Annotated in this window: 112 protein-coding genes and 2 pseudogenes (2 of these 114 cut by a window edge); 66 read left to right on the top strand and 48 right to left on the bottom strand. The window is 73.3% G+C overall.

Annotated features, from left to right (window positions below; genetic code table 11):
• The 12 genes and pseudogenes from ACIRRH_RS07930 to ACIRRH_RS07875 all read right to left on the bottom strand — a co-directional run.
• Positions 1-19, bottom strand: the start of a protein-coding gene (locus ACIRRH_RS07930; protein ID WP_403063244.1) for an amino-acid N-acetyltransferase. 518 nt of this gene lie to the left of the window's left edge; the window shows 19 of its 537 coding nt (coding positions 1-19); its start codon is at positions 17-19; its stop codon lies off the left edge, out of view.
• Positions 20-29: 10 nt separating this feature from the next.
• Positions 30-467, bottom strand: a complete 438-nt coding sequence (locus ACIRRH_RS07925; protein WP_363380547.1) for a BlaI/MecI/CopY family transcriptional regulator — start codon at positions 465-467, stop codon at positions 30-32.
• A 314-nt stretch (positions 468-781) separates the two neighbouring features.
• A pseudogene (gene lysX, locus ACIRRH_RS07920) lies at positions 782-2,338 on the bottom strand (bifunctional lysylphosphatidylglycerol synthetase/lysine--tRNA ligase LysX); the annotation flags it as partial.
• A 99-nt stretch (positions 2,339-2,437) separates the two neighbouring features.
• A complete protein-coding gene (locus tag ACIRRH_RS07915) occupies positions 2,438-3,187 on the bottom strand; it encodes a hypothetical protein (RefSeq protein ID WP_403063241.1) in 750 nt (249 codons plus the stop codon).
• 302 nt (positions 3,188-3,489) lie between these two features.
• Positions 3,490-4,278: a type III pantothenate kinase gene (locus tag ACIRRH_RS07910; protein ID WP_403063238.1), complete on the bottom strand. Its 789-nt coding sequence runs from the start codon at positions 4,276-4,278 to the stop codon at positions 3,490-3,492.
• Between the two features lie 46 nt (positions 4,279-4,324).
• Positions 4,325-5,287: a carboxylating nicotinate-nucleotide diphosphorylase gene (nadC, locus tag ACIRRH_RS07905; RefSeq protein WP_403063235.1), complete on the bottom strand. Its 963-nt coding sequence runs from the start codon at positions 5,285-5,287 to the stop codon at positions 4,325-4,327.
• Between the two features lie 4 nt (positions 5,288-5,291).
• Complete coding sequence (locus ACIRRH_RS07900) at positions 5,292-6,962, bottom strand: L-aspartate oxidase (RefSeq protein WP_403063232.1); 1,671 nt, start codon at positions 6,960-6,962, stop codon at positions 5,292-5,294.
• A gap of 15 nt (positions 6,963-6,977) precedes the next feature.
• A complete protein-coding gene (gene panD, locus ACIRRH_RS07895) occupies positions 6,978-7,427 on the bottom strand; it encodes an aspartate 1-decarboxylase (RefSeq protein WP_403063229.1) in 450 nt (149 codons plus the stop codon).
• 77 nt (positions 7,428-7,504) lie between these two features.
• The gene (gene panC, locus ACIRRH_RS07890) at positions 7,505-8,410 is read right to left on the bottom strand and encodes a pantoate--beta-alanine ligase (RefSeq protein WP_403063226.1); all 906 of its coding nucleotides are present in this window, start codon (positions 8,408-8,410) and stop codon (positions 7,505-7,507) included.
• The gene (locus ACIRRH_RS07885; protein WP_403063223.1) at positions 8,411-9,388 is read right to left on the bottom strand and encodes a Rossmann-like and DUF2520 domain-containing protein; all 978 of its coding nucleotides are present in this window, start codon (positions 9,386-9,388) and stop codon (positions 8,411-8,413) included.
• Positions 9,389-9,485: 97 nt separating this feature from the next.
• Positions 9,486-10,175 (bottom strand): response regulator, encoded by a 690-nt coding sequence (locus ACIRRH_RS07880; RefSeq protein ID WP_403063220.1) that lies wholly within the window; start codon positions 10,173-10,175, stop codon positions 9,486-9,488.
• Positions 10,176-10,211: 36 nt separating this feature from the next.
• Entirely contained in the window at positions 10,212-11,408 is a 1,197-nt protein-coding gene (locus ACIRRH_RS07875) for a sensor histidine kinase (protein WP_403063703.1), read from the bottom strand.
• A 164-nt stretch (positions 11,409-11,572) separates the two neighbouring features.
• On the opposite strand from ACIRRH_RS07875, the gene ACIRRH_RS07870 reads away from it, so the two are divergent.
• Positions 11,573-12,589 (top strand): SAM-dependent methyltransferase, encoded by a 1,017-nt coding sequence (locus ACIRRH_RS07870; protein WP_403063217.1) that lies wholly within the window; start codon positions 11,573-11,575, stop codon positions 12,587-12,589.
• A complete protein-coding gene (locus ACIRRH_RS07865; protein WP_403063214.1) occupies positions 12,586-13,755 on the top strand; it encodes an NADH-quinone oxidoreductase subunit D in 1,170 nt (389 codons plus the stop codon). Before ACIRRH_RS07870 ends, ACIRRH_RS07865 begins: the two co-directional genes overlap by 4 nt.
• Positions 13,756-13,787: 32 nt before the next feature.
• On the opposite strand, the gene ACIRRH_RS07860 is transcribed toward ACIRRH_RS07865, so the two are convergent.
• The gene (locus ACIRRH_RS07860) at positions 13,788-14,678 is read right to left on the bottom strand and encodes a hypothetical protein (RefSeq protein WP_403063211.1); all 891 of its coding nucleotides are present in this window, start codon (positions 14,676-14,678) and stop codon (positions 13,788-13,790) included.
• Between the two features lie 184 nt (positions 14,679-14,862).
• Here ACIRRH_RS07860 and ACIRRH_RS07855 point away from each other — a divergent pair, with 184 nt between their 5' ends.
• The 9 genes from ACIRRH_RS07855 to ACIRRH_RS07815 all read left to right on the top strand — a co-directional run bounded on the left by ACIRRH_RS07855 (position 14,863) and on the right by ACIRRH_RS07815 (position 26,324).
• A complete protein-coding gene (locus ACIRRH_RS07855) occupies positions 14,863-15,369 on the top strand; it encodes a hypothetical protein (protein ID WP_403063208.1) in 507 nt (168 codons plus the stop codon).
• 26 nt (positions 15,370-15,395) lie between these two features.
• A complete protein-coding gene (locus ACIRRH_RS07850) occupies positions 15,396-18,173 on the top strand; it encodes a toxin glutamine deamidase domain-containing protein (protein WP_403063205.1) in 2,778 nt (925 codons plus the stop codon).
• A gap of 676 nt (positions 18,174-18,849) precedes the next feature.
• Positions 18,850-20,142: an SUKH-4 family immunity protein gene (locus ACIRRH_RS07845; RefSeq protein ID WP_403063202.1), complete on the top strand. Its 1,293-nt coding sequence runs from the start codon at positions 18,850-18,852 to the stop codon at positions 20,140-20,142.
• Positions 20,139-20,306: a hypothetical protein gene (locus ACIRRH_RS07840; RefSeq protein WP_403063200.1), complete on the top strand. Its 168-nt coding sequence runs from the start codon at positions 20,139-20,141 to the stop codon at positions 20,304-20,306. Before ACIRRH_RS07845 ends, ACIRRH_RS07840 begins: the two co-directional genes overlap by 4 nt.
• A gap of 132 nt (positions 20,307-20,438) precedes the next feature.
• A complete protein-coding gene (locus ACIRRH_RS07835; RefSeq protein ID WP_403063197.1) occupies positions 20,439-21,401 on the top strand; it encodes a Ppx/GppA family phosphatase in 963 nt (320 codons plus the stop codon).
• A gap of 709 nt (positions 21,402-22,110) precedes the next feature.
• A complete protein-coding gene (locus tag ACIRRH_RS07830; RefSeq protein WP_403063700.1) occupies positions 22,111-22,914 on the top strand; it encodes a sugar phosphate isomerase/epimerase family protein in 804 nt (267 codons plus the stop codon).
• Positions 22,915-22,959: 45 nt separating this feature from the next.
• Positions 22,960-23,748 (top strand): class I SAM-dependent methyltransferase, encoded by a 789-nt coding sequence (locus tag ACIRRH_RS07825; RefSeq protein WP_403063194.1) that lies wholly within the window; start codon positions 22,960-22,962, stop codon positions 23,746-23,748.
• 135 nt (positions 23,749-23,883) lie between these two features.
• Positions 23,884-25,728 (top strand): dihydroxy-acid dehydratase, encoded by a 1,845-nt coding sequence (gene ilvD, locus ACIRRH_RS07820; RefSeq protein ID WP_403063191.1) that lies wholly within the window; start codon positions 23,884-23,886, stop codon positions 25,726-25,728.
• Positions 25,729-25,811: 83 nt separating this feature from the next.
• Positions 25,812-26,324: an EamA/RhaT family transporter gene (locus ACIRRH_RS07815; protein ID WP_403063188.1), complete on the top strand. Its 513-nt coding sequence runs from the start codon at positions 25,812-25,814 to the stop codon at positions 26,322-26,324.
• 83 nt (positions 26,325-26,407) lie between these two features.
• Here ACIRRH_RS07815 and ACIRRH_RS07810 read toward each other — a convergent pair whose 3' ends face one another.
• Entirely contained in the window at positions 26,408-26,857 is a 450-nt protein-coding gene (locus tag ACIRRH_RS07810) for a hypothetical protein (RefSeq protein WP_403063186.1), read from the bottom strand.
• Between the two features lie 167 nt (positions 26,858-27,024).
• Between ACIRRH_RS07810 and proC the strand changes: the two genes are divergently transcribed.
• Together proC and ACIRRH_RS07800 are read left to right on the top strand one after the other, a co-directional pair.
• Complete coding sequence (gene proC / locus ACIRRH_RS07805) at positions 27,025-27,852, top strand: pyrroline-5-carboxylate reductase (protein WP_403063183.1); 828 nt, start codon at positions 27,025-27,027, stop codon at positions 27,850-27,852.
• Between the two features lie 138 nt (positions 27,853-27,990).
• Positions 27,991-29,214: an MFS transporter gene (locus ACIRRH_RS07800; RefSeq protein WP_403063180.1), complete on the top strand. Its 1,224-nt coding sequence runs from the start codon at positions 27,991-27,993 to the stop codon at positions 29,212-29,214.
• A 28-nt stretch (positions 29,215-29,242) separates the two neighbouring features.
• Here ACIRRH_RS07800 and ACIRRH_RS07795 read toward each other — a convergent pair whose 3' ends face one another.
• On the bottom strand, positions 29,243-29,707 hold the full coding sequence (locus ACIRRH_RS07795) for a hypothetical protein (protein ID WP_403063177.1): 465 nt from the start codon (positions 29,705-29,707) through the stop codon (positions 29,243-29,245).
• A 238-nt stretch (positions 29,708-29,945) separates the two neighbouring features.
• Between ACIRRH_RS07795 and ACIRRH_RS07790 the strand changes: the two genes are divergently transcribed.
• From ACIRRH_RS07790 to ACIRRH_RS07770, 5 genes are all read left to right on the top strand, one after another.
• Positions 29,946-31,142, top strand: coding sequence for an acetoin utilization protein AcuC (locus tag ACIRRH_RS07790; protein ID WP_403063174.1), 1,197 nt, complete (start codon positions 29,946-29,948; stop codon positions 31,140-31,142).
• Positions 31,143-31,367: 225 nt separating this feature from the next.
• Complete coding sequence (locus ACIRRH_RS07785) at positions 31,368-31,577, top strand: helix-turn-helix domain-containing protein (RefSeq protein ID WP_045699258.1); 210 nt, start codon at positions 31,368-31,370, stop codon at positions 31,575-31,577.
• Positions 31,578-31,768: 191 nt separating this feature from the next.
• Entirely contained in the window at positions 31,769-31,867 is a 99-nt protein-coding gene (locus ACIRRH_RS07780) for a 30S ribosomal protein bS22 (RefSeq protein WP_003948845.1), read from the top strand.
• Positions 31,868-32,018: 151 nt separating this feature from the next.
• Positions 32,019-33,164, top strand: coding sequence for an NAD-dependent epimerase/dehydratase family protein (locus ACIRRH_RS07775; RefSeq protein WP_403063171.1), 1,146 nt, complete (start codon positions 32,019-32,021; stop codon positions 33,162-33,164).
• Between the two features lie 7 nt (positions 33,165-33,171).
• On the top strand, positions 33,172-34,179 hold the full coding sequence (locus tag ACIRRH_RS07770) for a lysophospholipid acyltransferase family protein (protein ID WP_403063168.1): 1,008 nt from the start codon (positions 33,172-33,174) through the stop codon (positions 34,177-34,179).
• A gap of 95 nt (positions 34,180-34,274) precedes the next feature.
• Here the strand turns inward: ACIRRH_RS07770 and ACIRRH_RS07765 are convergent, their stop codons facing one another.
• The 3 genes from ACIRRH_RS07765 to ACIRRH_RS07755 all read right to left on the bottom strand — a co-directional run bounded on the left by ACIRRH_RS07765 (position 34,275) and on the right by ACIRRH_RS07755 (position 38,234).
• On the bottom strand, positions 34,275-35,558 hold the full coding sequence (locus tag ACIRRH_RS07765) for a DUF5667 domain-containing protein (protein WP_403063165.1): 1,284 nt from the start codon (positions 35,556-35,558) through the stop codon (positions 34,275-34,277).
• Between the two features lie 265 nt (positions 35,559-35,823).
• A complete protein-coding gene (locus ACIRRH_RS07760) occupies positions 35,824-36,645 on the bottom strand; it encodes an ECF subfamily RNA polymerase sigma factor, BldN family (protein ID WP_403063697.1) in 822 nt (273 codons plus the stop codon).
• A 587-nt stretch (positions 36,646-37,232) separates the two neighbouring features.
• Entirely contained in the window at positions 37,233-38,234 is a 1,002-nt protein-coding gene (locus ACIRRH_RS07755) for an HAD family hydrolase (RefSeq protein ID WP_403063162.1), read from the bottom strand.
• A 105-nt stretch (positions 38,235-38,339) separates the two neighbouring features.
• Here ACIRRH_RS07755 and ACIRRH_RS07750 point away from each other — a divergent pair, with 105 nt between their 5' ends.
• The 7 genes from ACIRRH_RS07750 (at position 38,340) to hemB (ending at position 45,665) form a co-directional block, all read left to right on the top strand.
• Positions 38,340-38,633, top strand: coding sequence for a glutaredoxin family protein (locus ACIRRH_RS07750; RefSeq protein ID WP_224285312.1), 294 nt, complete (start codon positions 38,340-38,342; stop codon positions 38,631-38,633).
• A 171-nt stretch (positions 38,634-38,804) separates the two neighbouring features.
• Positions 38,805-39,551 (top strand): exonuclease domain-containing protein, encoded by a 747-nt coding sequence (locus ACIRRH_RS07745; RefSeq protein ID WP_403063159.1) that lies wholly within the window; start codon positions 38,805-38,807, stop codon positions 39,549-39,551.
• 107 nt (positions 39,552-39,658) lie between these two features.
• A complete protein-coding gene (locus ACIRRH_RS07740; protein ID WP_403063694.1) occupies positions 39,659-40,555 on the top strand; it encodes a redox-sensing transcriptional repressor Rex in 897 nt (298 codons plus the stop codon).
• 25 nt (positions 40,556-40,580) lie between these two features.
• Complete coding sequence (locus tag ACIRRH_RS07735) at positions 40,581-41,921, top strand: glutamyl-tRNA reductase (protein WP_403063156.1); 1,341 nt, start codon at positions 40,581-40,583, stop codon at positions 41,919-41,921.
• 41 nt (positions 41,922-41,962) lie between these two features.
• A complete protein-coding gene (hemC, locus tag ACIRRH_RS07730) occupies positions 41,963-42,970 on the top strand; it encodes a hydroxymethylbilane synthase (RefSeq protein ID WP_403063153.1) in 1,008 nt (335 codons plus the stop codon).
• Positions 42,967-44,616, top strand: coding sequence for a uroporphyrinogen-III synthase (locus ACIRRH_RS07725; protein ID WP_403063150.1), 1,650 nt, complete (start codon positions 42,967-42,969; stop codon positions 44,614-44,616). The genes hemC and ACIRRH_RS07725 overlap by 4 nt, the downstream gene beginning before the upstream one ends.
• Before the next feature lie 68 nt (positions 44,617-44,684).
• A complete protein-coding gene (hemB, locus tag ACIRRH_RS07720; RefSeq protein ID WP_403063147.1) occupies positions 44,685-45,665 on the top strand; it encodes a porphobilinogen synthase in 981 nt (326 codons plus the stop codon).
• 67 nt (positions 45,666-45,732) lie between these two features.
• Here hemB and ACIRRH_RS07715 read toward each other — a convergent pair whose 3' ends face one another.
• The 3 genes from ACIRRH_RS07715 to ACIRRH_RS07705 form a co-directional block, all read right to left on the bottom strand.
• Positions 45,733-45,996, bottom strand: a complete 264-nt coding sequence (locus ACIRRH_RS07715; protein WP_403063144.1) for a hypothetical protein — start codon at positions 45,994-45,996, stop codon at positions 45,733-45,735.
• Positions 45,997-46,208: 212 nt separating this feature from the next.
• Complete coding sequence (locus tag ACIRRH_RS07710; protein ID WP_403063141.1) at positions 46,209-46,553, bottom strand: rodlet layer protein; 345 nt, start codon at positions 46,551-46,553, stop codon at positions 46,209-46,211.
• 79 nt (positions 46,554-46,632) lie between these two features.
• Positions 46,633-46,977 (bottom strand): rodlet layer protein, encoded by a 345-nt coding sequence (locus tag ACIRRH_RS07705; protein ID WP_403063138.1) that lies wholly within the window; start codon positions 46,975-46,977, stop codon positions 46,633-46,635.
• 300 nt (positions 46,978-47,277) lie between these two features.
• Here ACIRRH_RS07705 and ACIRRH_RS07700 point away from each other — a divergent pair, with 300 nt between their 5' ends.
• Positions 47,278-47,943: a hypothetical protein gene (locus tag ACIRRH_RS07700; protein ID WP_403063135.1), complete on the top strand. Its 666-nt coding sequence runs from the start codon at positions 47,278-47,280 to the stop codon at positions 47,941-47,943.
• Positions 47,944-48,025: 82 nt separating this feature from the next.
• On the opposite strand, the gene ACIRRH_RS07695 is transcribed toward ACIRRH_RS07700, so the two are convergent.
• The 3 genes from ACIRRH_RS07695 to ACIRRH_RS07685 form a co-directional block, all read right to left on the bottom strand.
• The gene (locus tag ACIRRH_RS07695) at positions 48,026-48,403 is read right to left on the bottom strand and encodes a hypothetical protein (protein ID WP_403063132.1); all 378 of its coding nucleotides are present in this window, start codon (positions 48,401-48,403) and stop codon (positions 48,026-48,028) included.
• 112 nt (positions 48,404-48,515) lie between these two features.
• A complete protein-coding gene (locus ACIRRH_RS07690) occupies positions 48,516-48,791 on the bottom strand; it encodes a chaplin (RefSeq protein ID WP_403063129.1) in 276 nt (91 codons plus the stop codon).
• Between the two features lie 80 nt (positions 48,792-48,871).
• Positions 48,872-49,156: a chaplin gene (locus ACIRRH_RS07685; protein WP_403063126.1), complete on the bottom strand. Its 285-nt coding sequence runs from the start codon at positions 49,154-49,156 to the stop codon at positions 48,872-48,874.
• Positions 49,157-49,730: 574 nt separating this feature from the next.
• Here ACIRRH_RS07685 and ACIRRH_RS07680 point away from each other — a divergent pair.
• From ACIRRH_RS07680 to ACIRRH_RS07660, 5 genes are all read left to right on the top strand, one after another.
• Positions 49,731-49,970 (top strand): chaplin, encoded by a 240-nt coding sequence (locus ACIRRH_RS07680; RefSeq protein ID WP_403063123.1) that lies wholly within the window; start codon positions 49,731-49,733, stop codon positions 49,968-49,970.
• Between the two features lie 242 nt (positions 49,971-50,212).
• On the top strand, positions 50,213-51,886 hold the full coding sequence (locus ACIRRH_RS07675) for an RICIN domain-containing protein (protein ID WP_403063120.1): 1,674 nt from the start codon (positions 50,213-50,215) through the stop codon (positions 51,884-51,886).
• Positions 51,887-52,128: 242 nt separating this feature from the next.
• Positions 52,129-53,409, top strand: coding sequence for a glycosyltransferase family 39 protein (locus ACIRRH_RS07670; RefSeq protein ID WP_403063117.1), 1,281 nt, complete (start codon positions 52,129-52,131; stop codon positions 53,407-53,409).
• A 63-nt stretch (positions 53,410-53,472) separates the two neighbouring features.
• Entirely contained in the window at positions 53,473-53,964 is a 492-nt protein-coding gene (locus ACIRRH_RS07665) for a MarR family winged helix-turn-helix transcriptional regulator (RefSeq protein ID WP_363380669.1), read from the top strand.
• Positions 53,965-54,117: 153 nt separating this feature from the next.
• The gene (locus ACIRRH_RS07660; RefSeq protein WP_403063114.1) at positions 54,118-55,560 is read left to right on the top strand and encodes a DHA2 family efflux MFS transporter permease subunit; all 1,443 of its coding nucleotides are present in this window, start codon (positions 54,118-54,120) and stop codon (positions 55,558-55,560) included.
• A 72-nt stretch (positions 55,561-55,632) separates the two neighbouring features.
• On the opposite strand, the gene ACIRRH_RS07655 is transcribed toward ACIRRH_RS07660, so the two are convergent.
• Complete coding sequence (locus ACIRRH_RS07655; protein ID WP_078589103.1) at positions 55,633-56,115, bottom strand: hypothetical protein; 483 nt, start codon at positions 56,113-56,115, stop codon at positions 55,633-55,635.
• A gap of 439 nt (positions 56,116-56,554) precedes the next feature.
• Between ACIRRH_RS07655 and hemL the strand changes: the two genes are divergently transcribed.
• The 7 genes from hemL to ACIRRH_RS07620 all read left to right on the top strand — a co-directional run bounded on the left by hemL (position 56,555) and on the right by ACIRRH_RS07620 (position 63,567).
• A complete protein-coding gene (hemL, locus tag ACIRRH_RS07650) occupies positions 56,555-57,883 on the top strand; it encodes a glutamate-1-semialdehyde 2,1-aminomutase (RefSeq protein WP_403063111.1) in 1,329 nt (442 codons plus the stop codon).
• Between the two features lie 74 nt (positions 57,884-57,957).
• Positions 57,958-58,608: a histidine phosphatase family protein gene (locus ACIRRH_RS07645; RefSeq protein ID WP_224280854.1), complete on the top strand. Its 651-nt coding sequence runs from the start codon at positions 57,958-57,960 to the stop codon at positions 58,606-58,608.
• A gap of 143 nt (positions 58,609-58,751) precedes the next feature.
• Positions 58,752-59,369 carry a TlpA family protein disulfide reductase gene (locus ACIRRH_RS07640; protein ID WP_403063108.1) on the top strand — a complete coding sequence of 206 codons (618 nt, stop codon included), beginning with the start codon at positions 58,752-58,754 and terminating at the stop codon, positions 59,367-59,369.
• The gene (locus tag ACIRRH_RS07635; protein WP_363380684.1) at positions 59,366-60,139 is read left to right on the top strand and encodes a cytochrome c biogenesis protein CcdA; all 774 of its coding nucleotides are present in this window, start codon (positions 59,366-59,368) and stop codon (positions 60,137-60,139) included. Before ACIRRH_RS07640 ends, ACIRRH_RS07635 begins: the two co-directional genes overlap by 4 nt.
• A gap of 2 nt (positions 60,140-60,141) precedes the next feature.
• Positions 60,142-61,893 (top strand): cytochrome c biogenesis protein ResB, encoded by a 1,752-nt coding sequence (locus ACIRRH_RS07630; RefSeq protein ID WP_403063105.1) that lies wholly within the window; start codon positions 60,142-60,144, stop codon positions 61,891-61,893.
• Between the two features lie 3 nt (positions 61,894-61,896).
• Positions 61,897-63,039: a c-type cytochrome biogenesis protein CcsB gene (gene ccsB / locus ACIRRH_RS07625; RefSeq protein WP_403063102.1), complete on the top strand. Its 1,143-nt coding sequence runs from the start codon at positions 61,897-61,899 to the stop codon at positions 63,037-63,039.
• 141 nt (positions 63,040-63,180) lie between these two features.
• A complete protein-coding gene (locus ACIRRH_RS07620; protein WP_224280840.1) occupies positions 63,181-63,567 on the top strand; it encodes a hypothetical protein in 387 nt (128 codons plus the stop codon).
• 16 nt (positions 63,568-63,583) lie between these two features.
• Here the strand turns inward: ACIRRH_RS07620 and ACIRRH_RS07615 are convergent, their stop codons facing one another.
• Complete coding sequence (locus tag ACIRRH_RS07615; protein WP_403063099.1) at positions 63,584-64,723, bottom strand: ScbA/BarX family gamma-butyrolactone biosynthesis protein; 1,140 nt, start codon at positions 64,721-64,723, stop codon at positions 63,584-63,586.
• Between the two features lie 348 nt (positions 64,724-65,071).
• On the opposite strand from ACIRRH_RS07615, the gene ACIRRH_RS07610 reads away from it, so the two are divergent.
• Entirely contained in the window at positions 65,072-65,716 is a 645-nt protein-coding gene (locus ACIRRH_RS07610) for a ScbR family autoregulator-binding transcription factor (protein WP_403063096.1), read from the top strand.
• A gap of 26 nt (positions 65,717-65,742) precedes the next feature.
• Here the strand turns inward: ACIRRH_RS07610 and ACIRRH_RS07605 are convergent, their stop codons facing one another.
• The 4 genes from ACIRRH_RS07605 to ACIRRH_RS07590 all read right to left on the bottom strand — a co-directional run bounded on the left by ACIRRH_RS07605 (position 65,743) and on the right by ACIRRH_RS07590 (position 69,380).
• On the bottom strand, positions 65,743-66,354 hold the full coding sequence (locus ACIRRH_RS07605; protein ID WP_403063093.1) for a ScbR family autoregulator-binding transcription factor: 612 nt from the start codon (positions 66,352-66,354) through the stop codon (positions 65,743-65,745).
• 240 nt (positions 66,355-66,594) lie between these two features.
• A complete protein-coding gene (locus ACIRRH_RS07600; protein WP_403063090.1) occupies positions 66,595-66,804 on the bottom strand; it encodes an acyl-CoA carboxylase epsilon subunit in 210 nt (69 codons plus the stop codon).
• A gap of 102 nt (positions 66,805-66,906) precedes the next feature.
• Positions 66,907-68,508: an acyl-CoA carboxylase subunit beta gene (locus ACIRRH_RS07595; RefSeq protein ID WP_403063087.1), complete on the bottom strand. Its 1,602-nt coding sequence runs from the start codon at positions 68,506-68,508 to the stop codon at positions 66,907-66,909.
• Between the two features lie 449 nt (positions 68,509-68,957).
• Positions 68,958-69,380: a PLD nuclease N-terminal domain-containing protein gene (locus tag ACIRRH_RS07590; protein ID WP_403063084.1), complete on the bottom strand. Its 423-nt coding sequence runs from the start codon at positions 69,378-69,380 to the stop codon at positions 68,958-68,960.
• 92 nt (positions 69,381-69,472) lie between these two features.
• Between ACIRRH_RS07590 and ACIRRH_RS07585 the strand changes: the two genes are divergently transcribed.
• Together ACIRRH_RS07585 and mqnP are read left to right on the top strand one after the other, a co-directional pair.
• Entirely contained in the window at positions 69,473-70,930 is a 1,458-nt protein-coding gene (locus ACIRRH_RS07585; protein ID WP_403063081.1) for a menaquinone biosynthesis decarboxylase, read from the top strand.
• Positions 70,918-71,823: a menaquinone biosynthesis prenyltransferase MqnP gene (mqnP, locus tag ACIRRH_RS07580; protein ID WP_403063691.1), complete on the top strand. Its 906-nt coding sequence runs from the start codon at positions 70,918-70,920 to the stop codon at positions 71,821-71,823. Before ACIRRH_RS07585 ends, mqnP begins: the two co-directional genes overlap by 13 nt.
• A gap of 1 nt (position 71,824) precedes the next feature.
• Here the strand turns inward: mqnP and ACIRRH_RS07575 are convergent, their stop codons facing one another.
• The 8 genes from ACIRRH_RS07575 to ACIRRH_RS07540 form a co-directional block, all read right to left on the bottom strand.
• Positions 71,825-72,595: a MerR family transcriptional regulator gene (locus ACIRRH_RS07575; RefSeq protein WP_403063078.1), complete on the bottom strand. Its 771-nt coding sequence runs from the start codon at positions 72,593-72,595 to the stop codon at positions 71,825-71,827.
• A 5-nt stretch (positions 72,596-72,600) separates the two neighbouring features.
• On the bottom strand, positions 72,601-73,437 hold the full coding sequence (locus ACIRRH_RS07570; RefSeq protein WP_403063075.1) for an alpha/beta fold hydrolase: 837 nt from the start codon (positions 73,435-73,437) through the stop codon (positions 72,601-72,603).
• A 96-nt stretch (positions 73,438-73,533) separates the two neighbouring features.
• Entirely contained in the window at positions 73,534-73,791 is a 258-nt protein-coding gene (locus tag ACIRRH_RS07565; protein ID WP_403063072.1) for a hypothetical protein, read from the bottom strand.
• Positions 73,788-74,138 (bottom strand): hypothetical protein, encoded by a 351-nt coding sequence (locus tag ACIRRH_RS07560; RefSeq protein ID WP_403063069.1) that lies wholly within the window; start codon positions 74,136-74,138, stop codon positions 73,788-73,790. The genes ACIRRH_RS07565 and ACIRRH_RS07560 overlap by 4 nt, the downstream gene beginning before the upstream one ends.
• A gap of 51 nt (positions 74,139-74,189) precedes the next feature.
• Positions 74,190-74,984, bottom strand: a complete 795-nt coding sequence (locus ACIRRH_RS07555) for a hypothetical protein (protein WP_403063066.1) — start codon at positions 74,982-74,984, stop codon at positions 74,190-74,192.
• 98 nt (positions 74,985-75,082) lie between these two features.
• Positions 75,083-75,721, bottom strand: a complete 639-nt coding sequence (locus ACIRRH_RS07550; RefSeq protein WP_403063063.1) for a hypothetical protein — start codon at positions 75,719-75,721, stop codon at positions 75,083-75,085.
• A gap of 37 nt (positions 75,722-75,758) precedes the next feature.
• Entirely contained in the window at positions 75,759-76,514 is a 756-nt protein-coding gene (locus tag ACIRRH_RS07545) for an alpha/beta fold hydrolase (RefSeq protein WP_403063061.1), read from the bottom strand.
• Between the two features lie 45 nt (positions 76,515-76,559).
• Positions 76,560-76,751 carry a hypothetical protein gene (locus ACIRRH_RS07540; protein WP_403063058.1) on the bottom strand — a complete coding sequence of 64 codons (192 nt, stop codon included), beginning with the start codon at positions 76,749-76,751 and terminating at the stop codon, positions 76,560-76,562.
• Between the two features lie 127 nt (positions 76,752-76,878).
• On the opposite strand from ACIRRH_RS07540, the gene ACIRRH_RS07535 reads away from it, so the two are divergent.
• On the top strand, positions 76,879-77,466 hold the full coding sequence (locus tag ACIRRH_RS07535; protein ID WP_403063688.1) for a TetR/AcrR family transcriptional regulator: 588 nt from the start codon (positions 76,879-76,881) through the stop codon (positions 77,464-77,466).
• A complete protein-coding gene (locus tag ACIRRH_RS07530; protein WP_403063055.1) occupies positions 77,463-77,840 on the top strand; it encodes a VOC family protein in 378 nt (125 codons plus the stop codon). The genes ACIRRH_RS07535 and ACIRRH_RS07530 overlap by 4 nt, the downstream gene beginning before the upstream one ends.
• Position 77,841: 1 nt before the next feature.
• Here ACIRRH_RS07530 and ACIRRH_RS07525 read toward each other — a convergent pair whose 3' ends face one another.
• The 5 genes and pseudogenes from ACIRRH_RS07525 to ACIRRH_RS07505 all read right to left on the bottom strand — a co-directional run bounded on the left by ACIRRH_RS07525 (position 77,842) and on the right by ACIRRH_RS07505 (position 81,169).
• Entirely contained in the window at positions 77,842-78,834 is a 993-nt protein-coding gene (locus ACIRRH_RS07525; protein ID WP_403063052.1) for an ABC transporter permease, read from the bottom strand.
• Positions 78,835-78,883: 49 nt separating this feature from the next.
• A pseudogene (locus tag ACIRRH_RS07520) lies at positions 78,884-79,123 on the bottom strand (ATP-binding cassette domain-containing protein); the annotation flags it as partial.
• Positions 79,124-79,149: 26 nt separating this feature from the next.
• On the bottom strand, positions 79,150-79,542 hold the full coding sequence (locus tag ACIRRH_RS07515; protein WP_224282891.1) for a GntR family transcriptional regulator: 393 nt from the start codon (positions 79,540-79,542) through the stop codon (positions 79,150-79,152).
• A gap of 99 nt (positions 79,543-79,641) precedes the next feature.
• Positions 79,642-80,358 carry an MOSC domain-containing protein gene (locus ACIRRH_RS07510; RefSeq protein ID WP_403063049.1) on the bottom strand — a complete coding sequence of 239 codons (717 nt, stop codon included), beginning with the start codon at positions 80,356-80,358 and terminating at the stop codon, positions 79,642-79,644.
• A 67-nt stretch (positions 80,359-80,425) separates the two neighbouring features.
• A complete protein-coding gene (locus ACIRRH_RS07505) occupies positions 80,426-81,169 on the bottom strand; it encodes a cyclase family protein (protein ID WP_403063046.1) in 744 nt (247 codons plus the stop codon).
• 90 nt (positions 81,170-81,259) lie between these two features.
• On the opposite strand from ACIRRH_RS07505, the gene ACIRRH_RS07500 reads away from it, so the two are divergent.
• The 6 genes from ACIRRH_RS07500 to ACIRRH_RS07475 all read left to right on the top strand — a co-directional run bounded on the left by ACIRRH_RS07500 (position 81,260) and on the right by ACIRRH_RS07475 (position 87,077).
• Positions 81,260-81,943 carry a UbiX family flavin prenyltransferase gene (locus tag ACIRRH_RS07500; RefSeq protein ID WP_403063043.1) on the top strand — a complete coding sequence of 228 codons (684 nt, stop codon included), beginning with the start codon at positions 81,260-81,262 and terminating at the stop codon, positions 81,941-81,943.
• Between the two features lie 119 nt (positions 81,944-82,062).
• Complete coding sequence (locus tag ACIRRH_RS07495; RefSeq protein ID WP_030055719.1) at positions 82,063-82,521, top strand: Lrp/AsnC family transcriptional regulator; 459 nt, start codon at positions 82,063-82,065, stop codon at positions 82,519-82,521.
• 3 nt (positions 82,522-82,524) lie between these two features.
• Complete coding sequence (locus ACIRRH_RS07490; protein ID WP_403063040.1) at positions 82,525-83,487, top strand: threonine/serine dehydratase; 963 nt, start codon at positions 82,525-82,527, stop codon at positions 83,485-83,487.
• A gap of 52 nt (positions 83,488-83,539) precedes the next feature.
• Positions 83,540-84,703 (top strand): aminofutalosine synthase MqnE, encoded by a 1,164-nt coding sequence (gene mqnE / locus ACIRRH_RS07485; protein WP_403063037.1) that lies wholly within the window; start codon positions 83,540-83,542, stop codon positions 84,701-84,703.
• Between the two features lie 116 nt (positions 84,704-84,819).
• Entirely contained in the window at positions 84,820-86,010 is a 1,191-nt protein-coding gene (locus ACIRRH_RS07480) for a L,D-transpeptidase family protein (protein ID WP_403063034.1), read from the top strand.
• Positions 86,011-86,132: 122 nt separating this feature from the next.
• A complete protein-coding gene (locus ACIRRH_RS07475; RefSeq protein WP_403063031.1) occupies positions 86,133-87,077 on the top strand; it encodes a beta-ketoacyl-ACP synthase III in 945 nt (314 codons plus the stop codon).
• Between the two features lie 239 nt (positions 87,078-87,316).
• Here ACIRRH_RS07475 and ACIRRH_RS07470 read toward each other — a convergent pair whose 3' ends face one another.
• Positions 87,317-87,964, bottom strand: a complete 648-nt coding sequence (locus ACIRRH_RS07470) for a TetR family transcriptional regulator (RefSeq protein ID WP_224284690.1) — start codon at positions 87,962-87,964, stop codon at positions 87,317-87,319.
• Between the two features lie 448 nt (positions 87,965-88,412).
• Between ACIRRH_RS07470 and ACIRRH_RS07465 the strand changes: the two genes are divergently transcribed.
• A complete protein-coding gene (locus ACIRRH_RS07465; RefSeq protein WP_403063028.1) occupies positions 88,413-90,791 on the top strand; it encodes a PQQ-binding-like beta-propeller repeat protein in 2,379 nt (792 codons plus the stop codon).
• A 37-nt stretch (positions 90,792-90,828) separates the two neighbouring features.
• Here the strand turns inward: ACIRRH_RS07465 and galE are convergent, their stop codons facing one another.
• On the bottom strand, positions 90,829-91,815 hold the full coding sequence (gene galE / locus ACIRRH_RS07460; RefSeq protein ID WP_403063026.1) for a UDP-glucose 4-epimerase GalE: 987 nt from the start codon (positions 91,813-91,815) through the stop codon (positions 90,829-90,831).
• A 170-nt stretch (positions 91,816-91,985) separates the two neighbouring features.
• On the opposite strand from galE, the gene ACIRRH_RS07455 reads away from it, so the two are divergent.
• Positions 91,986-93,143 carry a S1C family serine protease gene (locus tag ACIRRH_RS07455; protein ID WP_403063685.1) on the top strand — a complete coding sequence of 386 codons (1,158 nt, stop codon included), beginning with the start codon at positions 91,986-91,988 and terminating at the stop codon, positions 93,141-93,143.
• A 173-nt stretch (positions 93,144-93,316) separates the two neighbouring features.
• Here the strand turns inward: ACIRRH_RS07455 and ACIRRH_RS07450 are convergent, their stop codons facing one another.
• Positions 93,317-94,486, bottom strand: a complete 1,170-nt coding sequence (locus ACIRRH_RS07450; RefSeq protein WP_403063682.1) for a sensor histidine kinase — start codon at positions 94,484-94,486, stop codon at positions 93,317-93,319.
• Between the two features lie 415 nt (positions 94,487-94,901).
• On the opposite strand from ACIRRH_RS07450, the gene ACIRRH_RS07445 reads away from it, so the two are divergent.
• The 11 genes from ACIRRH_RS07445 to htpX all read left to right on the top strand — a co-directional run bounded on the left by ACIRRH_RS07445 (position 94,902) and on the right by htpX (position 105,863).
• A complete protein-coding gene (locus ACIRRH_RS07445) occupies positions 94,902-95,243 on the top strand; it encodes an NADH-quinone oxidoreductase subunit A (RefSeq protein ID WP_403063679.1) in 342 nt (113 codons plus the stop codon).
• Positions 95,234-95,932: an NADH-quinone oxidoreductase subunit B gene (locus ACIRRH_RS07440; protein WP_403063023.1), complete on the top strand. Its 699-nt coding sequence runs from the start codon at positions 95,234-95,236 to the stop codon at positions 95,930-95,932. Before ACIRRH_RS07445 ends, ACIRRH_RS07440 begins: the two co-directional genes overlap by 10 nt.
• The gene (locus ACIRRH_RS07435) at positions 95,929-96,954 is read left to right on the top strand and encodes an NADH-quinone oxidoreductase subunit C (protein WP_403063020.1); all 1,026 of its coding nucleotides are present in this window, start codon (positions 95,929-95,931) and stop codon (positions 96,952-96,954) included. The genes ACIRRH_RS07440 and ACIRRH_RS07435 overlap by 4 nt, the downstream gene beginning before the upstream one ends.
• A complete protein-coding gene (nuoH, locus tag ACIRRH_RS07430; protein WP_374120116.1) occupies positions 96,951-97,910 on the top strand; it encodes an NADH-quinone oxidoreductase subunit NuoH in 960 nt (319 codons plus the stop codon). Before ACIRRH_RS07435 ends, nuoH begins: the two co-directional genes overlap by 4 nt.
• Complete coding sequence (locus ACIRRH_RS07425) at positions 97,907-98,464, top strand: NuoI/complex I 23 kDa subunit family protein (protein ID WP_403063017.1); 558 nt, start codon at positions 97,907-97,909, stop codon at positions 98,462-98,464. Before nuoH ends, ACIRRH_RS07425 begins: the two co-directional genes overlap by 4 nt.
• Positions 98,461-99,159, top strand: a complete 699-nt coding sequence (locus ACIRRH_RS07420; protein ID WP_403063014.1) for an NADH-quinone oxidoreductase subunit J — start codon at positions 98,461-98,463, stop codon at positions 99,157-99,159. Before ACIRRH_RS07425 ends, ACIRRH_RS07420 begins: the two co-directional genes overlap by 4 nt.
• A complete protein-coding gene (gene nuoK / locus ACIRRH_RS07415; RefSeq protein WP_403063011.1) occupies positions 99,159-99,551 on the top strand; it encodes an NADH-quinone oxidoreductase subunit NuoK in 393 nt (130 codons plus the stop codon). The genes ACIRRH_RS07420 and nuoK overlap by 1 nt, the downstream gene beginning before the upstream one ends.
• Positions 99,548-101,635 (top strand): NADH-quinone oxidoreductase subunit L, encoded by a 2,088-nt coding sequence (locus tag ACIRRH_RS07410; protein WP_403063008.1) that lies wholly within the window; start codon positions 99,548-99,550, stop codon positions 101,633-101,635. The genes nuoK and ACIRRH_RS07410 overlap by 4 nt, the downstream gene beginning before the upstream one ends.
• A 53-nt stretch (positions 101,636-101,688) precedes the next feature.
• Positions 101,689-103,245, top strand: coding sequence for a NuoM family protein (locus tag ACIRRH_RS07405; protein ID WP_403063005.1), 1,557 nt, complete (start codon positions 101,689-101,691; stop codon positions 103,243-103,245).
• A gap of 56 nt (positions 103,246-103,301) precedes the next feature.
• Positions 103,302-104,846, top strand: a complete 1,545-nt coding sequence (locus ACIRRH_RS07400; RefSeq protein WP_403063676.1) for an NADH-quinone oxidoreductase subunit N — start codon at positions 103,302-103,304, stop codon at positions 104,844-104,846.
• Positions 104,847-104,999: 153 nt separating this feature from the next.
• Entirely contained in the window at positions 105,000-105,863 is an 864-nt protein-coding gene (gene htpX / locus ACIRRH_RS07395; RefSeq protein ID WP_403063002.1) for a zinc metalloprotease HtpX, read from the top strand.
• A 31-nt stretch (positions 105,864-105,894) separates the two neighbouring features.
• Here the strand turns inward: htpX and ACIRRH_RS07390 are convergent, their stop codons facing one another.
• A complete protein-coding gene (locus ACIRRH_RS07390; RefSeq protein WP_403062999.1) occupies positions 105,895-107,349 on the bottom strand; it encodes a PLP-dependent aminotransferase family protein in 1,455 nt (484 codons plus the stop codon).
• Between ACIRRH_RS07390 and ACIRRH_RS07385 the strand changes: the two genes are divergently transcribed.
• The 3 genes from ACIRRH_RS07385 (at position 107,348) to ACIRRH_RS07375 (ending at position 109,778) form a co-directional block, all read left to right on the top strand.
• A complete protein-coding gene (locus ACIRRH_RS07385) occupies positions 107,348-108,256 on the top strand; it encodes a DMT family transporter (protein ID WP_403062996.1) in 909 nt (302 codons plus the stop codon). The genes ACIRRH_RS07390 and ACIRRH_RS07385 overlap by 2 nt on opposite strands.
• Before the next feature lie 136 nt (positions 108,257-108,392).
• On the top strand, positions 108,393-108,818 hold the full coding sequence (locus tag ACIRRH_RS07380) for a BlaI/MecI/CopY family transcriptional regulator (protein ID WP_403062993.1): 426 nt from the start codon (positions 108,393-108,395) through the stop codon (positions 108,816-108,818).
• A 3-nt stretch (positions 108,819-108,821) separates the two neighbouring features.
• Positions 108,822-109,778: a M48 family metalloprotease gene (locus ACIRRH_RS07375; protein ID WP_403062990.1), complete on the top strand. Its 957-nt coding sequence runs from the start codon at positions 108,822-108,824 to the stop codon at positions 109,776-109,778.
• A 21-nt stretch (positions 109,779-109,799) separates the two neighbouring features.
• Here the strand turns inward: ACIRRH_RS07375 and ACIRRH_RS07370 are convergent, their stop codons facing one another.
• Positions 109,800-110,489 carry an NAD(P)H-dependent oxidoreductase gene (locus ACIRRH_RS07370; RefSeq protein WP_403062987.1) on the bottom strand — a complete coding sequence of 230 codons (690 nt, stop codon included), beginning with the start codon at positions 110,487-110,489 and terminating at the stop codon, positions 109,800-109,802.
• 74 nt (positions 110,490-110,563) lie between these two features.
• Here ACIRRH_RS07370 and ACIRRH_RS07365 point away from each other — a divergent pair, with 74 nt between their 5' ends.
• Positions 110,564-110,736 carry the start of a sigma-70 family RNA polymerase sigma factor gene (locus tag ACIRRH_RS07365; RefSeq protein WP_403062984.1) on the top strand. Its footprint extends 766 nt past the window's final position, so the window shows 173 of its 939 coding nt (coding positions 1-173); it begins with the start codon at positions 110,564-110,566; its stop codon lies beyond the right edge, outside the window.

Genomic DNA, 110,736 nt, shown 5'->3' with positions numbered 1-110,736 from the left:
GGCGGATGGTGACCTCCATGGTCGGGACGTTATCGCGCCGCTCCCGGTTCCGTCCCACCGGTATCCGGTCCGTCGTCCGCGGAATCCGCGCCGGTCGGATCGGACGGGAACAGTGCGGCCACCCGCAAGGCGTCCCGGAGCGCTTCGCGTTGCTCGGGCGACATCAGGCCGAAGAAGTGCACCAGGGCCGCCGCCGGATTGTCACTGGTGGCCCAGGCGTCGTTCATCAGGGCCGCCGTGTACGCCTCACGCGAGGAGACCGGTTCATATCGATAGGCCCGGCCGACCCGCTCGCGGCGCAGCCAGCCCTTTCTGTGGAGCTTGTCCAGGACGGTCATCACCGTGGTGTACGCGATTTCGCGTTCCGACCGCAGATCCAGGAGAACCTCGCGAACCGTGACCGGTCGGTTCCACTGCCACACCCGGGTCATGATGGCGTTCTCAAGTTCGCCGAGTTGCCGGACCATAGTGCGGCCAGGATAGGGAGTGAATGGGGCAAATCTTGTGAAGTGCGCCAAACCGGCGCGCCGCCACCCCCGGGAATCGGGAATGGCGGCGCGCCGGTCGTCCGGGGCGGCTGACGGCGTCAGTCGCGGGTGCCGCCCGTCGCTCCTCGCGGTCCTCGCGGTCCTCGCGGGGCCGCTCGGCCACGCGGGATCAGTCGATGTCTTCCTTGGTCCGCTGGGCCCCGCCCTGGCTGCGGACGATGGCCCGCACCAGGAATCCGAAGCCGATCGCCATGACCAGCGGCGGCACGATCGCGCTGACGTAGTCCATCAGGTCACTCCTCCTCGGTCTTCTCCGCCGTGGCGGCGGAAGCCTTCGGCTCCGGCTTCACCAGCGGGAAGAGCACCGTCTCCCGGATGTTCTTGCCGGTCAGCAGCATGATCAGGCGGTCCACGCCGAGGCCGAGGCCACCGGTCGGGGGCATCGCGTACTCCAGGGCACGCAGGAAGTCCTCGTCCACCTGCATCGCCTCGACGTCGCCACCGGCCGCCAGCAGCGACTGGGCGGTGAGACGGGCGCGCTGCTCGACCGGGTCGACCAGCTCGGAGTAGGCGGTGCCGATCTCGGTACCGAAGATCACCAGGTCCCACTTCTCGGCCACGCCGGGCTGCGAGCGGTGCTGGCGGGTCAGCGGGGAGACCTCGGTCGGGTAGTCCTTGATGAAGGTCGGCCGGACGGCGTTCTCCTCCAGCAGGCGCTCGACCATCTCCAGCACGATCTGACCGTGGCCCCAGTCCTTCTCGAACGGGATGCCGTGCTCGGTGGCCAGCTTGCGCAGCTCCTCGACGCCGGTCTCCGGGGTGACCTCGACGCCCAGGTGGGCGGAGATGCCCGGGTAGACGCCGACCTCCTCCCACGGCTCGGCCAGGTCGATCTCGTGCTCGACGCCGTGCGCGTCCACGCCCCTGATCACCGTGGTGCCCAGCGCGTCCCGGGCCGCGTTGACGATCGTCTCGCGGATCAGCTCGGCCTGGGTGCCGTAGTCGCCGTACGCCTCGTACGACTCCAGCGAGGTGAACTCCGGGTTGTGGGTGGAGTCCGCGCCCTCGTTGCGGAAGTTGCGGTTGATCTCGAAGACCTTCTCGGCGCCGCCGACCACCAGCCGCTTGAGGTACAGCTCGGGGGCGATGCGCATGTAGAGGTCGATGTCGTACGCGTTGATGTGCGTCTTGAACGGACGCGCGTTGGCGCCGCCGTGCACCGGCTGGAGCATCGGGGTCTCGACCTCGATGTAGCCGCGGTCCTCGTACGTGCGGCGGATCGAGCGGACGACCTTGCTGCGCAGGTGCAGGATCTCGCGGGCCTCGGGGTTGACGATCAGGTCCACGTAGCGCTGGCGGACCCGGGCCTCCGGGTCGGTCAGGCCCTTGTGCTTGTCCGGCAGCGGGCGCAGGCACTTGGCGGTGAGCTCCCAGCGGTCGACCATCACGGACAGCTCGCCGCGCTTGGAGGTGATCACCTCGCCCTCGACGCCGACCTGGTCACCGAGGTCGATGTCGGTCTTCCAGGCCGCCAGCCGCTCAGCGCCCAGCTTGTCCAGGGAGAACATCACCTGGAGGTCGCCGGTGCCGTCGCGCAGGGTGGCGAAGCAGAGCTTGCCGCCGGTGCGGGAGAGGATCACGCGGCCGGTCACGCCGGCCCGCTCGCCGGTCGCGGTGTCCGGCTCCAGGTCCGGGTGCTTGGCACGCAGGTCCGCGATGGTGGTGGTGCGGGGGAATCCGACCGGGTACGGGTCGACACCGGCCGCCCGGAGCCGGTCCAGCTTCTCGCGCCGGACGCGCATCTGCTCGGGAAGGTCGTCGGTCGCGGGAACAAGGCTCTGATCGGTCACCCCACAAGGGTAGCCAGCCACACACGGTGCTCCGCCACGGGATTACCGCAGGGGAGACCGCGGCGGCGGTCTCCCCTCGGGGACGGCGGGTGATCCGGCTCAGCCGGTGCCGGTGGCGAGTTCGATGTCCTCGATCTCGTCGGGGCCCTGGTCGGCGGGCGGAGTGGGGTGGGCCGGGGGCTTGGGGCGGCGGCCGAACAGTTCGGCGGGGGTGGGCATCCGGTGCGGACGGGGCGGGGTCTTCGCGGCGGCGGGCTGCTCCGGGCGGGAGTCGGTGCTGCTCATGGTGGTCCGTCCTCCTACAGGGGTGGGGTGACTGTTCGGCGGTGCGGCGGGGCTCGGTACGGCCACCAGGTGGCGGGGCTGCCCGGTGTGGAGGGCGAGCCGCTCGCGGACGGCGGCCTCGGCCAGCGCGTGGCAGCGCCCGGCCAGCCGGGAGCGGCGGGACCGCTCGCCCTGGCCGCAGGGCTGGCGGGTCAGCCCGCGCAGTGCGGTGAGGTCCTCCGGCGCGGGCAGGTACCCGTCGGACACCGCCTCCTCCAGCCGCTCCAGGTAGCCGGGGGCGCTGCCGGGCAGGGCGGAGCGGTAGCGTCCGAGGTCGGCGAGCAGGAAGGCGCGCAGCCGGCCGCCCTCCTGGACGGCCTCGTCGATCGCCTCGGTCAGGCGCAGGGCGTCCTGGACGTCCTCCGCCCAGAGCTCGACGCCCGGCCCGGCGAGCGCCGGCCGTTCGGGCCGCTGGAGGTGGACGGGGACGGCGGGGTGCAGGGCTTGGGCGAGGGCTCGGCGCAGCACGCGGACTTCGTCGGCGCTGAAGGCCATGCCGCCGCGCGATCCGTGTGGCGTAGGCATGGGCTGACACTACGTGAGGAATATCCGATTTGTCGGTAACGTCGCGCCGAACACTCCACGTTCGGCCCGGTGAAGAAGCCTTTCGCCGCCACCTGTAACGCCGTCCGGGGTGCGCCTGGCCATCCAGGTGACAGGGGATCACGAGGCAAGGGGCGGACGGGTCGGAGCCGGACGGCCGGCGGCCGCCACCCCGAGCTCCGCGCCGGTTCCCGGCCCGGAGCTCGCGCGCATGGTCACCGACCTGCTGCCGAAGGGCACGGCGGCGGCGGGCGAGGCCCGGGGGGCGGAGAGCCGGGCGCCGCTCAGTCGGTGGGCCGGTTGCGCTCGTACACCAGGCGCAGGCCGATCAGGGTCAGCCAGGGCTCGTGCACGTCGATGGTGGTGGCCTCGCCGAGGACCAGGGAGGCGAGACCGCCGGTGGCGATCACCTGGACGTCGTCCGGGTCCTTGGAGAGCTCCCGGGCCATCCGCTCGACCAGGCCGTCGACCTGGCCGGCGAAGCCGTAGAGGATGCCGGACTGCATGCCCTCGACGGTGTTCTTGCCGATCACGTTGCGCGGGCGGGCCAGCTCGATCTTGCGCAGCTGGGCGCCGCGGACGCCGAGCGCCTCGACCGAGATCTCGATGCCGGGGGCGATCGCGCCGCCGACGTAGTCGCCGCGCGCGTTGACGGCGTCGAAGGTGGTCGCGGTGCCGAAGTCGACCACGATGCACGGGCCGCCGTACAGGTGGTTGGCGGCCAGCGCGTTGACGATCCGGTCGGCGCCGACCTCCTTGGGGTTGTCCATCAGGACGTGCACCCCGGTCTTCACGCCGGGCTCCACGATCACCGCGGGGACGTCGCCGTAGTAACGGCGGGTCACCTCGCGGAGCTCGTGGAGCACGGCGGGGACGGACGAACAGATCGCCAGGCCCTCCACCGTGGCCTCCCGGACCGCGGTGTGGTTGCCCATCAGCCCTTGCAGCAGCACCGCCAGTTCATCGGCCGTGCGGCGCGGATCGGTGGAGATCCGCCAGTGTTCCACCACGTCCTCGCCGTCGAACAGGCCGAGCGTGGTCTGGGTGTTGCCGACGTCGATGGTGAGGAGCATGGGGCGCTTTCTGCGAGTCGGGACAGGTCTGTTCTCGACCTGACGGTCAGGCGCGCAGGTCCAGGCCGATGTCCAGGATCGGCGAGGAGTGGGTGAGCGCGCCCACCGCCAGGTAGTCGACACCAGTCTGGGCGACCTCGCGCGCGCTGGCCAGGGTCAGTCCGCCGGAGGCCTCCAGCTTCGCCCGGCCCGCCACCAGCACGACGGCCTCCTTCAGCTGCCCGACGGTGAAGTTGTCCAGCAGGATCAGGTCCGCCCCGGCCTCCAGCACCGGCAGGATCTGCTCCAGGGTGTCCACCTCGACCTCGACCGGCAGCTCCGGGTACGCGGCCCGGACGGCCCGGAAGGCCTCGGCCACGCCGCCGGCCGCGACCACGTGGTTGTCCTTCACCAGCGCGGCGTCGGAGAGCGCCATCCGGTGGTTGGCGCCGCCGCCGCAGCGCACCGCGAACTTCTCCAGGGCGCGCAGGCCCGGGGTGGTCTTGCGGGTGTCACGGACCACCGCGCCGGTGCCCTCCAGGGCGTCCGCCCAGGCGCGGGTCGCGGTGGCGATGCCGGACAGGTGGCAGAGCAGGTTGAGCGCGCTGCGCTCCGCGGTCAGCAGGTCGCGGGTGCGGGAGCGGACCGAGAGCAGCACCTGGCCGGCCTCCACCCGGTCGCCGTCCTCGACGTGCCGCTCGACCTCGAACTCCTCCTCGCAGACCAGCGAGACGACCGCCTCGGCGACCCGCAGGCCGGCCACCACGCCGGCCTGGCGGGCGGTGAAGTCGGCGGTCGCGACGGCCTCGGCGGGCACGGTCGCCACCGAGGTGACGTCCTCGCCGCCGGCCAGGTCCTCGGCCAGCGCCAGGGTGGCGATGTCCTCGACCTCGACCGGGTCCAGCCCGGCCTGCTCCAGCAGCTCGGCCAGCTGCGGGTCCAGGCCGGTCTCGTAGCCCTCGCCGTCCCCGCAGGCGCAGCCGTCGCCGCAGCCGCCGGCCATCGGGAGTTCCTCGTGGGAGTGGGTCATGGTTCTACTGCTCCTCAGGGGTGCTGACCGGGCCGCCGGTGGCGGCGAGGGTGGTGATCAGATGGCGTCGCCAGTGGGCGTCGTCGCGCTCGGGGAAGTCCTCGCGCCAGTGGCAGCCGCGGGTCTCCGCGCGCTGCGCGGCGGCCGCGACCAGCGCGGTGGCGACCAGCAGCAGGTTGGCGGCCTCCCAGGTCTCCACCCGGGGGTCGGCCGGCTTCTCCTCGGCGGCGTGCGCGTAGCCCTGCTCGGCGATCAGGCCGAGCCCGGCCGCGGCGTCGGCCATCGAGGCGGCCGAGCGCAGCACGCCCGCGCCGTGCGACATCAGCCGCTGGATCTCGGCGCGCGCCTCGGAGGGCGGCAGCGGGACCGGGTGCGCGGACCGGGCGGCCTCGACGTCCACGGTGCGCTCGGGCAGCTCGCCGGCCCGGTGCCGGCCGGTCAGGTCGGCGGCGATCCGCTCGGCGAAGACCAGGCCCTCCAGCAGCGAGTTGGAGGCCAGCCGGTTGGCGCCGTGCACCCCGGTGCAGGCGACCTCGCCGCAGGCGTACAGGCCGGGGACGCTGGTGCGGCCGTGCGGGTCGGTGCGCACGCCGCCGGAGGCGTAGTGCGCGGCCGGGGCGACCGGGATCGGCTCGGTGACCGGGTCGATGCCGTGCGCGCGGCAGGAGGCGAGGATGGTCGGGAAGCGGTGCTCCCACATCTCGGCGCCGAAGTGCCGCCCGTCCAGGAACATGTGCTCGGCGCCCTGCTCCTGCATGCGCCGGGTGATCGCCTTGGCGACGATGTCGCGCGGGGCCAGTTCGGCCAGCTCGTGCTGCCCGACCATGAACCGGACACCGTCCGCGTCCACCAGGTGGGCGCCCTCGCCGCGCACGGCCTCGGAGACCAGCGGCTGCTGGCCCTCGGCCTCCGGGCCGAGCCAGAGCACGGTCGGGTGGAACTGGACGAACTCCAGGTCGGTGACGGCGGCGCCGGCCCGCAGCGCGAGCGCCACGCCGTCGCCGGTGGAGACCGCCGGGTTGGTGGTGGCGGAGAAGACCTGGCCCATGCCGCCGGTGGCGAGCACCACCGCGCGGGCCCGGACGGCGCCCACGCCGTCGCGCCGGCCCTCGCCCATCACGTGCAGGGTGAGCCCGGCGGCGTGGCCCACGGCGTCGGTGAGCAGGTCGAGGACGAGCGCGTGCTCGATCAGCTCGATGCCGGGGTCGGTGTGGACGGCTGCGACCAGGGCGCGCGATATCTCGGCGCCGGTGGCGTCTCCGCCCGCGTGGACGATCCGGTCGCGGTGGTGGCCGCCCTCGCGGGTCAGCAGGATCTCGCCGTCCTCGCCCCGGTCGAACAGTGCGCCGGTGGCGATCAGTCGGCGGACGGCGTCCGGGCCCTCGGTGACCAGGGTGCGCACGGCCTCCTCGTCGCAGAGCCCGGCGCCGGCCACCAGGGTGTCGTCCAGGTGCTGCTCGGGAGTGTCCCCCTCGCCCAGGGCGGCCGCGACGCCGCCCTGGGCCCAGCGGGTGGAGCCGTCGTCCAGCATCGCCTTGGTGACCACCATGACCCGCAGGCCGGCCTTGCGGACGTTGAGCGCGACGGTGAGGCCGGCGACCCCGGAGCCGACCACGACCACGTCGGTGGTGGCGGTCCAGCCGGGGGCCGGGGCGGTGAGGCGGTGCGTGGACATGGGTGGGTGGCTCCTTCAGCGCGAGGCGGCGGCGGCCGCGCCGTTGCCGTCACCGTACGCCCTGTCCCCCCGGAGCAGCCCGGTGCCCTCCTGGGCCTCCGCAGGGTCCCCGCCCAGGCCGGTGATCCGGTTCCGCTCGTCCACGAAGACGATCTTCGGCTCGTAGCCCTTGGCCTCGGCCGTGTCCATCTGCCCGTAGGCGATGAGTATGACCAGGTCGCCGGGGTGGACCAGACGGGCGGCGGCGCCGTTGATGCCGATCACGCCGGAGCCGCGCGGGCCGGCGATGGTGTAGGTCTCCAGCCGGGCGCCGTTGTCGATGTCGACGATGTGGACCAGCTCGCCGGGGAGCAGGTCGGCGGCGTCGAGCAGGTCCTCGTCCACCGTGACGGATCCCACGTAGTGCAGGTCGGCCTGGGTCACGGTGGCCCGGTGGATCTTGGACTTGAGCATGGTGCGGAGCATGTGGTCACGCCTCCTGTGAGTGCATGCCGGAAAGGGGGTCCTGCTGCCGGTACTCGCTACCGGACGACGGTGCGGAACTACCGGACGATGATGCGGACGTTGTCGATCAGGCGGGTCGGGCCCACCTTCGCGGCGACGGCCAGCACCGCCTCGCCCTGGAAGTCGTCCGCCGCCTCCGAGAAGTCGTGCGGGTCGATCAGGGCGAGGTAGTCCAGGGTGATGCCCTCGGCGCCGTCCAGGGCGGCCGAGGCGGCCTCGCGGACGGCCTTCGGGCCCTGCGCGGCGGCGTCCCGGCCGGCGAACAGGGCCTTGGACAGGGCGAGGGCGTGGGTGCGCTCCTCCGCCGAGAGGTAGCGGTTGCGCGAGGACAGCGCCAAGCCGTCCTCCTCGCGGACGGTCGGCACGCCGACGATCTCGACGTCGAAGTCCAGGTCGGCGACCATCCGCTGGATGATCGCCAGCTGCTGGGCGTCCTTCTCGCCGAAGAAGGCGAAGTCCGGGTCGGTGATGTGCAGCAGCTTGGCGACCACGGTCAGCACGCCGTCGAAGTGGCCGGGCCGGGTGGCGCCCTCGTAGCGCTCGCCCATCGGGCCGGCCACCATCCGCACCTGCGGCTCGCCGTTCGGGTAGACCTCCTCGGCGGACGGCGCGAAGACCACGTCGGCGCCGTTCTCCTCGGCCAGCTGCACATCGGCGTCGAGGGTGCGCGGGTAGCGCTCCAGGTCCTCGTCCGGGCCGAACTGGAGCGGGTTGACGAAGACCGTCACCGCGACCCGGCCGTCCCGGCCGACCTGCTTGCGGGCGGCCCGGATCAGCGCGGCGTGGCCCTCGTGCAGCGCGCCCATGGTCATCACGACGGCGTTGTCCACCGGCCGCTCGTCCGGCCAGAACGCGGCCTCGAAGTCGTCCACGGTGCGGGTGACGACGGCCCGGTGGACCTTCGGCGTCCGCTGGGGCTTGTTCGGCTGCTTACCGCGTGCCATTCAGTGCGTCTCCTCGTTCAGTACGTCCAGCAGCTCCGCCGCCGACGTCTCGTCGATCGTCCCGTTGGCGAGCGCCCGCTGCGCGGTGGCGCGGGCCATCGCGCGGTAGGCCGCCGGGATGTCCGGGGACACCGTACTGAGCTGCGCCAGGTGGCGCCGTACGGTGCCCGCGTCGCCCCGGGCGACCGGGCCGGTGAGGGCCGCGTCGCCGGAGCGCAGGCTGTTGTCCAGGGCGGCCCCCAGCAGCGGGCCGAGCATCCGGCCGGGCTCGGCGACGCCGGCCGTGCGCAGCAGGTCCATCGCCTGCGCGACCAGGGTGACCAGGTGGTTCGCGCCGTGCGCGAGGGCGGTGTGGTAGAGCGGGCGGACCTCCTCGGGCACCCACTCGGGTTCGCCGCCCATCTCCACCACCAGCGCCTCGGCGACCGGCCGCAGCTCCTCGGGGGCGGTCACGCCGAACGGGCAGCCGGCCAGCCGGGCCAGGTCCACCGAGGTGCCGGCGAAGGTCATCGCCGGGTGCAGGGCCAGCGGCAGCGCCCCGGCCCGGGTGGCGGGCTCCAGGATGGCGACGCCGTGCGCGCCGGAGGTGTGCACGACCAGCTGGCCCGGGCGGACGGCGCCGGTGGCGGCCAGTCCGGCCACCAGGTCGGCCAGCGCGTCGTCCGGGACGGTCAGCAGCACCAGGTCGGCGGCGGCCAGCACCTGCGGCGGGGTGACGATCCGCACGCCCGGCAGCAGCGCCTCGGCGCGGCGGCGGGAGGCGGCGGACACCCCGGAGGCGGCGACCACGGTGTGCCCGGCGAGCTGGAGGGCCGCGCCCAGCGCGGGGCCGACCCGGCCGGTGCCGACCACGCCGACGGCCAGCCGGGCCGGGCGGTTGCCGGGGTCGTCGGGATCACCGAAAGCCCGGTCGCCGAGACCGTCGGCGAGCGGGCCGAACTCGCCGGAGTCGGCGAAGCCGGACGGATTCACGTCCACCCTTGTCCTGCCTTGTCCTGAATGACCGTTCCAGTCCACTCGACGGGTACCGGACGTACCGCCCCAGTCTACGGGGGCGCCCGAACGGCGCAGCGGCTCAGTCGGTGGCCCCGGCCCGGATCAGCCCGGCCTCGTACGCCAGCACCACGGCCTGGACCCGGTCGCGCAGGCCCAGCTTGGCCAGGATCCGGCCGACGTGGGTCTTCACGGTGGCCTCGGAGAGCACCAGCCGGGCCGCGATCTCGCCGTTCGACAGCCCCTGGGCGACCAGCAGGAACACCTCCCGCTCGCGCTCGGTCAGCGGGCCGAGGGCGTTCGAGCCGGGCGAGCTGTGCGGGGTGGGCAGCACCTCGGCGAAGCGGTCGATCATCCGGCGGGTGGTGGTCGGGGCGACCACCGCGTCCCCGCCGTGCACCGCGCGGATCGCGGCCACCAGCTCGGTCGGCGGGACGTCCTTGAGCAGGAAGCCGCTGGCGCCGGCCTTGAGCGCGGCGAAGGCGTACTCGTCCAGGTCGAAGGTGGTGAGGATGAGCACGTGCGGGGCGTTCGGCAGCGGGCTGCCGTCCTCGGCCAGGCAGATCCGGCGGGTCGCCTGCACGCCGTCCAGCCGCGGCATCCGGACGTCCATCAGGATCACGTCCACCTCGGTGCGCCGCAGCAGCTCCACAGCCTGCGCGCCGTCGCCCGCCTCGGCGGCGATCTCGATGTCGCCCTGCGACTGGAGGATCATCCGGAAACCGGTGCGCAGCAGTTCCTGGTCATCGACGAGCATCACACGGATGGTCAAGGTGGGACTCCTTGGAGGGGTGGACGGCGGACGGGGCTAGTGGGCCGCCTTGAGCGGCAGGACGGCGCGGATCCGGAAGCCGCCGCCGGGGCGGGGGCCCACGTCGAGGCTGCCGCTGACCATGCCGACGCGCTCGCGCATGCCGATCAGGCCGTGGCCGAGGCCGTCCGCGCCGCCGGCGGCCAGCTGCTCCTCGGTGCTGCCGCGCCCGTCGTCCTCCACCAGGACGGCCAGCTCGCGCTCGCCGAAGTCGACCGCGACCCGGGCGTGCGCGTCGGGGCCGCCGTGCTTGCGGACGTTGGTGAGCGCCTCCTGGACGATCCGGTAGACGGTCAGCTCGACGCCGCGCGGCAGCTCGCGCGGGTGCCCGGAGGTGGCGTAGTCCACGTCGAGCCCGGCCGTGCGGACCTGCTCCAGCAGCTCCGGCAGCTCCTCGACGCCAGGCTGCGGCACGTACTCCTCGGCCTTGGTGTCGGAGGTGCGCAGCACGCCCAGCAGACGGCGCATCTCGACCAGCGCCTGGCGGCCGGTGGAGGCGATCGTGCCGAGCGCCTCCTTCGCCTGCTGCGGGGAGTTGTCCAGGACGTACGCGGCGCCGTCGGCCTGGACGATCATCACCGAGACGTTGTGCGCGACCACGTCGTGCAGCTCGCGGGCGATCCGGGCCCGCTCGGCGGCGACCGCCACCTTGGACTGGGCGTCCCGCTCGCGCTCCAGCCGGGCGGCGCGGTCCTCCAGCTCGGTCAGGTAGGCGCGGCGCACCCTGGTCAGCCGGCCCCAGGCCCAGCAGAGGATGAACGGCGTGCTCATCAGCAGCGTGATCAGCGCCGCCTCGCCGAAGGTGTACGGGCGGGTGTGCGCGTCGCCCGCCTTGTCGAAGATCGTCTTCACCGGCTTCATCTGCCAGAACACCAGCGGCCCGGCGGCCAGCCCGGCCGCCAGCGCCAGCCGGGAGGTCCACTTCCGGCCGAAGGCGGCGCCGGTGTAGGCGAAGACCAGGTAGGCGATCGAGGAGCCCTCCGGCGTGACGTTCACGACCACCTGGCCGACGCCGATGCAGGTGGCGGCGGCCACCGTGAGGTCGGGGTGGCGCCGCCGGAAGACCATCAGCAGCGGCAGCAGCACCGCGATCAGGATCGAGGCGTCGAAGCGCCAGCCCTCGTCGGCGTAGTTGTCGCTCGGCACCAGGCCGAAGAACAGCACGATCGACGCCCAGGCGGCGTCGACCACCATGGGGTGACGGCGGAGCCAGGCGTTGAGTCGATGCACGTGTCCAGCGTAGGCAGTCGTTCCGCATGCCCAGGTCCGCCGGTAGGGCGATCCGTCCTACTCCGTAGGTCGGAGAGGCACCCGGGCCGATGGGGAGGGCCTTCCCTGACCGGGTAGCGTCCCGCCCCATGACTTGGATGCGGTGGGCGCCCGCCATGGAACAGGCCCTGTACGACCCGGCGCGGGGCTTCTACCGCAGGCCGGAGGGGCCCGCCGGGCACTTCCGCACCTCGGTGCACGCCTCGCCGAGGTTCGCCCGTGCGGTGGCCCGGCTGCTGCTGGAGGTTGACGAGGCCCTCGGCCGTCCGGAGGAGCTGACCCTGGTCGACATGGGGGCCGGGCGGGGCGAACTGCTCACCGGTGTCCTGGCCGAGCTGCCCGCCGAGGTGCTGGCGCGGCTGCGCCCGTACGGCGTGGAGATCGCGCAGCGCCCGGCCGGCCTGCCGTCCACAGCCCTGTGGACGGACGAGCCGCCGCGCGGGGTGACCGGGCTGCTGTTCGCCAACGAGTGGCTGGACAACGTCCCGCTGGACGCCGGCGAGGTGGACGAGGACGGGGTGCTGCGCTACGTCGAGGTGGACACCGCGACCGGCGAGGAGCGCCTCGGGGAGCCGGTCTCGGCGGCCGACGCGGCCTGGGCCGAGCGCTGGTGGCCGGCCGTGGAGCCCGGCGAGGTGGTGGAGTTCGGCGGGCCCCGGGACGCCGCGTGGGCGCGGGCCGCGGCCGGGCTGGAGCGCGGCCTGGCCGTCGCCGTCGACTACGGGCACACCGCCGGGCGGCGGCCGCCCTTCGGTACGTACGCCGGCTTCCGGGACGGCCGGGAGGTGGCCCCGGTGCCGGACGGCTCCTGCGACGTCACCGCGCACGTCGCGCTGGACTCGATCGCCGTGCCCGGTCTCCACAGCCTGTGGACAACCCAGCGGGAGGCGCTGCGGGCGCTCGGCGTGAGCGGGGAGCGCCCGGCGCTCGCGCTCGCCACCAGTGACCCGGCCGGCTACCTGCGGGCGCTGAGCGGGGCGGGGGAGGGGGCCGAGCTGACCGACCCGGGCGGGCTGGGCGGGTTCGGGTGGCTGGTACAGGCCGTCCACATGCCGGAACCTGCGGGCTTGGCGTGCCTGCCGGGATGGCAGACTCTGGGGGCATGAGGGAGACCACGGTCGGCATCGGGGCGGGAGCCGAGAACTTCACCGGCGCGGCGGGCACCACCGACATGGTGCTCAACATCGGCCCGCAGCACCCGGCCACGCACGGCGTGCTGCGGCTGCGCATGCTGCTCGACGGCGAGCGCATCGTGAGCGCCGAGCCGGTGATCGGCTACATGCACCGGGGCGCCGAGAAGCTGTTCGAGGCCCGTGACTACCGGCAGATCATCATGCTGGCCAACCGGCACGACTGGCTCTCCGCCTTCTCCAACGAGCTCGGCGTCGTCATGGCCGTCGAGCGGATGCTCGGCATGGAGGTCCCGGAGCGGGCGGTGTGGATCCGTACCCTGCTCGCCGAGCTCAACCGGGTGCTCAACCACCTGATGTTCCTCGGCTCGTACCCGCTGGAGCTGGGCGGGATCACCCCGGTCTTCCACGCCTTCAACGGCCGAGAGGACCTCCAGCACGTGCTGGAGGAGGCCTCCGGCGGCCGGATGCACTACATGTTCAACCGGGTCGGCGGCCTCAAGGAGGACCTGCCGGCCGGCTGGCTCGGCCGGGTCCGCACCGCCGTCGCCACCGTGCGCTCGCAGCTGCCGGTCTTCGAGGACCTCGTCCTCGGCAACGAGATCTTCCGCGCCCGCACCGCCGGCGTCGGCGTCCTCACCAGGGCGCAGGCCGAGGCGTACGGCGTCAGCGGCCCGATCGCCCGGGCCAGCGGCCTCGACCTCGACCTGCGCCGCGACGAGCCCTACCTCGCCTACGGCTCCGAGGAACTGCGGCAGGTGCTCACCGTGGTCACCCGCGAGGAGGGCGACTGCCTGGCCCGCTTCGAGTGCCTGCTGGAGCAGACCCTCAACTCGCTGGACCTCGCCGACGCCTGCCTCGACAAGCTCGCCACGCTGCCGCCAGGCCCGGTCAACCAGCGGCTCCCCAAGGTGCTCAAGGCACCCGAGGGCAGCACCTACGCGTGGACCGAGAACCCGCTCGGGATCAACGGCTACTACCTGGTCTCGCGTGGCGACAAGACGCCGTGGCGGCTCAAGCTGCGCTCGGCGTCCTTCAACAACATCCAGGCGCTGACCGAGCTGCTGCCGGGGACGCTGGTCGCGGACATGGTGGCGATCCTGGGGTCGATGTTCTTCGTGGTCGGGGACATCGACAAGTAGGCCGGTGGGTGGTTGATCCGCGAGCGGGGCCGCTACTTCTTCTTCCCGGCCGGGTCGGCCGGGTGCGGGGCCACCTTGCGGTCGCCCTTGGTGGCGATCCGCTCCTCGCACAGCCGGGCCAGCACCTCGTACGCCTCCTTGCCCATCAGCTCGGTGAGCTCGGGGCGGTAGCTGACGTACACCGGCTCCGCGCCCTGGTGGGCCGCCGGGGCACCGGTGCACCACCAGTGCAGGTCGTGGCCGCCCGGGCCCCAGCCGCGGCGGTCGTACTCGCCGATCGACACCTGGAGGTAGCGGGTGTCGTCGGGGCGGTCGATCCAGTCGTAGGTGCGGCGGATCGGCAGCTGCCAGCAGACGTCCGGCTTGGTCTCCAGCGGCTCGCGGCCCTCCTTGAGCGCGAGCGCGTGCAGGGCGCAGCCGGCGCCGCCCGCGAAGCCCGGGCTGTTCACGAAGATGCAGGCGCCGTTGACCCGGCGGGTCTGGCGGTCGCCGTCCTCGTCCAGCATGGTGATGCCGCCGTCGGCGACGATCCGGCCCTTGGCGTCGGTGCCCTCGGCGAAGTTCTCCCACAGCTCGGGGGTCAGCCGGGCCGCGTGCGACCGGACGCGCTTCTCGTCGTCCTCGTCCGAGTAGTGCGCGCCCAGCGTGCAGCAGCCGTCCGACTCGCCACGGCCCTCGCGGATGCCGTGGCAGCCCTGGCCGAAGACGCAGGACCAGCGGGAGGTCAGCCAGGTGAGGTCGCAGCGGAAGACCTGCTCCTCGTCGGCGGGGTCGGCGAACTCGACCCAGGCGCGGGGGAAGTCGAGCGGGACCTCGTCGCGCGGGATCTCGCGGCGCAGGGTCGGCATTGCGAGGTCGACGGGGGCGGGGGAGGCCTTGGGCTTCGCCTTGGCCTTCTTCTTGGACGTTTCTGCTGGTGCCACCCGGCAAGGGTAGAGCTTTCGGGGGCGATGGCGCGGTGGCGGGACCGGTGGCGGGGCCCGTGGCGGTGGGACCGTCCGGGGTGAAGGCGGGGTGAAGAGGTCCGTCGGGCCCTGCGGGCGGGCCCGGGGGCGTGCCTAGGATGGCGGCCGGTCCGCTACGGGACCGCTACGGGGAGGTGCGGGGATGGCAGGCGGCAGCACCGGGGCGTCCGGCCGCGCGGGCGGGGAGTTCGTCCTCAAGCCGTGGGAACTGCACGGTGAGGGGCGGGAGTTCGAGAAGATCGGCGGCGAGCTGACGAAGGCCGTCGCCGCCCTGGAGCAGGGGCTCGCCGCGCTCGGCGCCCCCTGGGGGGCGGACCGGCCGGGCAGCGGCTTCGCCGCCGTGTACGGGCCGGCGCGCGGTGAACTCGTCGGCGGGCTGCGGGGGTTGGCCGGGCGGGTGGCCGGGATCGGGGCCGGGCTGCACACGATGGCCGCGCGGACGGCCGACGCGGACAGCTCGGCGGCGAGCGGGTTCGGGGCGTCGGCGGTGCCGGGGGCCCCAGGGGTGTCGGGCGCGGCAGGAGTGCCGGGGGTGTCGGGCGCGGCAGGGGTGCCGGGGGCCCCGCCGGTGACGTCCGCGGTGTACTCGACGGTGCCGGGGGCAACCCCGGGGGCGGCTCCCACCGTCCCCAAGGACATGCCGGTCTGACGGACCCGGCTCGAAGGGGGAAGCGCGTGTCCCGGAAACTGCCCGAGGAACTGGTCCCGGTGCTGGCCCGGACCGGCCAGCAGTGGCCGCAGGCCGACGAGGAGGGCCTGCGCAAGGCCGCCGGAGTCTGGCGCGAGTTCGGCAAGGAGGCCGATCGGCTCACCCGCCGCGGCGGTGAGTCCGTCCGGCGGGTCACCGCCGACAACTCCGGTCACGCGGTCGAGGCCTTCGGAGCGTACTGGCAGGCCTTCAGCGGCGGCGGCAGGGGCCACCTGGACGACGCGCACAGCGCGGTCGGGCTGGTAGCCGGGGCCTTCGACACGGCCGCGCGGGCCGTGGACACCTGCAAGGCCGAGATCATCGCGACCCTGCAGCAGCTCGCCGCCGACCTCAAGCAGGCCGAGGAACAGGCGGCCAAGGCCAAGGAGGCGGCCGGCAAGGTCGCCGCGGCGGCCGCCGGTGACCCGGCGAAGAGCGGGGTGGTCGGCGGACTGGAGAACGCCGTCGGCGGCTTCGCGGCCACGGTGAAGAACGCCGCCACCGAGCAGGTCGCGGCGGGGGTGGCGGCCGTCGCCGTCGAGGCCGCCGCGCTGAAGATCAGTGGACTGCTCGCCGAACTCGGCCGCGTCATGAAGGACGCCCTGTCCGGCGTGCTCAAGGAGCCGGCCGCCGTCGCCCTGCTGAAGCTCGGCACCGCGCAGGGGACGGGGATCACCGCCGCCTCGTACCGCAGCGGCGCGTTCGACCCGCTCGCCGCCGGGCTGCCCGCCGCCCTCGGCGAACCGGGCGTGCTCGCCGCGGACGGCTCCGGGCTGGTCCTGCTCGCCGGGAAGGACGGCAAGCCGCTGGTCGGCGTGCCGGGGCTGACGGTCAAGGTGGACGAGTACGGCGAGCCCGTCCTCGGCCCGGACGGGCAGCCGGTCATCCTCCGCGCCGACGGCACACCGGTGGCCGACGCCACCGGGCTGCTGGTCGTCCCGGGGCCGGACGGCAAGCCGGTGGTCGGGGTGGCGGACCTGGCCGTCCGGCTGGACGAGCACGGGCAGCCGGTGCTCACCGGCGAGAACGGCAAGGAGGTCCGCGGGGTGCCGCTCGCCGGGCTGACGCCGGGGGCGGACGGACCGGGTGGCGACAAGCCCGGTGTCGACAAGCCCGGGGAGGACAAGCCGGTCGCGGGTGCGACGCCCGACGGGCCGGCGGATCCGAAGGCGCCTGGCGCCGTGACGGTGGCCTCGGTCGCGGTGGCGGAGCCTGGGGCGGTCGTCGGCGGCCCGGACGCGGCGGTCGCGGCGAGTGCGCCCGCGGGTGCGGTGTCGGCCGGGGCCGGGTACGGCACCGGGGGCTTGCCGGGGCAGCACCGGGCGGCGGGCAGTGGTGGTGGCGGGGGCCGCAGTGACTGGACGCCGCCGGCGCCGGCCGTTGCCGCGCCGGTCCGGCAGGGCGGCGGGTCGGCGGGCTGGTCGGAGGGGGACTACCCGCTCCAGGCGCCCGCGGCTTCCTCGCACGGCGGTGGCGGTGGCGGTGGTGGCGGTGGCGGTGCGAGCAGTGCGGGCGGTGGCGGTGGGCCGGTGACCGTACGGACGGACTCGGTGAGTGCGCCGGCCGCGCCCGTCACCGCGCCGTCCGCCGGTGCCCCCTCGCACGGCCCGGCACCGGACGCCCCGTCGACGGTCCGGCCGGTCGGGGTGCCCGGCCAGTTCGGGACTCCGGCGTACGGCGGCGGGTACGGCGGGTACCAGGCGGCCGGTCCGGTCGGCACCGTCGGGCCCGGGCCGCTGGCGGGCACCGGAGGCGGACCCGTGAACGTGGCGGCACCGTTCGGCAGCGGCGTCGGGGCGGGCGCGGCAGGCGGCCCCGGTGGCGTGGTGGGCGGCGGCCCGGCCGCCGGCGCGCCGCAGCCCGGCGCGCCGGCGACCCGGACCCCGGTCGGCGCGGCGCCGCACCCGGTCGTCGGACCGCCGCCGGTCCATGCCGCGCCGCCGCCTCCGGCCGCACCCCCGATCGTCGGGACCACTCCCGTGACCGGCCGACCCGAAGCGCACCCGGGGGAGGCCCGGCGACGGGAGAACGCGGCGGGCCTCGCCGACCCGACCCTCGCCTGGGGCGCGGTCCCGGTCGCGACCGCCCACGCGATGGCCCTCCAACTCGCCCTTCGGGCACGGTGCGGAGCCCAGCCGGACGATCAGGCGGTACGGCTGCGCAGCATCGCCGACAGCCGTCCGTACGGCCTGCCGGGAGGGCTTGCGCCGGTCGACCCGGAGCACCAGGCCGAGCTCGAACGCCGCGCACCCCGGGACGAGGACGGCCAGCCCGTCCGCCACCCCGACCCGGCGGCCGGCGGCTGGGCGGAGGCCGTCAACGACGGCGGCTACCGCGAACCGGGCCGGGCGAACAACAGTCTGGAGATCGCCCTCTCCGCGGTCGAGTGCTACACCGGCCGCCCGACCTGTGCGGCCCCGCGCATCCCCACCGAGGGCGACGCCGGTGAACGCGGCGGCCGGGACCGCGCCGAACGCGAACTCGGCGCCCCGTTCCGGGACCTGGGCGACGGCGGCCGCGCCTTCGACCGCCTCGCCGACGACCTCCGCCGCGCCGGCCACGGCTCCCAGGCGGTGCTCCTCACCCTCGACGCCTACGGGCGCCCGCACGCCTGGAACGCCGTCAACCACCAGGACACCGTCACCTACCTCGACCACCAACTCGCCCGTCAGGCCCCCACCCCCCTCCACCCCGCCACCCACGGCCTCTGGGCCATCGCCCTCACCCCCGAAGGCCGCCCCCTCGATCTCGCCCCTGCCGCCTGACCTGCACCTGCCTGCGTAGGAAGTCGGCCAGGTCGACTTCCTGTGCAGCTCGACTCAAGGGCGCTCGGGGGTGGGGAATCTGTAGACCGGTCGGCATAGCTCTCGCGTGAGAAGTCGGCCTGTTCGACTTCCTGTGCGCGTTCGGGTCGGTCGGGCTTCGGTGTGTGCAGGAATATGTGGACCGACCGTCATATTTGGCTGTTGGGCCGCGGGGGCGGTGCGCAGGAAGTCGGCGGGGCCGCCCTCGCCCCTGCCGCCTGATTCGCACCTGCCTGCGTAGGAAGTCGGCCAGGTCGACTTCCTGTGCAGCTCGACTCAAGGGCGCTCGGGGGTGGGGAATCTGTAGACCGGTCGGCATATCTCTTGCGTGAGAAGTCGGTCTGTCCGACTTCCTGTGCGCATGCGGGTCGGCTGGGCTTCGGTGTGTGCAGGAATATGTGGACCGACCGTCATATTCGGCTGTTGGGCCGCGGGGGCGGTGCGCAGGAAGTCGGCGGGGCCGACTTCTGGTGCGGGGGAGGGGCGGGAGGGGGCGGGAGGGGGCGGGGCGTGCGGGGGTTGCGCAGGAAGTCGGCGGGGGTGACTTCTGGTGCTTGGTGCGGGCCCGGCGTGGGGGCGTAGGGTCGCGGGTCGGGCCGGGATGGGCGTCGGGGAGTGGACGGGACGGGGTGGCCGGGTGGTTTCGCGGGCGCAGGCGGTGGAGGCGGGGCACCGGTGGATCAACGGGGACCTGCCGCAGGGCGCCGGGGCGGTGCGGCGGGTGTGCACCCACGAGTTCGAGCTCGGCTGGGTGGTGTGGGCCGAGCCCGCCCGGGTGGTGGTGGACCCGCGGACGGGGGAGCGGCGGGCGCCCGAGGAGGTGGGGGCGGCCTGCGCCGTGGTGGACCGGGACAGCGGTCGGTTCTCGGTGTGGCCCTCGGTGCCGGTGGACGAAGTGATCGGGCTGTACCGGGACTTCGTCGGCGCCGGCGGCTACGACCCGACCCTCCCGCCGGCGACCGGCCGGGGCGCCCGGGCCGAGCTGACCTACCGGGACGGCACGGGCGAGGAACGGTCCCTGGCCCTGCGCTCCGCGGCGGGCCTGCCGCACCCGGCGCTGCGCGGCTGGTGGTGGCTGCGCGAGCAGGGCGTCGCCGCCGAGGACGTGCTGGCCGTCCGGACCGACCTGCGGCCGAGCGCCCTGCCCGGCGGCTACTGGTCGTACGCGCTGGCCGCCGAACTGCCCCACGCCCGGATCGACTTCGAGTTCCCGTACGGCCCGCGCTTCGACCACCGGGCCGCCGCCGTACGGGCGCTGCCCGCGCCGCCGGACGGTCCGGCCCGCAACCGGGTGCCCTTCCCCCGCGCGGTGCGCAACACACCCGATGAGACCGACGCGGCGCTCGCCGCCCGGCTCGCGGAGCGGTTCGGCCCGGCGGGCGTCCAGCGCTTCGATCCGGCGGACGTCGCCCGCGCCGAACTCCCCGGGGACGCGGCCGCGTTGCTGCTGACGGTGGGCGTCCCGGTGGCCGTGCCGGGGTTCTTCTCGCTGCACCACCCGGGTGCGGAGGCGATCGCCGACGGCACCCGCCAGGGCTGCGCCTTGCCCCTGCTCGCCGCGCACCTGGCCGATCTCGGCCGCGGCACCCGGCCGGCCGAGCGGGAGCGCCTGGCGCTGGCCGGGCAGCTGGTGCTGGGGACGGACGGCTGGGCGCTGCTGGCCCTCGACCCGGCGGACGGCGCCGTCCGGGCGGTCGACCCGGACTACGCGACCGCCCGCCACTGCAACGCGAGCCTGCGTGCCTTCGTCCGCTGCCTGGAGCTGTTCGCCGGCTGGTGGCCCGCCCTGCGCGGGCTCGACCCGGTGGCCGCGGGCGGCGCGGTGGACGCCCTGCAGCGCGCGCTGGCGGAGGCGGACGACACGGTCTTCGCCGACCCGGAGAACTGGTGGGCCGTCATCGTGGAGCAGCTGTGGGACGGTCTGTTGTGACGGTCGGCCGTCACAACGGACCACCGAAGCAACGCGAGGCGGGTGTCCGGAGGCTCGACAGCGGGGAGTCCTGGCAGCCGGTGACCGCCCGGGACGTCGACGGCCCGATCACCGACACCCCGGCCCCGGCCCGCCGCCCCACCGGGCGCCCGCGCGGCCACTGACCGCCCGGGCGGTCCGGACGCGGATGACCGGATCCGCCGGATCGCCGGCCCGCCCGCCGGCCGGTCCCGGACCAGCGTGAATACCGCCGCACCCGCTCTCACCAGGATCCGGATCGCGTAGCGTGGAGAGTTATGCGACTCGGTGTGCTCGACGTAGGTTCCAACACGGTCCACTTCCTCGTGGTGGACGCCCATCCGGGCGCTGCCCCGCTGCCCGCGTACTCGCACAAGGCCGAGCTGCGCCTCGCCGAGCTGCTGGACGCGGACGGCGCGATAAGCGAGGCCGGCATCGAGCGGCTGGTCGGCCACGTCTCCTCCTCGCTGCGGGTCGCCGAGGACAAGGGCGTCGTCGACATCCTCCCGTTCGCCACCTCCGCCGTGCGCGAGGCCGCCAACGGCGAGGAGGTGCTGAGCCGGGTGACCGCCGAGACCGGCGTCGAGCTGCGCGTGCTCTCCGGGCAGGACGAGGCCCGGCTCACCTTCCTGGCCGTCCGCCGCTGGTTCGGCTGGTCCTCGGGCCGGTTGCTCAACCTGGACATCGGCGGCGGCTCGCTGGAGATCGCCTGCGGCCTGGACGAGCAGCCGGACGTCGCCTGTTCGCTGCCGCTGGGCGCCGGTCGGCTGACCGCCCGCTGGCTGCCGGGGGACGTCGCCGACCCGGAGGGGCTGCGCGGGCTGAGACGCCACATCCGGGCCGAGCTCGCCACCGTGGTCGGCGAGATCACCCGGCTCGGGCCGCCGCGGCACGCGGTCGCCACCTCCAAGACCTTCAAGCAGCTGGCCCGGATGACCGGCGCCGCCCCCGCCGACGCCGGCCCGTACACCGACCGCCGGCTCACCCACAGCGGGCTGGCCGCCTGGCTGCCCCGGCTGTCCGCGATGACCGTCGCCGAGCGCGCGCGGATCCCCGGTGTCTCCGAGGGCCGGGCCAAGCAGCTGCTGGCCGGTGCGCTGGTCGCCGACGCCGCGATGGACCTGTTCGGCCTGGACGAGCTGGACGTCTGCCCGTGGGCGCTGCGCGAGGGCATCATCCTGCGCCGTCTGGACGCCATGGACAGCCCCGCCGACCGCCGCCGCCCGGCGCTCACCCCGTAACCCGGGCGCGCCCGGGACGGCCGTCCCGCCGGGCGGCACCGCGACACCCGGGCGCCGGACGCCCGCCCCGGTTCGCCGCCGATCGACGACCGACTCGACGACCGACTCGATGACCGATCGACCACCGATCGACCGTCCCCGACACAACGTGCCGATGGTCACTGCGCCTGTCGTCCCGCCCCGTTCGCAGCGTGCTCCGCTTACGCTGTCTCCCGTGGTGCAACCAGCGGGCGAGGACGGAACGCAGGAGGGCCGCACTCCCGGGAACGGGCAGTCGCGGTCGGACGGCCCGCGCCGCCGGCTCGGCAAGGCGGTCACGGGCGCCACCGCCGCCCAGGCCGCGAAGCAGGCCGCGAAGGCGGTCAAGGCCGCCCAGCGCACCGCGAAGACGGCGGCAGCGAAGACGGCAGCAGCGAAGACGGCAGCAGCGAGGACGGCCGCCACGAAGCCCGCCGCCACGAGGACGACCGCGGCGAAACCGGCCACCACGGAGCAGGCCACCGCCGGGAAGCCCGCCCCGAAGAAGCCCGCCCCGAAGAAGCCCGCCCCGAAGAAGCCCACCCCGAAGGAGACCCGCACAGCCCGGGCCGCCGGCGCCGCCAAGGCCGCCGTCCAGTCCGTCCGCTCGGTCAAGGCCGCCAAGCGCGACGCCGCCCGCCCGCCGCTGCTGCGCACCACCGACCGGCTGGTGCTGCCCCGGCACCCGGCCCTGCACATCCCCGACACCAAGGTGGTGCTGTCCACCGCCTCGGTGTACCCGGCGAGCACCGCCGTCGCCTTCGAGCTGGCCGCCAAGCTCGGCTACGACGGGATCGAGGTGATGGTCTGGAACGACCCGGTCAGCCAGGACATCGACGCCCTGCGCCGGCTCTCCGACGCCCACCAGCTGCCCATCCTGGCCGTGCACGCGCCCTGCCTGCTGATCACCCAGCGGGTGTGGACCACCGACCCGTGGACCAAGCTGGTCCGGGCCCGGGCGGCGGCCGAGAAGCTCGGCGCGAGCGCCGTGGTCGTCCACCCGCCGTTCCGCTGGCAGCGCCAGTACGCCCGGGAGTTCGTCGAGGGCGTCAACCGGATGGCGGGCGAGACCGATGTCCGCTTCGCCGTCGAGAACATGTACCCGTGGCGCTACCGCGACCGCGAGATGCTCGCGTACGCGCCCGGCTGGGACGTCACCGACGAGGAGTACCGGCACTTCACCATCGACCTCTCGCACGCCGCCACCTCCCGGATCGACACCTTCGCCATGGTCGAGCGGATGGGCGACCGGCTCGCCCACGTCCACCTGGCCGACGGCAGCGGCTCCGGCAAGGACGAACACCTGATCCCCGGCCGCGGCAAGCAGCCCTGCGCCGAACTGCTGGAGCACCTGGCCCGCACCGGCTTCGACGGCCACGTGGTGCTGGAGGTCAACACCCGCCGCGCGGCCTCCCCCGCCGAACGCGAGGCCGATCTGGCCGAGGCGCTCGCCTTCACCCGCTTGCACCTGGCCACCCCCTCGCACGTACGCTGAGCCGTCCGGCGCGAGCGGTGCGAACCGCCTTATCGAGGGGGAAGAGTGGCGAGGGATCAGGAGTTCGGCGGGCTCAGTGACTTCCGCGAGCTGGCCGGGAGTTTCGGTGCGGTGGCCGCCGCGTACGACCGCGGCCGCCCCGGCTACCCGGAGGAGCTGTTCGACGAGCTGGAGCGGCTCTGGGGCCGTGAGCTCAAGGGCGCCAGGGTCCTGGACGTCGGCGCCGGCACCGGCATCGCCACCCGCCTGCTGGCGGCCCGCGGCGCGGACGTCGTCGCCGTCGAGCCCTCCGCCGGGATGGCCGCGCAGTTCCAGGCCGTCTCACCGCACCTCCCGCTGGTCCGCGGCGGCGGCGACGACCTGCCCTTCCACGACGGCTCCGCCGACCTGGTCACCTACGCCCAGGCCTTCCACTGGACGCACCCCGAGAGGTCCGTCCCCGAGATCGTCCGGGTGCTGCGGCCCGGTGGCGCCGTCGCGGCCTGGTGGAACGTCTTCGACGAGACCGTCCCGTGGGTGCGCGCCCGCGGCGAGCGGCTGTCGGCCGAGCTGTCCGGCCGCTACCACGGCTACCAGGGGGTCGCCGGGCTGATCGCCCCCGCCGCCGACGCCGGGCTGGAGGTCTCCCGCACCAAGCTGCGCTGGCAGCGGCAGGTGCCCGTCGACCAGGTCGTCGACAACCTCACCTCGCGCTCCTACTTCGCCTCGCTCACCCCCGAGCAGCGCGAACCGCTGCTCGCCACCGAGCGCGCGGCGCTGCTGGCCGAGTTCCCGGACGGACAGGTGGTCGAGCCGTACGTCGTGGACCTCACCGTGGCCGTCAAGCGGGGCTGAGGGCCGCCCGCCGCCTGCCCGCATCGCGGACGGACCGTCTGCCGGTCGGACGGCGGGCGTAGGCTCGGTACCCACAGCGGCCCCCGAACCCTCCCAGCAGCGGGGAGCCGGCGAGCCCCGAAGGAGTGGAGCACAGTGCCCGAGCTGAGGTCCCGTACGGTCACCCACGGTCGCAACATGGCAGGCGCCCGGGCGCTTCTCCGGGCGGCCGGCGTAGCCCGCGAGGACTTCGGCAAGCCGATCATCGCGGTCGCCAACTCCTTCACCGAGTTCGTCCCCGGCCACACCCACCTCCAGCCGGTCGGCCGGATCGTCTCCGAGGCGATCAAGCAGGCGGGCGGCATCCCGCGCGAGTTCAACACCATCGCCGTGGACGACGGCATCGCGATGGGCCACGGCGGCATGCTGTACTCGCTGCCCTCGCGCGACCTGATCGCCGACTCGGTCGAGTACATGGTCAACGCGCACTGCGCCGACGCCCTGATCTGCATCTCCAACTGCGACAAGATCACCCCGGGCATGCTGATGGCCGCGCTGCGCCTCGACATCCCGACCGTGTTCGTCTCCGGCGGCCCGATGGAGGCCGGCAAGGCCACCCTGGTCGACGGCACCGTGCGCAAGCTCGACCTGGTCGACGCGATCTCCCAGGCGGTCAACGAGAACGTCTCCGACGAGGACATCGCGATCATCGAGGAGAACGCCTGCCCCACCTGCGGCTCGTGCTCCGGCATGTTCACCGCCAACTCGATGAACTGCCTGACCGAGGCGATCGGCCTCTCGCTGCCCGGCAACGGCTCGGTGCTCGCCACCCACACCGCCCGCCGGGCGCTGTACGAGAAGGCCGGGCAGACCGTCGTCGGGATCGCCAACCGCTACTACGGCGGCGACGACGCCTCGGTGCTGCCCCGTGCGATCGCCACCCGCGCCGCCTTCGAGAACGCCATGGCCCTGGACATCGCCATGGGCGGCTCGACCAACACCATCCTGCACCTGCTCGCCGCCGCCCAGGAGGCCGAGCTGGACTTCGACATGCGGGCCATCGACGCGATCTCCCGCAAGGTGCCCTGCCTGTCCAAGGTCGCGCCGAACGGCTCGTACTACATGGAGGACGTGCACCGGGCCGGCGGCATCCCGGCCATCCTCGGCGAGCTGTACCGGGCCGGGCTGCTCAACGAGGACGTCCACACCGTGCACGCCGACTCGCTCGCCGAGTGGCTCAAGACCTGGGACGTGCGCGGCGGCTCCCCGTCCGACGAGGCCGTCGAGCTGTGGCACGCCGCCCCCGGCTGCGTCCGCTCCGCCGAGGCCTTCTCGCAGTCCGAGCGCTGGGAGTCGCTGGACACCGACGCCGCCGGAGGCTGCATCCGCAGCGTCGAGCACGCCTACTCGGTCGAGGGCGGCCTGGCCGTGCTGTACGGCAACCTCGCCGAGGACGGCTGCATCGTGAAGACCGCCGGCGTGGACGAGTCGATCTGGACCTTCAGCGGCCCGGCCGTCGTGGTCGAGTCCCAGGAGGACGCGGTCGAGGCGATCCTCGCCAAGCGGGTCAAGGAGGGCGACGTCGTCGTCATCCGCTACGAGGGCCCCAAGGGCGGCCCGGGCATGCAGGAGATGCTCTACCCGACCTCCTTCCTCAAGGGCCGGGGCCTGGGCAAGGCCTGCGCGCTGGTCACCGACGGCCGCTTCTCCGGCGGCACCTCGGGCCTGTCCATCGGCCACGCCTCCCCGGAGGCGGCCTCCGGCGGCACCATCGCGCTGGTCGAGGACGGCGACACCATCGCCATCGACATCCCCGGCCGCCGGATCTCCCTGGAGGTCCCGGACGAGGTCCTGGCCGAGCGCCGCCGCGCCCTGGAGGCCGCGGGCGGCTACCGGCCGAAGAACCGCGACCGGCAGGTCAGCCAGGCCCTGCGGGCCTACGCGGCGATGGCCACCTCGGCGGACAAGGGCGCCGTCCGGGACGTGAGCAAGCTCGGCTGAGCCCGCACGGAACGAGGAGGAGCCGTCCCGCAGGCCGGGACGGCTCCTCCGCCGCATGTGGCGGTCGGGTGATAATCGACGGCGTGAGCGAGCAGCCCCCCATCCCCGCCCCCGCCCCCGCCGGCACCCCCGAGCCGGAGCCGATCCGCTTCTTCGGCACCACCTGGCTCAACCGGGACAACGGCTACTGGCTGCGCCGGGTCGGCGTCTCGGTCGGCGCCCTGGCCGCGACCGCCGCCGCCGTGCTGGTGCTGCGCTTCGGCGTCGAGGGCGTCGCGCTCTCCGACAGCGGCGGCTTCGTGAACGGGCTGCTGACCGCCGCCATCGTGGTCTGCTCGATGATGGCCGTGCGGCGCACCTGGAAGATGCTCACCGAGGGCAAGGACCAGCTGACCGGCTGGATGGCCGAGGACGCGTCGCTCGGCGCGGTCTGGCTGATCGGCGGGGCCGGCTCCCTGGCCGCCTACTTCGTCCGCAGCCTGGTCGAGGCCCCCGGCGAGGGCGTCAAGCGGGCCGCCTACCAGCGGGCCGTCGAGCAGCACGGGAAGCGCCGGGCGGGGCGCAGTGGCCGGCCCGGCGCCAAGCGCAAGCGCTGACCGTCAGCTGCGGCCGACCGTGCCGCACCCGGTGTTCACCCCGCTTCGTCCGGACCCGCGCCGCTGCTTGGCCCTCAGGCTGCTCAGTCCTTGCCGCGGGCCTGCTTGACCGACCCGACCACCCCGGCGATCGCCAGCAGCAGGCCGGCCGGCAGCAGCGAGATGAAGAAGGCCTCGAACAGGTCCGCGTCGCCGAGGAACAGCTGGGCCAGCGTGTTCAGCGCCAGCAGGCCGCCGGCCGCCGGGAGCGCCGACTGCCACGGGTGCTCGTTCGCCCAGCGGCGCAGCCGCCGGTCGGCGGTGTCGTGCCGCAGTCGGCCGCCGACGGTGGCGACCAGGAAGAAGAAGAACAGGCCCCAGCCGGCCGGTGAGGCCAGCATGCTCAGCGACCAGTTCCCGGAGATCGCCTCGATCCCCAGGGCCGTCGCCCCCACCACCGCACCGACCCCCGCGGCGGTCCGCCACGGACCCACGGTCGCCGAGGCGACGGCGAGTTGCCGGTTCTCACGTCGGGACATTTCGTCGTGTGCCATGGCTCCACGGTGCGCCCGCCGGAGCCGGGAGGCCATAGGGGAAACCCCCGAGATTTCTCCCTAGGGGCAGGGTCGTTCGGGTCCGTTGCGACCACGGAGCGGACGGTCCCCGCGGGTGCCGCCGGGCGGTGCGAGGATGGCCGCAGCACCGAGGCAAGGAGTGGACCATGGGCAGCAGCGCAGCACACGGACAGAAGATCGCCTTCCTGGGCACCGGCAAGATCGGCGAGGCCCTGCTCTCCGGTCTGCTGCGGGCCGGCAAGAACCCGGCCGACGTCCTGGTGACCGCCCGACGCCCCGAGCGCGCGGTCGAACTCGCGGCCCGCTACGGCGTGGTGGCCGTCTCCAACATCGAGGCCGCCAAGCTCGCCGACACCCTGATCCTCGCGGTCAAGCCGCAGGACATGGGCACCCTGCTGGAGGAGCTGGCCCCGCACGTCGGTCCGGACCGGCTGGTGATCTCGGCCGCGGCCGGCATCCCCACCGCCTGGTTCGAGGAGCGGTTGGCGCCGGGTACTCCGGTGGTCCGGGTGATGCCCAACACCCCGGTCCTGGTGGACGAGGGGATGAGCGTCATCTCGGCCGGCTCGCACGCGGGTGAGGAGCACCTGGTGCGCGCCGAGGAGATCTTCAGCTCGGTCGGCAAGGCGCTGCGGCTGCCCGAGTCCCAGCAGGACGCGGCCACCGCGCTGTCCGGCTCCGGCCCGGCCTACTTCTACTTCCTGGTCGAGGCGATGACCGACGCCGGCATCCTGCTCGGGCTGCCCCGGCAGGTGGCGCACGACCTGATCGTGCAGTCCGCGATCGGCGCCTCGGTGATGCTGCGCGACTCCGGCGAGCACCCGGTGAAGCTGCGCGAGGCGGTCACCTCTCCGGCCGGCACCACCATCGCGGCGATCCGCGAGCTGGAGAACCACGGGGTGCGGGCCGCCCTGCTCGGCGCCCTGGAGGCGGCCCGGGACCGCTCCCGGGAGCTGGCCTCGGGCGGGAAGTAGCGGGAGGCAACGGGGAAACGGCCTGCGGAATCCCGCGGCAGAAGTCCCTGCGCGACCCCTCCCGCAATCGCGGCGCACCCCCTACGCTCTCGCCAACATCGTCCTACCGGTCGGTAGCGAGGTCGCCTGGAGGTCCGCTTGAGTGCCGCACCCCCCACGATCCCGCCCGGCCTGCGCGCCGGGCGGGCCGCGCTCGCCGTCAGCTTCCTGCTCCAGGGCACCGTCTTCGCCCTGCTGGTCACCTGCATCCCGGAGATCCAGCACCGGTACGGGCTGAGCGACGGGCTGCTGCCGGTCTTCCTGGCCGCGGTGCCGGTCCTGGCCGGGGTCGGTTCGATCCTCTCCGAGCAGCTGGTGAAGCGCACCGGCGCGCGGGCCGTGCTGCGGGTGGTCCAGCCCGCCGTCTGCCTCAGCCTGGCGGCCGTCGGGCTGGGCGGCGCGCTGTGGCAACTCGCCCTGGCGCTCGGCGCGTTCGGTCTGCTGGTGGGCGCGTTGGACGCCAGTATGAACATGCTCGGGGTGGGGCTCCAGCACCGCTACGGCCGTTCGATCATGATCGGCTTCCACGCCGCGTTCAGCCTCGGCGGCATCCTCGGCGCGGCCCTGGCGGGCCTCGGCTCGCACTACGCCCTCGGACTGCCGGTGCTGTTCGGCACGGCCGCCGCGGTGGTCGCCCCCCTCGCGGTGCTGACCGGCACCCTCCCCCGGCCTTCGGCCGGGGGGACCCCCACCGCCGGGCCGGCCGAGCTCGATGATGCCGTCCGGGAGGCCGCCGAGGCCGCCGCCCGCTCCGTCCCCTGGCGTCCGCTGCTGCCGCTCTGCCTGGCGATGGCCTTCGCGTACATCGCGGACGCCTCGGTCTCCAACTACAGCGTCAAGTACCTCACCGACGGGCTGGGCAGTCCGGAGGACCTCGCCAAGCTCTCCTACCTGGGCTACATGGTCGCGATGCTGCTCGGCCGCGCCCTGGGCGACCGCGCGGTGCAGCGCCTCGGTGCCGTCCCGGTGGTCCGCGCCGGCGCCGCGTTGGCCGCGTTCGGCTTCGCGGTGGCCGCCCTCGCGCCCGCCGCCTGGGCGGGCATCGCCGGATTCACCGTGCTGGGCTTCGGCATCTGCGCGATCATCCCGCAGGTGTTCGCGGCCGGCGGCCGGCTCTTCCCGGCCGACTCGGACGCCGCGGTGGCCCGGCTCAACCTCTTCAACTACGCGGGGTTCCTGCTGGGTTCGCCGCTGGTCGGCGCGATCGCGGACGCGAGCTCGTACCGCTGGGCGCTGCTCGCCCCGATGCTGCTGGTGCTCGCCGTCCTGCCGCTGGCCGACCGCTTCGCCCCGGCACCGGCCCTGGCCCCCGCCGTCGGGTGACGGCGGGGGCGGTCGACGGAGCGTGGGGTCAGCTGATCACGGTCTGGAGCTCGGGCAGGCCGAAGGTCCAGCTCTGGTCCTTGGCCGTGGTGGTGCCGCCCACCTGGCCGAACTCGTAGTAGACGTACGGCGCCCAGTTCAGCGTGTACGGCGCGGTGCCCCACGACGGGGTGTCGGTGATCTTGACGGTGAGCGTGACGCTCTTCGTCGCCCCGGGCGCGATCGGCGCGTTGAAGTGGAAGTTGGCGCTGTTCCCGTTGATCGCACAGTCGGAGGTGTCACCGGTGCAGCTGACGACGGTGAACGCTCCGGCCTGCGTGTTGGCCGGCCAGGTCGGCTGGACGGACTCGTAGGCGAAGTAGATGGCGCTGTTCTCGGTGTTGGTGAGGGACAGCGTCAGGGTCAGCTGGTCTCCCGCCTTCGCCGTCGGCTTGTCGACCGCGAAGGTGGTGCCGCTGACCGCGGCGGAGGCCGGCTGGGCGGCGAAGAACACGCCAAATCCCAGTATTGCAGCGAGAATTACCCCAAGGCGTTGCACGCTGAATGGCTTCATGGCGGAGAGGATATGGAGTCGCAAAGCTTTTGTCTGCACCGCCTCAACACGCGCCTCCACAGCTGCCCCACAACTTCCGTAGTTTCATCGCGCACCTGCCGTCCGGCCGTCCCCACGAGCACTGCCCCGGCGCGCCCTGGCGGCCGCCCGGCCACCGCCACCCGCTACGGTGGAGGCCATGCCCGAAGCCGAGCGTGACACCCCCTGCGGCCTGCACCTCTTCTGGGACGAGGCCGTCACCGCCTACGACTTCGGCCCCGGCCACCCGATGGACCCGACCCGGCTGGCCCTCACCATGCGCCTGGTCGAGGCGCTCGGACTGAGCACCGGGCCCGGGGTGACCGTCCGCTCCGCGCCGCCCGCCGGCGAGTCCACCCTCCGGCTGGTGCACACCCGGGAGTACATCGAGGCGGTCCGGAATGCCGCCGCCCACCCCGAGCGCTCCGACCCCCTGCACGGACTCGGCACCGACGACAACTGGTCCTTCCCGGCGATCCACTCGGCCTCCGCGCTGATCGCCGGCCAGTCGGTGGCCGCCGCCGAGGCGGTCTGGCGCGGCGAGACCCCGCACGCCGTCAACTTCGCCGGCGGGCTGCACCACGCGATGCCCGGCAAGGCCTCCGGCTTCTGCGTCTACAACGACCCGGCGCTGGCCATCGCCCGGCTGCTCGAACTCGGGGCCGAGCGGGTCGCCTACGTCGACGTGGACGTCCACCACGGCGACGGCGTCCAGGCGGCCTTCTGGAACGACCCCCGGGTGCTCACCGTCTCGCTGCACGAGCACCCCGCCACGCTCTTCCCGCAGACCGGGTGGTCGATCGAGACCGGCGGCGAGGGCGCCCCCGGCTCCGCCGCCAACCTGCCGCTGCCCGCGGGCACCGGCGACGCCGGCTGGCTGCGCGCCTTCCACGCGCTGGTGCCCGAACTGCTCGACGCCTTCCGGCCGCAGGTCCTGGTCACCCAGCACGGCGCCGACACGCACCTGGAGGACCCGCTCGCCCACCTCGCCGTCACCGTGGACGCCCAGCGGCTGATCGCCGAGGCGCTGCACGACCTCGCCCACCAGCACGCCGGCGGCCGCTGGGTGGCCACCGGCGGAGGCGGCTACGCCGTGGTGGACGTCGTCCCGCGCACCTGGACCCACCTGGTCGCCACCGCCGCCGCCCGGCCCGTCGACCCGGCCACCGAGACCCCCGAGTCCTGGCGCGCCGAGGTCTACCGCCGCACCCGCCGCCCGGCCCCGCTGCGGATGACCGACGGCGCCCGCCCGGTCTGGCGCGACTTCGACTCGGGTTACGATCCGGCCGACCGACTCGATCAGGCCATCCTCGCCACCCGCCGAGCGGTGTTCCCCCAGCACGGACTACTGGCCTGAACCCGCCCTCCCGGCCGCGCCCGGCCCGGCCCGTGCGTACCCCGAGCGGTGCCATCCGCCGGGCGGCTACGTACTGCAACAGTCCTATCTCTCACCGTACGAGGACTGCACTTCCCCTCTTCCCACTGGTACCACCCATAACTACTCTGGGGATACACGTGTGCCGGTGGAGTCACCGGAGGGGAAGCCGGTGCCTTGCACACGGGTAAGGGTCGGGTGATGGTCATGAGTTCCGTCGAGCGCCCCCTTCAGGAAGTCGTCTTCCTGACCGTGGCGGAGGTCGCCGCGGTCATGCGGGTGTCCAAGATGACGGTGTACCGGCTGGTGCACAGCGGAGAGCTGCCGGCCATCCGGGTCGGACGGTCCTTCCGGGTGCCCCAGCAGGCGGTGCACGAGTACCTCAAGGAGTCCTACGTGCGGCTCGAGAGCGCGTAGCGGAGGCGCGCGGGTGCGGGGGCCGCATCGGTGGGCCCCGCACCCGTTCGCCGGGGATTTCCCCCGAGTTCTCCGGCTGCCGGGGGCGCGATTTACAGCCCCGGGCAACCGGAAGGTAGGCTAGGCCCTCACGTCAGTCGTATGGACTCCGTCTCTCACGGGCGAGAGTCTCAGTGAGCGAGGGTTGTTCCGTGGGCTCTGTCATCAAGAAGCGTCGCAAGCGTATGGCCAAGAAGAAGCACCGCAAGCTTCTGAAGCGGACTCGCGTTCAGCGTCGCAACAAGAAGTAAGCGCCCCCGGCCGCGCCTAGCGCGCCCAGCGCTTCCACCGCCCGCCCGGGCCCGTCGTGGCCCGGGCGGGCGGTGTCGTTTCCCGGCCCGGTGGGGCGGCACGGTACGGTGCACGCAGGCCGCTCGGGTCGAGGGAATGGGGTGCAGCACCGTGGGTGTGGTCGTGCTCGTCACCGGCGTGGCACGCCATCTCGGTGCCCGCTTCGCCGCCGAGGTCCGCCGCCGGCCGGGCGTGGACCTGGTGGTCGGCGTGGACGTGCAGCCGCCCGGGCTGCCGCCCGAGGAGCCGGCCGGCCCGGCCGCCCCGTACCGCTTCCACCAGCTCGACCTGCGCCGCCCGGTGCTCTCCCGGGTGCTCGCCGAGCACCAGGTGGACACCGTGGTGCACCTCAGCGTCAGCGCCACCGGACTGGGCTCCACCAACCGCTCCGCGGTCAAGGAGTCCAACGTGATCGGCACCATGCAGCTGCTCGGCGCCTGCCAGAAGGCCCCCGGGGTGCGCCGACTGGTGGTGAAGTCCACCACCGGCGTCTACGGCTCCGCGCCCCGCGACCCGGCCGTGTTCAGCGAGCGGATGCAGCCCAAGGACCCGCCCGGCGGAGGCTTCGCCAAGGACGCGGCGGAGGTCGAGGGCTACGTGCGCGGCTTCGCCCGGCGCCGCCCGGACGTCGCGGTGACGGTGCTGCGCTTCGCCAACATCGTCGGCCCGAACGCGGACACCCCGCTCAGCGAGTACTTCGCGCTGCCCGTGCTGCCGACCGTCCTCGGCTACGACCCTCGGCTGCAGTTCGTGCACGAGGACGACGCCGTCGCGGTGCTCTGCCGGGCCGCCGGCGAGCCCGCGCCGGGCACCGTCAACACCGGGACCTTCAACGTGGCGGGGGAGGGCGTCCTGCTGCTCTCCCAGTGCGCCCGCCGGCTCGGCCGGCCCATGCTGCCGCTGCTGCTGCCCGCGGTCAGCTGGATGGCCGCGCTGGCCCGGCAGACCCGGTTGGTGGACGTCTCGCCCGAGCAGTTGCGGCTGCTCACCCACGGCCGGGTGGTGGACACCGCGCGACTGCGCGACACCTTGGGCTACCGCCCGGCGTTCAGCACTCCGGAGGCCTTCGCCGACTTCGCCGCCGCCGGGGGCCCGGGCCTGCTGCCGCCCGAGCGGCTGGCCGCCGCCACCGACCGGCTGACCGCCCTGCTCGGCCCGGAAGGGGCCGCGCCCGCCGGACCGTCCGCCGGACCGTCCGCCGGACCGTCCGCAGGACCGCCCGCCGTACCGAACCGCCCCCGCCGACCGAGGAGCTGAACCCGCGATGAGTGCCGCAGCCGAGAATGCGCCGGGCGAGGCCAAGGTCATCCCGATCGAGTCCGCCCCCAGCTGGACCACGCCCGAGGGGCCGAAACTGGCCGACCGGCTGGCCGGGGCCGTCGGCGGGGCGCTGTCCGGACCGCTCGGCCCGGCCGCCACCCGGCTGTTCGGCAAGGGCTGGGAGGGCCGCGCCGCCGAGGGGCTGGCCTTCCTGCGCCGCCGGGTGACCGGTGACTACGAGGTGGACGAGTTCGGCTTCGACCGGGAGCTCACCGAGGAGGTGCTGCTCTCGCTGCTGCGCCCGCTGGCCGAGAAGTACTTCCGGATCGACGTCCAGGGCGTGGAGCACATCCCGGCCGAGGGCGGCGCGCTGATCGTCGCCAACCACTCCGGGACGGTCCCGCTGGACGCCCTGATGACCCAGGTGGTCATCCACGACCACCACCCCGCCCGGCGGCACCTGCGGATGCTCGCCGCCGACCTGGTCTTCGTGCTGCCCGGCATCAACGAGCTGGCCCGCAAGGCCGGCCACACGCTGGCCTGCAACGAGGATGCCCAGGCCCTGCTGGAGCGCGGCGAGGTGGTCGGGGTCTGGCCGGAGGGCTTCAAGGGGATCGGCAAGCCGTTCTCCGAGCGCTACAAGCTCCAGCGGTTCGGCCGCGGCGGCTTCGTCGCCTCGGCGCTGCGGGCCCGGGTGCCGATCGTGCCCTGCTCGATCGTCGGGGCGGAGGAGACCTACCCGATGATCGGCAACGTGAAGACGCTGGCCCGGCTGCTGGGCCTGCCGTACGTGCCGATCACCCCGACCTTCCCGTGGCTGGGCCCGCTCGGGATGCTGCCGCTGCCGACCAAGTGGACGATCCGCTTCGGCGAGCCGATCGCCACCGACACCTACCCGGCGGAGGCGGCGGACGACCCGATGCTGGTCTTCGACCTGGCCGACGAGGTGCGCGAGACCATCCAGCACACCCTCTACCAGCTGCTGGTGCAGCGGCGTTCGGTGTTCTTCTGACGCCCGTTCTTCCGACGGTGCTCTCCCGAGAGCCCGCCGGGTACGGCGAGGGCCCGGCGGATATCGCACTCCGCCGGGCCCTCGCCGTCCTGCCGTCAGCCGCCCAGGATGCGCAGCCCGGGCAGCAGGTCCGGGAGCAGCGGGGGCACCTCGACGCCCTGCGGCTGGGCCGCGTTCGGGGCGCTGGGCGTGGCCGGCCGCGGTGCCTGCGCCGGGGCCGCGTCGGCGCTCGGCGAGGGCTTGGTGCCGGTGAGCCCGCTGGTGAGGCCGCCGACCAGGCCGTTGACGGCATCCGGGGCGCTGCTGGGCAGGGTGTCCGGCAGGACGCCGCCCTTGCCGGAGGCGCCGGAGCCGGGGTCGGCCGGGGCGTGCTCGGTGGCGCCGGGACGGTTGCCGGCGCCGGATCCCGGGGCCTTGTCGGCACCGGCCGTGGTGCCGGAGCCGGCCGCGGGGGAGCCGGCCGGGGAACCACCGGTCGAGCCGGACGAGCCGTCGCCCGCTCCGGAGCCGGCCGTGCCACCGCTCTCGGCGGGGGGCAGGACCAGGCGCAGGGGCGCGACGTCCTCGCTTATGTCGTCGAAGAGCCGGTTCACCAGGTCGGCCTGCCGGGTGAGCTGGACGGGCAGCCTGCCCTGCAGCTCGCTCCACCGGCCGTCCTCGTCGTGGGCGAACCCGGCCAGGGCCCGCATCGGGTCGAGCGAGCCGTTGCTGCGGTAGACCGAACGCAGCAGCTCGCGGCCCTTGAGGGCGTCGGCGTGCATGTCGTTCAGGGCGCGGCGGACCTGTTCGACGGTGGCCGGGCTGAGCGCGCCGGCCGGACCGGTGCGGCCGACCAGGGTCTTGGCCTCGCCGAGCCGGGTGGCCGCGTTGTCGAGCAGCAGTTCGCCGCGTTCGGAGTCGGAGCCCGCGAGGTCGAGCCGGAGTCCTTCCAGCCCGCGCTTGAGGCCGTACAGCGTGTCCCCGGGGAGGGCGTTGGAGCTGGCCGCGGCGGCGCCGGCCAGGCTGCCCACGGCGAGCCCGGCGACCAGTCCGCCGATCGCGAACCGGCGGCTCCAGCGGCCGCGCGGCGCCGTCCGGATCGCCCGGTGGCGGCGTTGGCGGGGCACCGGGGTGCCCGTCCCGTCGGCGAAGGCCTGCTCGAACGCGGCCATCAGCTGGGCGCGTTGGACCGTGCGGACCTCCCGGTCCAGCACCGGCCCGGGCAGCGCCCGCAGCGCGTCGGTCAGGCCGACCAGTTCGGCCCTTGCGACCGAACCGGCGCCGGTGGCAGTGGCGTTGTCCGATTCGGCGTTGGCCGCAGCGCTTTGCTCCGCCTGGTGGGCCTCCAGCGCCTCGGCGAAGGCCTTCGCCCGCCGGTGCTCCAGCACGTTTGCCGTCACGGGCCACACCTCCCTTCGTCGTTGTCGACACCCCGGCCTGCCGGACGGTTGCCCCGGCTGGCCAAAGCCACTCCATCGGGTGATAGGCCGCAATTCGACTTGACCGTACGCCCGGTGGGGGTTTGCACGCTGGCCAACGAGCGGTGCGGGCGGTCGGTTACGCACGGCTGATCATCGGATCGACCGTTCACCCTGACGTGTCGGCCGGGCGTGGACGGTGACGGCCGGCCGGGCCACAGGGCGGCGGCGCCGTCCCGGGGCCGGCTCATCGCGCGTCGGGCGGGAGCAGCCGGGCCAGGGTGCGGACGGCGCGGTACTGGAGGGTCTTGATGGCGCCCTCGTTCTTGCCCATGATCCGGGCCGTCTCGGCCACCGAGAGCCCCTGCAGGAAGCGGAGGGTCACGCACTCCTGCTGCTGCGGGTTGAGCCGGCGTACCGCGTCCAGCAGCGCGGCGTTGGAGAGCGACTCCAGCACCGACTCCTCCGGGCTGCGCTCGCACTCGTTGGAGTCGAGCATCTCTCCGGTGGTGACCTCCAGCCGGAAGCGGCTGGACTTGAAGTGGTCGGCGACCAGGTTGCGGGCGATGGTGACCAGCCAGGCGCCGAAGTCCCGGCCCTGCCAGGTGAAGGTGCCGATCCGGCGCAGGGCGCGCAGGAAGGTCTCGCTGGTCAGGTCCTCGGCGGTGGCCCGGCTGCCGACCCGGTAGTAGATGTAGCGGTAGACGGTGTCCGCGTAGTGGTCGTAGAGCCGGCCGAAGGCCTCGCTCTCGCCGGCCTGGGCCCGCTCGACCAGCTCCATGATCGGGTTGTGCTCGGTCTCGTAGCCGGGGCTGGGCGCGGTCCGGGCGCGCCCCCGGCCGACGCCGGCGGTGCCGGTGCGGCCGCGCGAGCCGGTGCCGGCCGATCCGGCGGCGGTGGTGCGCAGCGCCGGGCCGGGTGCTTGCGGCTGGACGAACGATCCTCCGGCGAGCGCGGGTTGGGGCGAGACGGCGAGCTGGCTGCGGAGCAGGGTGCGCAACAGGTCCAGGCCCGTGAAGATCTGCCGCTCGGCGGTCGGCCGGCCGCCGAGGCCGGTGCGGGGGCGCAGGGGCGCGGACGACGGGCGGGAGGGTGCAGGCGCGTCGTTCCGGACGGGTGGGTACACGGGACTCCCAGAGGCAGAACTGTGGACGGATCACCTCCGCCTGCGCGGAGAGCAGTCCCCGAAGCGACCGTTCGAGCGGGACGCGTGGCGACGTGCATCCAGGAGAGAATAACGCTTTGTGCAATGACAGCTACACCGTGTGGTCGAAGTGGTCGTTTGGGATCCATTTGTTGTGCATATTCGGCCGACAGTGACCGGAGTTGTCATCGTTCACCCGGCTCAACGTGATCGAACAGGCGCTCAGGGTGACCAATTCGGGGGACTGGGGGGCGGTTTCCCAGCCTTGGGGCTCGGCAACCCCCGACTTCCCTGACCTGGCGAACGATCAGAACCGGTCGCTGGGCGACAGATTCGTACAGGGGGATCGGACCGCCTGCGGTGAAGGGGAGTTCGCCCGTAAGAGGGGCCAGGTCAGAGGCCCTGTTGACGACCGCTCACCCGTCAGGGCGAGCCCGCCCGGACAGCCCGGGCGGCCCCGGACGGTCTCCGGGTGTCCCTCAGTGGCCCGCGCGGCCTCGGTCGCGGGAGGTTCAGGCGCGGCGGCGGCGCCGGTTCAGCGCCACCCCGGCCGCCGTCGCGCCGGCCAGCACCCCGAGCGCGGCCGCCGCCGGCAGCCCCACCCGGGCCGCCTTGCGCCCGGTCCGGAAGTCCCGCACCCGCCAGCCCTGGGTCCGGGCGTGGCGCCGCAGCGCGCCGTCCGGGTTCACCACGTACGGGTGGCCGACCAGCGAGAGCATCGGGATGTCGTTGGCCGAGTCGCTGTAGGCGGCGCAGCGGTCGAGGTCGAGGCGCTCGCGCCGGGCGAGCGCGCGGACGGCGGCGGCCTTGGCCGGTCCGTGCAGCAGGTCGCCGACCAGCCGGCCGGTGTACCGGCCGTCCCGGGCCTCGGCGACGGTGCCCAGCGCGCCGGTCATGCCGAGCCGCCGGGCGATGATCCGGGCCACCTCCAGTGGGGCGGCGGTGACCAGCCAGACCCGCTGTCCGGCGTCCAGGTGCATCTGGACCAGGGCGCGGGTGCCCGGCCAGATCTTGTCGGCCACGACGACCTCGAAGATCTCCTCGCAGATCGCCTCCAGGTCGGCGGTGCGCTTGCCGGCCACGATGCCGAGGGCGGACTGCTTGGCGTCCGAGATGTGGTCCGGGTCCTCGGCACCGTGCAGCCGGAACCAGGCCTGCTGCCAGGCGAACCGGGCGATGTCGCGGCGGGTGAGGAAGCCGCGGCGGTAGAGGCCGACGCCGAGGTAGAAGATCGCGGCGCCGCGCAGGATGGTGTTGTCGCAGTCGAAGAAGGCGGCGGCGCGGGGGTCGTCCCGGTCCGGGGTGTGGTTCTCGGCCGGGGCCTTGGGCGCCTTGCCGGGCTTGGCGGCGGCCGGTGCGTCCGGCTCGGCGGCGCCTTCCGGCCCGCCGGCGGGTTCCGGCTCGGGCTCGGCCCGCAGCGCCCCCTCGGCCGCCGCGGCTGCGGCTTCGCCGGCCAGGGCGTTCCGCTCGCTGCTGGTACGCCTTGCCTGGGTGAGCCTTCTGAGCACGGCCATGTCATCGAGGATAGCCAGCCGAGGGCGCGGCGGCCGTGACGGAGCCGTGCCCGCGAGGTGAACAGCTCCACCGGGTGCAGGGCGCCCCGGAGACGGGTGGGCACCATGGCGGAGAATGGGGCGGTGAGCCCACTGCTGCGACGTAAGAGCCCCGAGCCCGCGGACCGGACCGTGACCCTGGTCGGCAAGCCCGGCTGTCACCTGTGCGACGAGGCCCGCGAGGTGATCCTCCGGGTGACGGGCGAGCTGGGGGCGTCCTTCGAGGAACGGGACATCACCCAGGACGAGGAGCTGTACCGCCGCTACTGGGAGCAGATTCCGGTCACCCTGATCGACGGCCGCCAGCACGACTTCTGGCGGGTCGACGAGCGCCGTCTGCGCACCGCCCTCGGCGGTTGAGCGGGGCCTGACCGGGCGTTCGTCCGTGCACCGACCCCCGCCACTCGGCGGGGGCGGTTCGCCGAATCGTTGCCGAAGACACCCCGTTCCGGCTTGGGACGGGGCGGGTCGGTCGGCTTACGATCGAACGCGTTTGCGCCCGTGGGGGGCTGAGCACACGAGGAGTGCGCCATGCTTCCCGGTCCTGTCCCTGGGCCGCCCCGAGCCCTGGACGGCGGCGGGGGCTTCGCCGTGGTGGACGTGGAGGCGACCGGCCGCAGCCCGTGGCGGCACCGGGTGGTCGAGGTCGCGGTGGTGCTGCTCGACGCTCGGTTGTGTCCCGAGGGGGAGTTCGCCACCCTGCTGGATCCGCTGGGCCCGGTCGGCCCGACCCACGTGCACCGGATACGCCAGTGCGACGTCGAGGGCGCCCCGCGCTTCCGCGAGATCGCCCCGAGGCTGCTGGAGCTGCTGGCCGGGCGGGTGCTGGTCGGCCACCACGTCAGCTGCGACCACGCCTTCCTGGATCGCGAGTTCGCCCGGATAGGGGTGCCGCTGCCGCCCGTCCCGCTGCTGTGCACGATGCGGCTGGCCCGCGCCCACCTGCCGGAGGCCCGCAGTCACGGCCTGGCGGCCTGTGCGGAGGCGGCGGGCCTCGGCTGGTACCCGGCGCACACCGCACTGGGCGACGCCCGGGTGACCGCCGAGCTGCTGCGGCACTGCCTGGGCGCCCCGTCCTGCCCGCCGGACGACTGGGCCGGCCCGCTGCGCGAGGCCGCCGGGGTGCCCTGGCCCCGGCTGGGCCGGGCCCGCTCCCGCCCGTCCGGCACCGCCGTCCCGCTGGTGCGCCGGGAGGCGCCGTACGGCCCCTGGCTGCCCGGTTCCCGGGCCCCGGAGGTCGTACTGACCCAGGCCGGTGCTATGGGTTCGACGGCGTGATGCGCATCACTGTGGAGGGACAAAACGGACACCATCTTTGTGCACACGTTCACAAACGCATAGCCTGGCTGCCAAAGCCCAGCTTCACCCACAGGAGCACCGTGGCAATCGGCCGATCACCACAGAGCAGTTCGCAGACGCCCGACCAGGGCGCCGCGCGCCGACCCTCGCGTGCCCGGGGCATCCCGGAGGCGACCGTCGCCCGCCTGCCCCTCTACCTGCGGGCCCTCACCGCGCTCTCCGAGCGCTCGGTGCCGACCGTCTCCTCCGAGGAGCTGGCCGCCGCGGCCGGCGTGAACTCGGCCAAGCTGCGCAAGGACTTCTCCTACCTCGGCTCGTACGGCACCCGCGGCGTCGGCTACGACGTCGAGTACCTCGTCTACCAGATCTCCCGCGAGCTCGGCCTGACCCAGGACTGGCCGGTCGTCATCGTCGGCATCGGGAACCTCGGCCACGCGCTCGCCAACTACGGCGGGTTCGCCTCCCGTGGCTTCCGGGTGGCCGCCCTGTTGGACGCCGACCCCAACGTGGTCGGTTCCACCGCGGCCGGACTGCCGGTGCGGCACATGGACGAGCTGGAGTCGATCGTCGAGAGCCAGCACGTCTCCATCGGCGTGATCACCACCCCGCCCGGTGCCGCCCAGCAGGTTTGCGACCGGCTGGTCGAGGCAGGCGTTACGAGCATCCTGAACTTCGCCCCGACCGTGCTGGCCGTCCCGGACGGCGTGGACGTGCGCAAGGTGGACCTGTCCATCGAGCTCCAGATCCTCGCCTTCCACGAGCAGCGCAAGGCCGGGGAGGAACCGGACGACCGCGCCGAGTCGGTGCTGGACCGTGCCCCCGGTCCGGTCCGGGCGGCCGCGGCCAAGTTGCGCCGGGCGGCCGGCGGCAGCGGCAAGGGCCGCGGCACCGCCGAGTCGGCGGCCAAGGACCAGGCCGAGCAGGCCAGGGAAAAGTCCGCCAAGGGCGGCGACGGGGATCTCTCCGCGGTGATGCCCGCATGAACACCGAGAGCTGTGAGGGGCGGGCATGAGCCTTCTCGTCGTAGGGCTGAGCCATCGCACGGCCCCGGTCGGGGTGCTGGAGCGCGCCGCGCTGACCGGTGAGGTACCGACCCGGCTGCTGCACGACGCGGCCGCCACCGCGACGGTCGCCGAGGCCGCGCTGCTGAACACCTGCAACCGGATCGAGCTGTACGCGGACGTGGACAAGTTCCACGCCGGCGTCGCCGAGCTGTCGCTGCTGCTGGCCCACCACAGCGGGGTGGACCTGGAGGAACTGACCTCCCACCTGTACGTCCACTACGAGGACCGCGCCGTCCACCACCTCTTCTCGGTGGCCTGCGGCCTGGACTCGATGGTCGTCGGCGAGGGCCAGATCCTCGGCCAGCTGCGCGACGCGCTGGCCAAGGCCCAGGAGGAGCACACCGCCGGGCGCGGCCTGAACGAGCTGTTCCAGCAGGCGCTGCGGGTCGGCAAGCGGGCGCACAGCGAGACCGGCATCGACAAGGCCGGCCAGTCGCTGGTCACCTTCGGCCTGGAGCAGGTCGCGGCGGGCGCGGGCGAGATCGCCGGCAAGCGCGCGCTGGTGGTCGGCGCCGGCTCGATGAGCTCGCTGGCCGCCGCCACCCTGGTCCGCTCCGGCGTGACCGACCTGCTGATCGCCAACCGGACCCCGGCCCGCGCGGAGCGGCTGGTCGAGATCCTCGGCCCGGACGTGGCCCGGGTCCTGGACCTCGCCAAGGTGCCGGAGGCGCTCGCCGACGTGGACCTGGTGATCTCCTGCACCGGTGCGGCAGGCGTGGTGATCAAGGCCTCGGACGTGGCCGCCGCGGTCGCCTCCCGCACGGCGCCCGAGCCGCTGGCCCTGCTCGACCTGGCCATGCCGCGCGACGTCGACCACGCCGTGCACGAGCTGGCCGGCGCCCTGCTGGTCGACCTGGAGAGCCTCTCCCACGCGCACGCCGCCAGCCCCGGCGCCGGCGACGTCGACCAGGTCACCCGGATCGTCTCCGACGAGGTGAGCGCCTTCGGCGCCGCCCAGCGGGCCGCCCGGATCGCGCCGACCGTGGTCGCGCTGCGCTCGATGGCCTCCGACGTGGTCGCCGCCGAGCTCGGCCGGCTGGACTCCCGGCTGCCCGACCTGGACGAGCGCTCGCGCGCCGAGATCACCCAGACCGTCCGCCGCGTCGTCGACAAGCTGCTGCACGCCCCGACCGTCCGGGTGAAGCAGCTGGCCGCCGAGCCCGGCGGCGCCTCCTACGCGGAGGCGCTGCGCGAACTGTTCGACCTCGACCCGGCGGCCGTGCACGCCGTGTCGGGCACGCCCCTCGGCGGCGCGCCCCAGCCCTCGACCGGGGGCACCAGATGAACCGTCAGCCATCCCACGAGTACCACCGGGACGATCACCTCATGAATGGTCAACCGATCACGGAGCAGCCCTCGGCCACCGCGGCCCTGCGGCTCGGCACCCGGCGCAGCGCCCTCGCCATGGCGCAGTCGGGCATGGTGGCCCGCGAGGTGACCAGGGTCACCGGGCGCCCCGTCGAGCTGGTCGAGATCACCACCTACGGCGACACCTCCCGGGAGTCGCTGGCGCAGATCGGCGGCACCGGCGTGTTCGTCTCCGCGCTGCGCGACGCGCTGCTGGAGGGCCGGATCGACTTCGCCGTGCACTCGCTCAAGGACCTGCCCACCGCCGCCCCCGCGGGCCTGGTGCTGGCGGCCGTCCCCGAGCGCGAGGACGTCCGGGACGCCCTGGTCGGGGCCGAGGGCCTGGCCCTGGACGAGCTGGTGGAGAAGCTCGCCGGCGCCGGCCGCCCGGCCCGGATCGGCACCGGCTCGCCCCGCCGGATGGCGCAGCTGAACGCCTGGGCCGCCGCCCGCGGCGCCCAGCTGGAGACCGTCGCGATCCGCGGCAACGTGGACACCCGGATCGGCTTCGTGACCAGCGGCGAGCTGGACGCGGTGGTGCTGGCGACGGCCGGCCTCAACCGGCTCGGCCGCAGCGCCGAGATATCCCAGCACCTCGACACCGAGCTGATGATCCCGGCCCCCGGCCAGGGCGCGCTCGCGATCGAGTGCACCACCGCCGACACCGCGCTGATCGCCGCGCTCGCCGCCCTGGACCACGCCCCCACCCGGGTCGCCGTGGCCGCCGAGCGCGCCCTGCTGGCCACCCTGGAGGCCGGCTGCTCGGCGCCGGTGGCCGCGCTGGCCACCTGGGGCCGGGAGAACGAACTGCGGCTGGACGGTGTGGTCGGCGACCCCGACGGAACCGCCCTGCTGAAGATGTCCGCCAACGGTCCGATCGTCCTCGACGAGACCGCCGAGCAGCAGGCGGCGGCCCTCGGCCGCGCGCTGGCTGACCGGCTGCTCGCCGCGGGCGCGGCCACCCTGATGGGGGAGCGAGCCCGATGAGCCCCACCACCGCCACCGACGCCCTGTTCCCGGCGGGACAGCCCGCCACCGGACGGTGCACCTTCCTGGGCGCGGGCCCCGGGGACCCGGGCCTGCTGACCTTGCGCGCGGTCGAGGTGCTGTCCACCGCCGACGTGCTGGTCGCCGACCCGCTGACCGCCGCCGCCGTGCGCAGCCACTGTCCGGCCGGCGTGCAGGTGCACGCCCCCGCCGTCGAGGGCACCGACCTCGACCTGGCCAAGCTGGTCGCCGAGGCCGTCCGCTCCGGCAAGCACGTGGTCCGCACGGTCGACGGCGACCCCGGCCTGGACGGCTGCGCCGCCGAGGAGATGCTCAGCTGCGCGGGCGACGGGATCCCGTTCGAGGTGATCCCCGGCGTCGCCCAGTCGGTCGGCGTCCCGGCGTACGCGGGCGTCCCGCTGCGCGCCGGGTCCGGCACCGACGTGCGCTTCGTGGACGGCGCCGCGCTGCTGGCCGGCAAGCCGGTGGACCTGGGCGCGCCGGAGACCACCCTGGTGGTCCGCACCACCCTGGGCCAGCTGCCCGCCACCGCCACCGCCCTGGTCGCGGGCGGCCGCAAGCCGGAGTCGGCGCTGAGCGCCACGCTCTCCGGCACCACCACCCGCCAGCGGACCTTCACCTCCACCCTGTCCGGCATCGCCGCCGACCTGAAGGCCGCCCGGGTGCTGCCCTCGCCGGTCTCCGCCCCGGTCGACCCGGCCACGTCGGTGATAGCCGTGGTGGGCGAGCAGGTCGCCCACCGGGCCTCGCACTCGTGGTTCGAGACCAAGCCGCTGTTCGGCTGGAACGTCCTCGTGCCGCGCACCAAGGAGCAGGCCACCGGCCTGTCCGAGCAGCTGCGCTCGTACGGCGCGGTGCCGCAGGAGGTGCCGACCATTGCGGTCGAGCCGCCGCGCACCCCGCAGCAGATGGAGCGGGCCATCAAGGGCCTGGTCACCGGCCGCTACGAGTGGATCGCCTTCACCTCGGTGAACGCGGTGCGCGCCGTCCGGGAGAAGTTCGAGGAGTACGGCCTGGACGCCCGCGCGTTCGCCGGGATCAAGGTCGCGGCGGTCGGCGAGACCACCGCGCAGGCCCTGGTGGACTTCGGCGTGAAGCCGGACCTGGTGCCCTCCGGCGAGCAGTCCGCGGCCGGCCTGCTGGAGGACTGGCCGCCGTACGACCCGGTCTTCGACCCGATCGACCGGGTGCTGCTGCCGCGCGCCGACATCGCCACCGAGACCCTGGTGGCCGGCCTGGTCGAGCTCGGCTGGGAGGTCGACGACGTGACGGCGTACCGGACGGTGCGCGCCTCGCCGCCGCCGGCCGAGACCCGCGAGGCGATCAAGGGCGGCGGATTCGACGCGGTGCTGTTCACCTCGTCCTCGACCGTCCGGAACCTGGTCGGCATCGCGGGCAAGCCGCACAACGTGACCGTCATCGCCTGCATCGGCCCGGCCACCGCCAAGACCGCCGAGGAGCACGGCCTGCGGGTCGACGTGATGGCCCCGGCGCCGTCGGCGGCCGCGCTGGCCCAGGCGCTGGCAGACTTCGGAGCCAAGCGCCGCGACACCGCGACGGCCGCCGGTGAGCCGGTCTACCGGCCCAGCGAGCGCCGTCCCGGCTCGCGCCGCAAGGCCCGCTGACACCCCTCATGGCCGGGGGCGGCCGACCGTCGCCCCCGGCACTGCACAACCGTTCGGAGAGAGAAGCCGTGTCCGCTGAATTCCCGTACGTACGCCCCCGCCGGCTGCGCCGGAGCCCGGCGATGCGCCGCCTGGTGGCCGAGACCCGGCTGCACCCGGCGGAGCTGATCCTGCCGCTGTTCGTCCGCGAGGGCGTCAGCGAGCCCGTCCCGGTGAGGTCGATGCCGGGCGTGGTCCAGCACACCCGGGACACCCTGCGCAAGGCCGCGGTGGAGGCGGCCGAGGCGGGCCTGGGCGGTCTCATGCTGTTCGGCGTCCCGGAGGTGCAGGACGCGACCGGCACCGAGGGCACCAACCCGGACGGCATCCTCCAGCAGGCGATCCGGGACGTGGTCTCCGAGGTCGGCGACTCCCTGGTGGTCATGTCGGACCTCTGCCTGGACGAGTACACCGACCACGGCCACTGCGGCGTGCTGGCCGCCGACGGCAGCGTCGACAACGACGCCACCCTGGAGCGCTACGCCGAGATGGCCCGGGTGCAGGCCGACGCCGGCGTCCACCTGGTCGGCCCGTCCGGCATGATGGACGGCCAGATCGCCGTGGTCCGGCGGGCGCTGGACGAGGCCGGGCACCAGGACGTGGGCATCCTCGCCTACACCGCCAAGTACGCCTCGGCCTTCTACGGCCCGTTCCGCGAGGCCGTCGGCTCCTCGCTCAAGGGCGACCGCAAGACCTACCAGCAGGACCCGGCCAACGCCCGCGAGTCGCTGCGCGAGCTGGCGCAGGACCTCGCCGAGGGCGCGGACATGGTGATGGTGAAGCCCGCCATGGCCTACCTGGACGTCCTGCGCCAGGTCGCCGACGCCTCCCCGGTGCCGGTCTCCGCGTACCAGGTGTCCGGCGAGTACGCGATGGTCGAGGCGGCCGCCGCGAACGGCTGGATCGACCGGGAGCGGATGATCATGGAGACGCTCACCTCGATCCGCCGCGCGGGTGCCGAGCAGATCCTCACCTACTGGGCCCTCGAAGCCGCCGCGATGCTCAAGTAGGCCGAGACGCCGCACGACGGAAGGCCGGGCCGTCCCCACGGGGGCGGCCCGGCCTTCCGGGTTTCTGCTACTTCCAGCCGTCGATGTGGACGAAGCCCGCGCCGCCGCCGATCACGTCCTTGGAGGTGGCCGCGCCGCCGCCGAAGCCGCCGGCGACGATGTCGCTGGTGTGGGCGACGCCGAAGCCCTCGGCGGCCGCGAACGGCTGGTCGGCGGAGGCGATGAACTCGCCGCCGCCGGCCACGCCGACGTGGGCGAAGGCCGGGGTGGCGGCACCCGCGAGTGCCAGTGCGGCGGCGGTCAGGGCGGCCTTGGCCAGCTTGCTCTTCATGGGACTGCCCTCTCTCTGGGAGCGCCCCCGCGGGCGCTCTGACACGTGATCACATCCGGCCGCTCGGTCCCGCGCCCCACGCCGGACCGGACCGCCGGTCACCCCTCCGGACCGCGCTGCGGCGCGGCCCGGAGGGACACTTCGTCCGCACAGCCCGGAGGGCCCGGGGAGGCTTTCCTCCCCGGGCCCTCCGTCCGTCCCAGGCCCCTTGATCAGCCGATCAGGTGCGAGATGCCCGAGTCGCCCGAGGACTGGGTGTTCTGGCCGACGTCGCAGATCTGCTTCGGCTGGTTGTTCAGGATCGGGACCTCGACCGGCACCGCGACGCCGATGACGCCGACGGCGACGTTGTGGATCTCCGGCAGGCAGATGTTCGGGTTGTCCAGAACGTGGCTGTTCGGGCTGCCGTTGCCGGTGGTGCCGGTGTGGTTGGTGCCGCCGTTGCCCTGGACGGAGGTGGCGGCGCCATCCGAGTCGGCGATGGCGGAGGCCGAGCCGGCGGACATCGCGAGGGCGGCGGCGGCCAGGCCGGCCGCGGCGAGGGTCTTCTTGATCATTTCCGGGTTTTCCTCTCAAGGGTGAATCGGGGAGCGATTCGGAGGTGGAACAGAGGGGTGGTGCAGGGAGAGCGGAGCGTCAGCCGACCAGGTGGGAGATGCCACCGTCGCCCTGGCTCTGGGTGCCCTGGCCGATGGTGCAGAACTGCTTCCCACCGCTGTTGGCGATCGGGACCTCGACCGGGACGGCCACACCGGCCACACCGACCGCGACGTTGTGGATCTCCGGCAGGCAGATGTTCGGGTTGTCCAGGAAGTGGAAGTTCGGGCTGTCGTTCCCGACCGTGCCGGTGAAGTTGGTGCCGCCGTTGCCCTCGATCGAGGCCGCGGCGCCGTCCGAGTCGCCGATGGCCGAGGCGGGCGCGGCGGCGGCGGCCAGCGCGGCGACGGCCAGGCCGGCTGCGGCGAAGGACTTCTGGATCATGGCGAGATCCCTCTCTGAAATGCTCTTTGGATTCCGTGCGTACAACGCTGAGAACGCTCAGGCCCGGTCTGCAGTCACTGACGTCCAGATCAAAGAACGACGGCACGGAAGGTTACGGGGATTCCTGAAAAGAGTCCCGGAGGCGCGACGGCGAAGGGATTCCGGTCGGATTATTAGCCCGAATCGGTTAACCGTCGCAATCCGCGTTCCCGGTCACTCGTTGAGCAGATCGCTTTCCGGCTGCGGCCCCCGCAGCCCTTCCCAGTGATCTCCAGTACGGACAGCAGAACGGTGAAAAGCATGAAGTTCTCCAAGCGGGCCGGCGCGATGCTGCTGGCGGTCGGTGCCGGCGTGCTCGCCTCCCCGGGAGCGGCCTGCGCCGCCGCCCCGGTCGGCCCCGACCAGGTCGGCGCCCTGGAGGATGCGCTGGCCACCCAGCAGGTCCCGGCGGACATCCCGCTCGCCCCGCTGGGCAGCCGCCTCACGGCCGGGATCCCGACCTCGCTGGTGATGCCGCCCGTCCCCGGCCCGACCACCAGCACCGGCGGCGAGCTGATCCCGGAGCGGATCCTCCCCGAGCTGGGCACCGGCAAGGCCGGCCCGAGCGCCCAGGCCGAGCTGCCGCTCCCGCTGGTCGACCGGAGCGCCGACCTCGGCAAGGTGCTGCTGGACGCCCCGGCCGCGCCGCTGCACGCCAAGACCCCGGGTCTCACCCTCGGCAAGCCGCTCTCGCTCGCCCAGGACGGCGCCGGTCAGCTCGCCGACGGCCGGCTCAAGGTGGACGAGATCGACCCGCGGCTGGTCACCGGCGCGGTGCAGATGGTCCCCGGGGCCAAGGCCAGCCTCGGCGGCGAGGACAGCCGGCTCTCCGTCACCGACACGGCGGGCGCCCTGGCCGGGACCACCACCGCGATGACCACCGGCGTGGTGGGGCAGACCGGCCTGACCGACGTCACCCGGCTCTAGCCGTCGCTCCGGCGCACAGAGCACGAGAGCCCGGCACCCCGGCCGCGCGGCGGGGATGCCGGGCTCTCGTACGTCCGGAGGCTCAGCCCGGCAGGAGGCCGGTCAGCCCGCCGGCCAGCGGGAGACCCTTGATGCCGCCGCCATCGCTCAGCGGGCCGGCCAGCGTCCCGGTACCGACGGCGGGCAGGCCCTGGTCCGGCTGCAAGGCCGCGCCGTTGTTGAGGAAGTCGGCCGAGGACTTCGCCCACGGGTCCAGCCGCAGGCTCTTGATCGGCGCGATGCCATAGCCGAGGCCGGTGGTCGTCCCGTTCAGCGCCTGGCCGACGTCGGTCTTGGTCAGCGTGGCCGGGCCGGCCGGCGCCTCGCCCGGCGCGGTGGCGGCCTGCGCCGAACCGGCGCCGAGCAGTACCGCGGCACCCACGGCGGCGGCCAGGCCGGCCGCGCTCTTCTTCGAAACCATGGTGATCACCTTCGGTGGATCGGGGGTCCCGGACGGCTGTCCGGGGATGCCGAACTGCCCCCCGGCCGGCTGGTCGGGGGGCAGGACGGCCGGAACGCGTGCCGATCGGGGATCAGCAGTCGTCGTCGTGCTCGTGGTGCGGGTGCACCTCCACGTTGGCGCACTTGTTGCCGAAGGCCGGGTTCAGCAGGCCGACGACGGTGATGGTGTTGCCGCAGACGTTCAAGGGGATGTGGATCGGCGCCTGGATCTGGTTGCCGGAGAGCACGCCGGGGGAGCCGGCGGCCACGCCCTGGGCGCCCGCGCCGGCGGCGGCGGAGCCCGCTGCACCCAGCACCAGGCCGGCGGCGGCGGCGGAGAGGACGGCGGCCTTCTTCATGTTCTGCATGGGGGTTGATCTCCTCGATCACATACGGGTGGAGCGTGCTGCGCCCCGGCGCTGCGGGGCGCAGCACGGGCTCGGGTGAATCAGTAGTCGTCGTCGTGCTCGTGCTCGTGGTGCGAGTGCACCTCCACGTTGGCGCACTTGTTGCCGAACGCCGGGTTCAGCACACCGATGAGAATGTTGACGGTGTTGCCGCACACGTTGGCCGGGATGTGGATCGGCGCCTGGATCTGGTTGCCGGAGAGCACGCCGGGGGAGCCGGCGGCGACACCCTCGGCGCCCGCGCTGGCGAACGCGCCGCCGGCGGCACCGAGCACCAGGCCGCCGGCGCCCAGCGACAGGACGGCGGCCTTCTTGAAGTTGCGCATGTCGTTCCTTCGATTTCGGCCCGACGGAAGGGAAATTTCGGGCGCCGGGCGAGCAGGAATACTCACCCGCTGTTTTCAGGGATTGCCGTGATTGTCACTGCGGTCGGCGGATGTCGGCGTGTCCCGCCCATGGCTCGGGCGTGGCCGCGGCGGCCGGGTCGCGGTGCCTGTCGAAACAATTCCCGCACGGCCGGGAAAGGCTTCGGACAAAGGCGCGACCAGATGGAATTCCGGTCAGGCGTTCCGGCACGGGTTGCCGGGCGCCGGCTTTGGGAGGCCCGCCACGCCGAGCGGACCGCCCGTGGCCGCGATGCCGACGACGCCGTGGGCGTGCTTGCGCATGGGCGGTACTCGATTCGTGCGTGAGGGCCGGTGGAGACCGGGTTCCGTCAGGGAGAACGAGGCACCGTGCACGGGGAAACGGTCCGGTCCTCCGATCACCCGAATGCCCGGTCCGCGGCGCCGTTGCCCCGGATGGGTGACAGTGCGTGGGCCGTCGCAACCGGCCTCGCGGGGTCTCGTTCTAGATGTCGCACTCCCCGTGCATCTCTGTCGAACAGTCAGGAGGCTCGCTATGAGCATCAAGAAGACCGCCGCCGTCGGCGCGGCCGTGGCGGGCATCGTGGCCGCCGGTGCCGGCACCGCCATGGCCGGCGCGGGCGCCGAGGGCGTCGTCGCCAACTCCCCCGGTGTCGTCTCGGGCAACCAGATCGAGGTGCCGATCCACGTGCCGATCAACCTGTGCGGCAACACCATCAACATCGTCGGCCTGCTGAACCCGACGTTCGGCCACCACTGCCTCAACAAGGGCTGAGCCCGCACCCGGTTCGGCCGGTGAGAGCCGCCGTTCCGCGCTTCCCTCCTGGGGCGCGGGGTGGCGGCTTCTGTTTTCCGGGATCGTGCCCGTTCGTCAGTTCCCGGCGATGTCGCGAGTCTTGTTGTGTTACTTGTCAGTTCCTAGAATGCGAGACCTGCTCACCTTTCCTGCTCCTCTCTTGCTCCGCGCCGCTCGGCGCCCCCGCCCGGGCGGTCCCCCACCCCCGCAAGGAGTCGCGTGTGATCAGGTCCCCCCTGTCGGCGGCGCGGCGGACGCGTACCGGGTCCTCCCGGTGCGCCGCGCTGCTCGCCACCGGAGTCCTCCTCGCCACCCTCGGCCTGGCCGGCGCCCCCACCGCCCTGGCCGACCCCGCCCCGGCCGCACCCGCGGCCACCCGTCCGGCCGCGATCGTCGCCCTCGGCGACAGCGCCATCTCCGGGGAGGGCGCTGGCACCGACACCAACGACGGCTACTTCCCGGAGACGGACAGCCCCACCAACTACTGCCACCGCCATCCCAAGTCGGAGATCTTCGTCACCGACATCCCCGGGGTCACCCCGATCGACCTCGCCTGCTCCGGCGCCCAGACCGGCGACCTGGTCAGCGACCCGGAGCTGGCCAAGATCACCGGCTCCGGCAGCGGCGACTTCGGCGAGCCCAAGCAGGACGTCAAGCTGGCCGACACGGCGGCCAGGTACGACGTCAAGATGGTCGTCGTCACCATCGGCGCCAACGACGACTTCGACTTCAGCGGCATCATGATGCACTGCCTCGCGCAGTACTTCCCGGTCCCCAAGGACCAGGGCTGCCGGGACACCATCGGCAGCGACGAGATCCGCCGGCGCGCCAAGGGCGTCCAGCCCAAGGTGGTCGCGGCGCTCCAGAACATCCGCCAGACCATGCGCAAGGCCGGCTACGCCGACTCCTCGTACCAGCTGGTCTACCAGTCGTACTTCAACCCGATCACCCCGGACATCCGGCGCAACGACTACCTCGGCAAGGTCGCCGACGGCTGCCCGGCCTTCCCCGAGGACCTCGCCTGGGGCCACAACTGGGTGGTGCCGACGCTCAGTGACGCGCTGCGCGGTGCCGTCGAGCAGGTGCCCGGCGTCCGCTACCTGGACCAGCGGCGGGTCGCCTTCGGGCACGAGGTCTGCGCGGAGTGGACGACCTCCCCGTACGAGTACACCAACGGGGACGTCATCAACCTCTCCGAGTGGGTGCGCAACGGCTGCGACTCGCAGATCGGCATCCCCGGGCTGTGCATGAACATGGTCCGCCAGTCGTACCACCTGCGGGTGGCCGGCTACCGCGGTGAGGGCGTCTGCCTCGGCCAGTTCTACGCCCGGCCCGAGCTGGCGCAGGCGTACTGCACGCTCAACCAGCAGAACACCACCTCGATCCAGCCGCTCACGCCCGGACAGCCGTTCGGCGACGTCCCCGAGGACGGCTCCTGGTACCAGCTGACCAACGCGGCCACCGGCAACGCGCTCGACCTCACCGGTGGCGGCACCTACGGCGACTCCACCAACGGCCGGCCCGCGATCAGCTACCCGGCCACCGGCGGGCTCAACCAGTCCTTCGTCCTGGAGGCCAAGGCCGGCGGCAGCTACGAGCTCGACTTCAGCGGCAACCGGGACATGTGCCTGGACGCCAACGCCGCCTCCACCGCCCCCGGCACCCGGATCCAGCAGTGGGGCTGCAACGGCGGCGGCAACCAGCACTGGGTGTTCAAGCCGGCCGGCAACGGCCGCTACAAGATCGCCGACTCCCAGGACCAGACCAAGGTCCTGGCCGCCGGCACCACCCTCGACGCCAAGGGCAACCCGTACGTCGAACTCGCCACCGACACCGGCGCCGCCAACCAGCTCTGGCAGCTCACCAAGCTCGGCATCGTCTACGTCCACGGCTGATCCGCCCGCACGTCCTCACGCCGTCGCCGCCCCCGACCGGGCGGCGACGGCCGCGTTCGTCGGCCGTACGGGCGGCTCGGACGCGGCGTGGCGGCGTGGTGTTCGGCACGGGCGGCATGGTGCCGGGCGCCGGTCCGGGGGCGCCAGGGGTTTTCGGTTCGGGGGCGTGCCGTAGGCTCACGGGAAAATCGTTGCGCCGGAGCCGCGCGGACCACGGGCGGGGCGGGGAGTACCCAGAGCAGATGAGCACGGCATCGAGCACCGAGTCGTCCAGCACCCAGCCCGAAGCGCCCGGCGCGGCACCGGCGGAGGCCTCCGAGGAACGGACGGGCCGGCGGCCCGGACGGTTCGGGGCGCTGGTGGACCGCTTCGCGCCCGCGCTGGGCGCGTACGCGGTGGTCAAGGCCATCGGTCTGACCGTCTTCATGCTGCTGCTCTCGCACACCGGCGACTACCTGAAGAAGCAGCCGGGCCGCGGCGGCGGTGCCAACGCCTGGGACGTGCTGGGCACCTGGGACGGCGTCTGGTACCAGCGGATCGCCGAGAACGGGTACAACCCGCAGCTGATCCCGCTGCACGGCTTCCCGCTGGCCACGTACTACGAGAACTCGGCCGCCTTCTTCCCGCTCTACCCCTGGCTGATGCGGCTGGTCGGCACGGTCACCGGGCTCGGCCCGTACGGCTCCGGGATCGTCGTCTCGGTGCTCGCCTCGCTGGTCGCCGCGGCCGGGATCTTCGCGGTCGCCGAGCGGCTCGGCGGCTTCCGGGCGGGTGTGATCGCGGCGGTGCTCTGGGGGCTGTTCCCGGGCTCCGGCGTGGAGTGGGCGGTCTACTCGGACTCACTGTTCGTCGCGCTGTCCGCCTGGGCCTGCTACTGCGTGATGACCCGCCGCTGGCTCGCGGCCGGCCTGCTGGCGCTGGTCGCGGGGCTCAACCGGCCGACCGCCGCCGCGCTGATCGCCGCCGTCTCGATAGCCGCGCTGGTCGCGCTGGTCCGCCGCACCGACGGGGTGGCCCGCCCGCTGACCGCGATGCTGATCACCCCCTGGGGTCTGATCGGCTACATCGCCTGGGTCGGCTGGAAGATGGGCGACTGGGGCGGCTACTTCAAGCTCCAGCAGGGCGCCTGGAACCGCTACTTCGACGGCGGCGCCTCCACCCTGCGCACGATCATGGACGTGATCACCGGCCACTGGGACTTCTGGCAGTCCAACCCCGTCCCGGACCTGATCGCGATCGCGCTCCTGATCGCCCTGCCCGGGCTGCTGGTGCTGCTCTGGCGCACCCGGCCGCCGCTGGTGCTGTGGGTCTACACCGCGCTCACCATCCTCACGGCGCTGAGCAGCAACCAGATCTTCGGCAACATCTCGCGCTACCTGCTGCCCGCCTTTCCGCTCTGCATCGGCCTGGCGGTGGCGCTGCGCCGGCTGCGGACCTCCTCGCTGGCCGGGCTGCTGGCGATGCCGGTCCTCGCGGCGGGCTGGTACGCGGGGTATGCGCTGTTCGAGTTGGGCATCCCGTAGACCCGGCGTTGGTTGGCAACGGGATCATCCGGCAGCAGACGGGCCGTTGCTAACCTCGGACGCATGACGACGACCCCGCCGCCCGTGCGCCAGATCCGCGACATCTCCGGGCTGATGGACCACGCGAGCCACGTGCTGGCCACCCGGATGGCGGCCGCCTTCACCGAGCTCGGGATCACCCCGCGCGCCTACTGCGTGCTGTTCCACGCGCAGGAGGCCGAGCGCACCCAGATCCAGCTGGCCGAGCTGACGGACCTGGACAAGACGACCATGGTGGTCACCGTCGACGAGCTGGAGAAAGCGGGCCTGGCCGAGCGCCGCCCGTCCGCGACCGACCGGCGGGCCCGGATCGTCTCGGTCACCGAGGCGGGCGAGCGGGCCGTGGTGCAGGGCACCGCGATCGCCGACCGGGTGCACCGCGAGCTGCTGGAGTCGCTGCCGCGGCCCGAGCGCGAGGTGTTCGTCTCGGCCCTGACGCACCTGGTGGAGGGCCATCTCGCGGAGCCGGTCGAGGTCGAGCGCACCGTTCGCCGCGCCCGCCGCTCCCGGGGCTGACCCTCCCCGGCTGCTGCTCGAAGGCCCTGCGCCGGCCTGCCGCGTCGGCCTCGAAACGGGGATGTGCCCGCAGTGTAGTTCCGAGATAGATAGTCCCGAACAAAACGATCTGATAGCGTCCTTCCCGGTACTCGACGAACCGGGAGAACCGCCATGACCACGCACGCCCCGGCCGCGCCCGGGCCGGCTTCCGCAGCGCCCGCCCGCTCCCGCGCCCTCGCCCTCGCGGTGCTCTGCGCGGGAATGCTGATGATCATCCTGGACGGCTCGATCGTCACCGTGGCGCTGCCCGCGATCCAGGACGACCTGCACTTCTCGCCCGCCGACCTCACCTGGACGGTCAACGCCTACCTGATCGCCTTCGGCGGCCTGCTCCTGCTGGCCGGCCGGCTCGGCGACCTGATCGGCCGCAAGCGGGTGTTCGTCGCCGGGCTCACCCTCTTCACCGCCGCCTCGCTGCTCTGCTCCGTCGCCGCCGGGCAGGAGATGCTGATCGCCGCCCGCTTCCTCCAGGGCGTCGGCGGCGCGATGGCCTCCGCGGTCAGCCTCGGCATGATCGTCACGCTCTTCCCCGAGCCGGCCGAGCGCGGCCGGGCGATCGGCGCGTTCGGCTTCGTCGGCGCGGCCGGCGCCTCGATCGGCCAGGTCCTCGGCGGGGTGCTCACCCAGGCGCTCGACTGGCACTGGATCTTCCTGATCAACCTGCCGCTGGGCCTGGCCGCCGTCCTGCTGTCCCTGCGGCTGCTGGAGTCCGACCGCGGCCCCGGCCTGCGGGCCGGCGCCGACGCCCTCGGTGCCGTGTTGATCACCGCGGCCCTGATGCTCGGCATCCACACGATCGTCGGCACCGGCGAGCACGGCTGGGCCTCGGCCCGCACCCTCGGCCTCGGCGCGCTCTCGCTCGTCCTGCTGGCCGGCTTCCTGCTCCGCCAGGCCAGGGCCGCCCAACCCCTGCTCCCGCTGCGGATGTTCCGTTCGCGCAACGTCTCCGGCGCCAACGCCGTGCAGGTGCTGATGGTCTCCGCGCTGTTCGCCTTCCAGATCCTGGTCGCGCTCTACCTGCAGAACGTCCGCGGTTACGGCGCCGCCGCCACCGGCCTCGCGATGCTCCCGGCCGCGCTCGCCATCGGCACCGTCTCGCTCACGCTCTCCGCCCGGCTGAACGCCCGCTTCGGCGAACGCCCGGTGCTGCTGGCCGGGCTGCTCCTGCTGGTCGCCGCCCTGGCGCTGCTGACCCGGCTGCCCGCGGACTCGCACTACGCGCTCGACCTGCTGCCCACCATGCTGCTCGCGGCCGGCTTCGGCCTGGCGATCTCGGCGCTCACCGTGCTCGGCATGTCGGGCGCCGGACCGGCCGACGCGGGCACCGCCTCCGGGCTCTTCAACACCACTCAGCAGGTCGGCGGCGCGCTCGGGGTCGCCGTCCTCACCACCCTCGCCAACGGCCGCACCGGAGCCCTCGCGGCCGCCGGGCAGCCTGCCGCCGAGGCGCTCACGGCCGGCTTCCGGCTCGCCTTCGCGGTGGGCGCGGGCCTGCTGACGGTGGCTCTGCTGCTCGCCGCCACCGTCCTGCGGCCGACCGGGCGCCAAGACTGACGGAGCGTCAACACGCCTCGCCCCGGCCAGCGTTGCGCGGCGACCGGGGCGGAGGCGTTCGGGCCGTCGGTGTTACGGCCAGACCAGGCAGTACAGCTGGTGCCCGGCCTCGTGCAGCCGGTTGGCGAAGTCCTGCCACTCGTGCAGCATGCTGTAGATCACGAACGCGTCCCGCGGCCCGCGCCGGTCCGGCACGGTGGACCAGATGAAGGCGGCGGCGCCGAGCTCGGTCTCGTCGGCCTTGCGCAGCGGCTCGACGACGTTGTGGGGGAGCTGGACGACGGCGTAGTCGGGGTGCAGCACGACCAGCTCCAGCGGCGGAACCTGGTGCAGCGGGACGCCCTGGATGCCGGTGAGCACCATGGCGCTCATCGTCTCCGGTTTGATCTTGGTGGAGAGGTGGCCGGTGGGGGAGCCGCTGGTCTCCATCAGGTCGCCGAGCCGCCCCAGCGAGCCGAGCTCGCCGGCGTCCAGGCCGAGCCCGCCCGGGCCGAGGGCGGTGGGGACTCTGGCGGCCGTCGCGCGGTCCGGGGCTCCGAAGTACTTGTAGGTCACCCCCACGCGTCCCTCACCCCGCCTCTCACCGCCGCGACGACCACGACCCGTACCCGCTCCCGTACCCCCGCGTGCGGCCTCGGCGGGCCGGCGGGAGCCCCCCGTAGCCTCGTCGTAGCCGTCCTGCGCCTCGGACACTCGGACCATCCTCACCGGAATTCGCCGGAATCGACAGACCCCCGCACACCCGGCGTCCCACCGGACGTGCTCCTTACCCGTCATGCGCCGCCGTACCCACTCGCGGTACGCGGCAGTCCTCTCCACACCCCTGCACACAAACCGGAGCGCCTGCGCACTCTGTGTACACAGTCTGACCGGTCACCGGTCCGGTGCAGTCAGCGCCCCTGCTGTACGGACAACCGTACAGACAACGGTGCCCGGATCATCGTTCCAGATGATCGGGTCGGACATGCAGAGCGTGAGGACACGATTTGAGACCATGTCTTTTGTGAGCTACCCCTACGAAGCCCCCCAGTCCCAGTCGCTGTTCGACCGCGCCTCCGTGGTGACGCCCGGCGGCGTCAACTCCCCGGTGCGCGCCTTCCGCGCGGTCGGCGGCACGCCGCGCTTCATGGTGTCCGGCACCGGCCCCTACCTCACCGACGCCGACGGCCGCGAGTACGTCGACCTGGTGTGCTCGTGGGGCCCGATGATCCTCGGCCACGCGCACCCCGCGGTGATCGACGCCGTCCAGCAGGCCGTCTCCCGCGGCACCTCCTTCGGCACCCCCGGCCAGGGCGAGGTCGAGCTGGCCGAGGAGATCGTCGCCCGGGTCGCCCCGGTCGAGCAGGTCCGCCTGGTCTCCTCCGGCACCGAGGCCACCATGTCCGCGATCCGGCTGGCCCGCGGCTTCACCGGCCGGGCGAAGGTGGTCAAGTTCGCCGGCTGCTACCACGGTCACGTGGACGCGCTGCTGGCCGCCGCCGGTTCCGGCGTGGCCACCTTCGGCCTGCCGGACACCCCGGGCGTCACCGGCGCCCAGGCCGGCGACACCATCGTGCTGCCGTACAACGACCTGGCCGCCGTCGAGCAGGCCTTCGCCGCCCACCCGGGCGAGATCGCCTGTGTGATCACCGAGGCCTCGCCCGGCAACATGGGCGTCGTCCCGCCGCTGCCGGGCTTCAACGGCGGCCTGGCCCGGCTCTGCCGGGAGAACGGCGCGCTGTTCATCTCCGACGAGGTGATGACCGGCTTCCGCGTCTCCAAGGCCGGCTGGTACGGCCTGGAGGCCGCGAACGAGGGCTGGGCGCCGGACCTGCTGACCTTCGGCAAGGTCATGGGCGGCGGCTTCCCGGCTGCGGCCTTCGGCGGCCGCGCCGACGTGATGGCGCACCTGGCCCCGGCCGGCCCGGTCTACCAGGCGGGCACCCTGTCCGGGAACCCGATCGCCACCGCGGCCGGTCTGGCCCAGTTGCGCGGCTGCACCGACGAGGTGTACGCGACGGTGGACAAGGTCGCCGCCGAGGTTTCCGGTCTGGTCTCCGACGCGCTCGCCAAGGAGGGCGTGGCGCACCGGCTGCAGACCGCCGGGAACATGTTCTCGGTGTTCTTCACCGAGGCCCCGGTCACCGACTACGACGAGGCCAGGACCCAGGAGGCGTACCGTTTCACCGCCTTCTTCCACGCGATGCTGGCCGAGGGCGTCTACCTGCCGCCGTCCGCCTTCGAGTCCTGGTTCGTCTCGGCGGCCCACGACGAGCGGGCGATCGAGCGGATCGCCGCGGCCCTGCCGGCCGCCGCGCGCGCCGCTGCCGCCGCCACGGCCTGACCCGCCACGGCCCGAACCCGATTTCCAGGAGTAGTCGAGAAGTGAGCGCCAAAGAGATCACCGTCGTCCACGTGATGCGGCACGGCGAGGTGCACAACCCGGAGGGCATCCTGTACGGGCGCCTGCCGGACTACCACCTGTCCGAGCTGGGCCGGAAGATGGCCGATCGGGTCGCCGAGGACCTGGCCGAGCGGGACGTCACCCACGTGGTGGCCTCCCCGCTGGAGCGGGCCCAGGAGACCGCCGCGCCGATCGCCGAGGCGCACGGCCTCGACCTCGCGGTGGACGAGCGGCTGATCGAGGCGGAGAACATCTTCGAGGGCAAGACCTTCGGCGTCGGCGACGGTTCGCTGAGGAACCCGGGCTACTGGAAGTACCTCACCAACCCGTTCAAGCCCTCCTGGGGCGAGCCGTACCTCGACCAGGTGGTGCGGATGATGGGTGCGCTCGGTGCGGCCCGGGACGCCGCGCGCGGGCACGAGGCGGTCTGCGTCAGCCACCAGCTGCCGATCTGGATCCTCCGCTCCTTCGTCGAGCGCCGCCGGCTCTGGCACGACCCGCGCAACCGGCAGTGCTCGCTGGCCTCGCTGACCAGCTTCACCTTCGAGGGCGACAAGATCGTCTCGGTCGGCTACCGCGAGCCGGCCCGCGACCTGCTGCCCGCGCACCTGGTGGGCAAGGGGCGCAAGGGCGACAAGCCGGTGGGCAAGAGCTTCGGCGCCTAGCCCCCCATAAGCGGTACGTAAGTATGACTTCGGGTCACCTGGCAGACGCCGGGTGACCCGAAGTCGTCGCAGGTCAGAGCAGGTTCCACGCGCAAGGCAGGACCCCCCCGAACCTGCCCGGAACTCCATGCGAAACTTTTCACATGTCTGCCATGACGCGCCCCCGTCCCCGTGTCGCCGCAGCAGCCGCCGCCACCGTCGCCGCTGCCGCGCTCGCCCTCACCGGCTGTTCCTCCTCGGGCTCGTCGGGTAGCGGCGAGGGCCAGGTCGGCTTCGTCACGGTCAAGGGCACCAACCTGTCGAAGGCGGAGGCCGGCAAGCGCGGGGACGCGCCGGACATCTCGGGGGAGACCCTGGAAGGCACCCCGGCCAAGCTCTCCGACTACCGGGGCGAGGTCGTCGTGCTGAACGTCTGGGGCTCCTGGTGCGGGCCGTGCCGGGCCGAGGCGGCGAGCCTCCAGAACGTCTCGGAGAAGTACAAGGACCAGGGCGTCCAGTTCCTCGGCATCAACACCCGGGACACCGAGAAGCAGAACGCCGTCCGCTTCGAGCAGGAGCAGGGCGTCACCTACCCGAGCCTCTTCGACCCGGCCGGCACCCAGCTGCTCAAGTTCCCCAAGGGCAGCCTCAACCCGCAGTCCATCCCGACCACCCTGATCATCGACCGGGACGGCAAGCTGGCCGCCCGCGCCGTCGGCGGCACCACCGAGGACGCGCTGGAGTCGATCCTCCAGCCGGTGGTCGCGGAGCAGAAGCAGTGAGTCTGCCGCAGCAGCTCGCCGACACCACCTCGACCGTTCAGAGCGGCGCGCTGCTGGCCGCCGCCCCGGTCGCGCTGGTGGCGGGGCTGGTGTCGTTCTTCTCGCCGTGCGTGCTGCCGCTGGTCCCCGGCTACCTGTCGTACGTGACGGGCTTCTCCGCCGCAGACCTCGCGGACGCCCGCGGCTCGCGGCGCGGCCGGATGCTGCTCGGCGTGGTGCTGTTCATCCTCGGCTTCACCGCGGTGTTCGTCTCCACCGGCGCCCTGTTCGGCTACTTCGGCCAGGAGCTCCAGGACTACAAGCGGGTCATCAGCATCGTGCTGGGCTCGCTCACCGTGGTGATGGGCCTGGCGTTCATGGGCCTGGTGCCCGGGCTGAGCATGCGCGAGGTCCGCTCGCACCGCCGCCCGGCGGTCGGCCTGCTGGGCGCCCCGATGCTCGGGGTGGTGTTCGGCGTCGGCTGGACCCCGTGCATGGGCCCGACCCTGACCGCCGTGCAGAACCTGGCCCTCAACCAGGCCGACGCCCAGCGTGGCGCGCTGCTGACCACCTTCTACTGCCTGGGCCTCGGCGTACCGTTCATCCTGGCCGCGGTGGCCTTCCGCCGGGCGCTGGGCGCCTTCGGCTGGGTCAAGCGGCACTACCCGCTCGTCATGAGGATCGGCGGCGGCATGCTCGTCGCGGTCGGTCTGCTGCTCGTCACCGGGATCTGGGACTCGATGATGAGCCAGCTGCAGTCCTGGACCGCCGACTTCCAGATCGGAATCTGACCGTGAGCAACACCACGACCGAGACCGAGCAGCCCCCGGCGCCGGACGACAGCGCCGCCGAGCGGCTCAGCACCGCGCCGGTCGAGTCCGACGGACCGACCGGCATAGGGGCGTTCGGCTGGGCGCGCTGGATGTGGCGCCAGCTGACGTCGATGCGGGTCGCCCTGATCCTGCTGTTCCTGCTGTCGCTGGCCGCCATCCCCGGCTCGCTGATCCCGCAGAACGGCCAGAACCAGTTCAAGGTGCAGGCCTGGAAGGCGCAGCACACCACGGTCGCGCCGATCTACGAGAAGCTCCAGCTGTTCGACGTCTACAGCTCGGTCTGGTTCTCCGCGATCTACATCCTGCTGTTCGTCTCACTGGCCGGCTGCATCGTCCCGCGCACCTGGCAGTTCGTCGGCGTGCTGCGCTCCCAGCCGCCGGCCGCCCCGCGCAACCTGACCCGGATGCCGGTGCACGCGGCCTGGCGCACCTCGGCGGACGCCGAGAAGGTGAACGCCGCCGCGCACCGGCTGCTGCGCAAGCGCGGCTTCCGCGCCCACCTGTCCGGCGGCGCGGTGTCCGCCGAGAAGGGCTACCTGCGCGAGGTCGGCAACCTGCTGTTCCACCTGTCGCTGTTCGCGCTGCTCGGCGGCTTCGCCTGGTCCAGCCTGGCCTCCGGTACCGGCGGCAAGTTGATGGTCGAGGGCGAGGGCTACTCCAACACCATCACCCAGCTCGACGACTTCACCGGCACGCGGTTCTACACCAGCGACAACCTCGACCCCTTCTACGTGAAGCTCGACAGCTTCAAGGCGCGGTTCCAGTCCAGCGGCGCCCAGATGGGCGCCGCCCGGGAGTTCACCGCGAACGTCGAGTACGCCGAGGGCAGCGACACGTCGAAGCTGAAGCAGGGCAAGATCGAGGTCAACCACCCGCTGGAGATCGGCGGCAGCAAGGTCTACCTCGGCGGCCACGGCTTCGCGCCGATCATCACCGTCCGCAACGGCAAGGGCGACGTCGTCTACAGCGGCGCCACGCCGTTCCTGCCGCAGGACGCCAACGAGACCTCCACCGGTGTCGTGAAGGTCTCCGACTACGGCGTGGGGCCCGACGGCAACAAGACCCAGCTGGGCCTCTCCGGCTTCTTCCTCCCGACCGCCCCGGCGAACTTCGAGAACACCGGCCCGATCTCGCTGTTCCCCGACGACGCCGCGCCGATGCTGGTGCTGAACGCCTACGCGGGCGACCTCGGTACCGACTCCGGCCTGCCGCAGAACATCTACCAGCTCAACATGCGGAAGATGACCCAGCTGACCCAGGACGGCCAGCCCGCCAGGGTCAGGCTCAAGCCCGGTCAGGGCTGGACCCTTCCGGAGGGCTACGGCACCGTCACCTTCGAGGGCTACAAGCGGTGGGCGAGCATCAACATCTCGCACCGCCCCGGCAACGAGATCGCCCTGACCGGCGCCGTGCTGGCGATCCTCGGCCTGATCGGCTCGCTGTTCATCCAGCGCCGCCGGATCTGGGTGCGGGCGGTCGCCCTGCCGGGCGGCGGCACCCAGGTGGAGCTGGCCGGCCTGGCCCGCAGCGAGTCGGCGAAGATCGCCGAGGAACTCGCCGAACTCGCGGTCGACCTCCAGGACGACGCCCCGGCGTCGGAGGGCGAGGACGACAACGCCGAAACGGACGGACCCGAGGAGACCGGGGCCCCCACAGCCCCGGAGACGTCCTCGGACCCCGCAGTCCCTGCCGACCAGAACTCCAAGGAGTAGACGGTGCAACTCGCCTCGGCGGTCGACCCCCAGCTGGCCGACCTCTCCAACAAGCTGATCTATTCGGCGATGGTGGTCTACACCATTGCCATGTTCGCTCACATGTTCGAGTGGACCTTCGGCAGCAAGGGCGGTGTCGCCGTCCGCTCGAAGGAACAGGCGGGCAGCCTCGCCGAGACCGTCGCCGCGGTCGAGCAGAAGGCCGCGAGCAAGGCCGCCAAGAAGGTCACCGTCACCGTGGCGGAGGCCGGCGGCGGCACCACCACGCTCACCCGCACCGCGGTCGCGGGCGAGGGCGCGACGGTGGTCACCAGCGGGCGCGGTGCGGACGAGGAGGACGGCCCGGGCGCGGCCGGCACCAACGAGAAGGCCGACCTGGCCGGCCGGATCGCCGTCTCGCTGACCGTGCTGGCGCTGCTGCTGCACGGTGGCGGCATCATCGCCCGCGGCCTGTCGGTCTCCCGCTGGCCGTGGGGCAACATGTACGAGTTCTCCTGCGCCTTCGCCTTCGCGATGACGGCCGCGTACCTGGTGCTGCTGGGCGCGAAGAAGAAGGTCCGCTGGCTCGGCCTGCCGGTCGTCCTCGCGGTGCTGCTGACCCTGGGCATCGCCACCACGATGCTGTACACCGACTCCGAGCAGCTCGTCCCGGCGCTGCACTCGCCGTGGCTGGCGATCCACGTCTCCACCGCGATCTTCTGCGGCGGCGCGTTCTACGCGGCGTTCATCGCCACGCTGCTGTACCTCGGCAAGGACTCCTTCGAGAAGCGGGTGGCGGCCGGCCTGACCACCGGTCCGCTGGGCACCTCGGCCTCGATCTGGCGCCGCCTGCCCGCCGCGTCGACCTTCGACAAGCTGTCCTACCGGATCAACGCCCTGGTCTTCCCGCTCTGGACCTTCACCATCATCGCGGGCGCGATCTGGGCCGAGGCGGCCTGGGGCAAGTACTGGGAGTGGGACCCGAAGGAGACCTGGTCGTTCATCACCTGGGTCGCCTACGCCTGCTACCTGCACGCCCGTGCGACGGCCGGCTGGAAGGGCCGCAAGGCCGCCTACCTGGCGCTGGCGGCGTTCGCCTGCTGGCTCTTCAACTACTACGGCGTGAACATCTTCGTCACCGGAAAGCACTCCTACGCGGGGATCTGACCGGGGCACACAGTCACCCACCGGCCCGGCTCTCTCCCACAGGTAGCCGGGCCGAGGTGCAGCAGGGGTAGTGCGTGCCGGCCGCCGGTCGGTGCGAGAGGGAATTGAGGAGGAAATCGCGCAATGGAGTGCGACGAGGTCATGCTGACCGTCCGAATCACCGCCGCCGAGCGCATGCTGCTCCGCAGGCTCGCCCAGGGACACCGGAGCGACGTGTCCGAGGTGGTGTCCGACGCGCTGCTGGACATCATCCCCACGCTCAGCGCGCCGGGGGACGCCTACCGGCTGCTGGAGGCGCTGGCGATGCCCGCGCCGTGCGCCCTGACGGTCTGGCTGCCGACCCCGCTGGCCGACCTGCTGGTGCCCGGCGCGGCCCGGATCGCGCAGATCACCGACGTCCGGGTCGAGTCGGCCAGCGCCGCCCTGGGCGCGGCGCTGCGGCTCTGGCTGGCCCAGGACCCGGCCCGGCTGGCGACCAACCTCAGCGTGATGCACGCGGGCCGGCCGGCCGCCCTGGTGGCCGCCTGACGGGTCGGGGCGTGCCTCAGCTCGCCAGCGGCAGCCGGGTGCCGCCGAGGCCCGGCGCGGCGGGGCGGCCGTCGTGGGCGTCCCGCCGCACCGGCACCGCCGGGCCCTCGGCCGGCCCGTCCACCGGCGCGGTGAGCAGCCGGCACTCGGCCGCCGTCCGGCCGTCCTGGACCAGCTGGACCCGAACCGGCAGCCGTCCGCCCGCCGCGGCGGGGCCGGCGGCCGGTTCGGGGACCGCACGCACGAAGCAGGGCCGGTCCAGTTCGATGTAGCGGTCGAAGGAGGTCACCAGCTCGACCGGCACCACCGGCTCGGGGTGGCGCAGCCGCTGGGCGGCCTGCCGGGCGGCCTCCAGCACCAGCATCCCGGGCACGTGGTCGAGCTCGTGGTCGAACAGCACCGGGTGGGTGGCGTCGGTGCGCAGCAGCCAGGTGTCCGGCGCCAGGGTCGGGCTGAGCACCACGTCGGCGGGCTGCGCGCGGCCGACCAGCTCGGGTGCGGCGGGCGCCGGCGGCCGCGGCGGGACGGTGCGGCGCGCGGGGCCGCGCAGCCGGGCGTACGAGGCGGGGGAGACCACCCGCAGCTGGCCGGTGCCGTGGCCGATCGGCAGGCCGTCCCGGGTGACGTCGACGCTCACCCGCAGCGAGAACAGCTCGCCGTGCCGGATCCGGACGTCCTCGCAGCCGACGGCCAGCATCAGCGAGGCGGGGCCGGTGGTGACGGCCAGACCCTGGAGCCCGGGCTCGTCGAGCGCGTAGGAGAGGTCGTCCATCACGAAGTGGTGCCCGCGCGGCACGCCGAACCCGGCGTGGCCGACCAGCAGCCCGGCCTGCCGGATCGTTTCGGCGAGCAGCACCGGGTCGTGGTAGCGATCCCCGGGCAGCCGGTAGAAGCCGTGCAGCCGGGGCCACTGGGCGCCGAGCAGGAAGTCGTACGGGCCGGTGGCCTGCCAGCCGGTGAGGAACACCTCGGACACCGAGGCGCGGTGCACCAGGTGCCGGGAGACGGTCCGGTCGTGGAAGTCGTAACCGGTCGCGGGGCTGTCGTAGAGGTCGTAGCCGCTCGCGGGGCCGCCGTGGAAGTCGAAGCCGCCACCGCCGCCCGGGCCGGGGTGGGCGTACGGGCCGTGCGGGTCCGGCTCTACGATCGATGGCATGACTGGCCCCCGCTTCAGGGTGTCGGTCGGAGCGGCCGCCATGGCCGTCCGAGCAAAACATACATACCACCCGGTTTGTCTTCGGCGACTGGGGGTGCCCGGGTCGCACTCTCCGGCCCGGTCACGCTACCTGCCCCGTGGGCTGGGGGAATGCCCGTTCGGGAGGCTTCGGACCATGGGCGGGGGGTCGTCCCCGCTGGACGGCGGGGGCGAAGCAGGCGCTAGATTAGATACCAACCATGCGGTTTCGGAAGGTTCCGTCCGCATGCGAGAGCCGCCCCGCAGGGGGCGCGCCGACAGCAGCCGGGTGGGGCGGGGATCGCGCCCGGCCGAGTCCGGAGGGGGCCAGTGGTCAAGCAGGAACGGGCTGGGCGGACCCGGCAGGCCGTACTGCTCGCCGCCGCGGAGACCTTCGCGCAGGTGGGCTTCGAGGCCGCCAGCCTGGTCGACATCAGCCGCCGGGCGGGGGTGAGCAAGGGGGCCCTCTACTTCCACTTCGTGTCCAAGCAGGCTCTCGCCGACGGGGTGCGCTGCGCCTCCGGGCGGGAGGTCGGCTCGGCCGCGCTGCGCGCGCTGCGGGCCGACGGACCGGCGCTCCAGGGCCTGATCGACTTCTCGCACGAGCTGGCCCGGATGCTGCGTGAGGACGTGGTGGTGCGGGCCGGCGTCCGGCTCGGCCGCCAGGGCCCGCGCCGGGACGGTGCCCCGGAGGGGCCGGACGGCCGGCCCGCACCGGCGGCCCCCGACACCGCATGGCGAAGCCTCACCGCCGTCGTCCACCGCCTGCTGGACCGCGCCGCCGAGGCCGGCGAGCTGTGCCTCGAGGTGGACCGGCGGGCCGCCGCCGAGCTGCTCACCGCGGTGGCGGCCGGTCAGGTGCTGCTCGCCGGCGAGGAGACCGGCCGGCCCGGGCCGGAGGCCGTGAGCAGGCTCTGGACGGCCGCGCTGCCGGCCCTGGTGGCGCAGGAGCGCCGGGCCGGCTACCGGGTCTGATCCGAGGCCGCCGTCACGGCCGTGACTCAGGCCCGCTCGGCGACGCTCAGCCGGGCGAGCGCGTGCGGCTGGACCAGGCCCGGCAGCAGCAGCGTCCAGAGGTCCGACATCCGCTGGATCAGGTCCTGCCGGTCGGCCAGCACCTGGGAGCTCAGCTGGATGCCGGTGACGGCCCCGGTGATCACCCCGGAGGCCGCCGCCACGTCGACCCCCGGGTGGAGGTCGCCGGCCTCCCGGGCGCGCTCCAGCAGCTCGCGGACCAGGTCCATCCAGCCCTGGTAGGCCGCGAGCTGCGGCTGGGTGAAGCTGCCGTGCTCGATCGTCAGCCGGATGCTGCCGCGCACCAGCGGATCGGTCCGGAGCGCGCGGGCGAAGGCGTACCCGAGGTCGATCAGGTTCTGCACCGGGCTGTCGGAGGCCGGTGTCCAGCCGGAGATCCAGGCGCCCTGCCCCTCGATGACGGCGAGCGCCAGCTCCTCCTTGGAGCGGAAGTGGAAGTACAGCGCGCCCTTGGTGACGCCGGCGCGGTCCAGGATCTCGGACATCGTGGCGGCGGCGTAGCCCCGCTCGTCGAACACCTCGGCTGCCGCGACGAGTACCGCCTGGCGGGTCGCCAGCGCGCGGGCCTGCCTGGCCATCGCAGCCTCCCTGGAAAGTTCTGGTCTCGGCAGCGGCCGATCCTACGGGGGCGGACGGGGCGGCGGACGCATGTCGTCCAGTAGGTATCCTACCGAGCCCGCCGCGGGCCCCACCGGCCCGGCCGACCGCAGGGAAGCGCCCCCGGCGCGGCCCCGGGAACCCCCGGCGCGGCCCCGGGAAACGCCCGACGGCCGGCCACCCCGTTCGGGTGACCGGCCGTCGGTTCGGGCCGTGGGCCGTCAGGCGGCCTGCTGCCAGCTGACCGGCGAGTAGTACGCCGGGCGGCGCTCCAGGCGCTGCCAGTTGGCGATCGGCTCGATGGGCGCGATGGCGGCGGCCTGCTGCGTGGCGGCGGCGCGTGCGGCGAGGACGGCGGTCAGGGCGGCGAGTTCCTCGTCGGTGAGACTGCCGCGGACGATGCGGACGAGGGGTTCGGCGGAAGCGGTCATGTCCTGGTTTCTCCCCCGGTTGCTGTGGTCTGAGGTGGTTGCCCGGTGCGGACTGCTGCGGTGCGGACTGCTGCGGTGCGGACTGCTGCGGTGCGGCCGCCGCTACATCGGCGGGTTGCCGTGCTTGCGGCTGGGCAGGTCGGCGTGCTTGGTGCGGAGCATGGCCAGGGCGGAAGCGATCACCTGGCGGGTCTCGGCCGGGTCGATGACGTCGTCCACGAGGCCGCGCTCGGCCGCGTAGTACGGGTGCATCAGCTCGTTCTTGTATTCCTTGATCTTCTGGGCGCGCATGGCGTCCGGGTCCTCGGCGGCGTTGATCTCGCGCCGGAAGATGACGTTGGCCGCGCCCTCGGCGCCCATCACGGCGATCTCGTTGGTCGGCCAGGCGTAGGACAGGTCGGCGCCGATCGAGCGGGAGTCCATCACGATGTAGGCGCCGCCGTAGGCCTTGCGCAGGATCAGCGAGATGCGCGGCACGGTGGCGTTGCAGTACGCGTACAGCAGCTTGGCGCCGTGCCGGATGATGCCGCCGTGCTCCTGGTCGACGCCGGGCAGGAAGCCGGGGACGTCGAGCAGGGTGACCAGCGGGATGTTGAAGGCGTCGCACATCTGGACGAAGCGGGCGGCCTTCTCGCTCGCGTTGATGTCCAGCACGCCGGCCAGCGACTGCGGCTGGTTGGCGATGATGCCGGTGACGTGGCCGTCGATCCGGGCGAGCACGCAGAGCACGTTGGTGGCCCAGCGCTCGTGGACCTCCAGGTACTCGCCGTGGTCGACGATCTCCTCGATCACCTTGCGCATGTCGTACGGGCGGTTGCCGTCGGCGGGCACCAGGTCCAGCAGGCTGTCGTTGCGCCGCTCGACCGGGTCCTCGCTCATCACGGGCGGCGGCATCTCGCGGTTGTTCTGCGGCAGCAGCGACAGGAGGTAGCGGACCTCCTCGATGCAGGACTGCTCGTCGTCGTAGACGAAGTGGGCGACGCCGGAGACGCCGGCGTGCACGTCCGCGCCGCCGAGGCCGTTCTGGGTGATCTTCTCGCCGGTCACCGCCTGGACCACGTCCGGGCCGGTGATGAACATCTGCGAGGTCTCGCGGACCATGAAGACGAAGTCGGTCAGCGCGGGGGAGTACGCGGCGCCGCCGGCGCACGGGCCGAGCATCACCGAGATCTGCGGGATGACGCCGGAGGCCTTGGTGTTGCGCTGGAAGATGCCGCCGTAGCCGGCCAGTGCGGTGACGCCCTCCTGGATGCGGGCGCCGGCGCCGTCGTTCAGCGAGACCAGGGGGGCACCGGCCGCGATGGCCATGTCCATGATCTTGTGGATCTTCTGCGCGTGGGCCTCGCCCAGCGCGCCGCCGAAGATCCGGAAGTCGTGTGCGTAGGTGAAGACGGTGCGCCCATGGACGGTGCCCCAGCCGACGATCACGCCGTCGGTGTGCGGCTTCCGGGCCTCCAGGCCGAAGCCCTGGGCGCGGTGCCGGCGCAGGGGCTCGACCTCCTGGAAGGAGCCCTCGTCCAGCAGTAGCTCGATGCGCTCGCGGGCGGTCAGCTTGCCCTTGGCGTGCTGGGCCTCGGTGGCCTTGTCGCTGGGGCCGCGGCGGACCTTCTCGCGCAGCTCGTGCAGCTCGGCGACGCGCCCGCGGGCGTCGGCCGGGACCTCCGGGACCTCGCCGTCGATCGGCGCCTCATGCACAACCGTCATCTCGAACCACTCCAAGGGTGAGGGAACTGTCCGACAGCCAACGTCTGCTGTGCCCCCGGCTGCGAATCACTTTCTTCACTTATGACTGTACGAGGGGCCGTGCGCTGGTTCCGGCGTCGATTCCGTACAAGGTCGAGTTCGTTTAGCTGTGAGGCCTGTACAGAAGTGGTTGGTTACGGCGCTGAGCGCTCGGTGGTCATTCGGGCACCGGGGGTTGTCGGGCAGGTGATGGTCCGATGATCTGAGCATGAGGAAAAGCGCAGGTCAGGGCCGTCTTCCAGTACTGTAGGCCGGTCCTCTTGGGTCGCGCTCAAGGTCCGCTCAAGCACGCCGGCCGACGGGCCGCCAGTCGGGTGAGCGGCCCGACAGTCGTAGGGAAGCGCCAAAAACGCCGCAGCCCACCCCGACTGGTCGGGGTGGGCTGTCCGAGCGAGCGGGCGGGCCGCCGATCAGCTCTTCCTGCCGTCCTCGGGCTCGTCGCGGTCGCGCAGCTCCCGCTCGCGACGGCGCAGGTCGGCCTCCCACTGCTTGAGCATGTCCTCGTGGTCTTTGTTGTTCTTCTTCAACGAGGCGAGGAACTCGGGGTCGTCGTCCGGCGCCAGCGGGCGACCGCCGCGCGGGGCGGTGCGGCCCGGGCGGTCGTCGGCCGGGTACCCCTGGTGGGCCCCGGCGGGCGCGGCCCGCAGGAAGCCGCGCTGCTTGCCGGCGATCAGCCAGGCGATCGGGCCCAGCGGCGGGAAGAGCAGCACGATCAGCACCCAGACCACCTTGGGCAGGTGCTTCACCTCGTCCTCGGGCGTGGTCAGGCAGTCCACGAACGCCCAGACCCAGAGCGCGAGCGGAAGGACGATGGTCAGAAGAATCCTCGGCACGGCTGGGATCTCCCCCCGGGCGATGACGGCGGCGGGCGCCTTCCAGGGGCCCTTGACCGAGCCAGGCTATCGGGTGGCGGATACTGACATGCATGGCATACGACGATCTCCGTTCGTTTCTCCGGGCCCTCGACCGCGAGGGCGACCTCAAGCGCATCAAGGCGGAGGTGGACCCGCACCTGGAGATCGGCGAGATCGTCGACCGGGTGCAGAAGGCCAAGGGCCCGGCGCTGCTCTTCGAGAACGTCAAGGGCTCGTCGATGCCACTGGCGATGAACGTCTTCGGCACCGAGCGGCGGCTGGCCAAGGCGCTCGGGCTCAAGGGCCCGGACGACATCTCCGAGAAGATCGCCGGCCTGCTCAGGCCGGAGCTGCCGCAGGGCTTCACCGGCTTCCGGGACGCCTTCGGCAAGCTCGCCTCGATGGCGCACGTCCCGCCCCGGCACGTGAAGTCCGGCGACGCCCCGGTGCAGGAGGTCGTGCTCACCGGTGACGACGTCAACCTGGACGAGCTGCCCGCCCTCTTCACCTGGCCGCTGGACGGCGGCTCCTTCTTCAACCTGGGCCTGACCCACACCAAGGACCCGGACACCGGCATCCGCAACCTGGGCCTCTACCGGCTCCAGCGGCACGACCGCCGCACCATCGGCATGCACTGGCAGATCCACAAGGACAGCCGCAACCACTACGCGGTGGCGGCCAAGCGGGGCGAGCGCCTCCCGGTCGCGATCGCCTTCGGCTGCCCGCCGGCCGTCACCTACGCGGCCACCGCTCCGCTGCCCGGGGACATCGACGAGTACCTCTTCGCCGGCTTCATCGCCGGGGAGCGGGTCCGGATGGTCGACTGCAAGACGGTGCCGCTCCAGGTCCCGGCCGACGCCGAGGTGGTGATCGAGGGCTGGCTGGAGCCCGGCGAGATGCTGCCCGAGGGCCCGTTCGGCGACCACACCGGCTTCTACACCCCGCAGGAGCCGTTCCCGGCGCTGAAGATCGACTGCGTGACGATGCGCCGCCGCCCGATCCTCCAGTCCATCGTGGTCGGCCGCCCGCCGACGGAGGACGGCCCGCTGGGCAAGTTCACCGAGCGGTTCTTCCTGCCGCTGCTGAAGATCATCATCCCGGACATCGTCGACTACGACCTGCCCGAGGCCGGCGGCTTCCACAACTGCGTGATCGTCTCGATCGACAAGAAGTACCCCAAGCACGCCCAGAAGACGATGCACGCGATCTGGGGCGCGCACATGATGTCGCTGACCAAGCTGATCATCGTGGTGGACTCCGACTGCGACGTGCACGACTACCAGGAAGTCGCCTGGCGGGCCTTCGGCAACGTCGACTACAGCCGCGACCTCACCGTGGTCGAGGGCCCGGTGGACCACCTGGACCACGCCTCGTACCAGCAGTTCTGGGGCGGCAAGGCCGGCATCGACGCCACCCGCAAGCTCCCCGAGGAGGGCTACACCCGGGACGGCGGCTGGCCCGAGATGGTGTCCTCGGACCCGGCGACGGCCGCGCTGGTGTCGCGCCGCTGGAAGGAATACGGACTGTGAGCACCGCTGCGATCGAGACTCCCGGCCGCACGAAGGCGTTCCTCCGGCTGGTGATGATCGAGCACTCGATCTTCGCCCTGCCCTTCGCGTACATCGCCGCACTGACGGCCATGTTCCTCGCGGACAAGCGGGTGCACTGGGACGAGCTCCTCGTCGTCACGGTCTGCATGGTCGGGCTGCGCACCTTCGCGATGGCCGCCAACCGGATCATCGACCGCGAGATCGACGCCCGGAACCCGCGCACGGCCACGCGTGAACTGGTCACCGGCGCCGTGTCGTTGAAGACCGCGTACGTCGGCTCGGCCGTCGCGCTGGTGGTCTTCCTCGGCGCGGCCGCGATGCTCAACCCGCTCTGCCTGGCGCTCGCGCCGGTCGCCGTGGTGCCGATGGTGGTCTACCCGTACGGCAAGCGGTTCACCGACTTCCCGCAGGCGATCCTGGGCCTGGCCCAGGCGATGGGGCCGGTCGGCGCCTGGCTCGCGGTGACGGGCAGCTGGTCCTGGGAGGCCGTCGTCCTGGGCGTGGCCGTCGGCATCTGGATCGGCGGCTTCGACCTGATCTACGCCTGCCAGGACGTCGAGTCCGACCGCCACGGCAAGGTCCGCTCGGTGCCGGCCCGCTTCGGCATCCCGGCGGCCATCCGGGGCGCGAGGGTGTGTCACCTCCTGACGACGCTCCTGCTGGGCTGGTTCGCGGTGCTCACCCACGCCGGGGTGGCGTTCTGGATCGGCCTGACGGTCGTCGCGGGCGCCTTCGCGTACGAGCACACCATCGTCAAGCCGAACGACCTGTCGAAGCTCAACCGCGCGTTCTTCCAGACCAACGGCTTCGTGGGCATCTCGCTGTTCTGCTTCGCCCTGCTGGACCTGATCATCCGCGGGCTCGGGATCTGATTCAGCCGCCGTCCACACCGGCGGCCCGGACCTTCTGTTCGATCAACGTCGTCAGTCGGGTCCAGCCGGGCCGCCGGTCCTCGCCGTGGTGGGTGAGGAGCTCCTTGCGGGTCCTGCCGTCCTCGCGGTCCTGGAGGCCGGACAGGGTGGGCAGCAGGGAAGGATCGGCGATGAAGTGCTCGGCGACTTCGGCGGCGAGCTCCTCGATCCTCGGGTCGTCGGGGTCCCAGCTGCCCGCGGCCCAGGTCAGTTTGACGATGGCGACGTGCTTCGGATCGTCGAGGCCGTGCTCGATCTGGGCGAGGTACTCCTCGAAGCCCTCCGGCATCAGGGCCCGGACCAGGATCAGGGCCTCGCGGGCCGTCGTCACGTCCTGTGCGGCGAAGCCGAGCGCGGGCATCCGGTCCAGCAGCGCCAGGGCGCGCTCCGGCAGCAGGACCCGGTCGCCGTGGGCGAGTTGTCGCAGCGTCGCGCGGCGGGCGATCAGCTCCTCGATCCTGCCGGTGAGGCTTTCCTCGACCTCGACGAGGGAGGCTGCGAACCCGTCCGGGTCGGCGTCCAGGATCGGCCCGACCTCGGCCAGCGGGACGCCCGCTCCGGCCAGGGTCCGGACCTGCACCAGCCGCAGCAGCTCGGCCGTCCCGTAGCGGCGGTAGCCGGACAGGTCGCGCGCGGGCTCCTCGACCAGGCCCTGCTTGTGGTAGTGCCGGATCGTCTTCACCGTGACGCCGGCGAAGGCCGCGGCCTGGCTGATGGTCACCCCGCCGGTCATGCGCATCAGTTGACCCCACCGCCCGCCGTGGCGGCAACCTCACGGACGGCGGTGGCGATGGCGCGGAAGTCCTTGCGCACGATGGTGGTGTGCTTGCTCGGGACGGTCGCGCTGACCCGGACGTGGGGGTTGCGGGCGAGGACCGGGTCCAGCGTGGCCCGCATCGCGGCCAGCCCCTCGGCGGTGCCGCCCAGGCTGGCGCCGGTGGCCACCAGGTACCGCATCGGGAAGTCCACCAGGTCGAAGACCGGGTCGCTCTCGGCGACGATCTCGTTCAGCTCGATGTTGATCTCGGCGTGCGCGGCGGCGGACATCCGCGCGGCCATGCCCAGCGGCCGGACCAGCGGCATGATCCACCCGAGCCGCCGGAACATCGTGCGGATCTGCTCCTTGCCCGCCTCCCGGCCGCCCTCGACGGTGGCCAGGTAGTCCCACGGGTAGCCGCCGTCGACCATCACCGCCCCCGCGATGCGGCCGGGGTTGCGGGTGGCGTAGTGCAGCGCGAGCGCCGCACCGTAGGACCAGCCCACCAGGATCGGCCGCTGCGCGCCGGTCGCGTCCAGGACGGCATCGATGTCGCGCAGGCAGGCCTCGAAGGAGTAGTCGGAGGAGGTCTTCGACTTGCCGCGGGCGCGCTCGTCGAAGGTGATGTGCCGGTAGTCGCCGCCGAGTTCGGCGATCGTGGGGCGCCAGTTCTTCTGGGTGGCGTACGAGCCGTTGAGGTACACCACCGGGTGGCCTGCGCCGCCGGTGTCGGTGACGGCCAGAGCGGTGTCCTCGACCGGAACCATGCCGGTCCACGGGGAGTCGGGGCTCGACTTCGCGTTCGTGTTCGTCGTCATGCCCATGAGCCTGAGGCCTGCCCTTGGGTCAAGGTCAACCCCGGCTGCCGGACGTTCCCGCGGTGCACGAGCCCGCGGGCCGTCAGCCGCGTGGGATCAAGCGAGTGGCGGAGTCAGTTGGCAGATGACGACGAGCTCGATTCGCGGGACGACGTAGTACGCGACGATGCCTCCGGCGACGTCGAGGTACTGCATGGGCTCGCCGCTGCCCTCGTACGTGGTGCCGTCCAGGTAGAGGGCCTCTGCTGCTCGGACGAGTTCAGCGGCCCTCTGTTCGGCGGCGCCGAGGAACTCGGCCGGTGCATCGCCCGCGACGTGCTCCTCGCTGGGCAGGTACTCCCAGCTCCAGCTCACCCGTTCACCGCCGCGAAAGCGGACCGGTAGAAGACGGCGACCTCGGTGGCGTGCCGGCGGCACTCCTCGACGGTCGGGGCGTGGTTGGCGAGGTAGTTCGCCCGGTGATAGGCCCGTGCCGTGGCCGGGACCCGCTCGATCTCCACCACGGTGGCCCAGTGGGCGAGGAAGGCGCGGATCGGGTTGACGCTGCCCGACTTGATGGCTTCCGCCATGGCCCTGGTCTGGCCTTCCACCATCTCGGGAAGCCGGTCGGCGGCCACCACGGCGAGCGCGGCCTTGAGCGAGGCAGGGCTCTTCTCCGGGCGGGGGATGAGTTCGGCTCCGTCCGACACTGGCTGACTCACGGGGGCGCTCCTCTCGTCTCGGCCGAGCCTACTCGCTGCTCGTGGGCCGGCTCAGCGGAACAGGGCAGCGTGATCCTTCGCCCAGGCGCGGAAGCTGCGGGCGGGGTGGCCGGTGAGGTCCCGGACCGTCGTGGTGGCGGGCTCCGGGGCTGCGATGCGGGCGTGGAGGAAGTCGAGGGCGCCGTCGACGGCGGCCTGGGGCCGGCCGGTGGCGGACATCCGGCGGCGGGCGGTCTCGCGGGGGATCTCCTGCCACGTGGCCGGGCGGCCGACGGCCGCGCCGATGATCTCCACCTGTTCGGCCTGCGTCGGCGACTCCGGGCCGGTCAGGACGTACCGGGCGCCGTCGTGGCCGTCCTCGACCAGGGCACGGACGGCCACCGCCGCGATGTCACGCTCGTCCACCGGATTCAGCCCGGCCGCACCGCCGTAGCCCTGCACCGCACCCGCGGCCCTGATCTCCTCGGCCCACTGCAGCGCGGCGGCGAAGCCGTGCGCCCGCAGCACCGTGTGCCGCACCCCGCTGCGGGCGAGCAGCGCCTCGATCCCGCCGTCCGGCCGGCCGGGGACGGCCGACGACAGGAACACCACCCGCCCGACCTCCCGGGCCAGCACGCCCACGGCCTCCGTCGCCCCGTCCGCCGTCGGGGCCGGCCACCCCAGCAGCACCGCGCCCGCACCCTGCACCGCCGCCTCCAGCGACGCCGGATCGAGCAACTCCCGTTGCGTCAGGGTCCGTACCCGTACGCCGGAGGCCGCGAGCTGCAGCCCGACATGCCGCCCGACCGCCCCGCAGACGCCGATCACCAGCACCGGCGGCGTGTCGTCAACTCGCTTATCTGTCATGCGTCGAACGTAAGCGAGAAGGATGAGACGCCCAATGTGCGCGGGTATCGGGTCCATGCGTCAGCGTCTACCCGGCGCGCCGACTCCCGCGCGGGCGGTCAGCTGCTCAGCTGGGGCGCCTCCGGGTGGTAGGTGCGCTGGCGTTCGAGTGGGGCGGTGGCGAAGTCGCCGTTGCCGTTGACGACTTCGCCGACGCCGACGCGGATGCCCCGGGCGCGGCCGTGGCCCTTGAGGACGCCGCCGCGGCCGTCCGGGTCGGGATGGGTGTGGGGGCGGCCGGCGGCGAGCTCGACCGCGCGGGCGGAGATCGGGCCCAGGATCTGCGCGCCGGTGCCGAGGCGGCAGCCGCCCGCCAGCTCGGCGCCGTTGGTGATCCTGACCTCGTCCCCGAGCTCGACGGTCTCGCCCGCCCCCGCCTTGATCACGGCGCCGCCCTCGCCGATCTGCGCGCGCCGCCCGATGGCGATCCGCCCGCCGCCGGTCGCGACGACCCGGGTGCCGCCGTGCAGGACGGCGCCCGGGCCGAGCGTGCAGCTGCTGTCCGCGTCGCACTCGATCGTCACGCCCGGGTACAGGACGGTCCCCGCCTGCAGCGTCACCCGCCGCGAGACCAGCGCCGAGAACGGGTCGAGGACCACCACGTCCTGGTCGGCGAGCAGCATCAGCTCGCCCGGGGTGAGGAGTCCGCGCTGGTGGCGGATGCGGTCCAGCCGGTGCCAGAGTTCCTGATCGGTCATGATCACCGGATCATACGGAAGCCCCTGCGGGGCGGCCTCAGTTGTGCAGGAAGCCCTCCAGGGCGGCGGCCAGGGCCACCGGGGCCTCGTACATCGGGTAGTGCCCGCTGCCGCCGAGCTCCTCCAGCTCGGCGTTGGGGTAGTGGGCGAGGAAGGTGCCGCGCATCACGTCGGCGGTCAGGGCGAGGTCGTGCTCGCCGACGATCACCTTGACCGGCACCGGGTTGCCGTCGATCCGGCGCTCCAGGTCGGCCGTCGCCCAGTCGCGGACGTAGTCGCCGAAGGCCTCGGGGGTGGACAGCCGCAGGGACTGGTCGACCATGTGGTCGAGCCAGACCCGGCCGGCCCGTCGGCCGGTGACCAGGTCCAGGATGGCGAAGCGCTTCTCCCGGTCCTCGGCGGCGCCGTAGAACAGCGCCTCGCCCGCCTCGTCCAGCGGGTACGCCCCGGCCGGCACCGGGGCCAGGCCGACCAGCTTGCGCACCCGCAGCGGCGCCTCGGCGAGCACCTGCTGGGCCGCCTTGCCGCCCATCGAGTGGCCGACCAGCGAGAAGCGGTCCCAGCCGAGCTGGTCGGCCAGGGCGAGCGCGTCGGAGGCGATCTCGGCGAGCGTGTACGTGCCGGGGACGTCCTTGCGCTGCCCGTAGCCGCGGTAGTCGAGGAAGGCGTAGCTGAAGGCGCCGCCGTCGAGGTAGTCGAGGAACGGGCCCCAGCCCGCGCTGGTGCCGAACCAGTCGTGCAGGACCAGGACGTGGTGGTCGCCGGTGCCGGTCAAGCGGTGAGGGATCGTCATGCCAACGGTCGTTCCCCGTGAACCGCCCGTCCGAACGAGTGGGGCTCAGGCGTCGCGCCGGGCGAAGGCCGGGGCGTGCTCGGGGAGCGGGCCGAAGGCGATCAGGCGGGACAGCAGCAGGGGGAAGCCGGGGGCGTAGCGGGCGAGCAGTACCAGCTGGGTGGGCGGGCCGACCCGGCGGCCGGTGAGGACGGGCTCGAACATCACGCGGTGCAGGACCCGCTGCAGGTGCTGCATGATCACGGTCGGTCGCCACCGGCGGCGCTGCACCCGGGCCGCGCTGGACGAGGCCGTCCGGCGGGCGGGCCACGACCCGGGCGGACGACCGCCGGTGCGGGAGCGCGCGATCTAGGCGGCGGCCTGGCTGGTGGCCGAACGGGGCCTGGGCGCGGTCACCCTGGACGCCGTCGCGGACCGTGCCGAGTGCTCGGTGCCCAGCCTGCACATCGTCTTCGAGGGCCGGGACGGCCTGCTCGCCGCCGTCTTCGAGCAGTACGGCCCGCTGCCGGACCTGGAGGTGCTCGCGACCGACCCGCCGGAGCGCCTGGAGGACACCGTCCGGGCGCTGTACCGGACCTTCGTGGCGAGCTTCACCTGCGAACCGCGGATCGTCCCGGCGGTCTTCGGGGACCTGTTCAGCCGGCCGGACGGCCCCGCGGCCCGGGTGATGACGGCCAGCCTCCCGCGGCTGTTGGACTGTCTGGGCCGGCTGCTGCTGCCGCACGTCGAGGCCGGCCGCCTGCGGCCGCTGCCGTTCCCGGTGCTGGTCCAGCTGCTGTTCGGGCCGGTGGTCACCCACCTGCTGCTGCGGCCCGTGCTGAGCCCGGTGCTGGGTGCCGCGCTGCCCGCGGTGGAGGAGGCCACCGAGCTGTTCGCCGACTCCTACCTGCGGGCGGTGGCCCTCCCCGGGGCAGACTGTGCGGACCGGACCCCGACCCGAGGAGAACCGTGATCGGCACACTGCAGTGCCTCGTGCTCGACTGCCCCGACCCGGCAGTGCTGGCCCGCTTCTACGCCGGTCTGCTCGGCGGCGAGGTGGACCGCCCGGACCGGCGCTGGTCGCTGGGCGCGGGCTGGTCCACGCTGCACCTCGCCGACGGCGCGGTGCTCTGCTTCCAGGGCGTCGCCGACCACCGGCCGCCGCGCTGGTCCGACCCGGAGCACCCGCAGCAGGCGCACCTGGACGTCGAGGTGGCGGACCTCGACGACGCCGAGCGGCAGGTGCTCGCCCTCGGCGCCGTCCGGCTGCACGATGCCGGCGGGTGGCGGATCTACGCCGACCCGGCCGGGCACTTCTTCTGCCTGGTCCGCGCCCACCGGGCCTGACTCACGAGATCCGCCGGATCCGCCGTACCGCGAGGAACACCAGGAGCGCGGTCAGGGCCAGGAACAGGCCCGACTCGATCGCCTGGAAGGTCCAGAACCGGTCGGCGGGCTGGTACTCCAGCGCGTTGGTGTACGGCCCGGCGCCGAAGCCGTGCTCGGCCATGTTCCTGGCGCAGTCGGCGGCCCCCGGGTCCCCGGGAGGCGGGCAGCCGATCTGCCCGTCGTGCAGCACGACCTCGCCGGAGCCGTTGCGCACCACCTGGTCGTAGACCCAGTCCCCGGCGTAGCGGTTGGGGAGCAGCCCGCTCTGCGCCGCGTACGTCGAGGTCTTCGCCGGGAGGAAGGACGGGCGGGCCACCGTCTCGACCAGGATGCGCACCGCGGCGAACGAGGCCAGCGAGATCCCCATGGCGGGCAGCACCTTGCGGGCCGCCGTGCCGGTGTACACGCCGAGTGCCACCGCGAACAGGGTGTACGCGACCGGGGCGACGCCCTGGACGTCGAAGCTCAGGTAGCCCAGCCGCCCCAGGCCGGCGGCGACCAGGGGCCCCAGCCACCAGGCCACGCCCAGCGCGTACGTGACCGCGAGCAGCACCGCGGCGCCGCCGACCAGGCCGAACTTGGCGAGCGCCCAGTGCCGCCGGCTGATCCCCTGGGTCCACACCAGGCGGTGGGTGCCGTTCTCCACCTCGCGGGCGACCAGCGGCGCGCCGAAGAACAGCCCGACCAGCACCGGCAGCAGGACGAACAGGATGGCGACGTAGGCGAACCCGCCGTACTGGTTCTGGAAGCGCTGGTTCAGGCCCTCGCAGCCGCCGGCCCCGGTCGGCATGGTCTCGTGGCCGAGTTTTGCGAGGCAGGCGCCGAGGCCGCTGTGGTCGTAGGCGCCGCGCATGGCGAGGCCGGTGGGCACCATGACGGCGGTCAGCGCGGCCAGGGCGACGAGCGTCCAGAGCAGCTGCTTGCGGTGCTGGCGCCAGATCAGCCAGGTCATGCCGCCACCTCCGGGGAGAGCCGGGTGCCGCCCGCGCCTAGGTGAAGTCCGGGTAGAGCGGGGTGTCCTGGGCGACGAACCCGATCCCGGCCAGCGCCTCGACGCCCTGCCGGGGATCGAGGCCGAACACCCGGACCTCGCCGGCGTCCGGTTCCAGCAGGCCCACGGCCAGGTGCAGCAGGGTGGACTTGCCCGCCCCGTTCGGGCCGACCAGCGCGGCGATCCGCCCGGCCGGCAGCTGGAACGAACAGCCCTCCAGCGCCCAGGCCTTGCCGTACCGCTTGCCCAACCCTCATGTTTCCAGCGCGACTTCCGTCATGTCTTCCCCCAATTGAGCGTGGCCCGCATCGTGGTGTCGATCAGCGCGGCGATGTCCTCGTGGGCGAGCCCGGCAGCCTCGGCCCTGCGCAGCCAGACCACCAGGTCCTCGCGCAGTTCGGCCTGGTTGGCCAGCGCGGGACCGGCCAGCGTGCCGACCAGGAAGGTCCCCACGCCGGGCCGCCCCTCGGCGAGCCCCTCCAACTCCAGTTCCCGGTAGGCCTTCAGGACGGTGTTGGGGTTGATCGCCAGGGCGCGCGCCACCTCGCGGACCTTCGGCAGCTGATCACCGGGCCGGGCCAGTCCGACCCGCAGGGCCTGCTTCACCTGGAGCACGAGCTGCATGTAGGTGGCGACCCGCGAGCGGCCGTCGAGGACGAACTCGATCACTACTTGTTCTCCTGTCTTATGACAGTAAGACAGAATGGGCGCACGAAGGTCAAGTCGTCAACCGGAAAGAGATGGTGACGAATGGTCGGGGAGAGTCGTTCAGTCCAGGACCAGCCGGTCGCCGACCCGCAGGCGGCCCGGGGCGGCGACCTCGGCGAGGGCGTCGAGCCGGCCGTCGTGGGCGTGCACCACGGCCTTGAGGATCACGGGCGCGTGCGGCAGCCCGGGCTGCGGGGCGCCGGTCATCGCGCAGCGCTCGCTGGAGGCGACGAAGGCGAGCCGGGCGCTGCCGGGGGCTTCGCCGGACGCCCGGCGGCCGAGCCAGGCGTCCTCGACGAACGGCGGGGTGCCGGGCGGGGTGCGCAGCACGATGTTGGGGCGGAACCGGCGCTCGTCGACCACGGCGAAGGGGACGGCCTCGCGGACCCAGTCCAGGGTGGCGGTGCTGAGCACGCTGACCGGCAGCCGGTCGAAGTGCGAGACGGCGTCCTCGCGGGCGAGTTCGACGTCCTCGCGCTGGAGGTAGGCGCGCAGGAAGGCGTTCGGCCGCTCGACCGGGCGCCCGAGCGGATCGAACAGTTCGGGGCCGTCGATCCGGTGGCCGAGCCGGGCGGAGAGGCGGAGCAGGCCGTCCATCCGGCGGAAGCGGCGGGTGTTCTTGCCCGAGCCGAGCTTCCCGGCCGCGTCGCGGACGGCGTAGAGGCGGTCTCCGGCCAGGCCGCGCTCGTCCACCTCGACGGAGTCGAGCCGCTCGCCGCCGGTGGATTTCACGGGGTAGCGCCAGAGTCGCTCGATCACTCCGATGATCTCAGCCATGGCCGGAAAGCGTACTGGCGTTGACGGGGGATGGTCTAGACCAAGTGTCGGAGGGTGTACCGTCCGCTCAGCCCAGCCGGGCCACCGCCCGTACCGGTGCGCCGTCCGCCGCGACCAGCCGCAGCGGGAACAACGAGACCTCCACCGGCAGCCCGGCCTCCTGGGCGGCCAGCAGCGGCCGCAGGTCGGTCAGGTTCTCGGCGATCACCCCGCCGCCGGACGCCCCCAGCAGCACCCGGTGCGCGGCGAGCGAGGGCTCGTCGGCGGTGCCGTGGTCGTGCTCGTCGGTGAGGTCGGCGAGCAGGGCGGCCACGGCCGGGTCGCCCGGGCCCGGGTCGGGGGTCGGGTCGACGCTGAGCGCGTCCACCCCGACCGTCCGCACCCCGGCGGCGACGATCGCCTCGGCGGCGGCCGGGGACAGGCTGGGGTGGGCGAGGTAGGCGTCGGTGCCCCAGTGCCGGGCCCAGCCGGTGGCCAGCAGCAGGACGGTGCCCTCGGCGGCCCGCTCCAGCGCGGGTGCCAGCAGCTCGGGGGTGACGGCCGCCCGGGGCTCCAGCCCGCGCAGGTCGGCGACCACGGCCGGGCCGGTGAACCGCTCCAGCGGCAGCCCGTCCAGGGTCGGCCAGGTGACGTCCACGTGGTACGGCGCGTCCACGTGCGTCCCGGACTGCGAGCCGAGGTGCAGGGCCAGCACGTTCACCCCGGCGGTGGCCGTGGTGAGCGCGGGCTCCAGCAGGACGGCCGGATCGCCGGGGTAGACCGGCATCGCGGTGGTCACCTGATGGGTGAGGTCGACGAGGGTCGCTGCCATGCGCCCATCCTTCCAGGGGCGGGGGGCTTCCGGGCCCCTCCCGGCCCGCCCGGGCCGAACACGCAGGTGGAGCCGGGACAGAATTGCCCCATGGGAACTGTGAAGCGTCAGCCGTGGGTGGTCGGGGTCTCGGGTGCGTCGGGGACGCCGTACGCGGCCTCGGTGATCCGTGCGCTGCTGGCCGCCGGTGAGGCGGTGGACCTGATCGTCAGCCGCGCCGCCAGGCTCACCATCCTGGACGAGACCGGAATCTCCTTCCGGGACGCCCACTGGCGCGCCGACCTCGCCGCCTGGCTCGGTACCGAGGGCCCGGACGACGGCCTGGACGGCGTCCGCTACTGGCCCGCCGGGGACTTCGCGGCCGGCCCGTCCAGCGGCTCCTACCCCGCCAAGGGCATGCTGGTGGTGCCCGCGACCACCGGCGCGGTGGCCGGGATCGCGCTCGGCCTGAGCAAGGACCTGCTGCAGCGCGTCGCCAGCGTCACCCTCAAGGAGCGCCGCCCGCTCGTCGTCTGCGTGCGCGAGACACCACTCAACGGGGTGACGTTGAAGCACTTGGTGGAGCTCGACGCACAGGGGGCGGTCGTCCTGCCCGCCTCGCCCGGTTTCTACGCCGGCGGCTCCACCGCGCGTGAGCTCGTGGATTTCGTGGCCGGACGGGTGCTGGACGCCGTCGACGTGCCGCATTCCCTGTACCTGCGCTGGGAAGGGGAGTTGGGGGCGGCGGCCCGCCGGGCGGACGACAACGGAGGCGTCCGGCCTGAGGGGGAGTAAGGAGACCGAGGGCGGGAGAGTATCTTCTCTGCGATATCCGGGTCGGTCGGCGCGCAGCGCCTTTGAATCCGGATAATGATCTGTGGGTCTGGAGAGGTTCGGAAGGACGCGGACGGTATATGGACACGGTGGACAGACAGCTCATCCAGGCGCTCCGGGAGAACGGCCGCGCGTCCTACGCCGAGTTGGGCCGCCTGGTCGGGCTCTCCGGCCCGAGCGTGACGGACCGGATCAACCGCCTGGAGCAGGCCGGTGTCATCACCGGCTACCGGGCGACGGTCAACCCGGCCTCGCTCGGCTTCGGCGTCACGGCCCTGATCGGCCTTCAGCTCACCGACGCCGCGGACCACGAGGACGTCGCGTTCCGGCTGAAGGACCTCAACGAGGTCGAGGACTGCTGGTTCATCGCCGGCGACGACTCCTACATGCTGAAGGTCCGGGTGGCCGACGTGGCCGGCCTGGAGTCGGTGGTCAAGCGGATCTCGGGCACGAAGGGTGTGGCCCGGACACGCACCACCGTCGTACTCTCCACGAAGTGGGAAAACCGGGTGAGTGAACTTCCTCCTGTAGGAGAGTGACGCATGGCACTGGTCGGCCTGGAGGAACTGCGCGCGGCCCGGCAGCGGATCGCGGGGGTCGCCGTGCGCACCCCGCTGGTTCCCGCCCCCTGGGCGGCCGAGGGGGAGCGGCGGCTCTGGCTGAAGCCCGAGAACCTCCAGCCGACCGGGGCCTTCAAGACCCGTGGCGCCTACAACCGGCTGGCCGCGCTCACCGAGGACGAGCGGTCCCGGGGCGTGGTCGCCCAGTCCAGCGGCAACCACGCGCAGGCGGTGGCGTACGCGGCCCGGACGCTCGGCATCAAGGCCGTGATCGTGATGCCGGACACCTCGCCCGCGGTGAAGGTGGAGGCCACCCGCTCGTTCGGCGCGGAGGTGATCCTGGTCGCGCCGGAGGAGCGGGACACCCTGCCCGGCGAGCTGGCCGAGAAGCACGGCTATGTCTGGGTGCCCCCGTATGACGACCCGTTCATCATCGCGGGCCAGGGCACGGTCGGCCTGGAGATCGCCGAGGACGCACCGGCCGAGCTGGACACCGTCCTGGTGCCGGTCAGCGGCGGCGGCCTGATCGGCGGGACGGCGGCCGCGCTCAAGCTCACCCGTCCGGGCATCCGGGTGATCGGCGTGGAGCCCGAGCTGGCCGCCGACGCCCGGGCCAGCCTGCGGGCCGGCCGCCGGGTCGAGTGGCCGGTCGCCGACACCTACCGGACCATCGCGGACGGGCTGCGCACCCCGTCGCTCGGCGTGCTGCCGTTCGAGCACGTCACCGCCTACGTGGACGACATCGTCACCGTCACCGAGGACGAGATCCGGGCCACCGTGGCCGTGCTGGCCCGCCGCGGCCGGCTGGTCGCCGAGCCCTCCGGGGCGGTCGCCCCGGCCGCCTACTTCCACCGTGCCGCCGAGACCGGGGGCCAGACGGTGGCGGCCGTGGTCAGCGGTGGCAACATCGACCCCGCACTGCTCGCCGAGCTGCTCTCGGCATAGGCGTACGCTCGTTCCGGCAAGGAATCGAACGTCGGAGGAGGCGGGGCACCGCATGGACGCAGGGCTCAAGCGCGAGCTGGAGGCGAAGGTCTACGCGGGTGAGCGGCTGACCCGCGAGGACGGGATCGCGCTCTACGCGAGCGACGACCTGGCCTGGCTGGGCGGGCTGGCCCACCACGTGCGGACGCGGAAGAACGGCGACGTCGTCCACTTCAACGTCAACCGCCACCTCAACATGACCAACGTGTGCAACGCGTCCTGCGCGTACTGCTCGTTCCAGCGCAAGCCGGGCGAGAAGGACGCGTACACGATGCGCATCGAGGAGGCCGTCCGCCTCGCCAAGGCGATGGAGAGCGAGTCCCTCACCGAGCTGCACATCGTGAACGGCCTGCACCCGACCCTGCCGTGGCGCTACTACCCGCGCTCGCTGCGGGAGCTGAAGGCGGCTCTGCCGAACGTCTCGCTGAAGGCCTTCACCGCCACCGAGATCCACTGGTTCGAGAAGATCAGCGGCCTGTCCGCCGACGAGATCATGGACGAGCTGATCGACGCCGGCCTGGAGTCGCTGACCGGCGGCGGCGCGGAGATCTTCGACTGGGAGGTCCGCCAGCACATCGTCGACCACGACACCCACTGGGAGGACTGGTCGCGGATCCACCGCCTCGCGCACAGCAAGGGCCTCAAGACGCCGGCCACCATGCTGTACGGCCACATCGAGGAGCCCCGCCACCGGGTGGACCACGTGCTGCGGCTGCGCGAGCTCCAGGACGAGACCGGCGGCTTCCAGGTCTTCATCCCGCTGCGCTACCAGCACGACTTCCACGACTCCAAGGACGGCGTCGTGCGCAACAAGCTGATGGCCCGCACCGAGATGGCCACCGGCGCCGAGGCGCTGAAGACCTTCGCGGTCTCCCGGCTGCTCTTCGACAACGTCCCGCACGTCAAGGTCTTCTGGGTGATGCACGGCGTCACCACCGCCCAGCTGGCGCTCAGCCACGGCGCGGACGACATGGACGGCTCGGTGGTCGAGTACAAGATCACCCACGACGCGGACAACTTCGGCACCCCGAACAAGCTCGGCCGCGACGACCTGCTCGGGCTGATCCGGGACGCCGGCTTCCGCCCGGTGGAGCGCAACACCCGCTACGAGGTCATCCGCGAGTACGACGGCCCGGACCCGATGCGCCGTGAGTCTCCGCAGGCGATGCGCCTCTGACCTGCGAAGATCCCTGCCGCCCGGGCCGCTCTCCGGCCCGGGCGGAGGTGGTCTTCACGGCCTCCGCACGAGGCCCGGGTTTACCAACGGGTGTGGCGTTTGGCAGGATCGAAGGCATGTCCGGTTCTGATCGTGCCACCGCGTACCCGCCGCACCAGCCGATGCAGGGGCCGGTCGACCTGATGCCGCAGCAGCAGCACGAGGGCGGCCAGGCGTACCAGCAGCCGGTTCAGCAGGGCTACTACCAGGGCGAGTACCAGCCGTACGCGCAGACCCCTGACGGGTACTTCGAGACGTACGACCAGCCGTTCCAGCCGTACGGGGCCGAGCCCGTCCCCGAGTCCGTCTACTACGAGGCGGAGCCCGCTCCCGAGCCCGTGTACTTCGAGCCCGAGCCCGTCGTGCTCGCCGTGCCCGCCGCGCCCATGGCGGGTGCCCGGACGGCTGCCCGGGGACGGCGTCGCAAGGCCAAGCAGAAACGTCACGGCAAGGCCGTGATGGCCGGTACCGCGCTGCTGGTCGCCGCCACCGCCGGCTGGTACGCCGTCGGCCAGGACGACGCCAAGCCCGGCATCGCCGCCGCCGACGGCCCCGGCCCGGAGGGCGTCAGCAAGCCCGACCAGCCCGCCCCGGCCCCCGCGGCCGCCCAGGCAGCCTCCGACCGGAAGGCGGCGGCCCCGGCCGCCGACCGCAGCCAGACCCGCGCGGACGGCTCGGTCGCCGCGATACCCGGCCTCGGCGCCGCCTTCACCGCGAAGATCCCCGCCGGGACCACCCAGGTCGTGGTCGCCTCCGGCCAGGACAAGAACACCGACAAGAACACCGTCACCCTCTGGACCCGCACCCCCGAGGGCCGCTGGCTGGCCGGCGAGACCTGGCAGGGCCACAACGGCAAGAACGGCTGGACCACGGACCACAACGAGGGCGACCTGCGCAGCCCGATCGGCGTGTTCAGCCTCACCGACGCGGGCGGCCGCAAGGCGGACCCGGGCAGCAAGCTCCCGTACGACAAGGACCCGAGCTTCGTGGTCTCCGGCACGGGCTTCTTCGGGGACCAGCTGGCCGGCTCCTTCGACTACGTGGTCGCGATCGACTACAACCGCGTCCCCGGCAACTCCCCGCTCGACCCGCGCCGCCCGATGGGCTCCAAGAAGGGCGGCGGCATCTGGCTCCACGTGGACCACGACGGCCCGACCCACGGCTGCGTGTCGATCCCCGAGGACAAGATGGCCCAGCTGATCCGCACCCTGGATCCGGCGGCCCATCCGGTCATCGTGATGGGCGACGCCACCGCACTGGCCGCCTGACCTCGGCGTACGCGCAGCCCAGACGCCGCAACGCCCCTTGTTGATCTCCTACAGAACGAAGGGGCGGATCCTGTCACCGGTCATACCATGCTGACCAGCGGGTAACCCGGTTCCATGGCAGTATGAGCGGTTCGCGCATTGTGGCACTCGGTCACTACCAGCCCCCCAAGGTCCTCACCAACGACGACCTGGCGGCGCTCGTCGACACCGACGACGAGTGGATCCGCACCCGTGTGGGCATCCGCAGCCGGCACATCGCCGAGGACGAGAGCCTGGTCGACCTCGCCACCGAGGCCGCGCAGAAGGCGCTCGCCAACGGCGGCCGGACGCCGGCGGAGATCGACCTCGTCGTGGTCGCCACCTGCACCGCGATCGAGCGCAGCCCCAACACCGCCGCCGCCGTGGCCGCCCGGCTGGGCATCCGCGCGCCCGCCGCGTACGACATCAACACGGTCTGCTCCGGCTTCTCGTACGCCCTGGCCACCGCCGACCACGCGATCCGGGCCGGCTCGGCCCGCCGCGCCCTGGTGATCGGCGCCGAGCGGATGTCCGACACGCTCGACTGGACCGACCGCTCCACCTGCGTGATCTTCGGCGACGGCGCGGGCGCCGCGCTGGTCGAGGCCCAGGAGGACGGCGGCGAGGCGGGCATCGGGCCGGTGGTCTGGGGCTCCGTGCCGGAGAAGGGCGACGCCGTGGTGATCACCGGCTGGGACCCGGTGATCAGCCAGCAGGGCCAGTCGGTCTTCCGCTGGGCCACCACCCAGCTCGCCCCGCTGGCCCGCGAGGCCTGCGAGCGGGCCGGGATCGACCCGGCCGAGCTGAAGGGCTTCGTCCCGCACCAGGCCAACCTGCGGATCATCGACGCGATCGCCAACAAGCTGGGCCTCACCGACGCGGTGGTGGCCCGGGACGTGGTCGACTCCGGCAACACCTCGGCCGCCTCCATCCCGCTGGCCTTCTCCAAGCTGGTCGAGCGCGGCGAGCTCTCGCCCGGCGACCCGGTCCTGCTCTTCGGCTTCGGCGGCGGCCTGGCCTACGCCGGCCAGGTCGTGCGCTGCCCCTGACCCGACGGCGTCGCCGGCTGCCCGAACGGCGCCGCGACGCCCCCTGAAGGCGCCACGAGGCCGCCTGAACGCACACATGCCGGTGGGCGGGCACCCTTCACGGGTACCCGCCCACCGGCATGTCTGGCGCGCGTGCGGTACGTCGGCGGACCTCCCCCGAGGACACGGCCGCCGTCCCTCGTACCCCGGACAGGAGGCCGGGGCTGCGCGCGGAGCGGATGGTGGGTCGGAGGATGGTCCTACTTGGGCGCCTTCTTGCCGGTGACGCCCAGGTACACCAGGGGAGCGAGGTTGGGTTTGAGGTCCTTGACCTTGACGCCCCAGGAGGTGAAGGCCTTCTGGTGCTCGGCCGCCGAGGCCAGCAGCGAGACCAGGGCCCCGGCCACTGCGTTCGGGTCGAGCGACTTGTCGGCCTGACCCTTCGCCTGGAGTTCCTTGACGGCCTCGGCGAGCGGCTTGGCGACCGCGTTGAGGACCGTCATGCGGATCTTGAAGAACCGCTTGTCCCCTTCGGCGGCACCGAGCGTGACCACTCGGAGAATGGCGTCGTTCTTGCGCCAGAAGGCGAGGAATCCGTCGACCAGTTCTTCAGAAGTGGTCGGTCCGGACTTCCCTGCCCAGGACTTTCCGGCCACCAGCTCTTTGAGCTGGTCGGCGTCCTTGGCCATTTCCTCGGCGATTTCGAGGACAGCGCCCTCGACATCCGGGAAGTACTGGTAGAAGGTCGCGGGGGAGGTACCCGCCATACGGGCGACGTCGATGACCTTGACGTCCCGATAGGGCGACGTGCTGAGCATCTCGCGGAGGCAGTCGAGCAGCTTCTGCCGCGTCTCCTGTCCGCGTCGCCCGGCGACGCGACCGTCGACGGTGCGAACTTGTCCTGTCATGCCGTCAGCTTACCGTGGCACGATCTTGGCGCGATTCGGTGATGCGACTATTACTCCGCACGGGGGTTGGTATAGCGGCATGAACCACTTCGGACGGATATTCACCGGGCTTCGAAGCCCCTGTTGAAGCCCCCCCGTGTGCTTTTGATCTCACAGCGTGACGGCGAGTCCGCTGAGGGGTGGTCGGGCGACAGAGAGTGACGATGGCGGGAAGATGCGGCACCGTCCGGAAGTGGACGGTCCGGGGCCGCGCGCGCAAGCCGCCCCCGGAACGGGCGTCAGGATCCGGCCGTTCCGTCCTCGCTGGTCAGGGGCCCGTCCGGCGCGTCGTCCGGGCCCGGACGACGGGTTCCGGCGGGTGGGGGAGGTTGGATATGCGCAGGGCGGCATTGGAGAATCGGGTCCGGCACCACGCGGCGGGTGCGGACAACGGGGAGGTGGCAGCGGAGTGGACCAGCTGACGGCGCACGATCCGAGGCGGATCGGGCCCTTCGAGGTGCTGGGGCGGCTCGGCGCGGGTGGGATGGGGCTGGTCTACCTGGCGCGTTCCGCGTCGGGGCGGCGGGTGGCCATCAAGACCGTGCGGGGGGAGCTGGCCGAGGACGAGCTGTTCCGGGTCCGTTTCGCCCGGGAGATCGCGGCGGCCAAGACGGTCGGCGGCTTCTACACCGCGGCCGTGGTGGACGCGGACGCGGACGCCCGGGTGCCCTGGCTGGCCACCGCGTACATCCCGTCGCCCTCGCTGGAGGACCTGGTCGAGGAGTGCGGCCCGCTGCCGGTGGAGGCCACCCGCTGGCTGGTCGCGGGCATCGCCGAGGCCCTGCAGTCGATCCACGGCGCCGGGCTGATCCACCGCGACCTCAAGCCCTCCAACGTCCTGGTGGTCGAGGACGGCCCGAAGGTGATCGACTTCGGCATCGCGTCCGGGGTGTCCAGCACCCGGCTCACCATGACCAACGTCGCGGTCGGCACCCCCGCCTACATGTCCCCCGAGCAGGCCCGGGACAGCCGTACCGTCCGGGGCGCCAGCGACGTGTTCTCGCTCGGCTCGCTGATGGTCTTCTGCGCCACCGGGCACCCGCCCTACCGGGGCTCCAACCCGGTCGAGACGGTGTTCCAGCTGCTGCGCGAGGAGCCGGACCTGACCGGCATGCCGGCCGAGCTGATGGACCTGGTCCGCGCCTGCATGCACCAGGCCCCCGAGCGCCGGCCCACCCCGGCGCAGATCCAGGCCGAGCTGGCCCCGCACCTCTTCTCCCGGGACGACGCCTCCGGCGAGGCCGGGGACTGGCTGCCGGCCAACGCGCTGGAGCTGATCGAGCGCAAGCGCGGCCGCCGGCCGGCCGCCCCGCCGTCGCGCCCGCAGGCGGGCCCGGCCCAGCCGCCGCAGCCGCCCCCGCTCCCGCAGGCGCCGCCCGTGCAGGTCCCGCCGCAGCACCTGAGGACGGCCGACCCGCGCACCGACGCGGGGCGGCACGCGCAGCCGCCGGCCGGGCCGGTGCACAGCCTGCCGCAGCCGGGCCAGGGCTCGGACGCCGAGATCCCGACCGCGAAGATCGCCTCGCCGAACAAGCACCGGGCGCCGTCCGGCGGTGCCGTCGAGGTGCAGCTGTCCGGCGCCTCGGTGCGGATAGGCCCGGGACCGCGGGCCGAGCACGAGCAGCCCGGCCCGAACACCGCCCCGGCCACGACCGACTGGGTCCGCCGGGCCCCCACCCCGCCGCCCCCGCCGGTCGCCCGCTGGCGCCCCTGGCGGTTCCGGATGTCCAACGACGTCTGGGGCACCCCGGTGGTCGCCGACGGCACGCTCTTCGTCTCCAGCTTCGAGGTGCACGCGCTGGACATCGCCTCCGGCGAGCGTCGCTACAAGACCCGGGACGTCGCCTGGGCGCTCGCGGTGGACGCCGGCCGGGTGCACGCCGCGGACGGCCCGCACCTGTACACCGTGGACGCCGCGGACGGCACCGAGCGCTGGCGCACCTCGCTGGACGGCTGGGTCTACTCGCTCTCCGCCGCCGACGGCGTGCTCTGCTGCGGGATCAGGGGCGGCGGCATCCAGCTCCGCTCGGCCGCCAACGGCGCCGAGCTGTGGCGCGCCGACGACGCCCAGCAGGACTACGAGAACCCGCAGTCCGGCCCGGTCCTGGTGGGCGGCGCCGCCTACTACTACGGCGGCGGGCGGCTGCGCTGCGTCGACCCGCGCGGCGCGGGCCTGCGCTGGTCCTTCCCGGTCGGCGAGGACGTGCCGTCGCACCCGGTCGAGCGCGGCGGCGTGCTGTACGTGTCGGCCGGCACCCGGGTGTACGCGCTGGACGCGGCCAGCGGGGCCGAGCGCTGGCGCTTCGAGGCCCCGGTGGTGCTGTTCACCCCGCCCGCCCTGGACGCCGACGCCGTCTACGTGGCCGACTACCTGGGCACGGTCTACGCGCTGGACGCGGCCACCGGCCTGGACCGCTGGCGCGGGGTCACCGGCCGCCGCCAGGGCGCCGACCCGGTGGTGGTCTCGGACGGCATGGTGCTGGTCGGCAACGGCGAGGTGCTGTACGCCTTCGAGGCGGCCACCGGCCGGGAGCGCTGGCGCTACACCGCCCGCGGCGAGATCGTCGGCTCCCCGGCGGTGGCCGACGGCCTGGTGCACCTGGGCAGCCGGGACCACTCGCTGCACACCCTGGACCTGGCGAGCGGTCAGCTGCGCTGGGAGCTCGGCACCAAGGGCGAGCTCACCGGCTCGCCGGTGGCGGTCGGCGGCCGGGTCTTCGTCGGCTCCAAGGACCGCTGCGTGTACGCGCTGGACGCCTTCTACGGCACGGCGGTGCCCGCCCGCTGAACCGCGGGGCGGGCACCGCCGTACCGGCGCCGTCCGGTCAGGCCCTGCGGGCCCCGGGGTGGCGGCTGCACCAGCCGTCCCAGGCGGAGGAGACCATCTCGGTCACGTCGTGGCGGGCGGTCCAGCCCAGCTCGCGGTGGATCAGGTCGGCGGAGGCCACGACCCGGGCCGGGTCGCCGGGGCGGCGCGGGGTCACCTCGGCGGTGGTGTCGTAGCCGGTGACCTTGCCGATCACCTCCAGCATCTCCTTGACGCTGACGCCCTCGCCGCGGCCGATGTTCAGCACCAGGCAGGTCGCGCCGGCCGGGTCGGCGGCCAGCCGCTTGGCGGCCGCCACGTGCGCCGAGGCGATGTCGGAGACGTGGATGAAGTCGCGGACGCAGGTGCCGTCCGGGGTCGGGTAGTCGTCGCCGAAGATCCGCGGCGCCTGGCCGGCGGTGAGCCGCTCGAAGACCATCGGGATCAGGTTGAACACCCCGGCGTCGGAGAGCTCGGGGGAGGCGGCGCCGGCCACGTTGAAGTAGCGCAGGGCCACGGTGGACATGCCGTGCGCCTTGCCGGCCGCGGCGACCAGCCACTCGCCGGCCAGCTTGGTCTCGCCGTACGGGCTCATCGGGGCGCAGGGCGTGGACTCGGTGACCAGGTCGACGTCGGGCATGCCGTAGACCGCGGCGGAGGAGGAGAAGAGGAAGCGCTTCACCCCGCCCTTGGCGGCGGCCTCCAGAACGGTCTGCAGGCCGATCATGTTCTCGCGGTAGTACAGGAACGGCTGCTCGACGGACTCGCCGACCTGCTTCTTGGCGGCGAAGTGCAGGATGCCCTCGACGCCGTGCTCGCGGATCGCGGCGTCCAGGACGGCGCGGTCCAGGGTGGAGCCCTCGATCAGGGGGACGCCGGCCGGCAGCCTGGAGGCGTCTCCGGTGCTGAGGTCGTCCAGGACGGCGACGCGCTCCCCGGCGTCGAGCAGCTGTCGGACGACGTGTCCGCCGATGTATCCGGCACCGCCGGTGATCAACCAAGTCATGTGCCGATCCTAGGGGCGCATCCGATCGCCACGTTCGGGCGAGTCGGGGTCGCAAATCGGACAAAACGGTGAAAAACTGGCAAAGATTTTCGTGCTCTCATGCCCGCGCCCCGGCGTGGTGACGAATCGGAGGCAGCCAGGTGCGCCGTCGCAAGGAACATACCCGCCGCCTGCCCGCCGGGCCGCGGCAGACCGGGCCGAGGGCGCTGTCCGGGCGGCTGCCGGGGGCGGTCGCGGTCGCGGTGGCGGCCGCGCTGGCGCTGGCCGGCTGCAGCAGCGGCTCGCCCTCCTCGTCCACCGCCGCCGCCACCGGCTCGCCCACGGCCACGGCCACCGGCTCGCCCACGGCCACCGGCTCGCCGCAGGCCTCCCCGACGCCCGGCCAGCCGAACGGCGGGACCCAGTTGCAGGACGCCTACCAGATGGTGATCGCCAACGTGCTGCCCTCCGTGGTGCAGATCACCACCGGCGAGAGCCTCGGCTCCGGGATCGTCTACGACGACAAGGGCGACATCGTCACCAACGCCCACGTGGTCGGCACCGCGACCACCTTCACGGTGACCCTCGCCAACAGCACCACGGCGCTGGACGCCACCCTGGTCGGCAGCTACCCCGACTCCGATCTCGCGGTGATCCGGCTGAGCAGCCCGCCGAGCGGTCTCAAGCCGGCGAGCTTCGGCGACTCCAGCAAGGTCCAGATCGGCCAGCTCACCCTCGCCATGGGCAGCCCGCTGGGGCTCTCCAGCAGCGTCACCCAGGGCATCGTCTCGGCCGTCGGGCGGACCGTCACCGAGCCCCAGGGCGCCGGGTCGCCGGGCGCCACCATCGGCAACATGGTGCAGACCTCGGCGGCGATCAACCCGGGCAACAGCGGCGGCGCGCTGACGAACCTGGACAGCCAGGTGATCGGCATCAACACGCTCGCCGCGACCGAGCCGCAGACCAACGGCGCGGCCGCCCCCGGCATCGGCTTCGCCATCCCGGCGAGCACCATCACCAACATCGCCAACCAGCTGATCAAGCAGGGCAAGGTCACCAACTCCGGCCGGGCCGCGCTCGGCATCACCGCCCGGACCAGCTTCAACCAGCAGTTCCAGCCGGCCGGCGCGGTCATCGTGGCGGTCACCCCGGGCGGGGCGGCGGCCTCGGCGGGGCTCCAGGCCGGGGACGTCATCACCAAGATCGACGACACCCAGGTCGACTCGCTGAACGCGCTCACCACCGCGCTCGCCTCGCTCACCCCGGGCAAGCACGTCACCGTCACCTACACCCGGGGCGGCGCCACCAAGACCGTCGACGTCACCCTCGGCGAACTGGGAACGCCCTGACCACCTCCCCCTCAGCCCCGGTACGGGGACGCCGGGCCGCACGCCGCGCAAGGGTTCAGCGGGCCGGGTGCCGTACCGGACCGGCGCCGGGACCCCGTCTCGCCTCGACGGGGTCCCGGCGCACTGCCGTGTCCGTGCGTGCCGCCCCCTGCCGGGTGGCTGCGCGGGCGGGGTCAGTGCCGGGCGGTGCGGGTGCGCCAGGGGAGTTCGACGGTGACGGTGGTCGGGCCGCCCTCGGGGCTGTCCACCAGGAAGACCCCGTCCACCGCCCGGATCCGCTCGGCCAGCCCGGCCAGGCCACTGCCCGGGTAGGGGGCCGCGCCGCCCTTGCCGTCGTCCTGGACCAGCACCATCAGCTGCTTGTCCGAGCGCCAGACCTCGACCGAGGCGGAGCGGGCGCCGGCGTGCTTGGAGACGTTGGTCAGCAGCTCGCTGACGGTGAAGTAGGCGATGCCCTCGACCGCCGAGTCCGGGCGCTCGGGCTGCCCGTCCGGGCCGCTCAGATCGACGTTCACCCGGACCCCGCCGGGGACGGTGCAGCGGGCGGCGACCGAGGACAGTGCGGCGTCCAGACCGCGGTCGGTGAGCACCGCCGGGTGGATGCCGCGGGCCAGGTCGCGCAGCTCCTGGAGGGCCAGCTTCACCTCGCCGTGGGCGTTGTCGACCATCCTGGTGGCGGCCGCCATGTCGTCCTCGGTCTCCACCTCGCGCAGCCGCTCCTTGGCCATGCCGAGGTCCATCGCCAGCGCGACCAGCCGGGCCTGGGCGCCGTCGTGCAGGTCGCGCTCGATGCGGCGCAGGTCGGCGGCGGCGGTGTCGACCACGGTGCCGCGGTCGTCCTCCAGCTCGCGCACCCGCTCGGCCAGGGCACCCGGGAAGAGCAGCGACTCGATCAGGATGCGGTCGACCGCGGCCAGCGCGCGGATCACCCAGGGCAGCACCGGCCAGAGCACGATCACCGAGACCAGGGTCAGCGCGAAGCTGAGCACGCCCCAGGGCAGCATCAGCACGTTGTAGAGCGCCGAGCGCCAGTTCAGCAGGTCGGTGAGCTGGGCGATGGTGTAGCCGACCATCCCCGGGCGGCGGGGCTTCACCGGCTCCGGCTCGTCGATCCCGGAGTCGTACGCCGACCGGGCCCGCTGCCGGCCCAGCGCCCCCAGGGAGCGTGAGACGGCCAGGCCGCCGGCCAGCAGCGGCAGGCCGATCACGGTGATCGACAGCCCCAGGCCGACCGAGAGCGTGGTCACGGCCAGCACGAAGCCGAAGATGCCGAGCGGCAGATTGAGCAGCAGTCGGCCGACCTGGTGCCACATCCTCGTGCCGTACAGCGGCGGGCGCTCCATCCGAGCGTCCTGCTCCCTGATGGCGTCCACGGCGCGGTGCAGCGGCTTCATCCGGATCTACCATCCCTCTTCGTCGTGCGGCTGGACCAAGCTTCCCGAACCGGAGGCGGCGGATGCCATGGGGGTGATACATCTTCCCAGCCGGGGGTTATCCCCACCCCCGGGCCCGGTCGCCGGACGCCCGACAGGGTGTCCACCGGCCGTCTTGCGGATCGGGCAGGGTTCGGGCGGAGCGGAGCCGTCCCCTTAGACTCACGCTTTGGCCATGGTTGGGCCTGGGAGAACAAACGTCGTAGAACTGTCCTGAGGGCGGATTCACGGCCGAGGTGGAGGCGAAGACATGGAGGGGAAGCACACGGCTGCCGTCGTGGCCGACCCGGCGGTCGGCAGCGGCTACTTCGACGCGTACGCCGCGATGGGCCTGCTGGCCGTCGTCGGGGTGCTCTTCGTCGCCGTGGCGTTCACCGCCAACCGGTTGCTGCGGCCCGTGGTGTACTCGCCCGAGAAACTCCTCGCCTACGAGTGCGGAGTGGACCCGGTGGGCGAGGACTGGGCGCACACCCAGATCCGCTACTACGTGTACGCCTTCCTGTACGTGATCTTCGCGGTCGACGCGATCTACCTGTTCCCCTGGGCGACCGTCTTCGCCTCCGCCGGTTACGGCGCCGGAACGCTGGTCGAGATGTTCCTGTTCATCGGCTTCCTCGCGGTCGGGCTGCTCTACGCCTGGAAGAAGGGCGTTCTGGAATGGACGTGACGCACTCCCACTCGCACGGCGGCGCGCAGGGCGGTCCCGTCCCGCTCGGCCTGCCGGACCCCGCGCGCCCCGGCGCCGTCGAGCGCCGCGGCATCGGCCCGCTGGCCCGGCTCGCGCCGGACCCGGTCAAGGTGGTGCTCAACTGGGGCCGCCGCTACAGCCTCTGGTGCTTCAACTTCGGGCTGGCCTGCTGCGCGATCGAGTTCATCGCCGCGTCCATGGCCAAGCACGACTTCATCCGGATGGGGGTCATCCCGTTCGCGCCCGGACCTCGTCAGGCTGATCTGATGATCGTTTCCGGGACGGTCACCGACAAGATGGCTCCCGCCGTCAAGCGCCTCTACGAGCAGATGCCCGAGCCGAAGTACGTCATCTCCTTCGGCGCCTGCTCCAACTCCGGCGGCCCGTACTGGGACTCGTACTCGGTCACCAAGGGCGTGGACCAGATCATCCCGGTGGACGTCTACGTGCCCGGCTGCCCGCCGCGGCCGGAGGCGCTGCTCCAGGGCATCCTCAAGCTCCAGGAGAAGATCGCCGCCGAGTCCCTGCCGGACCGCTACACCGCGCCCGCGGCGGCGCTGCGCCGCCCGCTGGTGGCCGGGCCCGCGGGCGGTTCCGAGGCCGGTTCCGAGGCCGGTTCCCCGACCGGGGCGCCGACCGGCCCTTCGACCCAGGGAGGGGTCTCGTGACGTCCGCCGAGCAGTGCGCGGCGTCGGTCGGGGAGTGGGCGACCGGCGCCGAGGCGCACGGGCTGATCACCGTCGACGTCCCGGCCGAGAACTGGATCGAGGCGCTCACCAACGCCCGGGACGTCCTGGGGCTGGGCTTCTTCGACTGGCTGAGCGCCGTCGACGAGCTCGCCGAGGGCTTCTCCGTGGTCGCGCACCTGGCCGCCGTCGAGGCGCCGGGCGTGCGGCACCTCGCGCTGCGCACCCGGGTGCCGCGGGACCGGGCGGCGCTGCCGACCGCCGTCCCCGTGTACGCGGGTGCCGCCTGGCACGAGCGCGAGACCCACGAGATGTTCGGCATCGACTTCCCCGGGCACCCCCACCTGGCCACCCTGCTGCTGCCGGACGGCTTCGAGGGGCACCCGCTGCGCAAGGAGTTCGTGCTCGCCGCCCGGGTCGCCAAGGACTGGCCGGGCGCCAAGGAGCCGGGCGAGTCCGACCACGGCGGCGGGCCGGCCCGGCGCAAGATGCAGCCGGCCGGTGTGCCGGACCCGAACGAGTGGGGGCCGCTCAAGGGCACCCTGCCGCCGGTCGCCGAGCGGCCCGCGCGCGGTGCGCGGGCGGCGGGTACGGCGGCGCGGACGCCCCGGGCGGCCGCTGGTGCCGCCGCCGCTGGTGCTGCCGCCGCTGGTGAGGGCGGCGCGCCGGTGCGGGCGGACCGGCCGCGGCGGACCCGGTCGGTGTCGGAGGGCTCGGCGAGCCAGGCGGCCGGCGAGGTTCCTGCGACCGTTCCGGCCGAGGACGCCCCGCCGGTGCGGGCGGACCGGCCGCGGCGGACCCGGTCGGTGTCGGAAGGCTCGGCGAGCCAGACGGCCGACGAGCCGACGGCTGAGCCCGCGGCTCCCGCACGACCCCGGTCCTCCGACGCGCCCTGGCACAACCCGGTGCCCGCCCACGACGAGAAGCCGTCGGCCGGCGAACCGGGTGAGCAGAAGGACGAGACCTCGGCCGGAGCGGCCGGCCAGGACGGAGACGGCACGTGAACCTGCTCGACACGGTGCTGCGCTGCGTCGCCACCCTCGTCGTCTTCCTGGTCTTCCCGCTGGTCATCGGCCAGACCGAGCACAAGGTCATGGCGCACATGCAGGGCCGGCTCGGCCCGATGTACGCGGGCGGCTTCCACGGCTGGGCGCAGCTCGTCGCGGACGGCGTGAAGTTCGCGCAGAAGGAGGACATCGTCCCGGCCGGGGCGGACCGCCGGATCTTCCAGCTGGCACCCGCCGTCTCGCTGCTGCCGTACCTCTTCGTGCTGCTGGCGGTCCCGGTCGGCCCGGACGGCTTCGTCGGCCAGGCCGTCGACGCCGGTCTGTTCTTCGTGCTGGCCGTGATGGGCGTCGGCGTGATCGGCAAGCTGATGGCCGGCTGGGCCTCGGCGAACAAGTTCTCGCTGCTCGGCGCCCTGCGCACGGCCGCGCAGCTGATGTCGTACGAGCTGCCGATGGTGCTGGCGGCGGCCTCGGTGGCGATGGCCGCCGGCACGCTGTCGCTGCCCGGGATCGTGGACGCCTGGCAGTGGTACTGGCTGCCCTGGCAGATCATCGGCGCGTTCGTCTTCTTCACGGCCGGGCTGGCCGAGCTCCAGCGCCCGCCGTTCGACATGCCGATCGCCGACTCGGAGATCATCTTCGGCGCGTACACCGAGTACACCGGTCTGCGGTTCGCACTGTTCCTGCTGTCCGAGTACGTGGGCATCCTGGTGGTGTCCGCGCTGACCGCGGTGCTCTTCCTGGGCGGCTGGCACGGACCGCTGCCGGACCAGCTCGGCTGGCTCTGGACGATCCTCAAGACCTTCGCGCTGGCCTTCGTGGTCATCTGGCTGCGGGTCACCTACCCGCGCCTGCGCGAGGACCAGCTGATGCGCTTCGCGTGGACGGTGCTGATCCCGCTCGCGCTGGTCCAGCTGGCCCTCACCGGCATCATCAAGGTGGCGATCTCATGAGCTTTCCCGGTGTCGGCCTCGCCAAGGGGCTGGCCGTGACGCTGCGGACGATGACGAAGAAGAGCGTCACCGCGCAGTACCCCGACGTGCAGCCGGTGCTGCCGCCGCGTTCGCGCGGCGTCATCGCGCTGCTGGAGGAGAACTGCACGGTGTGCATGCTCTGCGCGCGCGAGTGCCCGGACTGGTGCATCTACATCGACTCCCACAAGGAGACGCTGCCGGCCGCCGAGCCGAACGCCCGGGCCCGCACCCGCAACGTGCTGGACCGGTTCGCCATCGACTTCTCGCTCTGCATGTACTGCGGGATCTGCATCGAGGTGTGCCCCTTCGACGCGCTGTTCTGGTCGCCGGAGTTCGAGTACGCGGAGACCGACATCCACGAGCTGACCCACGAGCGGGAGAAGCTCCGCGAGTGGATGTGGACCGTCCCCGCGCCGCCGGCGCTGGACCCGGCGGCCGAGGAGCCCAAGGAGATCGCCACCGCGCGCAAGGCGGCGGACAAGCTGGCCGCGACTGCCGCGGCGGCTCTCGAGGAGAAGGGTGACGACGCGTGATCGGTGCCGCCACGCTTCTCGCGGCGACCGGTTCCCTGGAGCCGGCCGCCCGTTCGTTCCTGTCCCCGACCGGCCAGGAGATCGTCTTCCTGCTGGTCGGCATCGCCGTGCTCGGCTCGGCCGTGGTCTCCGTGACCACCAGGCAGCTGGTGCACGCGGCGCTCTGGCTGGTGGTCGCGCTCGGCGGGCTGGCGGTGGAGTTCCTGCTGCTCACGGCCGAGTTCATCGCCTGGGTGCAGGTGCTGATCTACCTCGGCTCGGTGGTCGTCCTGGTGCTGTTCGGGCTGATGCTCACCAAGGCGCCGATCGGGCGCTCGCCGGACGCCGACTCCAAGAACCGCTGGGTGGCCCTGGTCGTGGCGCTGGCCTCGGCCGGGACGCTGGTCACGCTGGTGGTCGACGCCTTCCGGACCTCCTGGGTCGACCTCGGCCAGGGCGGCGGCTCGGCCGCCGTCACCGGGGCCAGCCTGTTCCGGTACTGGGTGCTGCCCTTCGAGGCGCTGTCCGTGCTGCTGCTGGCGGCTCTGGTCGGCGCGATCGTGCTGTCGCGCGGCTCCAAGCGGCGGGTGCCGGCGCCCCGGGCGGGCAAGCTGCGCGCCGGCCGGCCGGTCGGGTCCAACGGGACGGTCGCCGCCACCGCGCCGAAGCCGGCTCCGGGGGTCTCCGAGCAGTCGACCTCTGAGCAGGAGGGCTGATGCACCTCGCCTACCCCGTCGTCCTCGCCGCGCTGCTGTTCAGCGTCGGCGTGTACGGAGTGCTCGCCCGGCGCAACGCCGTCCTGGTGCTCATGTCGGTCGAGTTGATGCTCAACGCCGTCAACCTCAACCTGGTCGCCTTCGACGCCTGGCTGCGGGACTCGCTGCACGCCGGGCAGGCGCTCACCCTGTTCACCATCACCGTCGCCGCCGCCGAGGTCGGGCTGGGGCTCGCCGTCGTCCTGCTGCTGTTCCGGGCCCGGGGCACCGCGGACATCGACCGGGCCACCGCGCTCGGCGACCCGGCTGAGACGCTCGCCGTCGAGGAGACGCCCGTCGGCGCCGAGGCGCCGGCCGGACCCGAGGCACTGAAGGGCCAGGCCGCCGCATGAACCTCGCCCTGCCCGCACTCGTCCCGGCGCTGCCCGCGCTCGGCGCCGCCGCGACCCTGGCCGTCGGCAAGAAGGCGCCCGGCCTGGCCCGGCCGCTGGCGATCGTCCCGGTCGCCGCCTCGGCGGTGCTCGCCCTGGTGGTCGCCCTCCAGCTCGGCACCGGCCAGGCCCTGGACGCCGCCACCCGGCTCACCCCGACCGGCGGCCCGGACATCGCGCTCGCCCTCCACCTGGACGGCTTCAGCTCGCTGATCTCGGTGCTGGTCGGCCTGGTCGCCACCTGCGTCCAGGTCTACTCGACCGCGTACCTCAAGGAGGACCCGCGCTACCCCTCGTACGCGGCGCTGGTCTCGCTGTTCACCGCGGCGATGTTCCTCGTGGTCTACTCGGGCGACCTGATCGTGCTGCTGGCCGGCTGGGAGGTCATGGGCCTGTGCTCGTACTTCCTGATCGGCCACCACTGGGAGACCGCGGACGCCCGCTCGGCCTCGTTGAAGGCCTTCCTGGTCACCAAGCTCGGTGACGTGCCGTTCCTGTTCGGGATCTTCCTGCTCGGTGCGGACGCCGGCAGCTTCCGCGTCCCGGACGTGCTGGCGGCCGCGACGGAGGGCAGGCTCGGACACCCGACGCTGACCGCCCTGCTGCTGCTCGCCGGCGTGGCCGGCAAGAGCGCGCAGTTCCCGCTGCACACCTGGCTCCCGGACGCGATGGCCGGCCCGACCCCGGTCTCCGCGCTGATCCACGCCGCCACCATGGTCGCGGCCGGCATCTACCTGGTCGCCCGGCTGCTGCCGGTGTTCCTGCTGTCGGGCGCGGCGCTGGTCGTGCTCGCGGTGATGGCCGCCGTGACGATGATCGGCTCGGCGCTCTGCGCGCTCGCCCAGGACGACCTCAAGCGGGTGCTCGCCTACTCCACCGTCGGCCAGCTCGGCTACATGGCCGGCGCGCTGGCCGCCGGGGACCGCGAGGCCTCGGTCTTCCACCTGGTCAGCCACGGCGCGTTCAAGGCGCTGCTGTTCCTGGCCGCCGGTGTGGTGATCCACGCCGCGCACACCAACTCGATCTCCGCGATGTCCCGCATCCCGGGGCTGCGCAAGCGGGTGCCGGACGCCTACTGGACGATGGGCATCGCGCTGGTCGCCCTGGTCGGGCTGCCGCCGTTCTCCGGCTTCTTCAGCAAGGAGGCGGTGCTGACCGCCGCCGAGCACGCCGCCAACGGCGAGGCGCTGACCAACGGGCTCGGCCCGGCCTCGGCTGTGCCGCAGGCGGCCGGGTGGATCGTGCTGATCTCCGCCGGGCTCACCGCGCTGCTGACCGCCGCGTACGCGACCAGGCTCTTCCTGCTGGCCTTCCACAGCCCGGCCGGTGCCGCCGCGGCCGCACCGCAGGTGCTGCCCGCCGCCGACCGGGGCACCGTCACGGCCGACCACGAGAACGGCGCGCCGTACTCGCCCGAGCTCGACGAGGCCGACCCGGCCACCGCCGAGCCGCCCGCGATGCGCTGGCCGCTGTGGGTGCTGGCCGTTCCGACCATGGGCTTCGGCGTCTTCGGTCTGCGCTCGGACTGGCTGCCCGCGCTGCTGGACGGCGGCTCGCTGCGGCCCTCCGCGGTCACCGCCGTCACCGGGACCGGGCTCGCCGTGGTCGGCGTGCTCGCCGCGTACGGCGCCTGGCGCTCGGCGACCGCCCGGCTGGGCACCGGCCGTCCGGCCCCGGCCGTCGCGATGGGGGTCCCCCCGGCCGGAGGCTGGGGGAGGGCGCCCGAGCAGGGCGGAGCCCCGGCCGCCGAGGTGATCGTCGGCGACCCCGGGCGCACCCTGCTCGGCCCGCTGTTCGGCCCGGCCCGGCACGGCTTCGGCGTCGACCGGCTGTACCACGCGCTGTTCGTCTGCCCGGTGGGCGCCGCCGCCAAGCTGGTCCGCTTCCTCGACCGCGAGGTCGTCGAGACCTACGTGCGCGGCAGCGGAGCGGGTGCCAACCTGCTCGGCCGGGCCGTCCGGCTCGCGCAGACCGGAAACGCGCAGACGTACCTCAGCGCGCTGCTGGCCGCGGTCGTCCTGCTGGCCGTCCTGGTGGCGGTGTAGCCGGTGTCGCTCTCCTCCACCTCCGTCCCCTCGACCGCTCCCGGGAGCCCCCGATGAACGCAGTCCTCATCGCCCTCCTGCTGCTGCCGCTGCTCGGCGCCGCGCTCACCCTGGCGCCGGTGTTCGGACCGGACCGGGCCGCCGCCGACCGGCGGGCACTGCGGCTGAACACCGTCGTCACCGGCGCGGTGTTCCTGCTCACCGTCGCCCTCGCGGCCGGCTTCGACCACGACGAGCCCGCCCGGATGCAGGCCACCACCGACGTGTCCTGGATCCCGGCCCTGCACGTGCGCTTCCACCTCGGGGTGGACGGCATCTCGCTGCCGCTGATCGTGCTGACCGCGCTGCTCACCTTTCTCTGCGCGCTGTATTCGGAGAAACGGCTGCCGGACGGGGAGGGCGTCCCGTCCGCGCAGGCGTTCGTCGGGCTGTTCCTGCTGCTCGAAGTCGGCATGCTCGCCACCTTCGCGGTGCTGGACCTCCTGCTCTTCTTCCTGGCCTTCGAGATCGTGCTGATCCCGATGTACTTCCTGATCGCCCGCTGGGGGAGCGGCGCGAAGGTCCCGGCCGCCAACCGGTTCATCCTCTACACGCTGCTCGGCTCGGCCGTGATGCTGCTCGGCTTCCTGCTGATCGGCAGCGAGGCCGGCACCTTCGACATGCAGGCCCTGGCCGCCGCGCACGGCGGCGGCCTGAGCCACACCACCCAGGTGATCGCCGCGCTGGCGATCCTGGTCGGGCTCGCGGTCAAGGCTCCCGCCTGGCCGCTGCACAGCTGGCTCCCCGACGCGCACACCGCCGCCCCGACGGTGGGCTCGGTGCTGCTCGCCGGCGTGCTGCTGAAGATGGGCACCTACGGTCTCGTCCGCGTCCTCCTCCCGGCCGTGCCGGACGGCGCCGCCACCCTGGCCCCCTACCTGGGCGCCTTCGCGGCCGTCGGCATCGTCTACGGCTCACTGGCCTGCCTGGCGCTGGCCCGCCCCGGCGCCAAGGGCGACCTCAAGCGCCTGATCGCGTACTCCTCCGTCGGCCACATGGGCTTCGTGCTGCTCGGCATCGCCTCCCTCACCCCGGTGGGCGTCAACGGCGCGCTGTTCGCCAACATCGCCCACGGTCTGATCACCGGTCTGCTGTTCTTCGTCGTCGGCGCGCTCAAGGACCGCTACGGCACGGCCGACCTCGACACCCTCTCCGGCGCCACCGGCGCCGCCCTGTACGGCCGGGCCCCGCGGCTCGGCGCGCTGCTCGCCTTCGCCGCCGTCGCCAGCCTCGGCCTGCCCGGCCTGGCCGGCTTCTGGGGCGAGCTGCTCGCCATGTTCGGCGCGTTCGACCCGGCCGACGGCCTGTCGCGCCCCGCGTTCGTCACCTACATGGTCCTGGCCGGCCTCGGCACCCTCCTCACCGCCGCGTACCTCCTGATCGTGGTCAAGCGCGTCTGCATGGGGGACCCCGAGCAGCCCGCACCGGTGGCCGAGCTCGCCGACCTGCGCCCGTACGAGGCCGTCAGCTGGACGCCGCTGGCCGCGCTCACCCTGCTCGCCGGCCTGTGGCCCGCGCTGCTGCTCGGCCTCTCCGACCCCGCCGTCAAGCACCTCCTCGGGGGTGGCTGACCGTGCTCGCAGCCCAGACCGCCGCACTCGGACCTCACTCCACGGGGCAGCACACTGTGACCTCCCTCGCCGTAGCCAACCCGGGCAGCCTGATCCAGTCCGTGGACTGGGTGGCGATCGCGCCCCCGCTGATCGCCGCCGTGGCCGCCCTCGCCGTGCTGCTCACGGACCTGTTCCTGCCCGAGCGGCACAAGAAGTGGCTCGGCCGCCTCACTGCGGCCGGACTCGCCCTCGCCCTCATCGCGCTCCTTCCCCTGACCGGATCGTCAGCCCGAGCGACCTTCTGTGTGCAGAACGTAGCAGGAGGGTCCGACAGCGGCGGCTGCTCGTACGTCGCCGACCACTTCGCCCTGGTGTTCCAGCTGCTCGCCCTCGGCGGCGCGCTGATCGCGGCGCTGCTGTCGATGCACACCGTGGAGAATGAGAGGCTGCCGCGCGGCGAGTACTGGTTCCTGCTGCTCTCCAGCGCCACCGGCGCCGCCCTGCTGCCCGCCTCCCGCGACCTCGCCACCATGGTGATCGCCCTGGAGGTCGCCTCGCTGCCCGCCTTCGCCCTGGTCGCGCTGCGCCGGGACGGCCGGGGCGCGGAGGCCGCGCTCAAGTTCTTCGTCTCCTCGGTGACCGCGACCGCCGTGATGCTGCTCGGCGTCGGCTTCGTCTACGCGGCCGGCGGCAGCCTGCACCTCGACGCCGTCGCCCGGGGCCTGGAGCACGCCCCCGGGCAGCTCAAGCCGCTGGCCGAGGCGGGGGCCGTGCTGACCCTGGTCGGCTTCGCCTTCAAGGTCGCCGCCGTCCCGTTCCACTTCTGGGTGCCCGACACCTACACCGGCGCCCCGCTGCCGGTGGCCGGCTACCTCTCGGTGGTCGGCAAGGCGGCCGGCCTGTCCGGGCTCGCGCTCGCCACCACCATCGCCTTCCGCCCGTACGCCCACACCTGGGGCCTGGTGCTCGCCGTGCTGGCGGCCGTCACCATGACCGTCGGCAACGTCGGCGCGCTGCGGCAGCGCTTCGACACCCGGTACAGCGCGGTGCGGCTGCTCGCCTGGTCCTCGGTCGGCCAGGCCGGGTACCTGCTGGTGCCGCTCGCCGCGGCCGGCTACGCGCCCGCCGGCGTCGACCCCCTCGGCGCCACCGCCGCGTACGCGCTCATCTACGGCGTGGTGAACCTCGGCGCCTTCGGGGTGGTCGCCGCCGTCGGACGCCGGGCCGGGACCAGCGTGGACGACTTCCGCGGCCTGTTCGCCCGCAGCCGCTGGACGGCGCTGGCGCTCGCCTTCTTCCTGCTCTGCCTGGCCGGGCTGCCGCCGGGCGTGGTCGGCCTGTTCGGCAAGGTCGTGGTGTTCCGCGCGGCGGTCGACGCCGGGCTGGGCTGGCTCGCCGTGGTGATGGCCGTCAACGTGGTCGTCGCCCTGTACTACTACCTGCTGTGGACGGCCCGGCTGTTCGCTCCGGCTGGCGACGCGCCCCTCGGGGAGGCCGCCGCCGGGCACCGCCTGCCGACGAGCCTCACCGCGACGCTGGGGCTCACCGCCTCGGTCGCCGTGGTCCTCTCGGTGGCGCCGCAGCTGGTCCTCCAGGTGGCGGGCGGGTCGCTGTTCTGAGCCCGCGCCGCGCCGGGCCGGGGGTGCGGCCCGGCGGCGCCGCGGCGGTGTCGCGTCGGTCACAAGGGAACAAGGTCCCCGGCCCCACCCGTTGACCGGGCAAGAGGGACGAGGCAGAAAGGGCTTCCCCACCGCGCCATTGGAGGGCCTGACGTGCACAGCCGGCACAACGGACTGAGGACCGCCGTCCTGCTCGGAGGCCTGTCGGCGCTGATCCTGGTGATCGGCAGCCTCTTCGGCCGCACCGGCTTCGTGATCGCCCTGCTGGCCGCCCTCGGGACCAACGCCTACGCCTACTGGAACAGCGACAAGATCGCGCTGCGGGCCATGCGGGCCCGGCCGGTCAGCGAGTTCGAGGCACCCGGGCTGTACCGGATCGTCCGCGAGCTCTCCACCTCGGCCCGCCAGCCGATGCCCCGCCTCTACATCTCCCCGACCCCGGCCCCGAACGCCTTCGCCACCGGCCGCAACCCGCGCAACGCGGCGGTCTGCTGCACCGAGGGCATCCTGCAGATCCTGGACGAGCGCGAGCTGCGCGGCGTGCTCGGGCACGAGCTGAGCCACGTCTACAACCGGGACATCCTGATCTCCTCCGTGGCCGGGGCGCTCGCCTCGGTGGTGATGTTCCTGGTGAACTTCGCCTGGCTGATCCCGTTCGGGCGCGACGAGGACGACGACGGCCCGGGGCTGTTCGGGATGCTCGCCATCATGATCCTCGGCCCGCTCGCGGCCGGGCTGATCCAGTTGGCGGTCAGCCGCTCCCGCGAGTACCAGGCCGACGCCGACGGGGCCCGGATCACCGGCGACCCGCTCGCCCTCGCGAGCGCCCTGCGGAAGCTCGACGACGGCACCCGTCGGCTGCCGCTCCCGCCCGAGCCGCAGCTCCAGACGGCGAGCCACATGATGATCGCCAGCCCCTTCCGCCCCGGCGAGGCCGGCGCCCGGCTCTTCTCCACCCACCCGCCGATGGCCGAGCGCATCGCCCGCCTGGAGCGGATGGCGGGGTACCGGCAGTAGCGGCCGGGAGGACCTCCCCTCCCTTCCCTCCTCAGCCCGCCGGCTGCTCGTAGGCCACCCGCAGCCGGTGGATCCCCTCCGCCACCGCCGCCGGGCTGTCCGCGGCGGCGTAGCTGAGGCGCAGGTGCGGGGCCGGGGGTTCGGCGGGGTGGTAGGGGCGGCCCGGGGTGACCTGGACGCCGGTGCGCAGGGCGGCGGCGGCGAGGGCGGTGTCGTCGATGCCGTCCGGGAAGCGCACCCAGAGGTGGTAGCCGCCGGGGCGGTAGGCGTCGAGGACGCCGGGGAGCTCGCGGTGCAGGGCGGCGACGGCGACGGTGCGGCGGTCGCGCAGTTCGGCGCCGAGGGTGCGCAGGTGGCGGGCCCAGGCGGGGTCGGAGACCAGTTCGAGGGTCGCCTCCTGGAGCGGCCGGGGCACGAAGAAGCTGTCCACCACCTGGGTGGCCCGCAGCCGGGCGAGCGCCGGGCCGCGTGCGGTGAGGGCGCCGACCCGCAGGTTGGGGGAGGCGGCCTTGGTCAGTGAGCGCAGGTGCACCACGACCCCGTCCTGGTCGTCGGCGGCGAGCGGGCGCGGCAGCGCCGGGGCATCCGCGTGGACCAGGAGCCGGGCGAAGTCGTCCTCGACCACGAAGGCGCCGGCCGCACGGGCGATCCGCAGCACCTCCGCCCGCCGGGTGGGCGACAGCACGGCGCCGGTGGGGTTCTGGAACAGCGGCTGACAGACGAACACCCGCGCCCGGGTGGTCTCGAAGGCCTCGGCCAGCAGGTCCGTCCGGACGCCGTCCGCGTCGATCGGGACGGGCACCGGCCGCAGCCCGGCCGCCCGGACGACCGCGAGGATGCCCGAGTACGTCGGCGACTCGACCAGCACCGGCGAGCCCGGCGCGGCCAGCGACCGCATCGCGACCGTCAGTCCGCCCTGCCCGCCGGAGGTGATCAGGACGTCCCCGGCGCCGATCGGCCCGGCGTGGCCACCGATGTCGCGGGCGAACCAGCCGCGCAGCTCGGTGAGGCCGTCGGTGGGCGGGCGGTCCCAGGCGCCCGGGCGGCGTCCGGCCCGGGCGAGGGCGCCGCCGAGCAGGCGCTCGGGCAGCAGCGAGGCGTGCGGGTAGCCGCTGTTGAGGTCGATGACGTCCGGCGGCGGCACCCGGAGGGTGGCGAAGACCGGGGCCGCCAGCAGGTCGAGCGGGCCGTGATCGGCGCTGAGCGCGATCTCCTGCCAGGAGAGGTCGCCGGGCCGGGCGGCCGGTGCGGCCGGGGAGGCCGGGGCCGCGGCGAAGGCCGCCGCCCGGAACACGCCCGCGCCGGGCCGGGAGACCACCAGCCCCTCGGCCACCAGCACCGCGATGGCCCGGGAGACCGTCACCGGGCTGACCTGGTGGCGTTCCATCAGCGCCCGGCTGGAGGGGAGCTTTCGTCCCTCCGGGTAGCGCTCCACCTCCCGCCGCAGACTGTCGGCGAGTTCGGCCACGCTGCTACGCTCGTTCATGACGGCACAAGATAGCGCTACCCTACCCACCGCGGTAGCACCTCAGCACAGCCCCGCCTCCGGCACCGCCCTCGCCGCGCTCGGGGTGGCCTCCTTCTCGCTCAGCTTCCCCGCCACCGCGTGGTCCCTGACCGGTTTCGGCCCGTGGAGCTCGACCGGGCTGCGCGGCGCCCTGGCCGGGGTGCTGGCCGCGCTCTACCTGCTGGCCGCCGCCGCCCCGCTGCCGAAGCGCCGGCAGTGGCCCGGCCTGCTGGCGGTCTCCGCCGGCTGCGTCCTGGGCTTCCCGCTGCTGACCACGCTCGCCCTGCGGACCTCCTCGACCGCCCACTCGGCGGTGGTCATCGGCGTCCTGCCGCTGGCCACCGCGGTGGTCGCGGCGCTGCGCACCGGCCGCCGGCCCTCCCGGGCGTTCTGGGCGGCGGCGCTGGCCGGTGCGGCGGCCGTGCTCGTTTTCACCCTGCTGCAGAGCCACGGCCGGCCGACCCTCGCCGACCTCTACCTCTTCGTCGGCGTGGTGATCTGCGCGGCCGGCTACGCCGAGGGCGGGCGGCTGTCCCGGGACATGCCGGGCGCCCGGGTGATCGCCTGGCCGGTGGTGGCCGCGCTGCCCGTGACGGTGCTGACCGCCGCGTTCGGACTGGCCACCGAGCCGGTGCGGCTGGGGGCGAAGGCGCTGGCCGGGCTGGCGTACATCGCCGCGGTCTCGCAGTTCGGCGGGTTCGTGCTCTGGTACCGGGGGATGGCCGGGATCGGGGTGCCGAGGGCCAGCCAGCTGCAGCTCGCGCAGCCGCTGCTGACCCTGGTGTGGTCGGTGCTGCTGCTGGGCGAGCACCTGCCGGCGGCCGCGCCGGTGACGGCGGTGGTCGTGCTGGTCTGCATCGCGGTGACCCAACGGGCCCGGGCCTAGCCACCTGCGGGCCGCGCGCAGCCACCTCCTCCGTCCCCGAACCCTCGTCCGGAGCCGTCCGGAGCAGCCTCCCGCTCGTTAGGATGATCCCGCGCCCCGTCGGTCCGGGCGCGGCATCCGGAGGGAGTGGGCCGTCATGGCAGACGAGAGGCACGTCCCGGCGGCCGGGGACGCGCCGGCCCGACGACGCGGCCAGGGCGAGCTGGAGGCGCAGGTGCTCGCGGTGCTCCAGCAGGCGCCCGGCCCGGCCGCCGCGGGATGGGTCCAGGAACGCCTGGAGGGCGACCTGGCGTACACCACGGTGATGACCATCCTGTCCCGGCTGCACGCCAAGAACGCCGTGACCCGGACCCGCTCCGGCCGTTCCTACCTCTGGCAGGCCTCCTCGGACGCCGCCGGCCTGGCCGCGCTGCGGATGCGCCGGATGCTCGACGGCGAAGCGGACCGGGACGCCGTCCTGGCCAGTTTCGTCAGCGCGTTGCTGCCGCACGACGAGGAACTGCTCCGGGCGCTGCTGGACGCCGCGTCCGCCGATCCGGCAGCGCCCGACCGTGAGAGCTGATCCGTGGGCCTCTTCGTCTTCCTCCCGCTCGTCCTGCCGCTCACTGCGGTCCCGATCGCGCGCCTGACCGAACAGCACCTGCATCCGCGCGGCGCCACCCGGCTGATGACCGTGATCAGCGCGGTGATGGCGGTGTGCAGCGTGCTCTGCCTCGGGCTGATCGGCGTGGTGGGCACCGCGCAGATCCCCGGCAACCCGCTGCCGGACAGCTGGTCCGACCCGGAGGTGCGGGCCGCGCTGCCGTACCACGAGACGGTCGGCACGGCCGCGATGTGGCTGCTGGCCCTGGTGGGCCTCGCCTGCGCCCGGACGACCGTGCGGCACCTCCGGGTGCGGGGCCGGGCCCGCCGGGCGCTGAGCGGGCTGCCCGCCGGGCCGGGGGAGAACGGCGACCTCGCGGTGCTGCCGGACCACAGCCCGTACGCCTACGCGCTGCCCGGATCGCCCGGCCGGGTGGTGGTCTCCACCGGGATGCTGGCCGGCCTGGCTGCCGACGAGCGCGAGGCGCTGCTCGCGCACGAGCGGGCGCACCTGCGCCACCGGCACCACCGGTACCTGCTGACCACCCAGCTCGCCGCCTGCGTCAACCCGTTCCTGCGGCCGTTGCAGAACGCGGTGGCGTACAGCGCGGAGCGCTGGGCGGACGAGGAATCGGCGCAGGCCGTGGGGGACCGCCGGATCACCGCGCGGGCGGTGGCCCGGGCGGCTCTGGTCTCGCACGCCGCCCCGGCGCCCGGCTTCGCGGCCTTCGCCACCCCGGCCGCGGCGGCCGGCCCGGTGCCGCGCCGGGTCGCGGCGCTGCTCGGCCCGGTGCCGACCTCCCGCAACTGGCCGCCGGCCAAGACGCCGGCGGGCCTGGCGGCGATGGTCGCGGCGGTCGGGACGGCCGCGTCGGCGCTGTGCGCACTCAACGCCGCCGTGGCCCTGCTGGTGGTGCTCAAGGCCGTCACCCCGCTGTAGCGGCCCGCCCGCCCGGACGGCTCAGAGCGTCGCGGCCAGCTCGTCGACGGCGGCCTCGGCCGCCGCCAGGGACTCGGCGGCGAGCGGCTGGAGGGCGTTCAGCGCCGGGATGTCCGCGGCCCTGGTGAGCTCGGCGGTGACCACGTGCAGGTGCTCCGCCGCGACCCCGATCCGGTCGAAGTACGCCCGCAGGTACGGGACCTGGAAGTCGCAGTGGGCGCGCGGCGTGCCCGGACCGTAGCCGCCGCCGCGGACCGCGACGACCACCACGCGGGTGTCGCGCAGCAGCGGCGCGCCGGTCTCCGGGTCGTGGTGGACGCCGGGGAAGGTGACCCGGTCGATCCACGCCTTGAGGCCGGTCGAGACGGTGTAGTTGTACATCGGGCTGCCGATCAGCAGGGTGCCGGCGGCTCGCAGCTCCTCGATCAGCGGGCGGCTGAGCGCCCACTCGTGCGCCTCGTCCGGCCCCTCGGCGAGGCGGCCGATGTCGTCCAGCGGGAGTATCCCCTTGCGCTCGGTGCGGCGGCCGAGGGCGTCGTAGGCGGCGCGCACCGGGGGTACCGGGTCGGCGGCGAGGTCGTGGTGCCGGTGTCGGGCGGCGACGCCGTGCCGGGCGTGCCAGGCGGCGGCGAAGCGGGCGGTCAGGGCGCGGCTGACCGAGCCGGACGGGCTGATGCTGGAGTCCAGGTGGAGCAGCGTGGTGGAGGTCATGGTGGTCTCCCGGTCACCTCGGAGGGGGACGGATCGTCACAGCGGTGACGAGCCGCGCCGAGGAAAGGTGACCGATGGACCGGGACGCGATGGCGGGAGCGGCGGCCGGGGGAGCACCGGCCGGGCGAGCGGCCTCGGAGCGGAGGGCCGGGGTGCCGACGGAGCGCTTCGAGGCCGAGCGCGGCCGGCTGCGGGCGATCGCCCAGCGGATGCTCGGCTCGACCGGCGAGGCCGAGGACGCCGTGCA

The sequence above is a fragment of the Kitasatospora sp. NPDC101235 genome (genome assembly GCF_044767505.1).
Taxonomy (GTDB): Bacteria; Actinomycetota; Actinomycetes; order Streptomycetales; family Streptomycetaceae; genus Kitasatospora.
The sequence above is the reverse complement of the archived record's forward strand: the minus strand, read 5'-3'. Positions and strand labels throughout refer to the sequence as shown.

Bases quoted from the DNA above. Each gene is read 5' to 3' on its own strand.
- ACIRRH_RS07925 (WP_363380547.1), bottom strand. From the start codon at position 467: ATGGTCCGGCAACTCGGCGAACTTGAGAACGCCATCATGACCCGGGTG.
- ACIRRH_RS07915 (WP_403063241.1), bottom strand. From the start codon at position 3,187: ATGCCTACGCCACACGGATCGCGCGGCGGCATGGCCTTCAGCGCCGAC.
- ACIRRH_RS07910 (WP_403063238.1), bottom strand. From the start codon at position 4,278: ATGCTCCTCACCATCGACGTCGGCAACACCCAGACCACGCTCGGCCTG.
- nadC (WP_403063235.1), bottom strand. From the start codon at position 5,287: ATGACCCACTCCCACGAGGAACTCCCGATGGCCGGCGGCTGCGGCGAC.
- ACIRRH_RS07900 (WP_403063232.1), bottom strand. From the start codon at position 6,962: ATGTCCACGCACCGCCTCACCGCCCCGGCCCCCGGCTGGACCGCCACC.
- panD (WP_403063229.1), bottom strand. From the start codon at position 7,427: ATGCTCCGCACCATGCTCAAGTCCAAGATCCACCGGGCCACCGTGACC.
- panC (WP_403063226.1), bottom strand. From the start codon at position 8,410: ATGGCACGCGGTAAGCAGCCGAACAAGCCCCAGCGGACGCCGAAGGTC.
- ACIRRH_RS07875 (WP_403063703.1), bottom strand. From the start codon at position 11,408: ATGGTGGTCGACGCCGCCTGGGCGTCGATCGTGCTGTTCTTCGGCCTG.
- ACIRRH_RS07870 (WP_403063217.1), top strand. From the start codon at position 11,573: ATGACTTGGATGCGGTGGGCGCCCGCCATGGAACAGGCCCTGTACGAC.
- ACIRRH_RS07865 (WP_403063214.1), top strand. From the start codon at position 12,586: ATGAGGGAGACCACGGTCGGCATCGGGGCGGGAGCCGAGAACTTCACC.
- ACIRRH_RS07855 (WP_403063208.1), top strand. From the start codon at position 14,863: ATGGCAGGCGGCAGCACCGGGGCGTCCGGCCGCGCGGGCGGGGAGTTC.
- ACIRRH_RS07835 (WP_403063197.1), top strand. From the start codon at position 20,439: ATGCGACTCGGTGTGCTCGACGTAGGTTCCAACACGGTCCACTTCCTC.
- ACIRRH_RS07810 (WP_403063186.1), bottom strand. From the start codon at position 26,857: ATGGCACACGACGAAATGTCCCGACGTGAGAACCGGCAACTCGCCGTC.
- proC (WP_403063183.1), top strand. From the start codon at position 27,025: ATGGGCAGCAGCGCAGCACACGGACAGAAGATCGCCTTCCTGGGCACC.
- ACIRRH_RS07790 (WP_403063174.1), top strand. From the start codon at position 29,946: ATGCCCGAAGCCGAGCGTGACACCCCCTGCGGCCTGCACCTCTTCTGG.
- ACIRRH_RS07785 (WP_045699258.1), top strand. From the start codon at position 31,368: ATGAGTTCCGTCGAGCGCCCCCTTCAGGAAGTCGTCTTCCTGACCGTG.
- ACIRRH_RS07770 (WP_403063168.1), top strand. From the start codon at position 33,172: ATGAGTGCCGCAGCCGAGAATGCGCCGGGCGAGGCCAAGGTCATCCCG.
- ACIRRH_RS07755 (WP_403063162.1), bottom strand. From the start codon at position 38,234: ATGGCCGTGCTCAGAAGGCTCACCCAGGCAAGGCGTACCAGCAGCGAG.
- ACIRRH_RS07750 (WP_224285312.1), top strand. From the start codon at position 38,340: ATGGCGGAGAATGGGGCGGTGAGCCCACTGCTGCGACGTAAGAGCCCC.
- ACIRRH_RS07745 (WP_403063159.1), top strand. From the start codon at position 38,805: ATGCTTCCCGGTCCTGTCCCTGGGCCGCCCCGAGCCCTGGACGGCGGC.
- ACIRRH_RS07735 (WP_403063156.1), top strand. From the start codon at position 40,581: ATGAGCCTTCTCGTCGTAGGGCTGAGCCATCGCACGGCCCCGGTCGGG.
- hemC (WP_403063153.1), top strand. From the start codon at position 41,963: ATGAATGGTCAACCGATCACGGAGCAGCCCTCGGCCACCGCGGCCCTG.
- ACIRRH_RS07725 (WP_403063150.1), top strand. From the start codon at position 42,967: ATGAGCCCCACCACCGCCACCGACGCCCTGTTCCCGGCGGGACAGCCC.
- ACIRRH_RS07715 (WP_403063144.1), bottom strand. From the start codon at position 45,996: ATGAAGAGCAAGCTGGCCAAGGCCGCCCTGACCGCCGCCGCACTGGCA.
- ACIRRH_RS07710 (WP_403063141.1), bottom strand. From the start codon at position 46,553: ATGATCAAGAAGACCCTCGCCGCGGCCGGCCTGGCCGCCGCCGCCCTC.
- ACIRRH_RS07705 (WP_403063138.1), bottom strand. From the start codon at position 46,977: ATGATCCAGAAGTCCTTCGCCGCAGCCGGCCTGGCCGTCGCCGCGCTG.
- ACIRRH_RS07700 (WP_403063135.1), top strand. From the start codon at position 47,278: ATGAAGTTCTCCAAGCGGGCCGGCGCGATGCTGCTGGCGGTCGGTGCC.
- ACIRRH_RS07695 (WP_403063132.1), bottom strand. From the start codon at position 48,403: ATGGTTTCGAAGAAGAGCGCGGCCGGCCTGGCCGCCGCCGTGGGTGCC.
- ACIRRH_RS07690 (WP_403063129.1), bottom strand. From the start codon at position 48,791: ATGCAGAACATGAAGAAGGCCGCCGTCCTCTCCGCCGCCGCCGCCGGC.
- ACIRRH_RS07685 (WP_403063126.1), bottom strand. From the start codon at position 49,156: ATGCGCAACTTCAAGAAGGCCGCCGTCCTGTCGCTGGGCGCCGGCGGC.
- ACIRRH_RS07680 (WP_403063123.1), top strand. From the start codon at position 49,731: ATGAGCATCAAGAAGACCGCCGCCGTCGGCGCGGCCGTGGCGGGCATC.
- ACIRRH_RS07670 (WP_403063117.1), top strand. From the start codon at position 52,129: ATGAGCACGGCATCGAGCACCGAGTCGTCCAGCACCCAGCCCGAAGCG.
- ACIRRH_RS07665 (WP_363380669.1), top strand. From the start codon at position 53,473: ATGACGACGACCCCGCCGCCCGTGCGCCAGATCCGCGACATCTCCGGG.
- ACIRRH_RS07660 (WP_403063114.1), top strand. From the start codon at position 54,118: ATGACCACGCACGCCCCGGCCGCGCCCGGGCCGGCTTCCGCAGCGCCC.
- hemL (WP_403063111.1), top strand. From the start codon at position 56,555: ATGTCTTTTGTGAGCTACCCCTACGAAGCCCCCCAGTCCCAGTCGCTG.
- ACIRRH_RS07645 (WP_224280854.1), top strand. From the start codon at position 57,958: ATGCGGCACGGCGAGGTGCACAACCCGGAGGGCATCCTGTACGGGCGC.
- ACIRRH_RS07640 (WP_403063108.1), top strand. From the start codon at position 58,752: ATGTCTGCCATGACGCGCCCCCGTCCCCGTGTCGCCGCAGCAGCCGCC.
- ACIRRH_RS07620 (WP_224280840.1), top strand. From the start codon at position 63,181: ATGCTGACCGTCCGAATCACCGCCGCCGAGCGCATGCTGCTCCGCAGG.
- ACIRRH_RS07615 (WP_403063099.1), bottom strand. From the start codon at position 64,723: ATGCCATCGATCGTAGAGCCGGACCCGCACGGCCCGTACGCCCACCCC.
- ACIRRH_RS07605 (WP_403063093.1), bottom strand. From the start codon at position 66,354: ATGGCCAGGCAGGCCCGCGCGCTGGCGACCCGCCAGGCGGTACTCGTC.
- ACIRRH_RS07600 (WP_403063090.1), bottom strand. From the start codon at position 66,804: ATGACCGCTTCCGCCGAACCCCTCGTCCGCATCGTCCGCGGCAGTCTC.
- ACIRRH_RS07595 (WP_403063087.1), bottom strand. From the start codon at position 68,508: ATGACGGTTGTGCATGAGGCGCCGATCGACGGCGAGGTCCCGGAGGTC.
- ACIRRH_RS07585 (WP_403063081.1), top strand. From the start codon at position 69,473: ATGGCATACGACGATCTCCGTTCGTTTCTCCGGGCCCTCGACCGCGAG.
- ACIRRH_RS07575 (WP_403063078.1), bottom strand. From the start codon at position 72,595: ATGACCGGCGGGGTGACCATCAGCCAGGCCGCGGCCTTCGCCGGCGTC.
- ACIRRH_RS07570 (WP_403063075.1), bottom strand. From the start codon at position 73,437: ATGACGACGAACACGAACGCGAAGTCGAGCCCCGACTCCCCGTGGACC.
- ACIRRH_RS07555 (WP_403063066.1), bottom strand. From the start codon at position 74,984: ATGACAGATAAGCGAGTTGACGACACGCCGCCGGTGCTGGTGATCGGC.
- ACIRRH_RS07550 (WP_403063063.1), bottom strand. From the start codon at position 75,721: ATGACCGATCAGGAACTCTGGCACCGGCTGGACCGCATCCGCCACCAG.
- ACIRRH_RS07545 (WP_403063061.1), bottom strand. From the start codon at position 76,514: ATGACGATCCCTCACCGCTTGACCGGCACCGGCGACCACCACGTCCTG.
- ACIRRH_RS07540 (WP_403063058.1), bottom strand. From the start codon at position 76,751: ATGCAGCACCTGCAGCGGGTCCTGCACCGCGTGATGTTCGAGCCCGTC.
- ACIRRH_RS07525 (WP_403063052.1), bottom strand. From the start codon at position 78,834: ATGACCTGGCTGATCTGGCGCCAGCACCGCAAGCAGCTGCTCTGGACG.
- ACIRRH_RS07510 (WP_403063049.1), bottom strand. From the start codon at position 80,358: ATGGCTGAGATCATCGGAGTGATCGAGCGACTCTGGCGCTACCCCGTG.
- ACIRRH_RS07505 (WP_403063046.1), bottom strand. From the start codon at position 81,169: ATGGCAGCGACCCTCGTCGACCTCACCCATCAGGTGACCACCGCGATG.
- ACIRRH_RS07500 (WP_403063043.1), top strand. From the start codon at position 81,260: ATGGGAACTGTGAAGCGTCAGCCGTGGGTGGTCGGGGTCTCGGGTGCG.
- ACIRRH_RS07495 (WP_030055719.1), top strand. From the start codon at position 82,063: ATGGACACGGTGGACAGACAGCTCATCCAGGCGCTCCGGGAGAACGGC.
- ACIRRH_RS07490 (WP_403063040.1), top strand. From the start codon at position 82,525: ATGGCACTGGTCGGCCTGGAGGAACTGCGCGCGGCCCGGCAGCGGATC.
- mqnE (WP_403063037.1), top strand. From the start codon at position 83,540: ATGGACGCAGGGCTCAAGCGCGAGCTGGAGGCGAAGGTCTACGCGGGT.
- ACIRRH_RS07480 (WP_403063034.1), top strand. From the start codon at position 84,820: ATGTCCGGTTCTGATCGTGCCACCGCGTACCCGCCGCACCAGCCGATG.
- ACIRRH_RS07475 (WP_403063031.1), top strand. From the start codon at position 86,133: ATGAGCGGTTCGCGCATTGTGGCACTCGGTCACTACCAGCCCCCCAAG.
- ACIRRH_RS07470 (WP_224284690.1), bottom strand. From the start codon at position 87,964: ATGACAGGACAAGTTCGCACCGTCGACGGTCGCGTCGCCGGGCGACGC.
- galE (WP_403063026.1), bottom strand. From the start codon at position 91,815: ATGACTTGGTTGATCACCGGCGGTGCCGGATACATCGGCGGACACGTC.
- ACIRRH_RS07450 (WP_403063682.1), bottom strand. From the start codon at position 94,486: ATGGAGCGCCCGCCGCTGTACGGCACGAGGATGTGGCACCAGGTCGGC.
- ACIRRH_RS07445 (WP_403063679.1), top strand. From the start codon at position 94,902: ATGGGCCTGCTGGCCGTCGTCGGGGTGCTCTTCGTCGCCGTGGCGTTC.
- ACIRRH_RS07440 (WP_403063023.1), top strand. From the start codon at position 95,234: ATGGACGTGACGCACTCCCACTCGCACGGCGGCGCGCAGGGCGGTCCC.
- ACIRRH_RS07425 (WP_403063017.1), top strand. From the start codon at position 97,907: ATGAGCTTTCCCGGTGTCGGCCTCGCCAAGGGGCTGGCCGTGACGCTG.
- nuoK (WP_403063011.1), top strand. From the start codon at position 99,159: ATGCACCTCGCCTACCCCGTCGTCCTCGCCGCGCTGCTGTTCAGCGTC.
- ACIRRH_RS07410 (WP_403063008.1), top strand. From the start codon at position 99,548: ATGAACCTCGCCCTGCCCGCACTCGTCCCGGCGCTGCCCGCGCTCGGC.
- ACIRRH_RS07405 (WP_403063005.1), top strand. From the start codon at position 101,689: ATGAACGCAGTCCTCATCGCCCTCCTGCTGCTGCCGCTGCTCGGCGCC.
- ACIRRH_RS07385 (WP_403062996.1), top strand. From the start codon at position 107,348: ATGACGGCACAAGATAGCGCTACCCTACCCACCGCGGTAGCACCTCAG.
- ACIRRH_RS07390 (WP_403062999.1), bottom strand. From the start codon at position 107,349: ATGAACGAGCGTAGCAGCGTGGCCGAACTCGCCGACAGTCTGCGGCGG.
- ACIRRH_RS07380 (WP_403062993.1), top strand. From the start codon at position 108,393: ATGGCAGACGAGAGGCACGTCCCGGCGGCCGGGGACGCGCCGGCCCGA.
- ACIRRH_RS07370 (WP_403062987.1), bottom strand. From the start codon at position 110,489: ATGACCTCCACCACGCTGCTCCACCTGGACTCCAGCATCAGCCCGTCC.